At 69.9% G+C, this 113,894-nt stretch carries 97 protein-coding genes, 1 tRNA gene and 6 pseudogenes (1 of these 104 only partly in view); 51 read left to right on the top strand and 53 right to left on the bottom strand.

The window, feature by feature from the left end:
• Window positions 1-580, top strand: the 3' portion of a protein-coding gene (locus A6A29_RS39730) for a serine hydrolase domain-containing protein (protein ID WP_073728424.1). 563 nt of this gene lie to the left of the window's left edge; the window shows 580 of its 1,143 coding nt (coding positions 564-1,143); its start codon lies off the left edge, out of view; its stop codon occupies window positions 578-580.
• 100 nt (window positions 581-680) lie between these two features.
• Here the strand turns inward: A6A29_RS39730 and A6A29_RS39725 are convergent, their stop codons facing one another.
• The 3 genes from A6A29_RS39725 to A6A29_RS39715 all read right to left on the bottom strand — a co-directional run bounded on the left by A6A29_RS39725 (window position 681) and on the right by A6A29_RS39715 (window position 2,826).
• Window positions 681-1,409, bottom strand: coding sequence for a hypothetical protein (locus A6A29_RS39725; RefSeq protein WP_241838823.1), 729 nt, complete (start codon window positions 1,407-1,409; stop codon window positions 681-683).
• A 124-nt stretch (window positions 1,410-1,533) separates the two neighbouring features.
• On the bottom strand, window positions 1,534-2,106 hold the full coding sequence (locus A6A29_RS39720; protein WP_073728420.1) for an MOSC domain-containing protein: 573 nt from the start codon (window positions 2,104-2,106) through the stop codon (window positions 1,534-1,536).
• Window positions 2,107-2,235: 129 nt separating this feature from the next.
• Complete coding sequence (locus A6A29_RS39715) at window positions 2,236-2,826, bottom strand: VOC family protein (protein WP_073728418.1); 591 nt, start codon at window positions 2,824-2,826, stop codon at window positions 2,236-2,238.
• A 280-nt stretch (window positions 2,827-3,106) separates the two neighbouring features.
• Here A6A29_RS39715 and A6A29_RS39710 point away from each other — a divergent pair, with 280 nt between their 5' ends.
• The 4 genes from A6A29_RS39710 to A6A29_RS39695 all read left to right on the top strand — a co-directional run bounded on the left by A6A29_RS39710 (window position 3,107) and on the right by A6A29_RS39695 (window position 8,449).
• Entirely contained in the window at window positions 3,107-4,936 is a 1,830-nt protein-coding gene (locus tag A6A29_RS39710; RefSeq protein ID WP_073728416.1) for an alkyl/aryl-sulfatase, read from the top strand.
• A 378-nt stretch (window positions 4,937-5,314) separates the two neighbouring features.
• Complete coding sequence (locus tag A6A29_RS39705) at window positions 5,315-5,773, top strand: TRIC cation channel family protein (protein ID WP_073728414.1); 459 nt, start codon at window positions 5,315-5,317, stop codon at window positions 5,771-5,773.
• 63 nt (window positions 5,774-5,836) lie between these two features.
• A complete protein-coding gene (locus A6A29_RS39700) occupies window positions 5,837-7,114 on the top strand; it encodes an amidohydrolase (RefSeq protein WP_079183231.1) in 1,278 nt (425 codons plus the stop codon).
• 234 nt (window positions 7,115-7,348) lie between these two features.
• Entirely contained in the window at window positions 7,349-8,449 is a 1,101-nt protein-coding gene (locus tag A6A29_RS39695; protein WP_073728410.1) for a serine hydrolase domain-containing protein, read from the top strand.
• Between the two features lie 129 nt (window positions 8,450-8,578).
• Here the strand turns inward: A6A29_RS39695 and A6A29_RS39690 are convergent, their stop codons facing one another.
• The 8 genes from A6A29_RS39690 to A6A29_RS39655 form a co-directional block, all read right to left on the bottom strand.
• Window positions 8,579-9,394 (bottom strand): SAM-dependent methyltransferase, encoded by an 816-nt coding sequence (locus A6A29_RS39690; RefSeq protein ID WP_073728408.1) that lies wholly within the window; start codon window positions 9,392-9,394, stop codon window positions 8,579-8,581.
• A gap of 175 nt (window positions 9,395-9,569) precedes the next feature.
• Window positions 9,570-10,751, bottom strand: a complete 1,182-nt coding sequence (locus tag A6A29_RS39685; RefSeq protein WP_073728406.1) for a wax ester/triacylglycerol synthase domain-containing protein — start codon at window positions 10,749-10,751, stop codon at window positions 9,570-9,572.
• A gap of 35 nt (window positions 10,752-10,786) precedes the next feature.
• The gene (locus A6A29_RS39680; RefSeq protein ID WP_241838822.1) at window positions 10,787-11,614 is read right to left on the bottom strand and encodes a class I SAM-dependent methyltransferase; all 828 of its coding nucleotides are present in this window, start codon (window positions 11,612-11,614) and stop codon (window positions 10,787-10,789) included.
• On the bottom strand, window positions 11,611-13,836 hold the full coding sequence (locus A6A29_RS39675) for a cytochrome P450 (RefSeq protein WP_198953565.1): 2,226 nt from the start codon (window positions 13,834-13,836) through the stop codon (window positions 11,611-11,613). The genes A6A29_RS39680 and A6A29_RS39675 overlap by 4 nt, the downstream gene beginning before the upstream one ends.
• Before the next feature lie 713 nt (window positions 13,837-14,549).
• Window positions 14,550-16,052 (bottom strand): alpha/beta hydrolase, encoded by a 1,503-nt coding sequence (locus A6A29_RS39670; protein ID WP_073728404.1) that lies wholly within the window; start codon window positions 16,050-16,052, stop codon window positions 14,550-14,552.
• A gap of 216 nt (window positions 16,053-16,268) precedes the next feature.
• Entirely contained in the window at window positions 16,269-16,727 is a 459-nt protein-coding gene (locus A6A29_RS45635; protein ID WP_073728402.1) for an MmyB family transcriptional regulator, read from the bottom strand.
• Window positions 16,728-16,764: 37 nt separating this feature from the next.
• Entirely contained in the window at window positions 16,765-17,406 is a 642-nt protein-coding gene (locus tag A6A29_RS39660) for a histidine phosphatase family protein (RefSeq protein ID WP_073728400.1), read from the bottom strand.
• Between the two features lie 169 nt (window positions 17,407-17,575).
• Window positions 17,576-18,592, bottom strand: a complete 1,017-nt coding sequence (locus tag A6A29_RS39655) for a S41 family peptidase (protein WP_073728398.1) — start codon at window positions 18,590-18,592, stop codon at window positions 17,576-17,578.
• A gap of 308 nt (window positions 18,593-18,900) precedes the next feature.
• Between A6A29_RS39655 and A6A29_RS39650 the strand changes: the two genes are divergently transcribed.
• From A6A29_RS39650 to A6A29_RS39625, 6 genes and pseudogenes are all read left to right on the top strand, one after another.
• Window positions 18,901-19,428, top strand: a complete 528-nt coding sequence (locus tag A6A29_RS39650; RefSeq protein ID WP_073728886.1) for a DinB family protein — start codon at window positions 18,901-18,903, stop codon at window positions 19,426-19,428.
• Window positions 19,429-19,759: 331 nt separating this feature from the next.
• Window positions 19,760-19,897: a hypothetical protein gene (locus A6A29_RS45630; RefSeq protein ID WP_158074507.1), complete on the top strand. Its 138-nt coding sequence runs from the start codon at window positions 19,760-19,762 to the stop codon at window positions 19,895-19,897.
• A 119-nt stretch (window positions 19,898-20,016) separates the two neighbouring features.
• Entirely contained in the window at window positions 20,017-20,904 is an 888-nt protein-coding gene (locus A6A29_RS39640) for a DUF2268 domain-containing protein (protein WP_073728394.1), read from the top strand.
• A 204-nt stretch (window positions 20,905-21,108) separates the two neighbouring features.
• A pseudogene (locus A6A29_RS39635) lies at window positions 21,109-21,956 on the top strand (MerR family transcriptional regulator).
• Window positions 21,957-22,480: 524 nt separating this feature from the next.
• Complete coding sequence (locus A6A29_RS39630) at window positions 22,481-23,416, top strand: cytochrome P450 (RefSeq protein ID WP_241838821.1); 936 nt, start codon at window positions 22,481-22,483, stop codon at window positions 23,414-23,416.
• 412 nt (window positions 23,417-23,828) lie between these two features.
• A complete protein-coding gene (locus tag A6A29_RS39625) occupies window positions 23,829-24,173 on the top strand; it encodes a hypothetical protein (protein WP_073728392.1) in 345 nt (114 codons plus the stop codon).
• A 6-nt stretch (window positions 24,174-24,179) separates the two neighbouring features.
• Here A6A29_RS39625 and A6A29_RS48300 read toward each other — a convergent pair.
• Window positions 24,180-24,476: pseudogene (locus A6A29_RS48300) on the bottom strand (LmrA/YxaF family transcription factor); the annotation flags it as partial.
• Between the two features lie 148 nt (window positions 24,477-24,624).
• Between A6A29_RS48300 and A6A29_RS47920 the strand changes: the two are divergent.
• Both A6A29_RS47920 and A6A29_RS47915 read left to right on the top strand, forming a co-directional pair.
• Window positions 24,625-24,831: pseudogene (locus tag A6A29_RS47920) on the top strand (NAD(P)-dependent oxidoreductase); the annotation flags it as partial.
• Window positions 24,826-25,089 (top strand): nuclear transport factor 2 family protein, encoded by a 264-nt coding sequence (locus A6A29_RS47915; RefSeq protein WP_338012919.1) that lies wholly within the window; start codon window positions 24,826-24,828, stop codon window positions 25,087-25,089. The pseudogene A6A29_RS47920 and the gene A6A29_RS47915, both read left to right, overlap by 6 nt.
• 214 nt (window positions 25,090-25,303) lie before the next feature.
• On the opposite strand, the gene cynR is transcribed toward A6A29_RS47915, so the two are convergent.
• Window positions 25,304-26,209 (bottom strand): transcriptional regulator CynR, encoded by a 906-nt coding sequence (gene cynR / locus A6A29_RS39610; protein ID WP_073728388.1) that lies wholly within the window; start codon window positions 26,207-26,209, stop codon window positions 25,304-25,306.
• A gap of 123 nt (window positions 26,210-26,332) precedes the next feature.
• Here cynR and A6A29_RS39605 point away from each other — a divergent pair, with 123 nt between their 5' ends.
• The 3 genes from A6A29_RS39605 (at window position 26,333) to A6A29_RS39595 (ending at window position 28,141) form a co-directional block, all read left to right on the top strand.
• Window positions 26,333-26,932, top strand: a complete 600-nt coding sequence (locus tag A6A29_RS39605; protein WP_073728386.1) for a carbonic anhydrase — start codon at window positions 26,333-26,335, stop codon at window positions 26,930-26,932.
• 120 nt (window positions 26,933-27,052) lie between these two features.
• A complete protein-coding gene (gene cynS / locus A6A29_RS39600) occupies window positions 27,053-27,523 on the top strand; it encodes a cyanase (RefSeq protein WP_073728383.1) in 471 nt (156 codons plus the stop codon).
• A 120-nt stretch (window positions 27,524-27,643) separates the two neighbouring features.
• Window positions 27,644-28,141 (top strand): nucleoside deaminase, encoded by a 498-nt coding sequence (locus A6A29_RS39595; RefSeq protein WP_073728381.1) that lies wholly within the window; start codon window positions 27,644-27,646, stop codon window positions 28,139-28,141.
• Window positions 28,142-28,211: 70 nt separating this feature from the next.
• Here the strand turns inward: A6A29_RS39595 and A6A29_RS39590 are convergent, their stop codons facing one another.
• From A6A29_RS39590 to A6A29_RS39575, 4 genes are all read right to left on the bottom strand, one after another.
• The gene (locus A6A29_RS39590) at window positions 28,212-29,030 is read right to left on the bottom strand and encodes a hypothetical protein (protein ID WP_241838820.1); all 819 of its coding nucleotides are present in this window, start codon (window positions 29,028-29,030) and stop codon (window positions 28,212-28,214) included.
• A gap of 491 nt (window positions 29,031-29,521) precedes the next feature.
• Window positions 29,522-30,793, bottom strand: coding sequence for a glutamate-cysteine ligase family protein (locus A6A29_RS39585; protein ID WP_158074505.1), 1,272 nt, complete (start codon window positions 30,791-30,793; stop codon window positions 29,522-29,524).
• A 77-nt stretch (window positions 30,794-30,870) separates the two neighbouring features.
• On the bottom strand, window positions 30,871-32,406 hold the full coding sequence (locus A6A29_RS39580; protein WP_073728375.1) for a flavin monoamine oxidase family protein: 1,536 nt from the start codon (window positions 32,404-32,406) through the stop codon (window positions 30,871-30,873).
• Window positions 32,407-33,026: 620 nt separating this feature from the next.
• A complete protein-coding gene (locus tag A6A29_RS39575; protein ID WP_198953562.1) occupies window positions 33,027-33,893 on the bottom strand; it encodes an EamA family transporter in 867 nt (288 codons plus the stop codon).
• Window positions 33,894-33,956: 63 nt separating this feature from the next.
• Between A6A29_RS39575 and A6A29_RS39570 the strand changes: the two genes are divergently transcribed.
• Window positions 33,957-34,808, top strand: a complete 852-nt coding sequence (locus A6A29_RS39570) for a MurR/RpiR family transcriptional regulator (protein WP_073728373.1) — start codon at window positions 33,957-33,959, stop codon at window positions 34,806-34,808.
• 520 nt (window positions 34,809-35,328) lie between these two features.
• Here the strand turns inward: A6A29_RS39570 and A6A29_RS39560 are convergent.
• A complete protein-coding gene (locus A6A29_RS39560) occupies window positions 35,329-35,991 on the bottom strand; it encodes a GNAT family N-acetyltransferase (protein WP_073728369.1) in 663 nt (220 codons plus the stop codon).
• A gap of 144 nt (window positions 35,992-36,135) precedes the next feature.
• Here A6A29_RS39560 and A6A29_RS39555 point away from each other — a divergent pair, with 144 nt between their 5' ends.
• Window positions 36,136-36,582 (top strand): TIGR03618 family F420-dependent PPOX class oxidoreductase, encoded by a 447-nt coding sequence (locus A6A29_RS39555; protein ID WP_073728367.1) that lies wholly within the window; start codon window positions 36,136-36,138, stop codon window positions 36,580-36,582.
• 237 nt (window positions 36,583-36,819) lie between these two features.
• Here A6A29_RS39555 and A6A29_RS39550 read toward each other — a convergent pair whose 3' ends face one another.
• Window positions 36,820-38,220, bottom strand: a complete 1,401-nt coding sequence (locus A6A29_RS39550; RefSeq protein ID WP_241838819.1) for a lamin tail domain-containing protein — start codon at window positions 38,218-38,220, stop codon at window positions 36,820-36,822.
• Window positions 38,221-38,568: 348 nt separating this feature from the next.
• On the opposite strand from A6A29_RS39550, the gene A6A29_RS39545 reads away from it, so the two are divergent.
• Entirely contained in the window at window positions 38,569-39,690 is a 1,122-nt protein-coding gene (locus tag A6A29_RS39545) for a hypothetical protein (RefSeq protein WP_073728365.1), read from the top strand.
• Between the two features lie 199 nt (window positions 39,691-39,889).
• Here the strand turns inward: A6A29_RS39545 and A6A29_RS39540 are convergent, their stop codons facing one another.
• On the bottom strand, window positions 39,890-40,609 hold the full coding sequence (locus A6A29_RS39540) for an ABC transporter permease (RefSeq protein WP_073728363.1): 720 nt from the start codon (window positions 40,607-40,609) through the stop codon (window positions 39,890-39,892).
• A gap of 36 nt (window positions 40,610-40,645) precedes the next feature.
• Window positions 40,646-41,530 carry an ABC transporter ATP-binding protein gene (locus tag A6A29_RS39535; protein WP_073728361.1) on the bottom strand — a complete coding sequence of 295 codons (885 nt, stop codon included), beginning with the start codon at window positions 41,528-41,530 and terminating at the stop codon, window positions 40,646-40,648.
• Window positions 41,531-41,801: 271 nt separating this feature from the next.
• Between A6A29_RS39535 and A6A29_RS39530 the strand changes: the two genes are divergently transcribed.
• Together A6A29_RS39530 and A6A29_RS39525 are read left to right on the top strand one after the other, a co-directional pair.
• Window positions 41,802-42,935, top strand: coding sequence for a sensor histidine kinase (locus A6A29_RS39530; protein ID WP_073728359.1), 1,134 nt, complete (start codon window positions 41,802-41,804; stop codon window positions 42,933-42,935).
• The gene (locus A6A29_RS39525; RefSeq protein ID WP_073728357.1) at window positions 42,932-43,534 is read left to right on the top strand and encodes a response regulator transcription factor; all 603 of its coding nucleotides are present in this window, start codon (window positions 42,932-42,934) and stop codon (window positions 43,532-43,534) included. Before A6A29_RS39530 ends, A6A29_RS39525 begins: the two co-directional genes overlap by 4 nt.
• A gap of 216 nt (window positions 43,535-43,750) precedes the next feature.
• Here the strand turns inward: A6A29_RS39525 and A6A29_RS39520 are convergent, their stop codons facing one another.
• Window positions 43,751-44,200: a carboxymuconolactone decarboxylase family protein gene (locus A6A29_RS39520; protein WP_073728355.1), complete on the bottom strand. Its 450-nt coding sequence runs from the start codon at window positions 44,198-44,200 to the stop codon at window positions 43,751-43,753.
• 94 nt (window positions 44,201-44,294) lie between these two features.
• Here A6A29_RS39520 and A6A29_RS39515 point away from each other — a divergent pair, with 94 nt between their 5' ends.
• Window positions 44,295-45,173 carry a sigma-70 family RNA polymerase sigma factor gene (locus tag A6A29_RS39515; protein ID WP_073728353.1) on the top strand — a complete coding sequence of 293 codons (879 nt, stop codon included), beginning with the start codon at window positions 44,295-44,297 and terminating at the stop codon, window positions 45,171-45,173.
• A 137-nt stretch (window positions 45,174-45,310) separates the two neighbouring features.
• Here the strand turns inward: A6A29_RS39515 and A6A29_RS39510 are convergent, their stop codons facing one another.
• The gene (locus A6A29_RS39510) at window positions 45,311-46,162 is read right to left on the bottom strand and encodes a LysR substrate-binding domain-containing protein (protein ID WP_073728351.1); all 852 of its coding nucleotides are present in this window, start codon (window positions 46,160-46,162) and stop codon (window positions 45,311-45,313) included.
• An 80-nt stretch (window positions 46,163-46,242) separates the two neighbouring features.
• Between A6A29_RS39510 and A6A29_RS39505 the strand changes: the two genes are divergently transcribed.
• Together A6A29_RS39505 and A6A29_RS39500 are read left to right on the top strand one after the other, a co-directional pair.
• The gene (locus A6A29_RS39505) at window positions 46,243-46,767 is read left to right on the top strand and encodes a cupin domain-containing protein (protein WP_073728349.1); all 525 of its coding nucleotides are present in this window, start codon (window positions 46,243-46,245) and stop codon (window positions 46,765-46,767) included.
• A gap of 338 nt (window positions 46,768-47,105) precedes the next feature.
• Window positions 47,106-47,178: transfer RNA gene (locus A6A29_RS39500), tRNA-Ala, on the top strand.
• Window positions 47,179-47,401: 223 nt separating this feature from the next.
• On the opposite strand, the gene A6A29_RS45620 is transcribed toward A6A29_RS39500, so the two are convergent.
• Window positions 47,402-48,130 carry a TetR/AcrR family transcriptional regulator gene (locus A6A29_RS45620; RefSeq protein ID WP_073728347.1) on the bottom strand — a complete coding sequence of 243 codons (729 nt, stop codon included), beginning with the start codon at window positions 48,128-48,130 and terminating at the stop codon, window positions 47,402-47,404.
• A 104-nt stretch (window positions 48,131-48,234) separates the two neighbouring features.
• On the opposite strand from A6A29_RS45620, the gene A6A29_RS39490 reads away from it, so the two are divergent.
• The gene (locus tag A6A29_RS39490; RefSeq protein ID WP_073728345.1) at window positions 48,235-48,750 is read left to right on the top strand and encodes a hypothetical protein; all 516 of its coding nucleotides are present in this window, start codon (window positions 48,235-48,237) and stop codon (window positions 48,748-48,750) included.
• Between the two features lie 351 nt (window positions 48,751-49,101).
• Here the strand turns inward: A6A29_RS39490 and A6A29_RS39485 are convergent, their stop codons facing one another.
• From A6A29_RS39485 to A6A29_RS39450, 8 genes are all read right to left on the bottom strand, one after another.
• A complete protein-coding gene (locus A6A29_RS39485) occupies window positions 49,102-49,449 on the bottom strand; it encodes a VOC family protein (RefSeq protein WP_073728883.1) in 348 nt (115 codons plus the stop codon).
• A gap of 129 nt (window positions 49,450-49,578) precedes the next feature.
• Entirely contained in the window at window positions 49,579-50,649 is a 1,071-nt protein-coding gene (locus A6A29_RS39480) for a protein kinase family protein (protein WP_241838818.1), read from the bottom strand.
• 126 nt (window positions 50,650-50,775) lie between these two features.
• Window positions 50,776-51,303, bottom strand: coding sequence for a GNAT family N-acetyltransferase (locus tag A6A29_RS39475; protein ID WP_073728343.1), 528 nt, complete (start codon window positions 51,301-51,303; stop codon window positions 50,776-50,778).
• 183 nt (window positions 51,304-51,486) lie between these two features.
• The gene (locus tag A6A29_RS39470; RefSeq protein ID WP_073728341.1) at window positions 51,487-55,860 is read right to left on the bottom strand and encodes an nSTAND1 domain-containing NTPase; all 4,374 of its coding nucleotides are present in this window, start codon (window positions 55,858-55,860) and stop codon (window positions 51,487-51,489) included.
• Window positions 55,857-56,102, bottom strand: coding sequence for a CU044_2847 family protein (locus A6A29_RS45615; RefSeq protein WP_073728339.1), 246 nt, complete (start codon window positions 56,100-56,102; stop codon window positions 55,857-55,859). Before A6A29_RS45615 ends, A6A29_RS39470 begins: the two co-directional genes overlap by 4 nt.
• Window positions 56,103-56,158: 56 nt before the next feature.
• Window positions 56,159-60,415, bottom strand: a complete 4,257-nt coding sequence (locus A6A29_RS39460) for a S1 family peptidase (protein WP_073728337.1) — start codon at window positions 60,413-60,415, stop codon at window positions 56,159-56,161.
• A gap of 62 nt (window positions 60,416-60,477) precedes the next feature.
• Window positions 60,478-60,864, bottom strand: a complete 387-nt coding sequence (locus tag A6A29_RS39455) for a CU044_2847 family protein (protein ID WP_241838817.1) — start codon at window positions 60,862-60,864, stop codon at window positions 60,478-60,480.
• 586 nt (window positions 60,865-61,450) lie between these two features.
• The gene (locus tag A6A29_RS39450) at window positions 61,451-62,035 is read right to left on the bottom strand and encodes a hypothetical protein (RefSeq protein ID WP_073728335.1); all 585 of its coding nucleotides are present in this window, start codon (window positions 62,033-62,035) and stop codon (window positions 61,451-61,453) included.
• 521 nt (window positions 62,036-62,556) lie between these two features.
• Here A6A29_RS39450 and A6A29_RS39445 point away from each other — a divergent pair.
• Window positions 62,557-64,899, top strand: coding sequence for an ATP-binding protein (locus tag A6A29_RS39445; protein WP_143197153.1), 2,343 nt, complete (start codon window positions 62,557-62,559; stop codon window positions 64,897-64,899).
• Here A6A29_RS39445 and A6A29_RS39440 read toward each other — a convergent pair.
• Entirely contained in the window at window positions 64,883-65,548 is a 666-nt protein-coding gene (locus A6A29_RS39440) for a TetR/AcrR family transcriptional regulator (protein ID WP_079183225.1), read from the bottom strand. The two genes, A6A29_RS39445 and A6A29_RS39440, sit on opposite strands and share 17 nt — an antisense overlap.
• A 91-nt stretch (window positions 65,549-65,639) precedes the next feature.
• Between A6A29_RS39440 and A6A29_RS39435 the strand changes: the two genes are divergently transcribed.
• Together A6A29_RS39435 and A6A29_RS39430 are read left to right on the top strand one after the other, a co-directional pair.
• Window positions 65,640-67,193, top strand: a complete 1,554-nt coding sequence (locus A6A29_RS39435) for an MFS transporter (RefSeq protein ID WP_198953561.1) — start codon at window positions 65,640-65,642, stop codon at window positions 67,191-67,193.
• A 230-nt stretch (window positions 67,194-67,423) separates the two neighbouring features.
• Window positions 67,424-68,206: a sirohydrochlorin chelatase gene (locus tag A6A29_RS39430; protein ID WP_206745382.1), complete on the top strand. Its 783-nt coding sequence runs from the start codon at window positions 67,424-67,426 to the stop codon at window positions 68,204-68,206.
• Window positions 68,207-68,396: 190 nt separating this feature from the next.
• Here the strand turns inward: A6A29_RS39430 and A6A29_RS39425 are convergent, their stop codons facing one another.
• The gene (locus A6A29_RS39425; RefSeq protein WP_073728329.1) at window positions 68,397-69,890 is read right to left on the bottom strand and encodes an MFS transporter; all 1,494 of its coding nucleotides are present in this window, start codon (window positions 69,888-69,890) and stop codon (window positions 68,397-68,399) included.
• Between the two features lie 217 nt (window positions 69,891-70,107).
• On the opposite strand from A6A29_RS39425, the gene A6A29_RS39420 reads away from it, so the two are divergent.
• The 3 genes and pseudogenes from A6A29_RS39420 to A6A29_RS39410 all read left to right on the top strand — a co-directional run.
• On the top strand, window positions 70,108-70,539 hold the full coding sequence (locus A6A29_RS39420) for a YciI family protein (RefSeq protein WP_241838816.1): 432 nt from the start codon (window positions 70,108-70,110) through the stop codon (window positions 70,537-70,539).
• The gene (locus tag A6A29_RS39415) at window positions 70,536-71,747 is read left to right on the top strand and encodes an RNA polymerase sigma factor (protein WP_073728327.1); all 1,212 of its coding nucleotides are present in this window, start codon (window positions 70,536-70,538) and stop codon (window positions 71,745-71,747) included. Before A6A29_RS39420 ends, A6A29_RS39415 begins: the two co-directional genes overlap by 4 nt.
• 294 nt (window positions 71,748-72,041) lie before the next feature.
• A pseudogene (locus A6A29_RS39410) lies at window positions 72,042-73,049 on the top strand (serine hydrolase domain-containing protein); the annotation flags it as partial.
• Window positions 73,050-73,382: 333 nt separating this feature from the next.
• On the opposite strand, the gene A6A29_RS39405 reads toward A6A29_RS39410, so the two are convergent.
• Window positions 73,383-73,973 (bottom strand): lytic polysaccharide monooxygenase auxiliary activity family 9 protein, encoded by a 591-nt coding sequence (locus tag A6A29_RS39405; protein WP_073728325.1) that lies wholly within the window; start codon window positions 73,971-73,973, stop codon window positions 73,383-73,385.
• 186 nt (window positions 73,974-74,159) lie between these two features.
• Entirely contained in the window at window positions 74,160-75,077 is a 918-nt protein-coding gene (locus tag A6A29_RS39400; protein ID WP_073728323.1) for a LysR family transcriptional regulator, read from the bottom strand.
• Window positions 75,078-75,147: 70 nt separating this feature from the next.
• Between A6A29_RS39400 and A6A29_RS39395 the strand changes: the two genes are divergently transcribed.
• The 6 genes from A6A29_RS39395 (at window position 75,148) to A6A29_RS39370 (ending at window position 79,401) form a co-directional block, all read left to right on the top strand.
• Window positions 75,148-75,801: a maleylpyruvate isomerase family mycothiol-dependent enzyme gene (locus tag A6A29_RS39395; protein ID WP_073728321.1), complete on the top strand. Its 654-nt coding sequence runs from the start codon at window positions 75,148-75,150 to the stop codon at window positions 75,799-75,801.
• 499 nt (window positions 75,802-76,300) lie between these two features.
• Window positions 76,301-76,888: a hypothetical protein gene (locus A6A29_RS39390; RefSeq protein ID WP_143197152.1), complete on the top strand. Its 588-nt coding sequence runs from the start codon at window positions 76,301-76,303 to the stop codon at window positions 76,886-76,888.
• The gene (locus A6A29_RS39385) at window positions 76,885-77,334 is read left to right on the top strand and encodes a hypothetical protein (protein ID WP_158074504.1); all 450 of its coding nucleotides are present in this window, start codon (window positions 76,885-76,887) and stop codon (window positions 77,332-77,334) included. The genes A6A29_RS39390 and A6A29_RS39385 overlap by 4 nt, the downstream gene beginning before the upstream one ends.
• 336 nt (window positions 77,335-77,670) lie before the next feature.
• Window positions 77,671-77,892, top strand: coding sequence for a hypothetical protein (locus A6A29_RS39380; protein ID WP_073728877.1), 222 nt, complete (start codon window positions 77,671-77,673; stop codon window positions 77,890-77,892).
• Entirely contained in the window at window positions 77,885-78,976 is a 1,092-nt protein-coding gene (locus A6A29_RS39375) for a response regulator (RefSeq protein WP_073728315.1), read from the top strand. Before A6A29_RS39380 ends, A6A29_RS39375 begins: the two co-directional genes overlap by 8 nt.
• Window positions 78,977-79,113: 137 nt before the next feature.
• Window positions 79,114-79,401 (top strand): hypothetical protein, encoded by a 288-nt coding sequence (locus A6A29_RS39370; RefSeq protein WP_073728313.1) that lies wholly within the window; start codon window positions 79,114-79,116, stop codon window positions 79,399-79,401.
• Window positions 79,402-79,555: 154 nt separating this feature from the next.
• Here the strand turns inward: A6A29_RS39370 and A6A29_RS39365 are convergent, their stop codons facing one another.
• The 4 genes from A6A29_RS39365 to A6A29_RS39350 form a co-directional block, all read right to left on the bottom strand.
• On the bottom strand, window positions 79,556-79,873 hold the full coding sequence (locus tag A6A29_RS39365; RefSeq protein ID WP_073728876.1) for an SCO4225 family membrane protein: 318 nt from the start codon (window positions 79,871-79,873) through the stop codon (window positions 79,556-79,558).
• Between the two features lie 139 nt (window positions 79,874-80,012).
• Window positions 80,013-80,690, bottom strand: a complete 678-nt coding sequence (locus A6A29_RS39360) for a response regulator (protein WP_073728311.1) — start codon at window positions 80,688-80,690, stop codon at window positions 80,013-80,015.
• Entirely contained in the window at window positions 80,675-83,059 is a 2,385-nt protein-coding gene (locus A6A29_RS39355; protein WP_073728309.1) for an ATP-binding protein, read from the bottom strand. The genes A6A29_RS39360 and A6A29_RS39355 overlap by 16 nt, the downstream gene beginning before the upstream one ends.
• Window positions 83,060-83,311: 252 nt before the next feature.
• Entirely contained in the window at window positions 83,312-84,820 is a 1,509-nt protein-coding gene (locus A6A29_RS39350) for an MFS transporter (protein ID WP_073728307.1), read from the bottom strand.
• Window positions 84,821-84,957: 137 nt separating this feature from the next.
• Here A6A29_RS39350 and A6A29_RS39345 point away from each other — a divergent pair, with 137 nt between their 5' ends.
• Complete coding sequence (locus A6A29_RS39345) at window positions 84,958-85,701, top strand: class I SAM-dependent DNA methyltransferase (RefSeq protein WP_073728305.1); 744 nt, start codon at window positions 84,958-84,960, stop codon at window positions 85,699-85,701.
• A 360-nt stretch (window positions 85,702-86,061) separates the two neighbouring features.
• On the opposite strand, the gene A6A29_RS39340 is transcribed toward A6A29_RS39345, so the two are convergent.
• Both A6A29_RS39340 and A6A29_RS39335 read right to left on the bottom strand, forming a co-directional pair.
• Window positions 86,062-86,934 (bottom strand): alpha/beta fold hydrolase, encoded by an 873-nt coding sequence (locus A6A29_RS39340; RefSeq protein ID WP_073728303.1) that lies wholly within the window; start codon window positions 86,932-86,934, stop codon window positions 86,062-86,064.
• Window positions 86,931-87,581, bottom strand: coding sequence for a TetR/AcrR family transcriptional regulator (locus A6A29_RS39335; RefSeq protein WP_079183222.1), 651 nt, complete (start codon window positions 87,579-87,581; stop codon window positions 86,931-86,933). Before A6A29_RS39335 ends, A6A29_RS39340 begins: the two co-directional genes overlap by 4 nt.
• A gap of 47 nt (window positions 87,582-87,628) precedes the next feature.
• Between A6A29_RS39335 and A6A29_RS39330 the strand changes: the two genes are divergently transcribed.
• Window positions 87,629-89,059, top strand: coding sequence for an amidase (locus A6A29_RS39330; RefSeq protein ID WP_073728875.1), 1,431 nt, complete (start codon window positions 87,629-87,631; stop codon window positions 89,057-89,059).
• 240 nt (window positions 89,060-89,299) lie between these two features.
• A complete protein-coding gene (gene thpR, locus A6A29_RS39325; protein ID WP_073728299.1) occupies window positions 89,300-89,896 on the top strand; it encodes an RNA 2',3'-cyclic phosphodiesterase in 597 nt (198 codons plus the stop codon).
• Window positions 89,897-89,949: 53 nt separating this feature from the next.
• On the opposite strand, the gene A6A29_RS39320 is transcribed toward thpR, so the two are convergent.
• Entirely contained in the window at window positions 89,950-90,339 is a 390-nt protein-coding gene (locus A6A29_RS39320; protein WP_385727732.1) for a MerR family transcriptional regulator, read from the bottom strand.
• Between the two features lie 484 nt (window positions 90,340-90,823).
• Between A6A29_RS39320 and A6A29_RS39315 the strand changes: the two genes are divergently transcribed.
• Entirely contained in the window at window positions 90,824-92,314 is a 1,491-nt protein-coding gene (locus A6A29_RS39315) for a SulP family inorganic anion transporter (RefSeq protein WP_073728873.1), read from the top strand.
• A gap of 147 nt (window positions 92,315-92,461) precedes the next feature.
• On the opposite strand, the gene A6A29_RS39310 is transcribed toward A6A29_RS39315, so the two are convergent.
• Window positions 92,462-93,724, bottom strand: a complete 1,263-nt coding sequence (locus tag A6A29_RS39310) for an MFS transporter (protein WP_079183220.1) — start codon at window positions 93,722-93,724, stop codon at window positions 92,462-92,464.
• A gap of 121 nt (window positions 93,725-93,845) precedes the next feature.
• Here A6A29_RS39310 and A6A29_RS39305 point away from each other — a divergent pair, with 121 nt between their 5' ends.
• Window positions 93,846-94,442: a TetR/AcrR family transcriptional regulator gene (locus tag A6A29_RS39305; RefSeq protein WP_073728295.1), complete on the top strand. Its 597-nt coding sequence runs from the start codon at window positions 93,846-93,848 to the stop codon at window positions 94,440-94,442.
• Between the two features lie 258 nt (window positions 94,443-94,700).
• Here the strand turns inward: A6A29_RS39305 and A6A29_RS39300 are convergent, their stop codons facing one another.
• The 3 genes and pseudogenes from A6A29_RS39300 to A6A29_RS39290 form a co-directional block, all read right to left on the bottom strand.
• On the bottom strand, window positions 94,701-95,132 hold the full coding sequence (locus A6A29_RS39300) for a DUF6083 domain-containing protein (protein WP_073728293.1): 432 nt from the start codon (window positions 95,130-95,132) through the stop codon (window positions 94,701-94,703).
• Window positions 95,133-95,417: 285 nt separating this feature from the next.
• On the bottom strand, window positions 95,418-95,864 hold the full coding sequence (locus A6A29_RS39295) for a hypothetical protein (protein WP_073728291.1): 447 nt from the start codon (window positions 95,862-95,864) through the stop codon (window positions 95,418-95,420).
• Window positions 95,861-96,229 (bottom strand): annotated as a pseudogene (locus A6A29_RS39290) (DUF6973 domain-containing protein); the annotation flags it as partial. The gene A6A29_RS39295 and the pseudogene A6A29_RS39290, both read right to left, overlap by 4 nt.
• A gap of 322 nt (window positions 96,230-96,551) precedes the next feature.
• On the opposite strand from A6A29_RS39290, the gene A6A29_RS39285 reads away from it, so the two are divergent.
• The 3 genes from A6A29_RS39285 to A6A29_RS39275 all read left to right on the top strand — a co-directional run bounded on the left by A6A29_RS39285 (window position 96,552) and on the right by A6A29_RS39275 (window position 99,506).
• Entirely contained in the window at window positions 96,552-96,962 is a 411-nt protein-coding gene (locus tag A6A29_RS39285) for a hypothetical protein (protein ID WP_143197151.1), read from the top strand.
• A gap of 133 nt (window positions 96,963-97,095) precedes the next feature.
• Entirely contained in the window at window positions 97,096-98,247 is a 1,152-nt protein-coding gene (locus tag A6A29_RS39280; RefSeq protein WP_073728285.1) for a PLP-dependent cysteine synthase family protein, read from the top strand.
• Window positions 98,244-99,506: an MFS transporter gene (locus tag A6A29_RS39275; protein ID WP_073728283.1), complete on the top strand. Its 1,263-nt coding sequence runs from the start codon at window positions 98,244-98,246 to the stop codon at window positions 99,504-99,506. Before A6A29_RS39280 ends, A6A29_RS39275 begins: the two co-directional genes overlap by 4 nt.
• Before the next feature lie 120 nt (window positions 99,507-99,626).
• On the opposite strand, the gene A6A29_RS39270 is transcribed toward A6A29_RS39275, so the two are convergent.
• Window positions 99,627-100,010, bottom strand: a complete 384-nt coding sequence (locus tag A6A29_RS39270) for a winged helix-turn-helix transcriptional regulator (RefSeq protein ID WP_073728281.1) — start codon at window positions 100,008-100,010, stop codon at window positions 99,627-99,629.
• Window positions 100,011-100,575: 565 nt separating this feature from the next.
• On the opposite strand from A6A29_RS39270, the gene A6A29_RS39260 reads away from it, so the two are divergent.
• Entirely contained in the window at window positions 100,576-102,594 is a 2,019-nt protein-coding gene (locus A6A29_RS39260; protein WP_079183219.1) for a DUF4139 domain-containing protein, read from the top strand.
• Window positions 102,595-102,602: 8 nt separating this feature from the next.
• Window positions 102,603-104,165: a mucoidy inhibitor MuiA family protein gene (locus A6A29_RS39255; RefSeq protein WP_073728275.1), complete on the top strand. Its 1,563-nt coding sequence runs from the start codon at window positions 102,603-102,605 to the stop codon at window positions 104,163-104,165.
• A gap of 51 nt (window positions 104,166-104,216) precedes the next feature.
• Here the strand turns inward: A6A29_RS39255 and A6A29_RS39250 are convergent, their stop codons facing one another.
• The 3 genes from A6A29_RS39250 to A6A29_RS39240 all read right to left on the bottom strand — a co-directional run bounded on the left by A6A29_RS39250 (window position 104,217) and on the right by A6A29_RS39240 (window position 109,271).
• Window positions 104,217-105,224: an RNA polymerase sigma factor gene (locus A6A29_RS39250; protein WP_073728273.1), complete on the bottom strand. Its 1,008-nt coding sequence runs from the start codon at window positions 105,222-105,224 to the stop codon at window positions 104,217-104,219.
• A complete protein-coding gene (gene uvrA, locus A6A29_RS39245) occupies window positions 105,221-108,070 on the bottom strand; it encodes an excinuclease ABC subunit UvrA (RefSeq protein WP_073728271.1) in 2,850 nt (949 codons plus the stop codon). The genes A6A29_RS39250 and uvrA overlap by 4 nt, the downstream gene beginning before the upstream one ends.
• Before the next feature lie 697 nt (window positions 108,071-108,767).
• Entirely contained in the window at window positions 108,768-109,271 is a 504-nt protein-coding gene (locus A6A29_RS39240; protein ID WP_338012918.1) for an NADPH-dependent F420 reductase, read from the bottom strand.
• Between the two features lie 39 nt (window positions 109,272-109,310).
• Here A6A29_RS39240 and A6A29_RS39235 point away from each other — a divergent pair.
• Window positions 109,311-109,579 (top strand): annotated as a pseudogene (locus A6A29_RS39235) (winged helix-turn-helix transcriptional regulator); the annotation flags it as partial.
• Between the two features lie 96 nt (window positions 109,580-109,675).
• Here the strand turns inward: A6A29_RS39235 and A6A29_RS39230 are convergent.
• Window positions 109,676-110,344: a hypothetical protein gene (locus A6A29_RS39230; RefSeq protein WP_143197150.1), complete on the bottom strand. Its 669-nt coding sequence runs from the start codon at window positions 110,342-110,344 to the stop codon at window positions 109,676-109,678.
• A 378-nt stretch (window positions 110,345-110,722) separates the two neighbouring features.
• Window positions 110,723-111,223 carry an alpha/beta fold hydrolase gene (locus A6A29_RS39225; protein ID WP_198953559.1) on the bottom strand — a complete coding sequence of 167 codons (501 nt, stop codon included), beginning with the start codon at window positions 111,221-111,223 and terminating at the stop codon, window positions 110,723-110,725.
• A 483-nt stretch (window positions 111,224-111,706) separates the two neighbouring features.
• On the opposite strand from A6A29_RS39225, the gene A6A29_RS39220 reads away from it, so the two are divergent.
• From A6A29_RS39220 to A6A29_RS39210, 3 genes are all read left to right on the top strand, one after another.
• On the top strand, window positions 111,707-112,009 hold the full coding sequence (locus A6A29_RS39220; protein WP_073728267.1) for a hypothetical protein: 303 nt from the start codon (window positions 111,707-111,709) through the stop codon (window positions 112,007-112,009).
• 49 nt (window positions 112,010-112,058) lie between these two features.
• On the top strand, window positions 112,059-112,505 hold the full coding sequence (locus tag A6A29_RS39215) for a hypothetical protein (protein ID WP_241838815.1): 447 nt from the start codon (window positions 112,059-112,061) through the stop codon (window positions 112,503-112,505).
• 572 nt (window positions 112,506-113,077) lie between these two features.
• Complete coding sequence (locus tag A6A29_RS39210; protein WP_073728263.1) at window positions 113,078-113,638, top strand: SMI1/KNR4 family protein; 561 nt, start codon at window positions 113,078-113,080, stop codon at window positions 113,636-113,638.
• The last annotated feature ends 256 nt before the right edge of the window (window positions 113,639-113,894 follow it).

Genomic DNA, 113,894 nt, shown 5'->3' with positions numbered 1-113,894 from the left:
TCCGCTGGGGCTTCGGGCCTGGATCGGCCTGCCCGCCGAGGAGACGGACGGCCGTGCCCGGCTCGTCGAGGCCGAGGGGCGGCCGGGTATGCCGGGGCCCGAACACCTGCTCACCCGCATCGTGACGATGAACGGAGCGCTGGTCTTCCCCGGCCTCGACGAGCCGCACGGCTGGAACGATCCGGCATTGCTCGCGATGGAGCTGCCGGGAGCGGGTGCCACCGCGTCCGCGAGCGGCCTGGCCGGGCTCTACGCCGCTGCCGTGGCCGGCATCGAGGGCCGGGAGCGGCTGCTCGCACCGGACACCGTGACGGACGCGGTCCGGGAGGTGTCGTCCGGCAAGGGCTGGCTGGGCTTCGACGCCGGTGCCCGCTGGGGCTCGGGCTTCCTTCTCGACTCGTCGTTCCGGCCGATGCTGGGGGAGCGCAGTTTCGGCAACGACGGAGCCGGCGGCCAGTTCGCCTTCGGCGACGACGAGTTCGGTGTGGGCTTCGCGTACGTCGCCAACCGCATGATCGGCCACGGCGACGCACGGGCGGACCGCCTGATCGCGGCGGTACGCACCTGCCTGGCCGGCTGACGTCCACCTGCGGGCGGGGCACCGGTCGGCCGTCGCCTCCGCGGGCGGTACGGACGCGGAGGGTGCTGGGCCCGGTGGCCCCGGACGCCCGCGGGAGGGCTCAGCCGACCCCGTCGCCGGGCGCCACCGGGTGCGCCTCCAGCTCAGGATCTGCCAGGAGGTCGGCGATCAGTTCCCTGGAGCCGCCGATGTACGTGCTCACCAGGTCCACGTCACCGCCCAGGCACCAGGCACGATCCTGCGGCCACCACAGGTCGGGCAGCTCGGCGAACTCGTCCAGGGACACCGGGGTGATGGCTTCGGCGAGCGTCCCGGCGAGCAGCACCTCGTCGCGGCCGGGGGTGTCGAAGGTGGGTACCCGGTCGAAGTCCCACCGTCCGTAGCCGTTCCACAGGCCGAACCAGCAGCGCTCGGTGGTCCGGGTGTGCCGGGCCAGGACGGGGATGAGGATCCTGGCGACAGCGGGCGGGGTCGGTCCCTCCGCCGGGTGCTCGTCCCAGACGCCGGGCAAGCCGTACTCCGAGACGTTGTGGTAGTCGCGGTCCGTCCCGATCACGTCGTGCCAGTCGGTGCCCGGCACCACCTCGCGGCCGTGGGCGGCGGCCACCGTCGCCCACCGCACCGGCAGCTCGTCCAGGGAGGCCGGATGCAACACCCGCGCGTAGGCGGCGAATCCGGGTGCCGCCACGCCTGCCACCGTCCCGAAATCCCCGTACCCCGGAGCACGCTCGGTGAGCCAGCCGGCCGGGCCCGTGACGGCCGTCTGCACGCGGAGGCGTCCGTACCGTTCGGGCGCGGGATCCCGGTCCACCGGGCGATAGTTGTCCACCCGCACAGTCTGCCCGGCCGGACCACCCGGTGCCGATGCCGGCCGCTCCGGTGGAGAAGCCGGTCGAGCCGGACGGAATCGTCCGGACCGGCAGACGAGCACATGCCCCCGGCGGGCATGCGCGCTATACGCGCTCCAGCGAACGGTGCGGACCGGCGGGAAGTTCGACGTCGATCGTGTCGCCGGGGCGCACGCTTCCCCCTTGCCGGACCACGCCCATGATCCCGGACTTGAAAGCGAAGCCGTCCGTCGTCTCGTCGAGTTCGAAGACTTCCCTGAGAAGGCCCTTCTGGAACGCGTCGATCTTTGAACACGGGTTGCGCAGACCTGTCACTTCTACGATCGCTTCGCCGCCGAGGTGGAGCAGGGAGCCGGTGGGCAGGCCGAGCAGGTCGATACCGCGCGTGGAGATGTTCTCGCCGAGTTGTCCCGCGGAGACGGCGAAGCCCTTCGTGGCGAGTTCGTCGAAGAGTTCCTCGTGCATGAGGTGCACCTGGCGCAGGTTGGGCAGATCCGGCTCGTAGGTCATACGGAACTGGTGCTTGATGGTCTTCCCCGCGTGGACATCACCCTCGACGCCGAGACCGGCGAGCAACATGATGCTCGTACGGTTCGGCTTGCTGAAGGAGTATGTCCCGTGTCTGCTCACAGCCGTTACCCGCGCCACCCCGGTGTCCGCCTCTCCTCGCCCGCGCATCCTCGAACCAGGCAAGGGTAAGGGGCCCCGGCCGTCACGGAGCGGCGGGTGCCCGCACCGCACAGCTCCCCACCGCACCGCTCCCCGCGTCGCGGCGTCGTGAGGGAGCGGTGCGTGCCGTACGAATCGTCAGGCCGGGACCGAGGCCGGGACCGGGGTGCGCGGAGTGCGGTCGGCCGCTGTCCTGGGCTCGTCGGTGGTGTTGTGCGGCTCACCGGTCGGCTGCTTGATCCAGCAGGCGAATTCCAACAGGATCCCGTCGGGGTCCTGGAAGTAGAAGGACCGTACGTACACCCCTTCCTGCAGACGGGCGGCCACGGTCGTCGGACTGTCGTCGTGGTTCATGACCGGGCTGACCTCCACCCCCTTGGCAACCAGGCGGGCGCGGTACTCGTCGAACCGCTCCGGCGGCACATGGAAGGCGACATGGTTCATCGAACCGACGGCACTGAGGAACTCCCCCTGGCCGGGGAGGGATACGGGGGCGGAGATTCCTGGCACACCGTCGGGGGCGTCCGCGAACCAGAAGAAGGCCACGCAGTCACCACCCCCACAGTCGAAGAAGAAGTGCTGGCCGCTTCCCCCGGGAAGCTCGATCGTCTTGATGAGCGGCATACCGAGAAGGCCCGAGTAGAAGTCCACGGTTCTGCGCATATCCGCACAGACCAACGCCAGATGGTTGATTCCCCCGAGCTCGAACTCGGTGTTCCGAGGTGTCATTTCTGGTACCTCCAGTGGTACGGGACAGCGGTCCCGTTGTCCGGCCGCCGCCCTCCCGTGGGCGGCGCCAAACACCGAGTGTGCTGCACGGGGCACAACCGGATCAACGGTGACGTACGGACGGCGCGGCTCCGGCGGTCGGGTCGCCGCCTGTGCAGGTGGTACGAGGTCACCTCGGCCCGCAGGGGTAGGTGGCCGCCGGGGTCCGGGGGAGTGCCGCACGGCGAGACGCGCCAAGGGAAAGTGGGTAATTTGATGGCATATGGGTTACTTGTTACATATGACTGATCTCGACTACGCAGACAGGTCCGACTTCGAAGACGCCGAGCGGGGATTCGTCGCCGCCCTGGCACCGGCGGTCGTCCGGACGGACGACGGCCGGATGATCTGGGACGGCGACGCGTACGCGTTCCTGGACGAGGAGTGCCCGGACACGGCGCACCCGAGCCTGTGGCGCCAGAGCCGGCTGTGCAACAAACAGGGCTTGTTCGAGGTGACCGAGGGGATCTACCAGGTCCGGAACCTCGACCTGTCGAACATGACGCTCGTCGAGGGTGATACCGGCGTCATCGTCATCGACCCGCTGATCTCCGCCGAGACCGCGGTGGCGGCGCTCGCGCTGTACCGCGAGCACCGGGGCGACCGCCAGGTCACCGGGCTGATCTACACGCACTCGCACGGCGACCACTTCGGCGGCTCGCTCGGCGTCCTGCCGCACGGCCACGCCCCGGTGCCGGTGATCGCCCCGGCCGGGTTCCTGGAGCACGCCGTCGCGGAGAACGTGTACGCGGGCGGCGCGATGACCCGCCGCGCGGTGTACATGTACGGCGCCGAACTGGACAAGGGCCCCGCCGGTCAGATCAGCGCGGGCCTGGGCATGACGACCTCCACGGGCACCATCACCCTCATCCCGCCGACGCTCGACATCACCCGTACCGGCCAGGAGGAGACCGTCGACGGGGTACGGATCATCTTCCAGATGACGCCGGGCACCGAAGCACCGTCGGAGATGAACTTCTACTTCCCCGACCGGCGCGCGCTGTGCATGGCGGAGAACGCGACACACAACATGCACAACATCCTGACCCTGCGCGGCGCGGTGGTCCGCGACACCCGTATCTGGGCCCACTACCTGAACGAGACCATCGCACTGTACGGCGACCGGGCCGAGGTCGCGTTCGCCTCCCACCACTGGCCGACCTGGGGCAAGGACCGCATCGTCGACCACCTGGCCGGGCAGCGCGACATGTGGGCCTATATGCACGACCAGACCCTGCGCATGACCAATCAAGGACTGACCGGGAGCGAGATCGCCGAGCGGATCGAACTGCCGCCCGCCCTCGCGGGCCGGTGGGCGAACCGTGGCTACTACGGTTCGCTCAGCCACAACGTCAAGGCCATCTACCAGCGTTACATGGGCTGGTTCGACGGCAACCCCGCGCACCTGTGGGAGCACCCGCCGACCGAGCAGGCCACCCGGTTCGCCGCCGACTACGGCGGCGTCGCCGCCCTGGTCGCCAAGGGTGAGGAGTACGCGGCATCGGGAGACCTGCGCTTCGCCGCCACGCTGCTCGGCCACGCGGTCTTCGCCGCCCCCCGCGACACGGCGGCCAAGGAGGCACTGGCTTCGGTGTACGAGAAGCTCGGTCACGGCTCGGAGAACGGCACCTGGCGCAACTTCTACCTGATGGGTGCCCAGGAACTGCGTGGCTCGGTCGCGCACACCTCCTTGGAGACGACCAACCCCGAGATGGCGATGGCACTGACCGTCGACATGCTCATCGACTCGCTCGCCATCCGCATCGACGGGCCGCGCGCCTGGACCAAGAAGCTCGCGATGGCCTGGCACGTCACCGACGAGAGCCGCACCTGGCACCTGCTGCTGTCGAACGGGGCGCTGACGTACCGCAGCACCGACGGCGCCCCCGACGCGCACGGTTCGGCGCCGGCCGCCGATCTGACGCTGACCTTGACGAAGCGGCACCTGCTCGGCGTCCTCGCGGGTGCGGGCTTGGACGATGTGAAGGTCCAGGGCGACCCACAGGTCTTCGCCACTCTCGCGAGCCTGCTCGACACCCCCGACCCCGACTTCGCCATCGTCACGCCCTGACCACCACGCGCACGACGCGGCTGCCCCTCGCCACGGCCGGGGCAGGCGCACCCGAGGGGACGGAGCACACCCGCGCCGCGCCGCGGCGCGTCCGTACGGGCGGCGCGGCGTGGAACGCGCTGATCGGCGGTGGCCGCGGTCGGCCCTCCACGGAAGGAACCCCGTGAGCACGAGAGAGCCGGCCATGGCCGTTGGCTTCGGATCCTTCGAGTTCACCGGAGGCGGCACGTTCATCAACCTGGCCGCGGCGACCACCAACGCCCTCAACGGCGCGCTGCTCGCCCGCCGTCCCGACCACTACAAGAACTTCACCGTGGTCGGCATCCTGCTGATGGCCCTGCTCGGCGGCATCGGCGGGGTATCAGCCGCGACGTCCTGGTGGGTCATGTCCCGGCCGCGCTCACCAATTCCTCGTACCTCGTGCTGTGCCTCATCGCCGGGATCATCGGCCACCACCTGGCCTACGACAGGGGGCAGCTCCTCCGGGAAGGGCTCTTCCAGTTCGTCACCTCCTTTGCTCTGCCCTGGTACGCCATCGTCGGCGCGCAGACCGGGGTGGAGGTCGGCCTGCCGGTTCTGGGCAGTCTCGCGCTCGCCGTCGTGGGCCCCACCGCGGGACGCTTCCTCATCGACGTCTCGTGTGGCGTCCCGCCCAAACAGTTCCGCGGCGAGTGGTTCGTCGCCATCGCCGCGCTGACCGGTGCGGTGTGGATCGCCCCCGACCAGTGGGACTTCCCCGCGCGGCAAGCGCCCCGCCCGCCCACCGTCGGCGTCCAGCTCCTTGCCGTGAGTCCGGTACGCCTTCCTTCGCGGGATTCTGCGTCGCCGCTCTCCTGATGCCCGGCCCACGAATGGCCCGGCCCACAGGCCGGGCCCGCAGGGTCCCCCGACCATGAACACATGAGTGACACCGACAGCGCCGCTGACAGCGCCCCTGACACGACGGCAGGTTCTCCCCTGCTGACGCGATTGCCGGATGTGCGGGACGGACTCGCGGACCTCTACCGGGACCTGCACAAGCATCCGGAACTGTCCTTCGCCGAGACACGCACGGCCGGCATCGTCGCCGAGCGGCTGCGGAAGCTCGGTCTGCGGGTCACCACCGGCATCGGACGCACCGGCGTGGTCGGTGTGCTCGCGAACGGCGACGGCCCCCATGTCCTGCTGCGCGCCGACTTCGACGCACTGCCCGTCACCGAACAGACCGGCCTGCCCTACGCCAGCACGGCGGACGGCGTCATGCACGCCTGTGGTCACGACATGCACGTCACCTGCCTCCTGGGCACACTCGACCTGCTGGCCGACGGACGGGCCCACTGGTCCGGAACCATCACGGCCGTGTTCCAGCCCGCCGAGGAGATCGGCCAAGGAGCCAGCGCCATGGTCGACGACGGCCTCTTCGACCGGTTCGGTACACCGGATGTCGTCCTGGGCCAGCACGTCGGACCGTTTCCGGCCGGTACGGTCGGCTGCCACCCCGGCCCCGCGCTCGCCGCCGCCGACGCGCTCGCTGTCACGATGTACGGGAAGGGCGCGCACGGGTCACGCCCCGAGGCCGCCATCGACCCCGTCGTCATGGCCGCCTCCACCGTGATGCGCCTGCAGACCGTCGTCTCACGCGAGATCGCCGGCGGCGACACCGCCGTCGTCACCGTCGGCGCGCTCAACGCCGGTACGAAGGACAACATCATCCCGGACACCGCCGAGCTCAGACTCAACATCCGCACCTACACCGATGAGGTACGGGCCCGAGTGCTGGCAGCGGTGAAACGGATCGTGCGGGCCGAGGCCGAGGCATCCGGTGCCACCCGCTCGCCCGACATCGACCCGATCGCCGCCTTCCCCGTTCTCGTGAACGACGAGGCGGCCGTCCGGCGCACCGTCACGGCCTTCCGCGGCCACTTCGGCGCACAGCGGGTCTTCGACCCGGGACCCGTGACCGGCAGCGAGGACTGCGGGATCTTCGGCACCGCGTCGGGCGCCCCGGTCTGCTACTGGTTCTTCGGCGGCACCGCTCCCGACTCCTACCGGAAAGCGGCCGCCGCCGGAACGACGGACCGGGACATTCCGTCCAACCACTCCCCGCACTTCGCCCCGGTCGTCGAACCCACGCTGAGCACCGGCGTCGAAGCGATGACCACAGCAGCCCTCACCTGGCTGTCCTCCGGGAAGCGGTGACACCAGCCCCTGTCGGCGCCACCCGCGATCGAGCGGATACGCACGGCCCGTGCGCCCGGTGGTCCCGAGCCCGGCGGCGTCGGGCGAGGCGTTCCGCGTCATGTCAAGGGGGTGTGGCCACACCCCCGATTCGGGGGGCCAGGCGTAAGGATCCTGTGCGGGGAGCCTGTCAGAGTCGTCGGAGAGCGAACGATCGGCCCGCACAGGGCGGGCCACGACCAGGGGGAGAGTTTCATGCAGCGCAAGCGTCCGGCCGTCGCAGTCCTGCTCGCCGCAACGCTCACCGGGGCGTTCGCCCCGGCGGCAGTGGCACACCAACCGAACCCGGTGCAGAGGCAGTTGGATCTGCTGGTCGACCGGGGCGGGGTGCCGGGAGCTCTCGCGTACGACGGCAGGGCGACCCGTACCGCCGGGGTTTCGGACATGGTCTCGGGCCGTCCGATGGCCGACGCGCAGGGCCGATTCCGGCTGGCCAGCAACACCAAGGCGTTCACCGCGGCCGCCGTGATGAAGCTGGTGGCGGACGGGCGGATCCGACTCGACGACCGCGCGGGCACCTACGTCCCCCAGCTCTCCGAACGCGACATCACCGTACGTCAGTTGCTCAAGCAGACCAGCGGATTGCCGGAGTACTCCGCGCTGGTCGACTGGACCCGGCCCGGCACGGCGGAGGACTATCTGGCCCTCGCGCTCAAGGAGAAGCCCGTCTTCGAGCCCGGCGCCGACTGGGGCTATTCCAACACCAACTATCTGGTCCTCGGCATGGTGATCGACAGGACGTCGGGCGTCGGCTTCCGTACGTACATCGAGCGCACGATTCTGCGCCCGCTGCACCTGGACGACACATACTGGCCCGCTCCCGGCGAGCTGACCCTGCGCGGGCCGCACGCCCGTAACTACGGTGTCCACCCGGCGCGTCCGGAGGCCGGCCGGGTGGATGTGACCGAGCTTCCCGGGTACGAGTTCGGCGCATCCGGCGGGCTCGTCTCGACGCCCGAGGACCTCAACACCTTCTGGGACGGCCTGTTCGGCGGCCGGCTCCTGCCCGACTGGGCGCTGCGCCTGATGACGCACGACACCACCGCCGTCGGCAACCGTGACGTCTACCCGGCGGGCAGCCGCTACGGCTACGGCGTCGCCTCGATCCCGCTCAGCTGCGGCGGCGTCTACTGGGGCCATGGCGGCGATCTGCCCGGCGACTCGGTGGGCGGCGGCCGGGCCACGGGCCACCGCGGCACCGTGACGGTCTACACCACGACCTGGGCGGCCGAGGGCGAGAATCTGCGCCGCCTCCAGGGGGCCGTGGACGCGGCCCTGTGCGCCAGGGGTCGCTGAGGGCTGTCCCGTCGGACGTCCGCCGGGTCGGTGTCTCCGGTTCCGCGAGCGGTCGGGGAGCGGCCCTGAACCCTCGTCCGGCGGGGGCCCGTCCCGCAGCGGTCCCCTGGACCCTGGGCGTTCGGGGTGTCAGGGCTTGCGGGCGAGGCCGCCGTGCTCGCCGATGGGTCCCGGGGCGGTGGAGGCGGGTTCCGGGCGCCAGAGGGGAACCGAGACGACCCCGGGGTCCAGGAGTTCCAGTCCGTCGAAGTACGCCACGATCCGGTCGACGGGACGCAGGAAGTACGGGACGGCGCCGGTCTCGTTGTAGGCGTCCTGGGCCTGCTCGTAGTCGGCGTCGGTGCCCCGTGAACCGTCGTTGATGGAGAGGTAACTGCCGGACGGCAGTCCGTTCATCAGGCGGGTGACGGTGGTGCGTGCCTGGTCGTAGTCGGCGACGTGACCCAGGATGTTGCTGAGGATCAGGGCGGTGGGGCGGGTGAGGTCCAGCGTTTTCGCGGCGGCCGCCAGGATGCGGTCGGGGTCGGACAGTTCGGCGTCGACGTACGCGGTCGCTCCCTCGGGGGTGGAGGTGAGCAGGGCGCGGGCGTGCGCGAGGACCATCGGGTCGTGGTCGACGTAGACGATCCTGCTCTCGGGAGCGAGACGCTGGGCGACCTCATGGGTGTTGTTCTCGGTCGGCAGGCCGGTCCCGACGTCGAGGAACTGTCTGATGCCCGCCTCATTGACCAGATACGTGATGGTGCGGCGCAGAAAGGCGCGACTGCTGCGGGCGATGGTGACGATGCCGGGGAAGACGGCGCTGTACGCGTCGCCGGCCGCCTCGTCGACGGGGTAGTGGTCCTTCCCGCCCAGCCAGTAGTTCCAGATCCTGGCCGAGTGCGGCACCGACGTGTCGATCTTCTGATGCACCGCCGGTCCGGGCGTCATCGCGTGGTCACTCATGGGTACCGTCCGTCTTTCAACCGATGCGTGAGGCATGAACTGTTCAGCGCCCAACCTACGTTCCAGTAATCGGGGAACGCGGATCAGCGCACGCTTCGCACGGGTCGAGCGGCGGTTTTCAGGCTTCCGGGTGCCGTCGGCGTTCGTACGAGGCGGACCCGGCGGCCCCGCGTCATCACGCGAGGCAGTTCGCCCAGTGCTCCGGTACGGCGAGGACGGAGTTGCGGGCCGGGTCGGAGACCGCGGCACAGCGGACGTTCTCAGGGGTTCGCGTGAAGGAGATATAGGCCGGGAAGTTCGCGAACACGTTCAGCGTCATCGAGGCCGCACACAGATCGGCGCCGAACAAGGTGTGGTTCTCCGGAAGGGAGACGCTGCTGATCACGAGTGGGGTCGCCTGCGGGTTCAGCAGGGAACTGAAGGCCCGCACACCGAGCTTCGGCGGGACCGGGGCACCCAGCGCCGTCCGCAGGGCATCGCGTTGCCGGGTGTCCCGGACTTTCGCCGTCTGCCGGCACACGAGGGAGACGGCTTCCGCGAACGATTCGATCCGGTGGGGGAATTTCAGGCGGTACACCCCGAGCCGGTTTCCGGCGTGGTGCCGTTCCTGCGGTGTTCTGGTCGACATCGCCACGCTTGCCACGATGTCGCGCCGGGATTCCGCGGGAACGCGGTCGCGCTGCCAATCGCCGAACGCCAGGCCGAGCGCGGCCAGGCTCACATCGTTGACGCTCACGCCGTAGGTGTCGGCGTAGGTGCGCAGGACCGCGACGGGTACGTCCCGGTAGACGGAGCGCCCGTCCGTGTGGCCGGGAGCGGCGGAGTGCGGGGGTGACCATGCGGACCGGTGCACCAGGGAGCAGGCCATGTCCTTGAGGACCCGAGCCATGCCACGGACGCCGGGGCTTGTCGGCGGATGCAGACGGGCGCCCTCGCCGGGCTCGTCCGGCAGCAGGGCCGTCGCCGCGTGGGTCGCGCCCACTCCGTCCAGGAAGCCGTGGTGTGCCCTGAAACAGACCCGGAAGAACGCGCTCCCGGGTTTTCCCTCAAGGAGCCGGACGTCCCAGAGCGGCAGCCCGCCGACGAGCTCGAACGGGCTGCGGGAGATGCGGCCCGTCTCTTTGTCGATATCGCTCACGGCGGCGCCGAGGACGTTGCTTCCGAGGGCGGCGGTGCCGGCGCGGAGACGGGGGATGCACGCCGCACGCTCCTTCACGCGCCCAACGAGCAGATCCAGGGCGGGCGGAGTTCCGCGATAGTCCATGGCCAAGGTGATGACCGGCTGGTCGCGGCCGCTGTACGAGAGATAGGTCCTGTCGAGCAGATTCGAGCCGTGGCCGGATGGCGCCGGGCCCACGGCAGGCTCCTTCTCCCGGTGGACGGGGAGAGGGGTCATGTCTTCCTGCCCCAGGCGCTCACCATGGCCACGGCGGTGTCGGTGAAGCCGGGAGCGCGGTGCAGAGCGCGCATGGCCTCGATGTCCTCGTGCCGGAGAGTGCCGGCGGCGAGGTGCGCGGGAAGGGACTGTTCGAAGGTGGCCGTCCAGAAGGCATCGGTGGCACCGCCGTCACCGATCGTTCCGGGCGTGGTCCGGGCCCGGACGTCATGGAGGCCGATGCCCCGCAGTCGCTGTGGGAGGGTCTGGGCCCACCGCAGATCGGTGCCGACGGTGGTACGGAAGAGGACTTCGCCCGCCCGGGTGACCTTGCGGAGGATCGGGTGGGGTGAGGCATCGACGGGCTGCACGGTGAGGTCCTCGACGACGAGCCAGCCACCGGGGCGGACCCAGCGTGCCGCGCGTTCGAGAATCCGGTCGTGGTCCGGTAAGTGGCACAGCAGGGCGCGGGCGTGGACGAGGTCGAAGGAGGCGTCCGGGAAGTCCTCGGTGACGACGTCGTGCCGGAGGACCCGCACAGGTGCACCGGGCTGGAAGCGGAGGAACCGGATGTCGGTGTCGGTGGCGACGATGTGACCGCGGGGGCGATGAGCGGCCAGCCAGGCCGCGATGGATCCGGCACCCGCTCCCAGTTCCAGGCAGACCGCGGCCTCGGGCAGGGACAGGCCGACGAGGGCCTGGATGGTGGCGGGGTCGAACGCCGCTTCGAGCGTTCCCAGGCGCGACCGTTCGCCCGGGGTGTGATGGGCCACGTAACTGCTGCCGTACCCGCAGGGCGAGGGCAGGGCGGGCCGGTCGGAGGCCGGCTCGACGCGTGTGGTCACAGGGTCACATCCAGGCGTGGGGGGCAGCGCTTGACGAAGCCGGTCGGCCGGGGGGTGAATCCGGGCGCCCACCGCAGGTCGGGGAAGGCGTCGAGCAGGATGCGCAGGCCGGCGGTCAGTTCGGCACGGACCAGATGGGAGCCGAGGCAGAAGTGGCGGCCGGCGCCGAACGCGACGTGGGAGGAGGCCGCGCTGTACTCGCGGTCGATGCTGTCGGTGCGGTGGAGGTCGAACTCGTCGGGCAGCCGGAAGCGTTCCGGGTCGCGGTTGGCCGCCCCGATCAGACAGGCGACCGTCGCTCCGGCCGGAACGGTCCCGGAAGGCAGTTCCACCGCCTCGGACGTCTGGCGCAGCACCAGTTGCATGGGCGCGTCCCGGCGCAGGGTCTCGGTGAGCGCGTGGTCGACGAGTGCGGGGTCACGGCGGACGGCGTCCCGGACGCCGGGCTCGTCGAGGACGTTGACGATGAGGTTGGCCAGCCCCGCGTTGCTGGTTTCGCTGCCCGCGGTCAGCAGGATGGCGCAGCAGCCGCGGATGTACTCCTCGGACAACGGCTGCTCGTCGACGACGGAGTCGAACATCACCGAGATGAGGTCGTTGCCCGGCTGAGTGCGGCGGGCGTCCAGGTAGGGCTGGAGGTAGGCGTAGAAATCGTCACGGCTGGCCAGCCCGTAGGTGAGGAGGCCGGGGTCCTGGCGGTAGTTGCCGAGATAGGAGAAACCGACCTTGGTCCAGTTGCGCAGCCGGGCGACCTGCTCGGGGGTGTCGGTGGGCAGGCCGAGGAGGCGGGCGATCACCTGGACGGGCAGGGGAGTGGTGAATTCGGTGATGAGGTCGGCGGTGTCACGGCCGCGGAGCCGCTCGACCAGCGAGGTGGCGACCTCGGTGATGGAGTCGTGCATGACGGCCAGGGCCCGGCTGCGGAACTCCGGGGTGAGCAGGGCCCGGTGGGCGGTGTGCTCACGGCCGTCCATGGACACGATGCTGTGGCCCAGGAGCGGGGTGATCTGCCAGGTGTAGTTGGCGTTGGTGAACCGCTGGTCCGTCAAAGCGGTGCGGACATCCGCGTGGCGGCTCAGCAGCCAGGTGTCGGTCGGCTCGTCATAGGCGAGGGGGAACGCGGTGCGCAGCCGTTCGTACAGGGGATACGGGTCGGTCTCGAACTGCCGGGACTTCAGCGTCGGCGTCGCCTCCCCCGTGCGTACGGACCCGTGACGGTCCTGCGCGGGGATGCCGGACTGGAGGTGGTAGCGGGACGTGGTGCGGTGCCAGTCCACGCTGGCCGTCATCACCTGCTCCAACCGGCCGGCCGCCCGCGCCACGTCCGGACGGTCGGCTTCCGGGAGGTCCGCGTGCCCGAGGTGGCGCCGCTTGACGGCGGTGAAGTCGCTCACCGCCGTCGCCAGCATCTCGTGCGCGGCGTCCACGGCCGCCTGCGGAGTCAGGCTCCGTTCCTGCGCGAGGACCGTCACCAGGTTGAACCGTTCACCGAGGACGACGTCCTTCGCCACGGAGTGGATGTCGTTCGTCCACGACACGACATCGGCCGCCCGGTCCCGCAGTACTGGCCAGCAGCCCTGCCCGCACGGGTCGGCCGGCAGCACCAAGCCGTCGGCGGCTTCGATCAGGTCGAAGAACAGCGGCGCACCGAATGTGTGCCGGCGGATGCGTACGTACTCCTCGGACCCGATGTCGGCCGCCGTCTCCCGCATCCGCACCAGATCGCGCTGGGCGTCGAGATGGTGCAGGAGATGCCCGCGAAGCCGCTCCAGCCACGCCTCGTCGGCCAGGCGGCCCGTGCGCGGCCAGAGGTCGTCGATGAGCACGGTCAGCATCGGGTCGTGAACGCCGGCCCGGCCCTCCTGCCCGCGGGTGATCGCGTCCACCGCGGCGGAGAACCGGTCGAGGGCCCCGTCCTCGGCCCACGGGCCGTCATCGACGCGGTCGTCGAGGACCACCGCCCACAGGAACCAGTCCATCAGTACGGTGGCTCCGGCCCGGGGCGCCGTCCCGGTCAGCGCCACCCCCAGCCCCAGCAGCGACGTCTCGGCCAGCCGTGCCCCGCCCCGTGGGCCGATCAGCCCGAAGTCCTCACCCCACCGGATGGCGTGCGCCCGCAGCACCTCACTGTCGGGCCGCTCACCTGGCGTGCCGAAGGGCAGCCGCACTCGGGGGATGGCGAACGGCTCGGAGCCGATGAGGCTCGGAGAAGAGACGGGCACCACGTGGTCTCCTTGCGGGGCGGACGGGCACGGGCGGCCGCGCGGAGACACGGCCGCCCTGCACAACCGAGCACCGGGCGGCCGGGACACGGCTCCGCAAGCAGCCACTCGGCACGGCACCGCAAGATCACCTGATCGAGTCACGCCCGGCCGGAGTGCGCGGGTCTGCCGTCCGTACGACCGAGCCGCTTTCGGTCGGCCCGGCCTGCGGGTATCAGGACACCGTGCCGGAAGCATCGTTCTCCGGTTCATTCCTGCGACGGGCCCGCGCGCTGCTCCGTTTGGCCGTACCCCCCAGGACGGGCCCATCGGGAGCTCACATTGCAATGTTCAAGCGAACATTATTGTGTTAGAAATGAGCCGTGGGTGTCGCCGGTCGCTGGACCTGACCCAGCGGCCGACGCAGGGCTCCGCCCCGCTTTCCGGGGCGGAGCCCTCCCGTCGCACGATGCGCGGCGAAATAGCCCCCGTGTACGGAGACTTGGACGCGCCTGCCCGCAAAAGGCTGGTGCACGGGTGCGCGACGCCGGTGACCGGTGGGTGCGGAAACGGAACTCCCGCGACGGAGGCCGACTCATGCGTGCGGTCGTGATCTGCCCGGAGTTGTTTCCGGTCCGGGCTGCTGTTCCTGGGCACGGGGGAAGCGGTCCCGAAGGGCGGGAGCGCAGGCGTACGGCGTATCCGGTGCGCCTCCGCTCCCGGCCTTTCCCGGCTCAGCCCTTGAGGCCGGTCAGGTAGGTGTCGATCACCCGCATCGCCTCCTCCGGGGCGCCCCTGCGGTAGAGCCAGTGGCCCACCAGGTCCATGGTGAACAGGGACGCCTTCGGGAAGGCGTTCGTCATACGGCGCGCACCTGTCAGCGGAGTCGCCAGGTCATGGGTGGCGTTGACCACGAGTACGGGCGGGAGGTCACCCTCCGCCCGGGCGGGACGGGGCTTCGGCGGCATGGTCCAGCCCTGGCAGCCGAGGACCAGGTCCAGGGCCTGGGTGTTGTAACGGACGTGCGGGGCGGCCTTCGCGACCCGCTGGCGGATGGCCCGGTACTGGGCGTAGTCGCGGATCCGGAAGTCGTAGTCCCGGCACAGCACCAACTGTGCGGCGGGGTCGGTGCTGCTGCTGGTCCAGCGGACCTCGCCCTTTCCGGTGTGCAGGGCGGCCAGCTGCCGTGCCGTCCCCTCCGGGTTCCACACCCGGAGTTCGCCGGTGAGGAAGTCGGACAGCCGATCGGCGTCGACCTTCGTCCGCGTCGGTCCCTTGGGGCCCGGCTCAAGGAGCGTGCCCGCGTCGGCGCGGGCGAACAGCTGATCGGTGACGGCCGTCAGCTCCTGGTCCTTCAGCGCGCAGGCCGCGTCCTCGGCGCACCAGGCAGCGAGCTTCTCCAAGGTGCTGTTGAGAGTGACGCTGCCGTCGGTGAGGTAGCGCTCGGCGTCCGGCCGGTCGGGGTCCATCGCGCTGTCGAGGGCCAGTGCGCGCAGGTTCCCCGGGAACAGGCGGGCGTAACGCTCGCCGAGGAACGTGCCGTAGGAGTGGCCGAGGAAGCTGATCCGGCGTTCGCCGAGGGCGGCGCGGATCGCGTCCATGTCGCGGGCCACGCTCTCGCCGTCCATATGGGCGGCGAGCGGGCCCGTCCGCTTGAGGCAGCTGTCCGCCAGTCGGCCGTTCAGGGTGCGCAACCGCGCGAACCCGGCCGCGTCGCGGGGGCGGGCCGGGACCGGGTCGTTGATCGTCTCGTCGCAACGGGCGCCCTGGCTGCGGCCGACGCCGCGGGGGTCGAAGCCGATCATGTCGAAGCGCTGGAGCATGGCCGGGGAGTAGCCCCCGACGGGGTCGTCCGCGTACAGCGCGTCATCGGCCCCGGGCGCCCCGGGACCGCCCGGGTTCGACATCAGGACACCGATCCGCCGCGCGGGGCCGGTGGCCCGGTAGCGGGCGACGAAGATGCCGATCTTCGGGCCCGTCGGCTTCGACCAGTCGAGCGGAACCTTGACCGTCGCACACTGTGCCTTCGGGCTGGGATCGGGGTAGGGCGGATCGGCCTTGGGGCAGGGGCCCCAACTGATCGGCGGGGCAGGGGCGGTGGCGCCGGCAGGCTCCTGGGCGGTTGCCGTTCCGGGAACGGCCAGGGCGGCCGAGGCGGACAGGGCCAGGAGCGCGGAGAGTATCCCCCGTCTCGGGTGGGGGTTCGGGTTGGTGTTCACACGCATGCTCGTGTTCATGCGCGTCACTGTTCCGGCCCCGCATGATGGCGCCTCGATGGGCACATGGTGAGGACGTAACAGGGCGGCCCCTCACCGGACCGGCGAGACCTCCTGAACCGAACGCGGTTCAGGGCGTGTTGAGTGCGGCCGTCGGGTGCGGGCTGCCGGCGGGAGGGGGTGCCCCCGCGGTCCGCCGGATCGCGCTCGGACGACGACCGCCTCGCGCGCCGGTTGTCAGTCGGTTGTCCGGGAGACGGCCCCCTGGGTGTCCGCGGTCCAGGAGGCGAGGATGCGCAGGGCGTCATGGGAGGCGGTGCCGGGCTCGGCGGTCCAGACCACCAACTGCTGATCGGGGTCGTTCGCGCAGGCGAGGGCGTCCCGGTCGAGGGCCAACTCGCCCGCTACCGGGTCGCGCAGCACTTTGCTGCCCCTGTTCCTGGTGGCGATGTGACGGCCCCCCCGCCGGCGGCGGAAGCCGTCGTCACGCAGGGAGAGCTCACCGACGAGGGTGGCCATGCGTGGGTCCTGGGAGTTGCGACCGGCTTCCGTCCTGAGCATGGCAACGCAGGAGTGCGCGGTGTTTTTCCAGTCCGCGTGAATCACCTTCATGGCGGGGTCCGAGAAAACCATCCACGCGTAATTGCGATTCCTCTCGGGAATTCCGGAGAAGTCGATGAGCAGGGCGGCGGCCATGGGATTCCAGGAGAGAATGTCGCGGGCCGGGTTGAGGTCAGCCGGCTTCGGCGGGATCGAGATGACGGGTGTCACCGAGGCTGACGACGTGTCGATTGTGGAAGAAGTCGTCTTCGTGCAGGGTGGTGATGCTCCCGGAGGGCGCCCTGAAGCCGGCGTATCCGGCCGACTCAAGTGGCATCCTGATCCAGGACGCCACAACGCATGTCAGGGAACCGCCGTGCGTCACGATGATCTGGTGCTCGCACGGGCTCCGCAGGATCTCGTCCATGGCCGCGTAGATCCGCTGGGCCCATACCGCCTTGGTCTCGGAGCCCGCCACGCCCTCGTCGTGATCCATCCGCTCCCCGACGGCCGGCGGCGGGACGAACCGCCGGTCCAGCCACTCCTGCGGCTTGCCCTCCGCTTCTCCGTAGGACTTCTCCCGCAGCCTCGGGTCCAGGACCGGTTGCACGCCAAACAGTTCGGCCACCTCCTCGGCCGTCTGCCGGGTGCGCCGCAGATCCGAGGAGTACAGCTCGACCTCGGCGTCGTCCGGGACGACGGCCCGTAGCGCTTGGGCGATAGAGGCCGCCGCGCGGACACCGGTGGGCGTCAGCCGCGAGTCGTGCCATCCACCGACGACCTTTTCGACGTGGTGCGTCGCTTCCGGATGGGTGACGACGTAGAGAGTGCGCATGAGTGTGGGCCCTTCGTGTGGGTGGAGCCTCGCCCGGCCATGGTGCGCAGACGACGGGCAGTGGCCGCCGACCGCGTTCATCCCGGCCCGCCGTCGTCCACGCGGAGCGCGCCTTGACAGCAGGCGCCGGCCGGGGCTTCTCGGCCAACGGTCTTGTGGGTTGGGTGGTTCAGGGGGTCCGGCATGCCTTTCGGGTCTTCAGCCAGTCCGTGGCGGCTTCGAGGGCCTGGTCGTCTCCGCGTGTTTCCGGGACTTCCACATCGGGTGTGATGGGCCCGTCGTACACGTGGCCGGTCCGGTCGGCTTCGCGTGCCACGGTCAGGATGACCAACGCGCCGTCGGACAGGCGGTACGGCGCGTTCGCGGTGGGGACACCGGCCGTCGCCTCTCCGAACGTACGGGTGTCGGGGCGGCCCCGGAACGCGATGGTCACGGCCTCTGCGGCGCTCGCGGTCCTGCGGCTCGTCAGGACAGCCACCGGCGGCGCCGGTCGGGCGAGGGATTCGGCCGGCCCCCAGTCGTCCGAGTGCTGACGGGGGGTGCCGTTGTCGATCGTCCACGGGGACCTCTTGCCGTCCGCGTAGACGGCTGCGCCAACGGTGCCGTCCCCGAGTATCGGCCCCACGGAGGCGAGCGGCCCCCACATGTCCCCGCCGCTGTTGCTCCGCAGATCGACAACCCAGCCGCAGGCGCCTTGGGCGTCCATCCCACCCACGGTGGAGCGTGCCGAGCGGACGTACGGCGCGGCCACACGGGCGGAAGGGACCGGGGGCAGCATCAGATAGCCGATGCCGCCGGGCAGCCGGCGCCCTTCGGGGAGCATCAGATCGTCAGTCGGTGTGTTGAGGGCCTGGGAGGCTTCTTCCGGATCGAAGAAGGTGCTGTGCCGGTCGCCCAGGTCCCGCAGGGCCCGCCGGATCGACGCGTACGTCCCGGCAGGCGTCCGCGCGCTCTCCGCGCGCGTGAAGGCGTCCCGGCGTACCTTCGGCCAGTCCACGTCCGCGGTGACCAGGGAGCGTTTCTCCATCACGTCCAGGGCGGAGGTGAGGTAGGTCCTGGCCTTCGGTGCCATCCCGCCGCCCGGGTCGGTTCCGGTCCCTCCGGCGCACCCCGCCGTCGCCAGCAGAACCGACACCAGGGCCGCCTCCGCGAACCCGGGCCTCCGGGGCCTCGTCGACGTCCTCACTGCACACACTCCTGCTCCGGCCATGGCCACGGCGGCACCGAGAGATCACCCACTCGCAGGCCCCCTGCATCCTAAGGGCGACGAACTCCGGTTCGGTGGCCGCCTTCCGCCCGGTGGTGGTCCACGCCCTGGTCCTGGGACCGGCAGCCGACAACGGCCCCTACGGCTATACCTCCGTGCCGTCGCAGCGCTCGCAGCCGACGTCCGCGTCCGCGACCGTGCAGCGATCGGAGAACGCCGGATCCCGCCCGGCCACGCTGCCATCCTGTCTGCTTGAACCCTCCTGGACGGCGGTGCAGGGTGGATCCATGACATGGACAGCGCCACCGGTCGAGCGCAGCAATCAGCTGGGTGACCTGGGTACCGTGACCGAGCGTCGGATGCTGGAGGGCTGGCTGGGCCGGCACCGGGAAACGTTGCTGGCCAAGTGCGCCGGGCTGCAGCAGGCCCAGTTGGCGCGGACGACCGTGGAGCCGTCGAACCTCACCCTCCTGGGCCTGGTCCGGCACATGGCGGAGATGGAGCGATGGTGGTTCAGGCGAAGTTTCGCAGGTGAGGCCATCGGCGATGTCTTCGCCGGCCCGTCGGACGGCGACGAGGGACTCGACGGAGTTCACGCGGCTGATGCGCAGAGGGACTTCGGGCTGTTGCGGGCGGAGGTCGAAGCGTGCGACGTGGCAGCGGCCGGGCACGACCTCGACGAGACCTTCGTGTCCTCGCGCGGAGTCTCCCTCAGCCTGCGCTGGGTCTACGTATTGATGATCCAGGAGTACGCCCGCCACAACGGCCACGCCGACTTCCTACGGGAGCGGACCGACGGAGCAACGGGTGACTGAACTTGTCAGCTGAGGCGGTCGGCCCGGTCGAGAAGGTATCGCTGCTCCGCGCCACAGGTACAGTGCCGCGATCCGGGGCCAAGTCCGTCCGCTTCGGCGACGCGGCCGTCGCGTGCACGGCTGCGATCGCTGCCTGCACCTGGTACGGGCCCACCTCTCCCCGGGTCCAGACGCTGTTGATCAGGCCGGTCACGCCGGCGTCGTCCGGGAGGCAGTCGTGGACCATGAGGGTCAGCCGGATCGCTCGGTGGGTCAGGCCGACGCGGGCCGGCCGGTGGCCGGTGGAGGCCGTCCGTCCGGCGTCCTACGTACCGTGGGTGCTGACAGCCGGATGGCTGAGGCCCTCGCTGCTGACGAACTCGCCGGCATCGATCAGTTCCTTCTCGAACTCCTGGTACGCGGCGAAGGCGACCAGCGCCTCATCGGACGGGGCGTCGGCGGTAGCGGCGTCCCGGGCGGCGGCCGGTGAAAGCGGTGTCCCCCGTACGAGGGGAAGCCACCGCGCAGCCGATCTGCCGCATCGAGCAACGTTTCCTTCCGCGGCACGGCTTGACCCTCCTGCAACAGGAGGCCCTACGGTCCCAGGCCATGAAGATTGTTGTTCATGACACGGCGTCCGCCATGTTCGATCTGCTGCGACGACCGTTGGAGGAACGGCCCGACGCCCTGCGGGAACTGCTCAGTCCGCTCCAGAGCGCGATGTCCGCGGTGGGTGATCTGGACATGGTCAAGATGCATCAGATGGGCAGTGGCTTCCGGATCGATCGCGAGGACCCGCGCTACCTGGCAGCCCTGAGCCGGATGCGGGAAGCGGGGGTGTGGAACCAGATCGAGAACTGCCTCGCCGCAGCGTGGGAGCGACTGAGCGGTGAGGTGCCCGGAATCAGGAGCGCCGAGACCGTACATGTCGTCCTGGTGCTCGGAGACCCCGATGACGACCTCCTGACGGTCCGCAACGCCGGCTACTTCGGCATGGGCGGTATCCCGGGGGCGATCCAACTGACGATGTGGCCCACCGCGACCAGCCTGGCGAAGATCGGTTACGCCGCCGCACACGAGCTGCACCACAACGTGCGTTACGCCAATGTCGTCTGGAACCCGCTGACGGTCACGGTCGGCGAGCAGGTCGTGGCCGAAGGACTGGCCGAGGCGTTCGTCCGGGAACTGGCGGGCGAGCGGGCCATGGGGCCCTGGGCGACGGCGCTGTCCGGTGCGGAACTGGACGACGTCCACGAGAAGCTCTCGGCCGGGATCGATGTGGCCGGGATGCAGAACCTGCCCGCGTACGTGTACGGCGACGCCACCGCGCGGCACCTGGGGCAGCAGCCCGTCGGACTGCCCGACTTCGCCGGTTACGCGGGCGGCCTCCGCATCGTGGACGCCCATCTGGCGGCCTCCGGCCTGACCGCCGCCCGGAGCACCGCGCTGCCGGCACGCGACATCCTCACGAACGCGGGCGTGGCGACCGGCGCGTGAGCCACTCGGCCGGATCGCGCGGCGAGGCGGAGGAGAACGACCTGGGCGCGGCGGGCATCGCAGCGGACGGACCGGAACACGAAAGGGCACCGCACCGGGATGCGAGACGGGAGCATCACGCCGAACCGCTCGCCACGTCGCGGCAGCTTCGGGAGTGCGGGGCCCGGAAGTCCTGGCATCGGCGAGGTGAACGACACTGAGCCGATGACGAGCAATGCCCGCGAGCACGAGCCGGCCTTCACCGGGGAGGGCGCCGAACCGCCCGGTCCCGACGGGCTTACCGTCGGCCGGACGGCTGCGCTCGTCGGGGTCAGTGTGAAGACGCTGCACCACTGGGACGCGATCGGTCTCGTGAGTCCGAGCGAGCGTACCTGGGCCGGGTACCGGGTGTACTCGGGCGACGACATCGCCCGTATCCACCGCGTCCTTGTCTACCGGGAACTCGGGTCTCCGCTCGCCGAGATCGGCCGGGTCCTCGACGACCCGGACGCCGATGCGCGCGACCACCTGCGTCGGCAGCGGGCACAGCTCGTGGAACGTATCGCCCGCCTGCAGAAGATGGTCGGCGCGGTCGATCGCATGATGGAGGCGTCGAGACCCGGGATGAGACTGACCCCCCAGGAACAGGTCGACATCTTCGGCGCCGACTGGCAGCCCGCCTGGGCCGAACAGGCCGAGGCCCGCTGGGGCGACAGCGCGCAGTGGACGCAGTACGCCGAGCGGGCGGCCGGGATGACACCGCAGGACTGGAAGGCGGTAGCGGCAGCGAACGACGCCCTGAACGCCGACCTCGCCACGGCGAAGTACGCCGGTGTCGCACCCGGGTCCGACGAAGCGAACGCCCTCGCGGAGCGGCACCGTGCCTTGATCTCGGGGTACTTCGACTGCACGCACTCGATGCAGGCGTGCATGGGGCGGATGTACGTCGGTGATGCCGGGTATGCCGATGCCTACGACGCACTCGCGCCGGGCCTCACCCTCTGGCTGCGCGACGTGTCTTCGCGAACGCCGCAGTCCACGGCGTCGACCCGGAATCCGCGCGGTGGGAGTGATCGCGGAGCCTGACAGCCCTCGCAAGGGACCCTTCTCCCGGAGCCGGAGCCGGAGCTGGAGCCGGAGCAGGATCGGGACGGTCCGGAGCTGAAGCCGCGGCGCGTGGGGTGACACCGAGGTGAAGCCGGGCTGAAGCCGGGCGCGGCCAAGCTCTGCCGCATGACCTCACGACGGGGCTCCACCCCGGAACACCGGTACGCAGGCGAAAGGCAGACCGTCACGACCACCGTCCACCTCACACCTGAGCAGGTCCAGAACACGGCCGCCGGCTACGCGGAACTTCGCGAGCGCCCCGAACTGCCCCAAGTCGTCCTCCCCGGCCTCCGGACCCCCGTCCGGCTCGTCACCCGGTACGCCGACGTCAAGGCCGCTCTCACGGAGCCGCGGCTCGTCCCTGACCGCGGGGCGATACCGAGCGAACGCGAAGAGGCCGGCCCGCAGGACGAGTTGATGGATGCCGCCTCCGCCGGCCTGCCCGCCGAATACGTGAAGTACTTCGCCGGACATCTCGCCCTCTTCGACGGTGAGGAGCACGCGCGCCGCCGCGCCCCGCTCACCAGGGCGTTCACCGCCCGCAGGATCGCCGCCCTGCGCGAGTTCGTCGAGCGCACCGCCGACGGGCTGCTGGGCGGCGGAGCGGAACGGCGGCCGTACGGATCTGCTCGGGGAGTTCGCGTACCCCCTCAGCACCCATGTCATCTGCGAACTCGTCGGTGTCGACGAGCGGGACCGCGACCAGGTCTGCGCGTGGATCCGCGACTTCGCGTACGGCGACGGAAGCCGTACGGGCGAGGCGCTGGTCGGGATCGTGGAGTACTGCAAGGAGCTCATCGCCCGCCGCAGGGCCGCCTCCGCCGAGGACCTGATCTCCGCTCTCGTCGAAGGGGCCCGGGAGAGCGAGGGCCCGCTCAGCGACGACGAACTGGCCGGCATTGTCTTCCTGCTCATCGATACCGGTATCACCCCGCCCGCGCTCTTCCTCGCCCACGGCGCGCTCGCGCTGCTCGACCACCCCGTGCAGGCGGCCAGGCTCCATGCCGAGCCCGAACTGCTCCGGCGGGCCGTGCCCGAACTCCTGCGGCACATCACCCTCGTACGGATCGGTGCCACGCTGTACGCCGAGGAGGACTTCGACTTCGCGGGGACCCCCTTGAAGACGGGCGAGGCCGTGACGGTGGCCCTGCTCGCCGTCGACCAGGACTCCGAGGAGTACGGGGAGAGCGCCGAACAGCTCGACATCACGCGCGAGTTCGGCCGGGGCGACGGCCACCTGGCCTTCGGGCACGGCGCGCACTACTGCATCGGCGCCGCGCTCGGCAGGCTCGTCACCTCTGTCGTCCTGGACCGGCTGTTCGTCAGCCGCGACAGCCTCCGGCTCGCAGTCGCCCGCGAGGAACTGGAGTTCGGCCACTGGCCGGCCGACGGCTTCCACCTGCTGAGCCTGCCGGTCACCCTGTGAGAGATCTCCTTCGCCCTGTCCCTGTCCGCTCGGCCAGCAACGACAGTGCCACGGGCCCCAGTTCGTCCCGCCAGGGCGGCGTACCCCGAAACCGGGTAGGCGTATGCCGCGCTGTCGGCGTCCTCGGCGGCCTGCCGGGAGCGGGTGGAGGACATCGTCGGCCGGAAACTGCGCAGGCAGCGGAACCGGCCGACGAGGGCGATGAGCCGCACCCCGTCCCCGTACGGTCGCGGGCCGGTCTGGCGGTCTCTCCGGCGAACGAGTTCTCCACCGCCGACCGACCGGCGTCGGGTGCTGCATGGAGTGGTGCCCTGAAAGCTGACTGGCAGTGGATGTGCCGGGTTTTGTGCGTTATGAGATGTTTCGGCGCGCCTGCTCGCGTTGCGCATTCGAACAGGTGGAGCATTCGCGTGTGCCGAAGAACAGTGTCGTTTTCCCTTTCCCGCAGGATCTGCGGGAGGCCCAGCTCGCCCTCCATCAGACCCGTGCCGAGTACGAGGAGTACGCCCGGACCCTGCCGTGGTCGGTGGAGCCGATGCCGGGGTGGGAGACGGACAAGCAGCTCCACAGCACCTACGTCTCCGCCAAGCCCGAGAGCCCCGGCTACTCGGACGAGCAGGCACAGCGGATCGCCGACTACCGTGCCCGGCTGCTGGAGCTGTCCGTCAGGGTGTCGACGCACCCGTTCTGGGAGACCGTGGGCTCCGGGGATGTGGTGGCTGCCCGGATGGCACTGAAGCACGCCCACGAGGCGTAGCCGTGGTTATTGATGGAGCGTGATCAATCGGGCGAGGCGCTTGCCCGCGATTTCCAGTGGCTCCTTGCTTCGGAAAACCTGCGCTGCCAGTTCGGCGCCTTCGATTGCGCTGATCACCGTGTGGGCCAGGTCGTGTGCGTAGCTTTCGCTTATGCCGGAGGAGCGTAGCTTGTCGTGCACGAGGCTCCTCCAGCGGGCGAATGCCTCCGCGGCGGCCATCTGAATGTCCGGAACGCGGCCTGCCGTGCCGAGTGATGTCGTGGTGATCGGGCAGTCGTCGATCCGGTCGGAGGCGCACAGACCTTCGGCGAGGGTGCGTCACAGGGCGGCGATGGCCCGAGCCGCGTCTTCCTCGTGGCCGAGTGCGGCGCCCAGCAGTACCAGATCCGGATGGAGCTGTTCTGGACGAGCATGACGGCCTGGCTTCTTCGATGGCGGGGCCGAGGCGAACGGCATCGCGGTCGAGGAGATCCTGCCGTACTCGGTGGACGTGGCGGGCTCGTTGCCGGACTTCTTCCGGTTCTACGCGCCGCGGCTCGTCGTCGGGGACAACACGGGCGACGTGGATCGACTCGCCATAAGGGTGGCCGGCATGGCGCATGTGGTGGACACGGTGCGGGCCGCAGGGGTGGATGCCGCTCTGCCCGAAGCGGTGCTCGGCGGCTTCCGCCTGACCGGCAAGGAGGCGTACGACGCCGCCATCGAAGGCCCGGGTTTCGTCCCGCCGCCCCAATTGGAGGTCGTGCGCATGGTCGAGGAGGACGACGTGGTCATGGCGGAGCTCACCGGAACGGTGAAGCGCGAGACGGGAGAGGTGATCCGCATGTCGATGGCCGAGGTGTTCCGCATGCGTGACGCGAAGATCTGCGAGCGCCGCGCCTGGGTGGTCGAGCTCAAGAAGAACGACTACAGCTGAACCACCTCCTGCAGTGACCACTTCACTCCACTTCACTCCACGTCCCGACCCGGGCCCGCCGTCACCACATCTGCGCCCTCAAGGCGCACCCGCAGTCGCGCTGCTGTTCGCGAGATTCGGCCGCGCCGTCGTCGGGCACCGGCGGCGGTGACACGGACGGTACGTGCGCCTCGACGCCAGGTTGTACGGCCGGCTCGTCCCGCGGTTGTGCGGGTCAGGCGGGGGAGTAGCGGCGGGCATGGACGATGTGCTGGGTGAGGCGGGTGAAGGCGCGGGCGGCGGCGCTCCGGTACGCGCTTTCCCGTCGCAGGAGCGCGGCGGTGCGGGTGGGCAGGGCCGGTTCCAGGGGGACGGGTGTGAGGTGGGGGTGGTCGTGGGTGATGGCGTCGGGCAGGACGGTGGCCAGTTCGGTGCGCCGGACGATTTCGGTGAGGGCCTGGATGGAGTTGGCCTCCACGGTGATGCTCGGCTTCACCCGGTGGGTGCTGAAGTAGTCATCGATATGGCTGCGCGTGGCGAAGTCGCCGCTGAGCAGCGCGAGTTGGCTGTTGCTGAGGTCGTGGACAGGCATCGGCTCCTTGGGCTCGGTCCCGGCCTGCCGGGTGCCGGTGACGAGGCTGAGGGTTTCGGTGAACAAGGGAGTCGCGGCGATGCCGGGCAGGTGGGGGCCGTGGAAGGCGATGCCGAGGTCGAGTTCGTCGGACAGCAGGCCGGTCTCGATGCGGTCCTGGGGCATCTCCTTGACGTTCAGGGTGATGCCGGGGTGGCGGGAGTGGAGCTCGGCGGTGAGAGGGCCGATGAGGTAGGCGGTGAAGGTGGGCGTGAGCGCCAGTCGGAGGTGGCCGCGGGAGAGGTCCGCGACGTCCAGAACGGCACGCTCTGCGGCGGCCAGGTCATGGAGGGCGTGGCGGGCGTAGTGGGTGTAGGTCTCGCCGGCGTCGGTGAGGCGTACGGTGCGCCCGCTGCGGTCGAGGAGCTGTGCGCCGACGGCGCGTTCCAGCTGTTTGATCTGCTGGGAGAGCGTGGGCTGGGAGATACGCAGTTCTTCGGCGGCGCGGGTGAAGCTGGCGTGCTCGGCCACGGCGAGCAGGTACCGCAGATGGCGGAGGTCCGGGGTCATGACTCAACTATAGATGTCATCGATAGCAAGCATTGATATTGCGTCTTGGACGCTATAGGTACAGGTCATGCATGGTGGATCTCGTCAGCCCCACGGGGCGGACACCCACCGAAGGAAGTGACCATGCAAGACCTCACCGACGGCGTCGCGCGATTCCAGCGGGACGTCTACCCGGCCAAGGAGGAGCTCTTCGCCCACCTGGCCGATACCCACCGCCCGACCACACTGTTCATCAGCTGCTCCGACGCCCGTGTGGTGCCGGAGCTGATCACCCAGAGCGAGCCGGGCGAGCTGTTCGTCATCCGCACCGCCGGAAACCTCGTCCCCGCCTACACGCCGGGCCCGGACGGCGTGGCGGCCAGCGTCGAGTACGCCGTCGCCGTCCTGGGAGTGAGCGACATCGTGGTCTGCGGGCACTCCGCCTGCGGCGCGATGACCGCCCTCGCCGAGCACCACGACCTCAGCGCCGCCCCGGCGATCGCGGACTGGCTGCGTCACGCGGATGCCTCCCGAGCCCGCGCCGCTGCCGAGACCGGTGCCGAGCAGGTGAATGCCCTGGTGCGGGGGAACGTGCGCGCCCAGCTGGTGAACCTGGCCACCCACCCCTCGGTGGCACGCGCCCTGGCCGCGGGCACGGTCACCCTGCACGGTTGGGTCTACGACATACCCACAGGCGCCGTCGAGGACCTGGAGGCTTCCCGGCCGGCCGCCCGCGCCGCCTGACACCGGGCCTCGAAAACCTGCTCCTGTGCCCCGGACCGTCCCGGGAGCACTGCCTGAACCCCAATACCCGCCGTTCCCCCTTCTCTCGGCGAGCGGCACCAACCGAAAGGAACACTTCTCATGGTGCACGCCCAGTTCGACAACTCCGCCCGTCAGGCCCTGTCCATCAAGGCCGTTGATGCCAAGGTGCGCAAGGACCTGTCGTGGCAGCAGATCGCCGACGTCGCGGGCTTCTCCGTCGCGTTCGTCACCGCCGCCGTGCTCGGCCAGCACCCGCTGCCCGAGGCTTCGGCCAAGGCCGTCGCCGAGCTCCTGGATCTGGATGCCGACGACGTGATGATCCTGCAGACGATCCCGACCCGCGGATCCATTCCCGGCGGCATCCCCACCGACCCGACCATCTACCGCTTCTACGAGATGCTCCAGGTCTACGGCACCACCCTCAAGGCGCTGGTCCACGAGCAGCTCGGCGACGGAATCATCAGCGCCATCAACTTCAAGCTCGACGTGAAGAAGGTCGCCGACCCCGAGGGCGGCGAGCGCGCCGTCATCACCCTGGACGGCAAGTACCTGCCGACCAAGCCCTTCTGACCAGGCTTCCGCCAGGCCGAACCCGGGGCGGGCCACCGTAAGTGATGCCACCCGCCCGCCCCGGCCTCCATCCTCATCACCCGCCGGGCGGCCCCGCCGCCCCATCCCCGGAGGAACTCCATGGACTTCGCACAGCGCACGATCGATATCGCCCGCCGCAACGTCGAAGAGGGCGGCCGCCCGTTCGCGACCGTCATCGTCAAGGACGGCCAGATCCTGGCGGAGAGCCCGAACCTGGTCGCGCAGACCAGCGACCCCACCGCGCACGCCGAGATCCTCGCCATCCGCGACGCCTGCACCAAGCTCGGCACCGAGCATCTGACCGGCGCCACCATCTACGTCCTCGCGCACCCGTGCCCGATGTGCCTGGGCTCGCTCTATTACTGTTCCCCGGACGAAGTCGTCTTCCTGACCACCCGGGACGCCTACGAGCCGCACTACGTCGACGACCGCAAGTACTTCGAACTCGACTCCTTCTATGGCGAGTTCGCCAAGGACTACACCGAGCGACGCCTGCCCATGTGCCACGAGGCACGCGATGCCGCCACCGATGTCTACAAGGCGTGGCAGCGGCGCAACGGCGGCGAGCGCCGCGTGGCCGACGCGCCGACGGCCTGACCTCCGTCCGGCTTCCGCCTGATCACCGCCCGCGCCCGGCGCGATCGATTCGAGTCGCCCGCGGGACGAATCACCATCCGCCTTCGAAGAAGGCCAGGAGTGCCGGTGCCGGATCTGCCGCGGTGGCCGTGTTCGCCACAGCGACAACGATGACGAACAGCGACAACAACGCGGAGAGAGCTCCGAACGACCCCCACACGCGCCTGGTCCGCCTGTCGGACGACTCCGTCCTCGCAAACCTCATCCACAGCGCGACGCTCATGCCGATGAGGACGAGCGCCACGATCGAACCGACAACGGCCATCGCTACGTGATACCGAGCGAAGTCGCTGGTCATCAGGTCAAGGGCGGGTGAGGTGTGGGCACCCGTGCTCAGGGAGTCGGCCAGTTGCTGCCTGACCTGATCGAGCGTATCGGCGAGCTCGCCGTCGGATGCGCCGACCGTCAGCAGCGGCAACAGCGAGGAGAGGGGCGCCACCGCCCCCTGGATGTTGGCCATGAGCGTCACCAACGAGAGCAGCGCGAGCATCGTGACAAGAACGCCGGCCGACGCGAGGGCGGCTCTTCTCCCCGCTCCTGGACCGCCGGCCTTCAGGAACGCCTTCCAGAGGCGAACACCGAACGCAACGAGTACGAGCAGCAGGATCGCAGCGATCACGGCCTTGACCACGTGGTAGCGGAACCAGTAGTCGACCACCCTCTCCAAGTCCGGGGACAATTCCCGGTCGCCGGAACTCCAGTACCCGACGAGCGCCTCGCGGACGGCTTCGGTGAGGTGGTGACTATCAGCGAGGCCGTCGTCCGCCCCGCTCGCCGCCAGCATGCCCGGGGCGACGACGAATGCGGCGACGAGAGCGGCGACGAGGGCCACAGCGAGGGTGACGAGCACTGCCGGTGTGCGGGCGGAGATACCGGCGTATCGCGTCGGGGCTACGGGGCTGTGCAAGGAGGTTCCTTCGGCTCGCTGGAGTGTGTGACGGCGCGCCGGTCCCTGCGGGTTCGCCGGTTGAGGAGTTCGGCGCGACAGAGCCCCGGAACCAGGACGTTCGATGCGCGGTTCCGCCACAGTTGCTGGACCGGCCAGGACGACATCTCAGATGCTGTTGTCCTGCCCCTCACCCTTTCTTACCGGCGGTCGCCCGGTCACTGGGGGACACCGCAGGCTTGGGGGTAGGGCCTGCCCCACCTCGCAGAACAGGACGAGGTGGGACGGGTCGTGGCGCAGCGGGCGGTACTCGGGGCGGGGGGCTCCGCCCTCGGCGCACCCGGACCGTCGCAGGCCCGCCGGGGCCTGTCGTACCGCTTCTCCATGGGCCAACGCCCGTAGCCATCCGTGGCGTCGCCGCGTTGCCGAGCGCTCTCGCCAGGACGGAACGCTCTTCAGACGCGGAATGCCGTCACATACCGTTGGGGGTCTCGGCGCAGATCCGTCTCCCAGAGGTGCAGGGTCTGTTCCGCGAAGGTCCGTCCCGTGGCGAGGATTTCGTCGAGCGGGTCGAGGTAGTCCACTACCCGGGCGGGTTCCAGGCCGGCTCTGACCCGGGCCGTCAGACCCTGGCGGGCCAGGCGGAGCAGTTCTGTGGCGAGATCGTGGATACGGTCGTTGCCCAGCCTCGTCCGCAGTCCTTCGCGTGGGAGGTTGCGCAGGGCATCTTCGTGGTCCCGCAGGGTGTGGTGGCCGAGCAGGTTCCAGGCGGCGTCGCGTGACGGTGCGTGGTAGCTGAGACCTACCCACAAGGCCGGCACGGCTGGGATGTGGTGGAAATGAGGTCCGTCGGCACCGCGCAGTTCGAGGGTGCTGCGTACATGAACATTCGTCCAGATCTGCGACAGGTGAGCATTCCAGTCATGCATCGTGGGCATGGTTCCGTCGTCGAAGCCCTTGTCCAGGATGGTGGCGAAGGAGCGGTCGGGGGCCGCGTGGTACGCGCCGTCGGCGGCCCGGTGGTAGAGCATGGGAACCTGCAGGGCCCAGTCGACGACATCTTCGATCCCGACGTCCGGGCGCAGGGCAGGGGGCAGCGTGCCGCAGCGGCGCGGGTCCATGCGCAGCCACGCGTCCGAGCGGTGCGACAGGAGTCCGTTCGAAAGCCCGCCCTGGAGCGGTGAGTTGACCAATAGCGCGGCTACTACGGGGGCGGCGGCCGTGTGCATGCGCAGTTTGTGGCTGAAGTCCTGCCTGTCCAAGTAGTCCACGTGGACCTGGGTGGAGAGCGATGTCGTCATGATCTGTTCGGCGCCGCTCCCGGCGGGTCCCAGGCGCTGGAAGAAGTCACGCATGAGCCCGCCGCGGGTGGAGGGCACCCAGCCGATGGTGGCGGTGTCGTCGAAGGGGAGGTTGGCGCCGGGCAGGAGCGCCAGACCGAACCGGCCGACAAGATCCGCGAGCCGCTGCAACGTGTCGCGTGCGTCATCCACCGCGCTCTGCAGATTGGGCGCGGGGGTCGATGAGTATTCCACCTGCCCGCCGTGTTCGAGGGTGATCTGAGTGCCGCTCTCCAGCCGGATACCGGTCAGCAGTCCCGCATCCTCCAGACGCTCACCGCCCCACTCCTCAAGAACTGTCTCCAGGACCGCCAGCGTCCCGTTCTTGCCCTCGTAGGGAGTGGCACGCCCGGTGTCGGGTGAGACGAGGCCGGACTCGATTTCCATGCCTACCTGCTCCGTCGCCGCCGGCGACGGAGCCATGACGGTGGAGAGGTCTTCGTGGTTCAAGGCGGCCCTTCCGGTCATGCCGCCCCCACGGGGGCGGCGGCTTCTGCGTGCTGCCGCATGCCGAGTAGTTGGCTGACGACATGGAGAGCTGACTGCGCCGCGCCCTGGCACCATGCGTGCGCACCGGACAGGTGCTCACCGGCGAAGAAGACGCGTGGGTCCTCGACGGGGTGCGGAGAGCCGAGCGCTTCGAGATGGCGGCCGTGCTCGCCCGGCCGCAGGTGTGCGAAGGCACCACCGCCCATTCCTGCCTGCTCACCCCAGTTCCAGTGGACGATGTCATCGACGTCCTCGGCGATGCCGGGGTGGAGCTGTTCCAGACCGTCCAGGACCAGGCGGTCACGATCGTCGGACGACATCGCGGCGAAGCGGCTGGCATTGGCCCCCCAGAGGTACGCCCCGAGAAGGGCCGTGGGCGCTTCGGAGCGCTGCGGGTCCTGGGCGGTCCAGCGTGGCGTGAGGCCGTCGGGACTCTCACCAGCGGGGCGGGCGTTGTCCGAGGGATACCAGCACTGCTGGATCGGGAGATCGGTGAAGCTGCCCCCTCCGAACAGGCCGTCGCGCGACTCCCACCTGCGGCGCGTCAGGTGCAGCAGGCTCTTGGAGCTGCTGGCGTAACTGATACCCCGGATCGCCTGACGCTGATGGTGGGGCAGGCCGGGCAGGAACGCGATCCGGTCGAGTGCGGGAGCGGGGACGCAACAGATGACGAAGTCGAAGTCGTTCTCGAACGACGTTCCCATCCGCTGGCCACGCACCGACGCCCCTCGGCCGGTCAGAGCGATTTCTCTGATGTCGGTGGACAACCGGACCGTGTTCGGGACCAGTCGCTCCACGAAAGCGCGCACCAGGGAATCCATTCCGTCAACCAGTTCCAACTGGGTGGTGTGGAACAGACCGAAATGATCGACGAGGACCTCCAGCAGCGAAGAGTGCTCGTAGTGAACCAGCCCTGTGGCATGTCCTACGAAGTCCCAGGCATCCTTTGACATGTGTTCGTGCACGAACTGCCACAACGATACAGACACCAGTCGGCCGAGAGCCGGATCATCCCACTGACCCTGCAGCACGCGGCGCTGCTGCTCGAAGCTCAGCGTTTCCCATACTGTTCGCAGCAGGCGGTCGAGAAGCAGAAGAGGAGGCTCCTCCTCGTTGCTCCGCAAGTCGAAACCCGCATAGAGATGATGCGCGTTACGCATCCGGACTCTCCGCCCTCGCAGGTGGTAGTAAGCGTCCGGGTTCGAGTTGATGAATGGGCGAACTCTCAAACCGAACTCGTGGACATACTGCAACACGCAGTGATGATTATCGGGAATGCGCATCGCACCCAACTCCGCGTGCGTGTCGTCCCAGAAACGATGGGTGCGGACCCGGCCGCCAGGCCGGCTCGCCCTCTCGTACACCACCACGTCGTAGCCGCGATGCTGCAACTCGTAGGCCGCCACAAGTCCGGCGACACCGGCGCCGATCACCGCCACCCGGCCCAAGCCGCCGCCCATTCGCACCCGCTCCCGCAGGTCGGACGGGAATGCGTAGCTTTCGTCGAACATGACGTTCCCCCATCTGGCCAGCCTGAATCCGGCCGATCCGTCTTCCGTGCACCGCAGGCGAAACAATGGTCCCAACGGGAACGCGGGCCTGACGTGCTTTCACGCGGCGGTGCGGCGAGCAGTACACCACCACCCAACGAATCCGATCAAGACCACCTTCACCGAAAAGGAGCAGTGGGCACTTGCCCCTCTGTACCAGTCATCCGGGCCATTTCAGGGACCGAAAGGGCAAGATCGGCAGATCGATACGGCCGACGCGCATTTGTGTATGTGATCAATGGCTGTTCCGGGCGACGCGCAACCGCTTGAGGCCCGGTCCGAGCTGATGAAGGGTATCTTCCCGGCCCTCCGATCACGGAGGCCGCACCTCTGGTGCTCCAGCCGTGGATCGGGTGACCTTGCGGCTCGGCCGTCCGTCAGGAGGCTGATGGGTTTCTGCTCGTCGCGCCGGCTTTATCGGGGTTGGCCTCGCCGTTACGGTCGAGATGAGGCCGGAGGCGGGGAGGAACGACGAAAGTGCCATCTGAGCTGGGACGATGAGCCTTGTCGAGGGGTTCTGTCGGTCCAAGCGGAAAGCACTTTCTGCGTGCAGGGCATCGGTTCTCGCCCCAAGCTCCACATCAAGGATGGGCGAGTTCCAGGACGGCTATGCCTGTCAGTACAGCCGCGCTCGCAGCCAGGCGCAGGCGGCCGAAGCGTTCACGGAACATGAGGGTGGCGATGAGCGCGGCAATGAGGATGCTGGTCTCGCGCAGGGCGGCGATCGTGGCGAGGTCGCCGTGGGCTTGTGCCCAGATGACCAGTCCGTAGGCGAGCAGGGAGAGGGTGCCGCCCAGCAGGCCCACAGCGAGGTCTGGCCGGAGCTGGGCGGGCAGGGAGCGGCCACGGCGCGCCAGGGCGAGAAGTGGCAGGACCGGTCCTTGGAGGAGGAAGAGCCAGGCGATGTATCCGGCCACCGTCTCCGAGTGGCGTACCCCGGTGCCGTCGATGACGGTGTACGCGGCGATGACCGCGCCGGTGGCCACCGCTGCGGCCAGCGCGGGCAGCTGGGCGCGTCCGGGCCACCCGTTGGCGAAGGCCAGCCCCGTCAGACCTGCGGAGATGGCCACGATGCCCGCGGTCTCGACCGCGGTCAGGGACTGGCCCAGGATGCTCACTGCGGCGAAAGCGACCAGCAGCGGAGCAGTGCCGCGGGCCAGCGGGTACATCTGACCGAAGTCGCCGAGCTGGTAGGCGCGCAGCAGGAAGAGCTGTGAGAGCACCTCAAGGACGGCCGAGGTCAGGATGAACGGCCACGCCGAGGCATGAGGAAACGGGACGAAGCAGACCATGACGGCCGCGCATCCGGTATAGGCGAGGTTGATCAGCGTGAAGCCGACAAGCTTGTCGGGGATGCGGTGAGCCATGGCATTCCACACGGCATGCAGGACGGCGGCGCTGAGCACCGCCGCAGGAACGAAGGCGCCCGCGGGCAGGAAAGAGGGCATGGAGAGGGAACTCCTGACGGCCAGGAACAGGTGAGGAATATAATTCCGCGCTACTCTAAGCACATGGAACAAAATTCCGCACCGGGATACAGTCTCACGTCCCACCTGCGTGCGAGGCTCCCGGAGCTCCGCGAGACCGAGGTCCGAGTCGCCCAAGTGATCCTCGACCAAGGCCCCGATCTCGTCGCGCTCAGCGTCAGCGATGTCGCCAAGCTCGCAGGCACCGCGTCCTCCTCCGTCGTCCGCGCGTGCCAGCGCCTGGGGTTCCGCGGCTACCAGGAGCTGAAGATCGCCGCCGCGCGACAGGTCCCCGCCCGCATCCCCGCACCCGACCTCGACGACCCCGCAACACGCGCCCTCAACGACACCCTGCGCGCCTCCCACGAAGCCCTCGACGGACTCACCACGACCCTTACCCCGGCGCAACTCCAGGCCGCAGCAGCCGCACTGAACGCCGCCCCCCATGTCGTCGTGACCGCCGCCGGGCTCTCCGCGGCCGTGGCCATCGACGCCGCCTACCGCCTGCGCGCCCTGGGCTGCGTCGTCGACGCCCCCACCGACCCCCTCACCGCCCAACTGGCTGCTGCCCAACTCCCCGCCGACGCCGTGTGCCTGGCGATCAGCCACACCGGCGCCACCCGCAGCACGGTCGACACCGCACGCCGCGCCCGTGAAGCCGGCGCCACCGTCGTCGCCATCACCAGCTACGCCCAATCCCCGCTGAGTGAAACCAGTACCCACACTCTCGTGGCAGGCGGGCAGGACCTCGTGTTCGGCCTGGAGACCACCGCCAGCCGCATCGCCCACCTCGCCGCTGTCGATGCCCTCACCCAGACCCTCATGGCCCAACGCGCCACGGCCGCCCAACGAGCTCTCGACCTCTCGGCGGACGTCACGGCCGACCACGCCTACTGACCTCACCGTTTCGATCGAGATGAGGTCGGAAGAGGGGAGGAACCACGAAAGCGCCTTCCTGAGCTGGGGCGATGGGCCTTGCCCAGGGGCTCTGTCGTCGCTGGAGCAAGGCACTTTCTCCGGAGCACGTTTGCTGGCGGACCTCGCCGGAGCGACCGGGCTGAGAGTGGCGTACTCCGCTGTGCTCCCAAGTGAAACAGCGAGGTTGGTCTCTTGCCTCCGAGGCGAAGCCGTGAAGGCAGAGGCCGGGAAGGACACCGAGCTCGGCACCGTGGTGAGCGGCTTCGTCCAGGGCGTGGGGTGCCGGCCGCAGATGGCTCTCGTGGTCGGGGCACCGCCCGGCTGCTCCACCCGGCGATGTAGCCACCAGGCCCGATCCCATGACAGATCGGTGGTCACCTCGGCGGCATGACGGCGCATGACCGTGCAGACGGTGCGAGCGCCATCGACGAGGTGCGGGCTGCGGAGCCACAGGATGCCCCCGCGTAGGTGGAGTCCGGCGAGATGGGGCCAGTAGTGACTATTCAGCTCGCTGGGCGGCATCCGAAGGCTCGTACCAGAGGCTCGCCATGGGGGAGTGCGTGGCCCAGCCCAGTGAGGTGTAGAGAGCCCGGCCCTCAGGTGTGCCGACCAGGAGGCCAGTCCTTGCGCCGGCCTCGTATGCGGTGCTCTGCAGTGTGCGCATCACCAGGCCGCCGAGGCCCCTGCGCCGGTGCTCGGCGGCGGTCTCCACTTGGTCGACCGCGACATGGGCGCCTCCCTGGGTGATCTGTCCACGGGCGGCGAAGTGCCCGGCGCGCGTGCGGACCAGTACTCGGCTGACGCCGCCACGGGTCCAACCGGTGAGCGTGTAACCGGCCGGCACCTCAGTGCGCTCCGGTATCAGGTGGCAGGTCATCAGGAATCCGGGGCTGTCGCACCGCCGGCCCGGACCGACCCAGGGCAGGACTGTCTGATCCTCGGCGAACAGCTTCAGCCACGTGCCGGGCGCGCTCGTCGCGGCGACGATCTTGCGCACATCGACCTCGGAGGGCTCCGGCAGCACGTGTCGCGCGACGTGCTTGGGCTGCCCGACGCCGATCGTCCACCCCCGCGGCTCGTCGATCGGGTCCGCGCTGCCGCGGGAGACGACCCAGCCGTTGATCCACATCCGCACGAGCTCGCTGATCCTGGTGTCCGGCATCGCCGCCCGCCCTCTGGATGGTAATAGGTGATACTGCGTAGTGAGCCTTACGTGACAGGGGTGGGCTTTGACCATAGGGGCAGAGCGGACGGAGGCCATGGCTTCCCTGGCCGTCCCGCCGATCATGGTTGGTAGCCTGCGAAGATGACTGCGACTTTCGACGAAGCTGTCCGTGCCCGGCTGCAAGCCCCTCACATCTGGTACGTCGGCACCGTGTTCGCCGACGGAGCGCCGCAGGTCAGCCCGATGTGGGTGGATCTTGAGGGGGAGGGGGAGCTGACGTTCAACACCTCCGTGGGCCGGGTGAAGGAGGAGAACCTGCGCCGCGACCCCCGCGTCTATCTCTCGCACGCGGACGCCACCGATCCCTTCGACCGAGTACAGATCAGTGGCGAGGTGGCCCGCTTCATCGAGGGCGAGGAGGCACAGGACCGCATGGACCGGCTGGCCCGGAAGTACCTGGGCAGCGAGCGGTTCGAATGGATCATGCCGGGGGAGCAGCGGGTCGCGGTGATCGTGCGCCCGGTCAAGGTGCGGCACATCGTCGGGGTGGAGCGGTTCCGGCCCGGCGGCCCCGTCCCGGCTTCCTGACCGGCTCCGCCGAGCGCCGCCCCCGCGCCCGGCTCGCCTTCCGTCGTGTGCGGCCAACCGAGCGGTCGGGGGCGTTGGGGGTACAGCCGCGGGTGCTGTTTGGGTCAGGTCTGCCGAGGGGCCGGACCCCGGAGGCGGGTGGCGACCGGGGTCCCTCTTCTCTGCTTGCCGGACTCCGGCGGATCATCCGCCGGAGTCCGGCCGGGGTCCATCGGCGCCAAGGCCGAGTGGCTGGTGTCAGGGGGTGCAGTTCAGGGTTCCGGCGCGCAGTGCGTGGCCCCCGTCGTTGCTGTCGTCGGACCAGATGACCGGTTTGCGGCCGCCCGTGCAGGTGGTGTGGGGGGCGATGGCGAAGCCCTCGTTGTTGTAGTCGGACATGCCGGCGGGGCGGTTGTAGGTGTGGGTGATGGCGAATTTGCCCTGGGCGTTGATGTCGAGGGTCGAGGTGCGGCCCTGGCAGGTGTCGTCGCAGACGGCCCACAGGTGTCCGGTGGCGGGCTCGAACTCCAGGTCCATCACGCCGGTGAAGCCGCTGGTGGCCGTGGCGATGCGGGTGTACCCGCCGCCGGACTGATTGAGGGCGTAGGCGTAGATGGTGCCGGTGGCCTCAACTCCGACGAAGAACAGGCCGTTGCCGTGGCCGGGGTATCCGGCCGGATCGTAGGTGGCGCCGGTGCGCTCGTCACGGAAGCCGTGCGCGGTCAGGAAGGTGTCCGGGACCCACGAGAGGGCTTCGGGGCCGGCGTTGGCCGGCAGGGAGGGCAGGTCGGAAGTGAGGTTCCACTCCTGGGTCGCGTTCAGCGAGGACGTCGTGGAAGAGGCGTCGAAGCGCAGGATCTTCGGCGCGCTGGTGGAGCCCTTGCTGTTGTCGCGCTCGGTGGCGACGAACATGCCGTCGGGGGTGACGACCACACCCTCGGCGTCAGGCTCGCCGCTGCCACCCGCATAGCGCAGGCTCTTGCCGGATGCCCAGCCGCCTGCCGGGTCGGGGCGCCACGTCGTACCGTTGGGGACCAGCCGGTACAGCTTGCTGGGGCCGTTCTGTACCGCCCAGAGCACGCCCGTGCTCTCGAAGGACAGTCCGCTGAGGTTCTCCCCGAACACGTTCGAGCCATCGGCGACGGTCACCGCCCCGTCACCCGGCCACGCGGCGTCGGAGCCGCCCCCGCCGCAGGCGTTCGCCGTGCCCTTGGTCGGGGCTGAAGTGGTGGTGAAGGCACCGGTGCCGTCCCCGCAACGCCCGAAGGTGGTGGTGGCGTGGTCGGTCCAGGTGTAGGAGTCCACCAGCGTGGAACCGTCCGCCTGGAACAACCTCGCGGAGTCCGAGCTGCCCAGGCCGAACGAGGAGTCGACGTCCAGGGCGAGGAAAGCACCCGGAGCGATCGACGTGTTCTTGCCGATCTTGTAGGAGTGGGAGTTGTCGTTGTCCTTGACGACCCATCCGGAGACATCGACTGCGACGGTTCCGGTGTTGACGAGCTCGACCCAGTCCCCCGGGCTGCCGCCGCTCGACTCGGTTTCGTTGATCCGCACCGTGGACCGGTCCTGCGCCGAGGCCGGAACGCCGGACAGGCCAAGGGTGAGGAAGGTCAGGGCGACGGCGGTGATGTGGGCTTGTCTACGCCAGTGGGTATGCAAGGTGGCCGGTCCTTTTCTTGAGGGGTCGGGCGGGCGGGGGAGCGTGTTCATGCTCCCGGCGAAGTGTGGGGCCTCCCGGCGACTATGTGCTGAACACGTCACGAACTGTTCGGGGTAACTCACAGAGCCGGCTTGGCCAGTTGGAGATCGGAGTCGTCCCCCTCTGACCGTGCTGCGGGACGCCGGGGACATACCCAGGTCTTGCGGTGTGCGCACCAGGTCCGGACATGCGGACGCGCCAATGTCGTACCGCCGGTGGCCGACGGTAGCCGTATTTTTGGGCGCACGTCCGGGTGTCTGATGTGTGCCGTAGGGTTCGCGGAGTTTCACCGCTCTCGGAGGTTTGGCGTGTCTGTTCGTGCCCGGCTCTGTGCCACCGTCCCCGCGCTCATGCCCGCGTCACAGGCCGGTCCGCCGGACATCGCAGGGCTGTCGGGGCACAGGATGCTTGTCCAGCGGAGCGACGACGAGATCGTGGCCCAGGCTCTGGACGATGCCTTCGCCGCACGCCCTGGGGCGAGGGTCTCCTTTCCCGCGCCCTGGCCGCGTCTCTACGGGACGTGGGAGGTGGCGCCGGACGCAAGTGTCGCTGTTTTCGCCGGGGTTCATGCCGTGCGGGCGGTGGAGCCGACGGGTGCGATGCGCTGGGAGGTTCGGCATGGATGCTGGAACGGCGCGTGCCGGGAGACGCACGAGTCGTACGGTGAGTACGCGGATCGCCAGGATCATCGGTACCCGGACGGTGGCTCGGTCGGTTTCTCGGCGGACGGCAGACTCGTCTGGGCGCACGTACGCGGCCCGTTGCCCGAGGGCGGGCCGAGCCCTGAAGCAGCCGACGAGTGGCTGGTGCTCGACGCCGAAGACGACCGAGTGCTCGCGCGGGTCAACGCCGAGGCCGCGGCGGTCGGCAGTCTTCACCTTGCCCACCCGACCGACCCGCATCAGATGGGGCTGAGCATCGGCGAAGGGCAGGACGGGGCACCCCTGCGCTGGGGCCGGTGGGACGGGGCAGAGGTGGACGTCGACTACGTGGAGGGCGATCTGTGCCTGCTGAGTGTGAGCCCCTCGGGTGAGCGGCTCATGACGGTCGCCCACGATCAGGACTCGCTCGCCGTTCGCGACTCCCACGGCGCCGTGGTGGAAGGGTTGGAGTGGGACGCGGGGGCAGTGGTTCCCAGGCACCCTGACGCTCCCTCGGGCGATGACGACGAGATGCTTGTCTGCTGGGATTGGGCAGGTGGGTTCGTCGACGAGAGGACCCTGATCGTCTCGACCGCCGAGAGCGACGAGGAGTGGGGCCGCGGCCGGCACTGGCTGGTCGACACCATGGGGACGCGCGGTCTCGTGCAGGTCACCTATCCTTCGCCGGTCCCCTGGCAGCCGACCGCGCTGGGCAACGGCGCCTGGTGGACTCCGTCCGAGTCCCGTGACGCCCTGCAGGTCTGGGAGCTCCACACTCCGGACGACTGACCTCGGGGGCCCATCGGCACCGTAAACCCTCTTCCCAGGCCCAGCTCTGTCCGGCCCGTCCCGGCCCGTTCCGTCCCGGAACAGATGTACCGGGACGGTGCGCCTCAGTGCGACTTCCCCCCAGGGCTCAGGGCTCAGGGCTCAGGCCCCCTCAGGACTCAGGACTCAGGGCACAGAAACTTCCCTGCGCTCAGTACGGTCATCGGCGCGGTTCCCAGCGGAAGAGGCGGGAGGCCAGCGCGACGGCGACGATGACCCAGCTCAGGGTGGGCAGCAGCAGAAACAGGGAGTCGGCGACAGGAACGCCGCCGTTCCAGGCGTTGAGGACCAGTTCGGTGGCCGAGCCGCCGGGGAGCAGCCGCTTGAGCAGGGTGAGTTCCCCGGTGCCGGTGATGGCCACCCAGTTGGAGACGGCGATGGCGCCGAGGCTGATGGGCAGCGTGGTCACCTGGGCGTGCTCGGGGGAGTTCGTCACTCCCGCCGTGGCCAGCGCCAGGCCGAGCATCATGATCACCGTTGAGAGGACCGCCGCCGCCAGGAGGAGAACGTTGGCCGGTCCGCCCGCGACCGCGGCCAGTACGGCGAGGATCGCGGTCGTCTGGATCAGCGCGAGGACCGTGACCGGGAGTATCAGCCCGGAGAGAATTCCGGCGTCGCCCGCCGGAGTGGAGCGCAGCCGCTTGAGGAAGAGGGTCTGACGGTGCGAGGCGAGCGTGGTCACCGCGGTGGTGTAGAGCCCGAACGCGCCCACGGTGAACATCACCACCGCCACGATGTATCCGAGGCTGCGCAGGTCCGCGATGGCTTCGTGCTTGTAGACGAAGTACGCGCAGGCCGCTACGGGAATGAGGAAACTGGTGACCAGAACCGGCCGGTTCCGGAAGATCTGGATCAGCTCGCTGAGAGCGATCGACAGCATGGTGCAGGTCCCTTTCTTGGGAAGTTCCGGGAGGGCCTATTCGCTGCCGATGGAGCGGAAGACGTCGTCGAGCCTCGTCGGTCCGGCTTGGAGTTCCCGTAGCTCTACCGCGTTGGTGTGCGCCCAACCGAGCAGGGTGTGGAGGTCCTTCTGCAGGCCGAAGGTCTCGATCAGGAACTTTCCGTCCAGCTCGCGCGTGGCCCGCAGCGGCAGTGCCGGCGCGGGGACCGGCAGGGAGAAGCGGATCGCGGCCGGCAAGGTCTGCGTCAGCTCGGTGACGGTCCCTTCCTGGTGGAAGGCGCCCTTGTGCATAAGCCCGATGCGATCGGCGCGCTGCTGCGCCTCTTCCAGATAGTGCGTGGTGAGCACGATGGTGGATCCGTCCTCGCGCAGTTTGTCCACGGCGTCCCAAAGGGCGTCCCGCGACGGGATGTCCAAGCCGGTGGTGGGCTCGTCCAGGAAGATCAGCTCCGGGTTCCCGTACACAGCGGTGGCGAAGTCCAGACGTCGCTTCTCACCGCCGGAGAGCTGGGACACCTGGACATCGGACTTCTGGGTGAGGTCGACGATGTCGAGTACGCGTTCGGCCCTGTCCGTACGCCGGGAGAGCTTTCCGATCAGCCGGACAGATTCCTTCACCGTCAGGTCCGGGGAGAACCCGCTCTCCTGCAGCATGATGCCCATCCGGGGCCGCACCGCGCGCCGGTCGAGGGGGCTCTGCCCGAAGACCCGTACGGTGCCCGAGGTGGCCGTACGGTGGCCTTCGACCGTCTCCAGGGTCGAGGTCTTTCCGGCCCCGTTCGTGCCGAGCAGCGCGTACAGCTCACCCTTCTCCACCTGGAAGGACAGGTCTTTCACGGCGTGGAAGTCGCCGTAGCTGAGGTTCAGACGTTTAACGTCGATGACTGGTGTCGAGGTCATGCGTCGATCTCAGCCGCCCTCGCGAGCGGCCGGCAGTGGCACGGTGTCAGCACTGCACCATGACATTCTTGAGGTGAAGGCATGACGCAGTGTCACTGGTGTCATCCGCCGAGCCGGAAGAATACTGCGTGGCAGACTCTGCTTTTCGATCCCGGAGAGAGCCGCACATGGACACCAGGCCCCCGCACAGTCCGGCGATCCCCTCACCCGGCCCGCGCACTCGGCAACTGGGCGGCGACCGGTGAGACCGGCCCAGCGAGCGGCGCACGAGATGTTCGAGCACAGCGGGACGACGCAGGGACGGCTGCGCAGATGGAACCTCATCGCGTTCGTCCCGCCGCTCGCCGCCGTAGGGGCGATGCTGGTGGCGATCGACGCCCGGAACTGGTGGGACGCCGCGGTCCTCACCCTGAGCGTGATAGCGGCCATGGTGGTCGTCGAGCGGTGGACAGCGAGCGACACCTCCCGCGTCGCGCTCCACTGCCTGATCATCACCGCGGCCGTGTGGCCGTTCGGAGTGCTGGTGGCCGACAGTCACACCGCGTTCTACGGAATTCTGATCGTGGGCCCCTACCTCCTCTCTCAGCTGCCCCGTCACCGAGGCGTGGCAGCCCTGGCACTCATCACGTTCGTCGCCGCGGTGGGCACCGCGAAGCTGCTCGAATCGCAGGACGATGTTCCCGGCGTTCTGATCCGGTACGTCGTCGTCCCCACGGGCGCCACAGCGTTGGCGACCGGCCTCATGCTCGCCAACCAGCTGTTCTACAAGATCATGGAGCAGTCACGGGAACGCGAAGCGGAACTGGCCGTCATCCGGGAGCGCATTCGGTTCGCCAGTGATCTGCACGATATCCAGGGCCACACACTGCATGTGGTGAAGCTGAAGATCATGCTGGCCGAGAAGCTGCTGCGCAGCGACATCGGGCGCGTGGAGGACGAACTGCGGGAGGTGCGTGCCCTGGTCAGCGACACCATCACCCGGACCAAGGAGCTCGCCTACGCGCAGCGGCGGCTCAACCTGTCCGTGGAGCTGGAGAACGCGAAGAACCTCTTCGAAGCCGCGGACATCCGCGTACGCGTCCACCGCGGAGCCGACGTCGATGAGAGCGTCAACGGACTGCTCGGCCAGGTCCTCCGCGAGACGACGACCAATATCCTGCGCCACGCGCAAGCCACGCGGGTGGGGATCACCCTCTCGGAGTCGGGCATCACCATCGTCAACGACGGCGCGGGGGCGGCTCCCCTTCCAGCGCTCAGCGGACTGGCCACCCTCAAGGAACGAGTGAGCGACAACGGAGGGGAGCTGACGGTGGAGCAGGAGAACGGGAACTTCCGCACGGCTGCGGCGTTTCCGCACCTCCGCTCGGCGACGATGCCCTCCGCGGCACGGGAGGACGGTCGATGACCACCGTGGTGCTCGCCGACGACGAGGCCCTTCTCCGCAGAGCGCTGGCGTCGTTGCTGACCCTCGAAGGCGAGATCACTGTGCTCGCCGAAGCGCAGGACGGCGAATCGGCCGTCCGGGCCACACTGCGACACCGGCCCGACGTGCTGGTCATCGACTTGGAGATGCCCGGTCTGGATGGACTCGGCGCGGTCGCAGAGATCCGCCGTGCGCGGCCGGACCAGGTGATCCTCATGGTGACCCGCCATGCCAGACCGGGGGTGCTGCGCAAAGCCCTGAAACTCGGAGTCCAGGGATTCGTCAGCAAGTCGGCAGAACCCGCGCACATCACGGAGGTCATCAACACTCTGCACGAGGGCAAGCGTTGGATCGACCCGGACGTCTCCGCGCTCGCCGTCGTCGACGACTGCCCACTCACCGACCGGGAGATCGACGTCCTGAGGGAGACCGGTGGCGGGTACTCCGTCGCCGACATCGCCACCCGCCTCCATTTGGCGCCAGGCACCGTACGGAACTACCTCTCGAACGCCATGCAGAAGACCCAGACACGGACCCGGCACGAAGCGGCGCGCTACGCGCGTGAACACGACTGGCTGTAGGGGCGGCCGGGGCCGGAGCCGACACGGTTACGTCGAGTGTGTGCGCTGCGAGCTGCGAACCGGTCGCCGCGTGGGCGCCCGGACAACCCGCGGCAAGCGCTCATACTGCGACACAGGGGTGTCGGACGAGGAATGGACAAGGCCGGTGGATCGGGCGGGGCGTCATCCCTTGGCGTTGGGAAGGCACGGTCTCCGAGGGATGACGCCCCGCCCGGCTCACCAGGTCTTGCCGGCCTGCTCCCGGACCGTGCGGTTGATCCGGTTGAAGAAGTTGGTCATCGCTACCTCCAGGAGGATCGCGCCCAGTTGTTCCTCGCTGAAGTGGTCGGCGGCGGCGTCCCAGATCTCGTCGGTCACACCCGGTGCGCCGTCCTGGAGCCGGGTGGCGGCCTCGGTCAGGGCGAGGGCAGCCCGCTCCGCATCGGTGTAGAAGGGCGTCTCGCGCCACGCGACCACGTTGTGCAGCCGCTCCTCCGTCTCACCGGCCTTCTTCGCCGACCCGATCGAGGCGAAAACGCACGGGCTGCAGCCGTTGATCTGGCTGGCGCGCAGGTGGATCAGGGACAGCAGGTGATGGTTTACGCCCCCCGCGTGAACCGCCTTGTAGAGGTGCTGGATCGCTGTGATCACATCGGGACTGGCCGGGCTCTTCACACGTGCTTCCATCGGTCCTGTTCCTCCATCGGTGGTTCATCGGTTACCTGCGCCCCTTCGGGCCCGTCATCACCCATGACGGAGCAGAGCCGAGGAAGGTAACAACATGTCCGACACCAGCCAGACGGACCCGGTGGCCGAGGCGTTCGAGGCCCAGCGCGACCGGCTGCGCGCGGTCGCCCACCGCATGCTCGGATCGCACGCCGATGCCGAGGACGTGGTCCAGGAGGCCTGGCTGCGCCTCTCCCGCCAGGACACGGCGACCATCCACAACCTCGCCGGATGGCTGACCACGGTGGTCGGCCGGATCAGTCTCGATGTTCTGCGATCGCGGCAGGCCCGCCCGGAGGCGTCCTACGACGACGGTCTGTCCGAGCTCGTGGTGACGCTCGACGACAGTCCCGCTCCCGAGGACGACGCGGTGCTCGCCGACTCGGTCGGGCTCGCGCTCCTCGTCGTTCTGAAGTCGCTCGGGCCGAGCGAGCGGCTGGCGTTCGTGCTGCACGACCTGTTCGCGGTGCCGTTCGACGAGATCGGCCGGATCCTCGGCAAGTCCACCGGCGCCACCAAGATGCTCGCCAGCCGCGCCCGCAGGAAGGTACGGGCGAGCGAGCGACCGGCCGCCGTCGGACGGGAGCGGCGAGAGGTGGTCCAGGCATTCCTGACAGCGGCTCGCCACGGCGACTTCGAGGAGCTGCTGCGGCTACTCGACCCCGAGGTGAAACTGACCGTCGACACCCCGTCCGGCGTGGTCGTCACCCTCGGCGCCACCAAGGTCGCAGCCGGCGCGCAACTCTCCGCCCGCGCAGCCACGCAGGGGCGGCCGGTGCTCGTCAACGGCCTCCCGGGAGTCGTTTCCTGGCGCGAGGACGGCACCCCGCTCTCGGTCCTCGCGTTCACCGTCGTCGACGGCCGGATCACCGGCATGAAGGTCGTGATCGACCCGGCCAAGCTCGCGCTGATGGACCTGCCGGATCCGGCGTGAGCGGGACCAGTAGCCGCCCCCGGCCCTCCAGCGCCAGTGAACCAGGGGTGCCTCCCCGGACGTGCGGCTGGACCGAGTGGAGGATTCAGGTGCTCGGGCGGGAGAGCGGTTCGAACCGGTGCGTCGCGGTGAGGCGTTCAGGCGTGATAAGCGGTGATCGCGATCTGGGCGAACGAGCGGATCAGGGGATTCGTTTCGCCCTTGTTCCATGCCGCTACCACCCGGCTCGGCTCCATGTCGATCAGCGGGACCACGGTGAGCCCCCGCGCCGGCTGGTGGGCCAGGAGCGTCATGCCGACCGTGCCGTTCCAGAGAACGGCTTGCCGGCATTCCTGGACGGCGCGCACCACCGGGCCCTCGCGGGCTTCTCCGCCGTTCCAGTACGCCTGCCAGAGGGGATCAGTGCCCTGCGGGAAAACGAACCAGCGGCGATCGGCCAGGTCGGCCAGCTTCAGTCGGTCGCGGCGGGCCAGCGGATCGTCGGCGCGCAGCAGCGCTCCCACCGGGTCGGCGCGCAACTCATGAACGGTCAGGCCGGTCTCGTCGAACGGCCCGCGGGTCAGGGCAACGTCGACCACGCCGGCGTGCAGCCCGCAGGTGGGGTCGGTCAGGTCGGTCTCGCGGATGCGGACCTCGACGCGTGGATGCCGACGGTGGAAGGCGGCGGCCAGCCGGGTTGCGCCCGGATCGGTACTGTCACCAAGAATGCCCACGGAAATGATCGCGGCTCCGGCCGCCGCGGCCACGCGTACACGTACCTGGTCGGCCCGGTCGAGCAGGGCGCGCGCTTCATCCAGCAGTACCGCTCCCACCGGAGTCAGCGTGACACCGACGGACGATCGGTCGAGCAGCGTGGCGCCGACCTCGGTCTCCAGCTGTTTGATCGCCCGGCTCAGGGGCGGCTGACTCATGTGCAGCCGGGTGGCGGCCCGGCCGAAGTGGAGTTCCTCGGCGACCGCCACGAAGTAGCGCAGCGTACGTAGCTCCATGGTGCAACGATACCCGGACGGTATCGACGTCCGGGAACAGGTCTTGGACAGTCGCAGCGCCCTGGCGGTGGAATCGACGCATGACTGACGAACCGCTGACCAGTGAGCCACTGACCGACCCCGACGTATCGGTGGTCGGTCCGGGCGACGGCGAGACGATCCTCCTGGGCACCACGCGACTGCGCGTCCTCGAAGACGGCAGCAACACCGGGCACCGCCTCGGGCTCGTGGAGTCCGTCCTCGCGCCGCACACGCCCGGACCGCCGCAACACCGTCATGCCCAGCACGACGAGGGTTTCTTCATCATCTCCGGCACGGTGCGGTTCACGGTCGGTGACAAGGACCACGACGCCTCGGAGGGCACGTTCGTGCTGGTCCCGCCCGGAGCCCCGCACACGTTCGCCAACACCACCGACCGACCGGCCGTCATGCTCAGCATTTTCACGCCCGACCTGTATGTGCAGTACTTCCGCGACCTGCGGGACACGATCGCCGACGGCCGGACCATGACCCCACAGGCGACCGTCCGGACGATGAGCCGTTACGCCACCGAGCCCGCCACCGATTTCACCGAGGGGCCGGAAGGACAACGCGACCATGGCTGACGCCGCCGAATGCGTACAGCCGAGGCGGCTCCTGTCTTTGAACGTCCGTGCCGCAGAGGCACATGCGCGGCCCGACGCCGGATCGCCCTCAACCTCACGCTCATCGGCGCCGGGGCCGTGGCCATCTGGCTGGCGACGACGTGGCTGTGAGGTCGGGCCCGAGCAGTGATCGGTGAGTTCGCACTGCGAGCGCGGGCCAGGCGCGCGCCGTTGGCGAGCAGGAGCAGTGGTGCCCGCTGATCAATCCGACCGTTCACGGTGCGCACTCTCGTGTGCGGCCTTCAGTGGTCCGGTCGCCGGGATGCGCAGTGGGTGGTCTGTAAGATCATGGGCGGGGTGGGGCTGTAGCGCAGTGGCCGTCGCGCCTCTACCGCATGGAGGAGGACACCGGTTCGAATCCGGTCGGTCCCATCCCGCCCTGACGAGAACGGCCTTGATCCCGGTCCACTGGGCCGGGATCAAGCAATCGGTTTCCCGGACACGTTCGTGTCAGGGCCCTTCGCCGCCAAGTCAGCGCGGGCGGAAGCGCGTTGTCCGGGGCGGAACTGACGGTCCGAGCTGCGGCGCCCTTGCGAGGCACCCCGAGCTGGTGGACGTCGTCGTGAGCATTCGAGCGCACCGTCGGCCGCGACGCTCACATCATGGTTTCCACTCCCGCGATGAGCATGGTCAGGACCGATTCGAACAGGACGTCCGGGGGCTCACTCTCGGATTCGGCTGCGACCCGTCGCAGGTGCGGGAGTTCTCCGGGTGCCGGGTTCGGTGGCACGCCGGTCCATCCGGCCGGGTCCGAACCGGGCGGCGGCCGGTCGTGCCAGGCGTCCCAGATCTCTGCGAACCCGGAGACCTGAAGGATGGTGATCGACCAGGCCCGGGAAGCGTTCTGCGGAGACAGGCCGAGGTCGAGGAAGAACCCCACGAGGATGTCGTCGGGCCGCAGCAGATCGGCGGACGCGAACGGGGTCAGGTCCTCGGCGCGGGCGAGCGCCAGCATTCCCGGGTGCCCGCGGTACCAGGCACGCAGTTCCCGGCAGTAGGTCCGCAAGCTCTCCTGCCAGCGGTCGGCGTCCAGCCGGGGGTGTGGCCGGTCCCTCTGGCAGAGGGCCACGACCTCCCCGAGCAGATCGCGCCGATCGGCCACGTAGTTGTAGAGCGCCCGCGGCGATACGTCGAGGCGCGCACCGACGGCGCGCATCGTCAGCTCCGCCGGGCCCGCCTCACCCAGGATCTCCAGGGCCGCACGGGCGATCCTCTCCCTGGTCAGAGTGGGCCGGCCCTTGCGGAACTCCGGGCGTCTCCGGCCGCCGGCCGCACGCTCGCCCCGGGGTGCCGCGACCGGCCCGACGCCATCTGTTGTTGCCACGCCGGCATCGTAACGACCTTTGAACTTCACAGTGCGTTGACTTTAAGGGCGATAGGGAGTTAGGTCAGCCTTACTGAAATGTGGGGATGCTTCGGGAGGTTGACATGCCGTGGTCGCCGGTCCTTGGGTACGGCCTCGGCTACGGGCTGGCGCTCAGTGTGCTGTTCACCGCCGCGGTGTTCGCCGGAGCGGCCATGAGCAGGGACTTTCTGCTGAACGACTATCCGCCCGCGATCCAGCGCCGGTACGGCCGGCCCAAGAGCGCTCGCGGCCACCGGGTAGCGACGCTCTTCGGCGTGTTCATCTGGGCCGTCTGCGGCCTTCCGCTGATGATCGCGGCGATGATGGGCCTCGACGGTGCGCTGGACGACGGCCTGGAGTTCCTGCCCGCGGCTGTCTGCGCGGCCCTCGTCTTCACCACGTTGACTGTCTGGGACCTGGTCGTCCTCGACTGGATCATCCTCGCGGGGCTGCGCCCCCGCCTGCTGCTCCTTCCCGGCACCGAGGACATGGCGGAGTACGGCGACCTGCGATTCCACCTCGGCGCCGCCCTCAAAGGCAGTCCACTCATCGTCGTCGTGGGCCTGCTCGCCGGAGGCATCGCCGCCATGGTCGCCTGAAGCAGCAGCGGCGCCAGGCCCACCTGCGGGGTCGTGGATACGTTGTGGTGTCGGACGCCTCATCAGGCGATCGGATCCATACGCCTATCGCCGTCCCAGCGGGCTCGGCGCAGGTCCAGTACCACCAGGTTGACGCCGCCAGAGAGGGAACCGGAACCGGGGAAGTACTGGGCTCCAACCCGAAGAGGCCGTTGTGGGGGACCGGCTGATGAGAATCGGTGAGGGAAGCATGGATCGGCACCGCTCCCCGTCGGCGTATCCCGAACGGCCACCGACTGACCATCCCGCACCCGGCCGAACCGGGTGCGGGCCGACAAGGCGTACACCTTCCGCAAGAATCGGGAGAGGCCGTCAGCGGTGGCCCAGCACGTTGACCACCCGTCCGCCGGGGTCGCGGACGAAGAACCGCCGTACGCCCCACTCCTCATCCTGCAAGGGGTGCACGATCTCTGCGCCGCTCTCCCGCATGACCGCATAAGCCGCATCCACGTCGTCCACCTCGATGCTCATGTCGGGGGTGACAGGCGCGGTCTTGTCACTGGTCATGACGCTGATCTGCGCTGCCGGGGTGGACGGGGACGCGAGCGTCATGATCCAGCCGTGGTTCATGACCTCCTCGAAGCCCAGCAGGCCATAGAACTCCCGGCTCTCCTGCGCGGCCTCCGACTGGATGTTGGGCACCACACGGCGAACGGCCATCGACGACTCCAAGTGAGAACGAACGTGCTTCCATATCTCCAGGAGTACTGCGCCACGTCCGCCGCCGCACTTTCGCAACACGCTTGGCTGACGACACTCCTGGCCCCCGCTCGCGGCATTCGGGGACGCTCAGCTGTAACGCGACGCGAAGACCCGGCGGATTGCCGCCAGCGGGTACGCGGTCTCCCGACTCTCGTGCTGCAGCCTCAAGTAGAAGTCCGTCACGACTGCCGCAATCGGTGCGTGCCGCGCAAGGGCTCCCGTGACCTCCGGTGGACCCGCAGGCGGCCGGGCCCCTTCGGCACACGCGTGAATCAGTGCCACCCGTTCATCCCGCCCGTACCCGTACACCCCCGTGATCAGCCAGTTCACCAAGTAGCTGAGCGTGTAGGCGCGGTCGTGCGTTCGGTGTCTCTCGAAGAAATCGGCCTCTGCGGGGGTCATGTCGAAGCGGGACGACAGAGCGAGTCCGTAGTCGGCGAAGTAGAGGCGTCGGCCGTCGGTCAGGATGTTCTCGAAGTGGGCATCGAAGTGCAGGAGACCGCGGTCGTTCATGAAAGAGGTACCGGCCTCCAGTCCCCTCTCCACCAGGACACAAGCCCGGTCGGCCGCCTCGTCACCGGCCCGCATCTGCTCGGTGAGCCATGCGTGCAGCGTCTGCGGAATGTACTCCAGGAACAGCACGAGGCTCGCCGGGGATTCCGCGAGGGCCTCGATACGGCGACGTACCTCCGCCCCGCCTCCCCAATAGGACACGGCCCGATCCACATCGGCGAGCTCCTCCGGAAGAGCCGGGGCCGTGTCCGGCAGAACCCGCCAGTGATACATCAGTGGAAACCCCTGATGCTGCCCCGAGAGCACCCAGTTGGTGGTCATCGTGTGGACGGCAGCCTCCCGCCACGCCCCGAAGCCGGGTCCGCCGACGCCGTACTGACAGAAGAGTGGCAGCCCGAACACGTTCGCCGTGGACCGAACATGCTCGGGCCGAAGCTCCACCTCGGTCAGGGGGACCCGCTTCACGAAGACCGGCGTACCTGCGACGTCCAGCAGCGCCGACCTCCCGCCGATACCGGAACCGAGTGGTGCGGCAGCGTCCACAAGCTCGCCCAGTCCTCGATCACTGTGCAGGGCCAGGGACGTGGAAACGGCGCTGTAGGCAGCCAGCCGCTCATCGGGCAGCATCCCAGCGCCGTCGACCATCGCCCGCATCCGCCTTCGCAAAATCCCTGCCTTGCTTGTCGTCGACACCCTTGCGGACCGTTGCCTCACTCATCCCGGCCCGACGAACGCCCGGCCGGAAGCTACACGTTGGTCCTCTGCGCGACCTCAGTCGCCGAGGATCCGCTCCCACAGCAGCCCGTCCCGCCAGCTCCCGTCGAGAAGGATCGAGGAGTGCGCGACGCCGTACGGGCTGAACCCGTTGCGGCGCAGCACCCGCTGCGACGGCAGATTCTCCAGATTGGTGGACGCCTCGGCGCGGTGCAACCCGAGTTCGTCCGTCATCACCCGGAGTACAAGCCCGACAGCGTGCCCGGCATGCCCCTGATTCTGGGCGACGCCGGCGATCCAGTATCCGACGGAGCCGCGACGCAGGTGCGGCTGCGGCAGGATGCCTCCGACGGTGACCTGCCCGATCACCCGGTCGTCGGCGAGCACCACACCCGGCCAGACCGTGCCGGCCCGGTATCCGGCCAGCAGGCTGTCGATTCGCTCCGCCTGGCCCTCCGGGGTGAAGAAGTCGGCCGGCTGGGCCGGTTCCCACGGCCGGAAAGCCTCGACGTCCCGCACCCGATGCGCGGCGATCGTTGCGGCGTCCGTGGGCTCTATCAGGCGGATTCTGGTGCTGCTGCGCATGGTTGATCCTCGTCGCGGTGCCTCGGATGAGACGGTCAGCCTATGCGGGGGTGCCCGCGCCGCCGCACTCCACGCCCGCCGGAGATCGTTCTCCCCGCCGCCGACAGGTCGCTGTGTCCCGCAGGTTCTTCCCGATCCCGATCCCGATCCCGATCCCGCTCCCGCCCCGGCGGGCGGCGGGCCTCACTCGTCCTCGGCACACGGTTTCCGCGTGCTCGGCTCCTCGGGGAGGACGTCCAGTTCCTCGGGCGTGAGCTCCCGGTGGCCGATGATGTCGCACAGCTCGCCGTACCACCGCCCCGGGCTCAGATACAGCGGGCCGCCACTGCCGTCCGGGCCGATGTGGATCACTGTTCTGCCGTCTGTGGAGGCGCCCATGAACGCGTGCTCCCCGTCCAGCGTGCTGCCGCGCGGGCCGTTGAACGAGTAGAAGGCCTCGTAGCCGCGCTCGCCGATCCGGTAGATCCGTACGGCATTGTTCGCGGCGATGAGATAGCGTCCGTCACCCTCCAGGAAGCCTGCGGCGTACGGCCTGGACGACGACTCCGCGATGCTGCGCAGCGGACCGATCTCCTTGCGCGGGGGGTTGCCGCGCCGCCACAGCTCGAACACCGAGCCCCGGCGCAGAATCGCGAAGTACTTGCCGCTGCTGTCGAAATGGGCGGCGAGAATGTCGTCGCCGGTCTTCACCGTGTCGGTCGTGCGTCCGGTGGTGATGTCGACGATGTGGATCCCGGGCCGGTTCATGACCATCACGGTGATCCGGTTCGGCGCGGGATAGGCGCCGATCATCATCACCGCGCCCTTGTCACCTCCGAATCGGGAGCGGACCGCTGAAGCGTCGAACCGGGCGAGCCGCTCGCCGGTACGCGCGTCCCACTGCTCCACGACGTTCCCCGCGACAGTGATCAGTTTTCCGCTGTGGTCGAAGAAGTAGGTGAATTCCCACTGCGGCTTCTCGTCGTCGCCGTTCCCGCCGAGTCCGATGTCCCCGAGCGACGGCGGTGTGACTGGCTTCGGCGGTGGTTCGGCGGTGGTCACGGTCACTGTCCGGCGCAGCGTCGTGGCATCGCGGACCGTGACGATGTTCCTGCCCTCGTGGTCAGCGACGAGTCGTCCGCCGCGGTCGAGGGCGATCGACTCACTGCGGTCCGGCACCCAGTAGGGCTTGCGGCGCGGTGCCTCGGCGAGCACGCGGTCGCTGGTCTTCCGCGCGTGGTGCACCTGCATGCGGGAGCCGTCCGCCAGGACGCTGATCGTGTACTTGCCGTCGTGAGTGAGCAACTGCTGGCTGACATCGGCGAACCAGTAGCCGGGGCGCAGCTGGACGAAGCCGATCAGCGACGTGTCGTGGCGGACGTAGTAGAGCTTGCCGCCCGACTCCACGAGCATCGGGCTGCTCTTGGCCGTCGTGGAGGCCCCGGCAGGCAGGGCATTGCGGGAGATGACCTCGCCGCTGTGCATGTCCACGACGGTGAGGCCCTTGGACGAGTTGATGGCGACCCGGCGCCCGGTGCCGTCGACGGCCTGCACCATGCACGCGTCCGATGCGAAGTCCTTGTTCTTCTCCCGGTAGGTGCGTCCCCGCAGGGCGCCGTCCCGGGTCCGGTGGACGGTCACCTCGGCGGTCCCTCCCCGCACCTGACACAGGATCGCCGTGGTCCGGTCGCCGGAGAGCCGGATCTGGTCCGCGTCGGCCCGGACCAGCATCCGGCCTTTGCCGGTGATGAGGTCGAGGGCGAGCAGACTGGCTTTCTCCCCCTGCCCGAACGCACGGAACCGCTTGTACACGGGTACCAGCAGCGTCCGGTTGTCGGCGGCCGGCCACAGCCTGAATTCGAGGCCCTTGGGCGCCGGGAGGTTTCCGGCGAGGGCGCCGTGGGGGCCGCTGTCCAGGTTCCACCACGCGATCCGCTTGTGGACGTGGGCGACGATCATCCTGCCGTCTAGCGACATGGAGGGGGTGACCGTGCCGCTCCAGTCCGTGCCGCTGCCAGGGGCGTCGGGCAGTCTGTGCAGCGGGCCCGCGGGCTGCTCCGCGTCGGCCCGCACTTCGAACCAGGCGGCCTTCCCGTCCTGCTGGAAGTACGCGGCGCGCTTCCCGTCGGCCGACACCATGACGTACTGGACCTCGTCGCTGGAAGGCACCCGCACGCTGCGCACCCGCCCGGTCAGCGCCTGCACGAACAGGGTGGCCCCGGAGCGCCTGGACCCCGCGAGGACCACATTGCCGTCCCGGCTCTTGTCGAAGACGTTCTCCCCGAGGCTGCCGGAGAGCACCCGGTCGTAGTTCGTGTTGTGGAGGTACTGCCGCAGCAACTCGTTCTCGGCCTCCTGGGTCGGGGCCGTTTCGTACGCGGCGAGGGAGAGCAGAGCGGCGCGAGCGGGATCGGTGACCGTCGACTCCTGCGCGGTCCGGGCGAGGGCACGTGAGGCGCCGAGGGCTGCGCGCTCCTGGCTGTTCCGGCGTTCCGCGACGAAGAGCATGCCGATCACCAGGGCGAACGCCACGGCCGTGGCCAGCCCCGAGAACAGGGCCCTGCGACGGCGGGCTCGGGTGCGGCGGTGGGCCCGTCCGGCCGCCAGGTAGTTCCGCTCGGCCTCGCTCAGCGCCGCGTCCCGGTCCGGCAGCCAGCGCTCGGTGCCGGCCATCGCGGCGGTGGTCGGCAGGTGTGCGGGGGAGTGCTCGGTCTGCTGCCAGCGGTCCATCTCGTGCCGTACGGACTCCCGCCACCCGAGGAACGAGCGGTCCTCGGCCACCCACGCGGCCAGCTTTCCCCATGCGCCGATCAGCGCCTCGTGCGTGAGCTCCACCGTCTCCGTGCCCTCGGCGCTGCGGTCGGTCACAAGGAGCCGGGTGTGTGTGGCGAGCCGCTGGGCGATGCGCCACTGATCCTCGCTGAGGTCGCCACGCCGCGCGAGGCGCCGCGTCGCCACCGCGGCGCCGAGCGGCAGCCGGACGAGCTGGGTGAACAGCCGACGGGCCGTTTCCTCGTCCTCCGGTGGTACGTGCTCGGCCCAGACCCGGTCGGCGTGGTTGCCGAGCGCGCCGCTGACGCCGCCGAGTTCCTCGTACGCCCGGTGGGTGAGAACGCCGTCCTCCTGCCGCCGCCACAGCAGGTCGAGGGTGAGGGCGAGGAGTGGCAGTGCGCCTGGTTCGGTTCCGGTTTCGGTGAGGATGCGTTCGGCGAGGTGGCGCTCGTAGGACACCCCGGGGAGGTTGTCGACAGGTCCGGTCACGATGTCGCGCAGCCCGTCCTCGCCCAGCGGTGCGAGCGCGAGGAGGTGCCGGCCGACGACGGGTCCGAGGCGAGGGTGGGCGAGGACGGGTTCCAGGAAGTCCGCGCGCAAGGTGGCCAGCACCCGGACGGCGGGCGGCAGGGTGGGAGGGTCGAACAGCACGTCGGCCAGTTCGTTCACGGCGTCCGGCGGCTGCTGGAGCAGTTCCTCCAACTGGTCGACCACGATGAGGAGTCGGCTGCCGCTCCGGACTTCGAGCAACCGTGCTGCCGTCTCGGACAGGCCCTGTTGCCTCAGTACGTCGCACAGTTGGGGTATCCGAGCCAGCCGACGGGTCTCGGGCAGGTCGGGTTCCAGGAGCGGCAGCAGCGCGGCGGCCAGGGCTGCCATGGGGCTGCTTCCGGACGCGGGCCGCACGACGACCACGGCTGCGCCTTCTGTGCGTAGTCGTGGTGTGACGCCGGCCAGGGCGAGGGATGACTTGCCGGAGCCGGAGGGCCCGACGATGGTGACCCATCGCTGTTCGTGGAGGGCTTGGGCCACTGTGTTGCTTTCGGCCTGTCTGCCGTGGAAGACCGCCGCGTCTGCTTCCAGGAAGGCTGTGAGTCCGCGGAACGGTGAAGGGGGGTGTACGAGAGGGCCCACTTCGGGATGGGCCGTGAGCAGACTGCTTGTCGGGATGAGGTAACTGGTCGGTGGCTGACCGGATTCGGCGACGGTGATCATGCCGACCACTCCGGCGAGCCGGTCGTCCCACACCGGTCCGCCGCTGAACCCCCTGGACACCGGATATCCGCTGCCTGCGAGGTCTGCCTGTACCCAGCCGTCCGCTTGTCGGGCCCGGAGTATCCCGGCGTGCCAGACTCCGCCCGGACGTCCTGCGGGCAGTCCGAAGGCCCGGACGCGGTGGTCCCAGAGTTCTTCCGCGTCCACCAGCCGGACCGGTCCCGCCCCGGGCAGTGGAGTCTCCAGCCGCAGTACCGCGACGTCGGCGGGGCCGGAGGGTTCGGCACCCGGTGTCCGTGGTGGCACCCAGTGTTCGATGGCCGCGGTCGAGTGTGCTGTGGTGCTGCCCGCTGCGGTGGGGGCGAGGGGCAGGTCGATCCGGACGCGGGCGCCCGGTTCCGGCGCGGTGCCGGGATGGGTTCCGAGGGCGGCGGAGACCACGTGCGCACAGGTCAGGGCAAGGGTGTCGGATACCAGGAAACCGACACCGACCGCCTCACCACGGCCATCGAGGACACGCAGCAGCGCCCTGTCCAGCGCCCTCGGTCCGATGCCCGCCGACTGCCGGTCCGGCCCCTCCGACGGCGTCACTCGGCTGCCCCTTCCGACGGCCGACGCCACGCCGGAGGCACCGTGTGGTCGGCCTGACCCGTGGACCGGGAGATCACCCCGTCGGCCTCGGCCGACAGGGCAAGGCCGAAGTCGACGCCGACCTCGTCGGGGCCGTCGGGCGCCTCCTCGATCTTCACCTGGACCGTTTCCGTCCGGTCCTGGGGTGTGGGGCCCGCCGCCCCACCGGCTCCGGACACGGGAAGTTCGACCGGATACGCCATGCGTCCCCCTTCGCTCGGGCACCAATACCGTCAGCGTCCGTCGGACAGCCTCCGGGTTACGGGCACAACTGCTGTGCTTTCGTCTCCGCCGGGAGGGCGTCGAGTTCGCCGGCCGTGAACGTGCGCCGGCCGACGATGCGGCACAGCTCCTCTCTCCACACGTCCGGGTCGAGAACCAGGGCCCTTCCCGCGTCGCCGCGAGCACTCTGGATCACGGTGCGCCCGTCCTCCGACACGTCCGGGAACGAGTACTCCTGCGACTCGTAGGGCGAGTCGCCGAACGTGTACGACTCGTCGTAGCCCCGTTCCCCGATCCGGTAGATCCGTACGGCGTTGTCGGCGGCGATCAGGTAGCGGCCGTCATCGAGGAAGACGGCGCGGTACGGGGTCCTGTCGTCACCGACGGTGCTCAGCGGGCCGAGCGCCCTGTGCGGCGGATCGTCCCGCTGCCACACCTCCAGACCCGTGTCTCGGTGCATGATCGCGAAGTTCCTGCCGCTGCGGTCGAACTGGACGGAGAGGACGTCGCCATCGGTACTGATCCGGTCCGTGGTCCGTCCGTCCGTGATGTCGACGACGCGGATGCCGGGCTGCCCCTGAACGATCACGGAGATCTTGTTCCGGGCCGGGTACGGGCCGACCGTCACGGGCGCGTCGGGGGCGCCGTCCGGCCGCAGGGCGCCGACATCGAAGCGGGCGAGCTGCCGGCCCGTACGCGCGTCCCACTGCTGGACGACGGTGCCGGAGACGGTCATCAGGCGGCCGGTGTCGTCGAAGAAGTAGCGGAACTCGTACTTCGACCCACGCCAACTGAGCGCCCCGCCGACATCGAGGTCGCGGGGCTTCTGGGGGCCCGGCCGTCGTTCCGGCGGCGCGGGGGTGGCCACGGTGGCAGCCTTCCGCAGCGTCGACGCGTCCCGGACGACCACCACGTTCTTGCCCTCGCGATCGGCGACGAGCTTGCCGGCCGGGTCGAGGGTGAGTACATCGGTTTCCTCGGGCGCCCAGTACGGCTTCGCGCGAGGCGCCTGCGCGACCACGCGCCCGCTGTGTTCCTGATCCGCCGGGCGCAGTTCCAGCCGGGAGCCGTCCTCCAGGACGCTGAGTGTCCGCTTCCCGTCGGCGGTGAGCCGGTGCTGCGCGGTCTCGGGCAGGACCTTGCCGGGGGCCAGTCGCACAAAGGCGATCATCGAATCCTGATAGCCCGCGTAGAGGAGCTTGCCGTGCGACTCCAGGAGGACGGGGGAGGCCATGAAGTCCATCGACGATCCCGGCTGGGGCATGTCGGTGATCGTCTCACTCGTGTTCATGTCCACGACGCGCAGTCCCTCGCCCCAGCCGAGTGCGATGCGCCGGCCCGTCACGTCGACGGCGTCCACCGTGCACAGGTCGGTGGTGTACTTCTTGTCCCGCTCACGGTAGGGGTGACCGATGCCGGTTCCGTCGGAGGTCCGGTGGCGGCTGATGACGGTCAGTTCGTCCTCCCGGCGGCAGACAACGGCGGTCCGGTGATCCCCGGAGATGTAGATGTCCTCCGCGCCGGTCAGGAGTTCCGTGGGGCGGCCGGTGGCCATGTCGAAGGACTGCAGGCTCTGTTTCCCCGATGCCTCGTAGACCGTGGTGAGCAGTGTCCGCCCCTCCGGGCCGAACCAGAGGGCGGTGGACATGTCCATGTGAACGGGCGCATCACCGGCGAGGGTGGAGCTGCCCAGGTTCCACCACACCAGACGGTCCCGGACCCGTGCGGCGAGCATCCGGCCGTCCGCCGACATGGCGGAACGCGCCCCGGCTTCGTCCCAGCCGATGCCGATGCCCGGCGCGTCGGGCAGTCTCTGCACCGGGCCGAGGGGGCTGTCGGCGTCGGCTGCGTCCACCTCGAACCATGCGGCCTTTCCGTCCGCCTGGATGGAGGCGACGCGCTTTCCGTCCGCCGACACCGTGACGTGCAGGACCTGCCCGGTCGAGGGCACCTGTGCGCTGTGCACGGCTCCGGAGGTGGCCCCGACGTACAGCGTGGCCCGGCCCAGTTGCGAGACGGCGAGCACCACATTGCCGTCCCGGCTGGTGGTGAAGGCCCTGACCGTGCCCAGCATGCCGGACAGCACCTGGTCGTAGCCCTCGTACCGCAGGTACTGGCGCAGAAGTTGGTTGCGGGCCTCCTGCGTCGGAGCGGTCCGGTGGGCGGCCAGGGCCATCAGGACGCCGAGCGCCGGATCGGTGCTCGTCTCGTCCTCCGCGGCCAGCGCGAGAGCGCGGGAGGCGGCGGACGCGGCGCGGTCCCGGCTCTCCTGCCGCTCGGCGAAGAACAGCGACAGGGCCACCAGGACCAGCAGCACGACAAGGCTGATGCCCGACCGCACGGCCCGTCGCCTGCGGACTCCCGCGCGGCGATGGGCGCGCCCGGCATCCAGGTAGTGCCGTTCGAGGTCGGTGAGTTCGTCGCCGCGCTCGCTCAGCCACTGCTCGGATTGGGCGAGTTGCAAGGTCGTGGGCAGCAACTGCGTTGCGTGCGAGGCGCGTTCCCAGCCGTCCATGTCCTGTTGGAGCGAGGCCCGCCACTCCAGGAACGCCCGGTCTCCCGTCGTCCAGTCGGCCAGTCTGTCCCATTCGCTGATCAGTGCCTCGTGCGCGAGCTCGACCGTTTCGGTGCCCTCGGCACTGCGACCGGTCACCAGCAGCCGCGTCCCCGCGAGCCGCTGGGCGATGCCCCACTCCTCGACGTTCAGTTCGGTGCGGAGCGCCATCCGGCGCGTCGGTGCGGGTGCGCCTGTCGGCACCCGGACGAGCCGGGTGAACAGCCGTCTGGCAGCCTCCTCGTCCTCCGGTGGTACGTGCTCGGCCCAGACCTGGTCGGCGTGGTTGCCGAGCGCGCCGGTGACGCCGCCGAGTTCCTCGTACGCCCGGTGGGTGAGCAGGCCGCTCTCCTGCCGCTGCCACAGCAGGTCGAGGGTGAGGCCGAGGAGCGGCAGTTCGCCCGGTCCCGGGCCGATGTCGGTGACGATGCGCTCGGCGAGATGGGGCTCGTAGGACACCCCGGGGACGGACTCGACGGGTACGGTCACCACCTCGCGCAGGCGCCCGGCGTCCAGCGGGGCGAGCGCGTGCAGGTGCCCCCCGACTCTCGGGCCGAACCGCGGATGGGCCAGCACCGGTCCGAGGAAGTCGGCTCGCAGCGTGATCAGTACGCGGACGGTGCCCGGCAGCGGATCGGCGCCCAGGAGCAGGTCGGCGAACTCGTCCACGAAGGCGGGTGCAAGGCCGAGGACCTCCTCGAACTGGTCGACCACGATGAGAAGTCGGCTGCCGCGCCGGAGTTCGAGCAGTCGGGCCACGACGTCCGCCGGACCCTGTCGGCGCAACAGATCGGCGAGTTCCAGGGTCCGGTCCGGCCGCTCGGTCTCGGGCAGGTCGGGTTCCAGGAGGGGCAGCAGCGCCGCGGCGAGCGCTGACAGGGGGCTGTTTCCGGCTGCGGGACGCAGGATCCCAACCAGGGCGCCTTCTGCGCGTAGTCGTGGTGTGACGCCGGCCAGGGCGAGGGATGACTTGCCGGAGCCGGAGGGCCCGACGATGGTGACCCATCGCTGTTGGTCGAGGGCTTGGGCCACTGTGTTGCTTTCGGCCTGTCTGCCGTGGAAGACCGCCGCGTCTGCTTCCTGGAAGGCGGTGAGTCCGCGGAACGGTGAGGGAGGGATGACGAGGGGGCTGAGCCCGGGATGTGCTGCGAGCAGACCGTTCGTGGGGATGAGGTAACTGGTCGGTGGCTGACCGGATTCGGCGACGGTGATCATGCCGACCACTCCGGCCAGCCGGTCGTCCCACACCGGTCCGCCGCTGAACCCCCTGGACACCGGATATCCGCTGCCTGCGAGGTCTGCCTGTACCCAGCCGTCCGCTTGTCGGGCCCGGAGTATCCCGGCGTGCCAGACTCCGCCCGGACGTCCTGCGGGCAGTCCGAAGGCCCGGACGCGGTGGTCCCAGAGTTCTTCCGCGTCCACCAGCCGGACCGGTCCCGCCCCGGGCAGCGGAGTCTCCAGCCGCAGCACGGCCACATCGGCGGGGCCGGAGGGTTCGGCACCCGGTGTCCGTGGTGGCACCCAGTGTTCGATGGCCGCGGTCGAGTGTGCTGTGGCGTCGCCCGCTGCGGTGGGGGCGAGGGGCAGGTCGATCCGGACGCGGGCGCCCGGTTCCGGCGCGGTGCCGGGATGGGTTCCGAGGGCGGCGGAGACCACGTGCGCACAGGTCAGGGCAAGGGTGTCGGATACCAGGAAACCGACACCGACCGCCTCACCACGGGCATCGAAGACACGCAGCACAGCCGCGTCCAGGGATTGAGGGCCCGAACCCCGCGCGCTTCGCGACGGTAACGCGGACACCGTCAGCCCGTCGCGTCCGCAGAGGGGTCGCCGGACGGCTGGTTGCGCCAGGTGAGCGTGACCTTGAAGTTGGCCTGGCCGGTCGTCCGGGAGATCACCATGTCGGCCTCGGCCGACAGGGACAGCCCGAATTCGACGCCGATCTCGTCCGGTTGGCGTTCCATGTCGCGGAAACCGTCCACGAAGCTCTCCGCGACCGGCCGGATCCCGGCCAGCATGTCGTCGAGCGACCGGGTCGCACGCGCCACGACCTGTCCGGGACGTGCGACCTGGACCAGACCGTCCGCCGTCTCGTCGATCTGGACCTTGACGGTGCTGTTCGCGTCAGGAGGAGCGGATCCCGCATTCTCGCTCGTACCGGACACGGGCAACTCGACCAGGAATGCCATGCTTCCCCCTCCGCGACACGCGCCACCCGAGCTACGTACCCTAACGCTTCCATGGTGCGTCCGGCCCGAACTCTGTTGCATCGGCACATGCGAGCGACACGGCATGCCCCACGCCCGTACCGCATCCCCGCCCGCACGCCGGTGAGATGAAAGAGACGGCATCCACGTGCAAGGCCTCAACCCGCAACACCCCATGCAGGCACAGGAGATGCCGGAGATACATGTAGCTGTCGCTGCCGTCCCCTTCCATCAGGCTCACGCCGGATCGGGGTGGCTGTCGCAGCGGCCTTCGGTACGTCTGCCGCCGGCTGCCTCAAGAAGGCGTACCGCATCGGCCGACGGCGGGCCGACCGGTTCGAACGAGCGGCCGGACAGTTTGACTGTTCGTGGGCGGTGGTCGGCTCATCCCCTGTCCCGATCGCTCGACGGGGCCGAAAGTGGTGCCGGCCCGGTCGGCCGCGCATGGCCGGGCAGCGGGCACCACTTCCTCGTCGACGGGCGGGCCATCCTGCTCGCGGTGTCCATGACCGGCGGAAAACGCACCGACGTCACCCAGCTGATGCCCCTGCCGACGGCGATCCGCGAGTTACTCGGCCGCAGCTTCGGTCTCGTCGCGGGTCGCGGCGGCGGCCGGGCTGTAGAAGACGGAGCGTCCCTGCTTGGAGCGCTCCAGCAGTGCCTGCGCGACACCCTGTTCCAGAGTGCTGCGCACCACAGTCACCTTCACATCGCGCTTCGGATTGGCCTCGGTCAGGGCCGCGGCGATTTCGGCCGCGGACTTGGGCTCGTGATGCCCGGCGAGGTATTCGGTGATCAGCTCACGCCACGTCGGCTCACCGGAAGTCCTTGCAGGGGTGCTTTCCCCCGTCGCGGGCTTTGCCTTGCGCGGCGCCTTCTGGGCACTCGCTTTGCGCTTGGGGCGGACAGGCGCGGCAACAGTGGCGGCTTTCCGTCCCTTGCCGGTCTTCGTGGCCGGTGCGGCGACGCCGCCGAGGACGTGCTGCATCTTCACCAGGACCTGCCCGCTTTCCTCCAGCTGGACAAGTTCGTCCTGCAGCCGAGTCAGTTCGGCACGTACGCGTGCCTGCTCACTCTGGTTGGCCGAAAGGTCGTCGGCGATCCGCTGTGCGTAGTCTGCGGTGAGACCGGACTTGGGTGTGTTTTGAGACATGGGATCCTCGTCTATTCATGTGCGCCAATCGGGTTGTAGCGGCTGATGTTACCCAGTAAAGCCGAGACACCGGACCGATGAGTGGTAGAGCAACTCGAATAGAGAGCTGCTGGCGGTTTCGATCACATGTCACCACGTCTCGGCCTGGGGCGGGCCACTCACCCCCGCGACGGGTTCGGGTGCGACCGGAAATCGTCCAAGCCGGAAGCGCCGGCCGGCAAGGGCGAAGAGCCCCTACCAGCCAATTCAGCCCGTCATTCCGAGGGCTCCGATCCCTGCCGGACTGCTGGAACGGGGGGTCGGTGGTGGTGTGCGTTTCATGTACGCAGGTGCGGAGGCGACAACCCTTTTCGAGTCGACGGCCACCTCTTTCCTGCTACAGAACCCAGTCGTCGGCAGACCTCGGAGAGAGCGCGCGGACTTGCTGGGTACATCGCCTCCAAGGTTGACGATCGCATGTCCCCATGGAACCGCTCACAGAACAGAGGCCGGTGCCGGTGCGCGGCCACTACTCTGGGAAGGTGCCGGAAGACCGATCGCGTGGGGCAAGCACGGACGCCGAACCGCAGAGTGTTCGCGAGGCCCCTGACGTCCTGAGCGCCGAACAACTGAGACGCATCACTTCGTTGCATCGCGGATTCACCTACCAGCATCTGTACGCGGTCGGCTGCCTGCTGCGGCTGCGGGCGGCAGAAGGCCGGTGCCTGCGCGTCGAACGCGATGAAGACGTGGAAATCGAGTGCGACGACCGTTGGCTCTACTTGCAGGTCAAGACTCGTCAGGACAACCTGACCTGGGGCGACGTGGAGGGCGCGGTAGATCAGTTCCGCAGCGTCCGGGACGAGCACACGGCGGGCCGCCGTGCCGGCACCCCCTACCTGATCGTGGTCACCAATACGGACATGGGACGGGACCTCCTGACCCGGACGCGAGAGGCGCACTGGCCCGCGGACGTGGCGATCGTCGGGCCGGGACGGCCGCACCCCGCAGAGACGTGGCTGCCGGACCCGGGGCGCGACCTCGCCGCCATGCTGAGGAGCTGCGCCGACCAGGCGGAGCAGATCCCCTTCGGGTCGCTGAGCGCCGAGACCCTGGTCTGGAAGCTCGCCGCCCGGGTTCAGTACGCGTGCACCGGTGTTCACGGCCAGGGGTTCACCGCCGCGGATCTGCCGCAGTTGTACGAGCAGTTCGTGGAGGAACTGCAGGCTTTCCCCCGACTGCCCGCTGTCTACCGACCCCGGGACGGGGAGCCGGAGCTCGCGAACGACGAGTCCGTGAGGCTGGTGGTCGGCTTCTCGGGGGCAGGCAAGACGACGTGGGCGGCGAACGCCGCCGGGCACTGTCCTCAGCCGGTGACCTACTTCGACGTCGCGTTCCTGCCGGCCGCCTCCGTGCCGGGCGCCTTGGCGCGGGAGCTGGCCGCCCGGCATCTCAGGACGCGGACCGGATCCCTGCCGGCCGCCGCGGGCATCGAGGTACTGCGCGCCGTGCACACCTTGCTCGTCCAGGCGGAAACCGCTGTCGCAGTCGTCATCGACAACGTCCACCTGCTCGGCATCGAGGACGTGCGGTTGCTGGTCGGCGCCCTGCCGACGGCCCGGCTGATCCTGTTGGGTCACCCCCGGCCGGAACAGATCCTGCTCGCCGCGCACCTCGGTATATCCGCGGAGTCGCTGGACGGCTGGGGCACCGACACCATCGCAGCGGTCTTCGGCGGCGAAGGCAGCACCCTGGACTATCGCACCGCCCAACGTGTCCTCTCCCTCACCGCGGGTCTGCCGCTGTACGTACTCAGCTCAGCACAGTTGACCCGCACCGCGTACGCCGGAGACGGGGCCGCCTTCTGCGACTCCGTGCAGGCTCGGACGCACACCATGGTCACTGCGCAGGACCTGATCCTTGGGCAGGTGTTCAGCCAGCTCTCGCCGCGTTCACGCACCGTTGCCGGGATCCTCGCGGTCGCGGAGGTGCCTCTCACCGGCTTCGAGTACCACCGGCTCGCGGAAGCAGTGGGCATACGCCCTGCTCATGCCGCGCGGGCTGTGCGTGATCTGTCCGGTCGGGGCCTGACGCAGGACTTCGCCCATGGCCGGGTGACGTTGCACGACGCGGTGCGCCCCGTGGCCCTGTCCGCCTCGGAGGACCTTCCCGACGAGGCCCTCCATCGGGTGCGCGAAGCACTCCTGGACGTACTGGAAGGACAGCGCGGGCTTCTGCGGCTCGGGCGCTGGATGCGTCTGCTGGCCGAGACGGACCGGATCGAGCAACTGCTCGACCTCACCTCGCTGGAGGCGTTCTACGAGGGCGGGTACCCCCGCGAGATCCGCGCCGCGGTCGCGGACACCGCCCAGGACCCGGACCGGGGCAAGGGCATCCGCTTCGAAGCCCACAACGCTCTGGCCACCTGGGCCTACGCCGAGGGCGACCGGGACGCGTACGCCGGACACGTGAGCGACATGGAGCGGCTGGCCCGGAGCGGTGACAGCAGCATCGGCCGGCGGGAGAGAGTCATCCTGGCCATTCGCCAATGCGTCGTCTACGGCCGTGCCAAGGACACACGTCGTCTGACGAAGGCGTTCACGAGGCCACTCCGGATCAAGCTGCCGACATGCGCAGCCAGAAGTCCCGTATCGAAGCGCTCGCCGCCCAGCAGTCACCGGCTGTCGGCGGTGGGGTGGGCGCCGACCCGGATGTCCCGTAGCCGGTCTCGGCTGCGAGGCGGGGTGACGGGCGATGAGGCGGACGTGGTGCACAGGGGCCGCCGCGACGCTTCCCGCCTGCACGATCTCGTGGCCCCCGCCACCGGGTTCAGGGGTTCCATGTCACCGGCCTGCCGGCGGTGGGGAGTCAGGGCTCGGGCGTGATACGTCCGAGGCTGAGGACCATGCGTTCGACGGTGTCGGTGGGCGGCCAGGGGAAATCGGGCAGGCTCGCGCGGAGGGAGACCTGTCCGTGCAGCGCGGTCCACAGCGCGACGGCGTCGCTGAACGGGTCGCTGCTGGTCGAGCGTCCGGCGCGTACGCATGCTTCGAGGTTGTCGACGAGGGTCCGGAACGCGTCCAGCCCGCGGGTTCCTGAGACATCGTCGGCGGCTTCGGGCTTGGGGCGGGGCCAGTCGAAGAGTACGTGGTAGCGGGCCGGTTCACGGGTGCCGAAATCGATGTACGCGGCGCACCCGGCGAGGAGCCCTTCGACGGGATCGTCGTGTGCGGCGACGGCCTCGGCCACCGTCTCGTGCAACTGGGCGATCGCTTCGAGCACTACGGCTTCCACGATCGCGTCCCGGTCGGCGAAGTGAGCGTAGATCGACGGTGCGGAGATGCCGACCTCGCGGGCCACCGAGCGCAAGGTCACGGTCTGGTCGGAGCCGGTGCGCACGATCAGGGCGGTCGCCGCCCGGACGATGTCCTCGCGCAGCCGGGGGCCTTCGCCCCTGCGGTTGCGGGGGCGTGCGGGCACCGTTGCGCACGGGTCGGGCGAGTGGGTGCCGGGTGCCGCGGAAGCCTTCGTCATAGCTCTGACTTTACAGCCGTTAGCCGACTGCCGTAGCGTCCCGACCTGAAGACTTACAGCCGTAAGTTTACTTTCGTAAGGATGTATGGACGTGCGTACGGACAATGCGACAGAACCCGACACGGGACACCCGCGGCGCTGGCCGGCACTGGCTGCCCTCTGCGCGGCGCTGGTGGTCACCACCCTCGACAACACGGTGCTCAACACCGCCCTGCCCGCGCTCGCCGGTGCTCTGCGGGCATCCACCGCGGACCTTCAGTGGATCAACAACGCCTACACGCTCGTCTTCGCGTCGCTGCTGATCCCCGCGGGCAGCCTCGGAGCCCGCTTCGGCCAGCGCCGGGCACTGGCCGGCGGCCTGGTGGTGCTGGCAGCCGCGTCCGGCGCCGCCGCGACGGCCGGATCGGCCGGAGAGCTCATCGCCTGGCGCGCGGTGATGGGCATGGCCTCGGCCTTCGTCATGCCGGCCACGCTGTCGATCATCATCGTGCTCTTCGGCGCCAGGGAACGGGCACGGGCCATCGCCATCTGGTCCGCCTCCGCAGGCATCGGCATCGTCCTCGGCCCGGTCACCGGCGGGCTGCTGCTCAACCACTTCGCCTGGGGCAGCATCTTCTACGTCAACGTCCCGCTGATCGCTGTCGTGCTCGCCGCCGTCCTGGCGCTCATCCCCGCCCTCCCCGGCCGTCCCGCCGGCCGTTTCGACTTTCCCGGCCTCCTGCTCTCCACCGCCGGTCTCGCCTTGCTCGTCGATGTGATCGTGCAAGGCCCCGAGCGCGGCTGGCTGTCCACGCGGTCACTGGTCGGTGCGGGCGCCGCGGGAGTGTTGCTGGCCGCGTTCACCCTGTGGGAGCTGCGCACGGCGCAGCCGATGGTGGACCTCCGGATGTTCGCCCGGCGTACGTTCACCGTCGCCAGTGTCCTGCTCGCCGTCACCTTCTTCGCCCTGTTCGGCCTGCTCTTCGTCTACACGCAGTACCTGCAGTTGGTGCACGCCTTCAGTCCCCTCAAGGCCGGATCCGGGGCCTTGCCGTTCGCCGTGGCCATGGCCCTCGCCGCCGGTACGAGCGACCGAGTCGTCGCCCGCCTGGGCAGCCGCTGCACGATTGCCGCAGGTCTCACCGTCATGGCTGTCGGCCTTGCCTGCATGTCACTCGTGACGGTGAATACGGCTTTCGTCCCGCTCGCACTGCTCATGGCCGTGATCGGCGGCGGCATGGGTCTGATCATGGCCCCGTCCAGTACCGCGAGCATGGCCGCACTGCCCCGCGAGAAGTCGCCGATGGCCTCCGCGATCAACAGTGTGGCCCGCGAGCTGGGCGGCGTCCTCGGTATCGCGGTGATCGGGACGGCCGTCTCCGCCGCCTACCGCTCGCACCTGCTCGACGCGCTGCCGGGCGCACCCGCAACGGCGGTCGACGACCTGACCTCCGCCCATGCCGCAGCCGCCGGCCTGGGACCGGAACGGGGCGCGGAACTCATCCGCGCATCCCATCAGGCCTTCACCACCGCGATGAACACGGGCACACTGATCTGCGCCCTCATCGCCCTCCTCGGCGCCGCAGCCGCCCTGATCTGGCTGGACCGGTCCCGGCCTCCCGTCCTGAAGGGAGCTCCGAAGAACCCGGAACGGGCGCTCGGCTGACTCGTCCATCCCTGTTTCTCCATCCCCGCTGAGTGCGGCGGCGCCGGGCCGGGCCGCCTGTACGGGGAGCAGGACAAGGGCGGTGCACCTGAGGGCTGACTATCCGTCACTACCCCTCGTGCGAGCGGGGAGCTGACGGATCTCGCCGAAAGGGTTGTCACGGACGGTAAGGTAATCGTTACTCCATTGCACCCGCATCGCGTGACGAGAGTGGTACGACAGTGACCAACGTGATCGAGACGCCGCATCAACAGGTCCCCGAGTCCGGGACGAGCGCGCTGCTCCTTCTGGCGCACGGCAGTATCGACCCCCAGGCGCAGGAGTCCACTCGCGCGCTCGCCCATGCGGTCGGACTGTCCCGGGCATGCCGGGTCGAAGTCGCGTATCTCCGGCATGCCCGTCCCAGGGCACGCCACGTGCTGGGCACCCTCGCCGAGACCGGACACGACCGTGTGGTCGTGGTGCCCTTGCTGCTGACCTCCGCGTTTCACGCCCGGGTCGATCTGCCCAGGGCGCTGTCCGACCCTCCTGCCCCGGTGCCGGTGGTGACGCCGGTGCTGGGCAGTCCACCGGGCGAGCCCGACGCGCGACTGGTCGCCGCGCTGCGGCGCCGTCTCACCGACATGGATGTCGAGTTCGACGCGGTGGTGGTGGCGGCCGCGGGCAGTAGCGACAGCGATGCCTGTGCGTCGGTGACCGCCATGGCGTCCGCGTTGGGAGCGAACCTCGGTCTGCCGTGCCTGGCCGGTTTCGCGTCGACCGCGTCGCCGACAGCCGCGGAGGCGGTAGCGCAACTCCGCCTGGCGGGAGCGCGTCGGGTCGTGGTCGCGTCCTATTGCTTCGCTCCTGGACTGCTGTTTCGCCGGGCGGCCGACGCGTCGACCGAAGCCGGCGCGGTCGGCATCTCCGAACCGCTCGGCGACGCGCCTGAACTGGTCGAGCTCATCCTGGAACGCTTCCACGAAGCCGGCGACGTGCAGGCGGGAACAGCAGGGTCGGCCGACCGGCTCTGACGGGGCCGACGATCGGCCACCACCGTGTCGATGCCTGCGACCACGGGCCGTGCTGTGGCCGGCGCCGGAGGACGGCCGCGACGTCGGCGGTCGCCACGGCATCCTGGCGTGCGTGGGTGGTGGCCGCGCGCTCGTCGTCCCTTCCGCCGAGTTCGGACAGGGGCAACGGCGGCGTGGGCCGCGACGGGTTCTACGAGCGGGTCGTCCCGCGGTCGGCGTATACGGCAGGGGCTGTCCGGGTTGCCGGGCGCACCGTCAGGATCAGCACGGCCAGCCCGGCGAAGATGACCGCGGCGATGATGGCGGTGACCTGCAGACCGACGGTGAACGCCTCCCGAGCGGTGTGCAGCAGATCCGCGCCCCGGCCGGCGGGAAGGTGCCTGCTGGTGGCGATCGCGCCGGCCAGTGAGTCGGACGTCCCGTCCATCCGGCTGCGGTAGACCACCGCGGCCACCACACCCAGCAGTGTGAAGCCGAGCGAACCACCGAGGTAGTTGCCGGTCTCCGACATCGACGCGGCCGAGCCGGCGCGCTCCGGTGGTACGGACCCGACGACCAGCCCGGTGCCCAGGGCGAACAGCGGGCCGGTGCCCAGCGCCAGCACGGTGATGCCGATCATCACCGGTACCAGGGCGTTCGGCCCGTCGGCGCCGACCAGCAGCAGGCTGCCGAGCGCCGACACCACCAGCCCGCCCCCGATGGCGGTCGTCTGCTTCATCCGACGGGCCAGCGCCGGTGCGGCCATGGTGCCGATCGCCACGCCGATGCCCATGGGAGCGAACAGCATCGCCGACGCGGCGGGGGAGAAGCCCAGTACGCTCTGGAGGAACTGGGTCACCAGCAGGCCCGTACCAGCCATGGCGATGCCGGCGCAGGCCAGCGCGACGAGCACGGCCGTGAACGGGCGGTCGCGGAGCAGTCGCAGGTCCAGCAGTGGCTCCTCCAGCCGCAGTTGCCTGCGTACGAACAACATGCCGATGGCCGCGCCGGCGACGAGTGCCACTGCAGGCACGACGGGCACGCTCTCGACGGCCAGCTGCTTGACGCCGTAGACCATCAGAAGGACCGCCGCGAGCGACAGCCCGACGCCGGCCAGGTCCAGCCGCCCGGCCCGGTCGCCGCGGAACTCCGGCAGAAGCACCGGTCCGGCGAGCAGCAGCACTGTCATCGCCGGCACGGCGACCAGGAACACCGATCCCCACCAGAAGTGCTGGAGCAGGAAACCGGCGAGTACGGGTCCGAGCGCGCCGCCGGTGAACTGGCAGGTCGCCCAGATCGCGATGGCCTTCCCGCGCTGTCGCTCGTCGCGGAACATGTTGGTGATCAAGGCCAGCGTGGAGGGCACCAGGGTCGCGCCGGCGACGCCCAGCAGCGCACGCGCGACGATCAGCATCAGCGGGCTGACCGCGAAGGCGGCCACGACCGACAGCACCGCGAACGCCGCTCCGCCGATCAGCAGCAGCCTTCGCCGGCCGATCCGGTCGCCGAGCGTACCCATCGTGATGACCAGGCCGGCCACCATGAGTCCGTAGCTGTCACTGATCCACAGCTGCTGGACATTGGTGGCACCCAGGTCGGCGCTGAGCCGTGGGAGGGCGAGAAGCAACGCTGTCGTGTCCATTGCGACGAGCAAGGTCGGCAGCATGAGGACGATCAGTCCCAGCCGTGCCCGGTTGACTCGCATATCCGTAACTCCCTGGTCTCGTGACGTTTCGCCGGTTGGTCGGAGCGGTCGGGAGCTTCTTGACATCGGTTGCGGACGGCGACCTCTTCGGCTGCCGCGGTGGGGCGTCACGCGCACATGACGTCGTCGCGGGCCGGGCGCTGCGACGGCGAAAAATGTCATGCGAAGGCGAAAAATGTCATGCGAAAGTTCGGGCAGGGATGTCAAGGCGACGGCGATGGCTCCGACCAACCGGTCGAAGGGCCCGGCAGGGCTCGCGAACCACGAGGAGTACGAGATGAAGTTCCTGATCGGCCTGCACCTCAACCCGGCTGTGCTGGACGCGCTCAGCGATGAGGAGAAGGCGGCGATCGGCGACGGCCACGGCGCGTTCATCGAGGCGCTGAAGAAGTCCGGCGAGCTGATCACCACGCAGGCGCTGGTCGACCCGTCACAGGCCGCCGTGGTGTCCGTACGCAACGGCCGGCCGGTGGTGACCGACGGACCTTTCCTGGAGGCCAAGGAGTATCTGGGCGGCTTCTACCTGATCGACTGCGAGAACAAGGAGCGGGCGATCGAGCTGGCCTCGCAGATCCCGGACACCGCGATCGAGGGTCTCGGGGTCGAGGTGCGACAGGTGATGTTCGCTGACGGACAATTGGAGGCATGACAGCACCACCCATCGAGGACCTGCTGCGTGAGCTCACGCCGCGGGTCCTCGGCACGCTGGTACGCCGGTACGGTCAGTTCGAAGGGTGCGAGGACGCCGTACAGGAGGCCGTCCTCGCCGCCACCGTGCAATGGCCGGCCGAAGGTGTGCCCGACAACCCGCACGGCTGGCTGGTGACCGTCGCGTCCCGGCGGCTCATCGACCAGATGCGCAGTGACCGCGCGCGCCGGGAGCGGGAGGCGGCAACGGCCGCCGAGGTGCTCCCCGAGGACGTGCCGGACACCGACGACACGCTCGTTCTGCTGTTCCTGTGCTGCCATCCGACGCTGACCGCGGCCTCCCAGACCGCCCTGACACTGCGCGCCGTGGGCGGCCTGACCACTGCCGAGATCGCCCACGCGTTCCTGGTGCCGGAGGCCACCATGGCGGCCAGGATCAGCCGGGCCAAGCAGCGCATCAAGGCCGCCGGCAGGTCGTTCGGCATGCCGGACGGCGCGGAGCGGGAAGAGCGGCTACGGGTCGTCCTGCATGTGCTCTACCTGATCTTCAACGAGGGCTATACCGCCTCCTCCGGCAGTGAGTTGCACCGAACCGACCTCGCGCAGGAGGCGATCCGGCTGGCCAGGATGGTGCACACACAGTTGCCCGAGGACAGCGAGGTGACCGGGCTGCTCGCGCTGATGCTGCTGACCCACGCCCGCCGGGAGGCACGTACGACGGCGGACGGCGACCTGGTGCCGCTGGACGAACAGGACCGTGCGAGGTGGGACCGCGGGCTGATCGACGAGGGCCTCGGGCTGGTCAAGGCGTCCCTGGCCGGCCCGGAGCTGCGGCCGTACCAGCTGCAGGCCGCCATCGCCGCCACGCACGCCGACGCGGCCACGACCGGAGAGACCAACTGGCCGCAGGTGCACGCTCTTTACCTGATCCTGGAACGGATCGCCCCCAACCCGATGGTCACCCTCAACCGCGCCATCGCGCTCGCCGAGACCGAGGGCCCGGCTGCCGGGCTGGCCCTGCTGGCCACATTGGACAGTGACGAGCGGATCGTCGGGCACCACCGGCTCCTGTCGGTGCAGGCGCACCTGCTGGAGAAGTCCGGCGACACGACGGGGGCGTACGAGCACTACCGGCGCGCCGCGAAGTCCACCGCCAGCATCGCCGAGCGTCGCTACCTGGAGTCCCGGGCCGGCCGGGCGCGACCGTAGATTCCGCTCCTGGCGACGGGGCGGGCGCCGGGCACAGAGGGGGAGAGGCGCGGTGCTTCGGCGGCGTCGGACCACGGCCACCGTGCTGAGTGCGTGGAGAGTCCGGTGGTTCAGAACTCCGAATCGGTCCTGCGGAAGGGGCGTATCCCGCCGTCGGAGCCTGCGGTCAACCGTTGCTGTGCCCCTTGCGGTCTGTATCCCCGAGTGCGGATCGCGAGCGTACGAAGACGGACTGAGCACCGCGGTCGCCGTTGGTTCGTACGGGGCGGGTGCCGGGGATGACGAGGAGCACACATGACTGTACGTCGGTCCAGATCGCGCAGGTACGTGGTGGGCTTGGCGGTGGTGCTGGCGACGGCCACGACCGCGCTCACGGCCCCTGCTCGGGCATCATCGGGTGGCCCGGACCAGCCCGTCGGCCGCACCGGCCATCAGGAGACCCGGCAGGCCATGGACGCCGTTGTGCGGGCGGGCATCCCTGGGGTCACCGCCCAGTCGCGGTCCAAGGGCGGCATCTGGAAGGGGGCGGCGGGCGTGGGCAACCTCAGGACCGGCGCACCGCGCGGCGCCGACGACCGGTTCCGGATCGCCAGCATCACCAAGACCTTCGTCGCGACCGTCATGCTCCAACTGGAAGCCGAGAAGCGGCTCGGTCTCGACGGGACGGTGGAGTCCTGGCTTCCCGGAGTGGTGCGCGGCCACGGTCACGACGGCCGGAGGATCACGGTCCGTCAGCTGCTCAACCACACGAGCGGCATCTTCGACTTCACCGACGACCCGGGATACGCGAGGAGGTATCTCGGCACCGGCTTTCTTGAGCACCGCTACGACACCAGGTCTCCGAAGGTGGCGGTGGACGCTGCCATGGCGCACGCTCCGGCCTTCGAACCCGGCACCCGGTACGCGTACTCCAACACCAACTATGTGCTCGCCGGGCTGATCATGGAAAGGGTCACCGGCCGTACCTATGAGCACGAGATCCGTACGCGGATCATCAAGCCGCTCAAGCTGCGCGCCACCCTCATGCCCGGTGACAGCTCGCGCATGCCGAAGCCGAGCAGCAGGGCCTACTCGACACTCGGTGACGACACCGATGCGGCCAGGGTCCACGACGTCACCGTCCAGAACGCGTCCCAGACGTGGGCCGAGGGCGACATGATCTCCGACGCGGGCGATCTCCATCGCTTCTTCAGCGCCCTGATGCGGGGCAGACTGCTCGCCCCGGAGCAGTTGAAGGCGATGAAGACCACCGTTTTCGATTCCGGTTACGGTCTGGGGATCGAGCAGGTGACGACGGGCTGCGGCATCACGTTGTGGGGCCACGGCGGCGGCTGGATCGGCTCACTCTCCTACGCGGCGACGACGGATGACGGCAGCCACGCTCTGGCCTTCAACCTCAATGGGGACTGGAGTTCCGCCGGTATGGGCCGCGTGCTGGAGGCCGAGTTCTGCGGCGCGGCGGCGGCCACCACGGGGATATCGTCGGAACCGGTCGAACCCCGGACGGGGGGAGCAGGGCCGGGCTCCGCTGTCGCTCGGGCACGCCTCCTGAGGGCGCTCCCGCCGGGGCGGGCGGCCCCAGTTTCCTGGACCGCCCGCCCCGGGCCCGTTGCGCAGGCCGGGCGCAGGCCGGGCTCAGAAGGTGACGTCCGAGCAGGCGTAGAAGGCGTTGCCGGTGTCGGCGATGGTCCAGACGCCGAGGATCAGGTGCTTGCCCGACTTCTGCGGCAGGACACCGGCGTGGGACACCGTGGAGCCCGGCAGACGGCCGCCGAACGGCACGGTCAGGAACGGCTGGGACTCCAGGTCGGCCCGGGTGAGGGGCTTGGTGGGGTTGTATCCGTCCTTGGTGATGTAGTAGCGGAAGTCGGTCGTGGCGTGGCGTGCCTCGATCCGCCAGCGGAAGGTGTAGCTCTGCCCGCCGGTGATCTTCGTTGCGGGCCAGGCGCCGCCGCGCGGGTCGTCGAGCTCGGAGAACCGGCCGTTGCCACCGGCGCAGAGGGTGCCGTCGACCGGGCCGCGGGCGGGGAAGCCCTTCGGACCCTCGACGCTCGGCGGCTCCCACTGGATCTGGCCGCAGTTGTGCACGGTGCCGATGCCGCAGAGCTGCTGACGGCTGACGGGGGCATCGGTGTAGCCATGGCTCTGGGCACTGCCGGTGGTGGCGAGGAAGGAGACTGCGGCGATGCCGAGCCCGAGCAGTGATGAGGTGATCCTTCGGCGCATGCTTCGCTCCTGAGGGAGGTGTGGGGGCGCTGCGAGACGAGTGGAGAGGGCGCGCCCCACTCCACTAGGTCTAGACCAACTCCGAGACTAGTGACGGTATTTGGTCGTGTCCATACCAAGAATGGGCGTCGGTGTCCGGGGTGACGGTCATGGCGCGCAGTCGTTCCCCGCTGTTCGGCTCGCGCGTCAGTCGGTACCCGGCGCCGAAAGGCTCGTACGCAGCAGGCGCAGGAAGGCCGCGGCCGCGGGGCTGGAGGGACCGTCCGTGCGCCAGGCCAGAGCGACCCGGCCGCGTAGCCGCGGCCCGGTGATCTCCAGCGTGCGCAGCCCCAGGGCTGACGCCGCACCGAGGGGGAGAGCCGGAACCACCGCCACCCCGAGACCGCGGGCGGCGAGCTGTGCCAGGAACAGCGGAGCGGCTGCCTCGAAGGAGATGCGGGGCTGGAACCCCGCCTGCGCGCACGCGCGGTCGAGGACCCCGCGCAGCCCTGTGCCGCGCGGCAGGCTGATCAGCGGGCGCTCGCGGAGCTCGGTCAGCGGAATGCTCGTGCGGCCCGTGTGCGTGAGGGCGGGGTCGTCCGGGGCGACGGCGGCGACCAGGGGCTCGTCGACCACGACGTGCACGGAGACGCCCGGTGGCGGCTCCTCCGCCGCGAGTCCGATCACGGCGATGTCGAGCTCCCCGCGACGCAGCGCGGCGAGCATCCGCTCCGAGGTGTCCTCGGTCAGGGCGATCTCGACCTGGGGGTGGTCGTCGTGGAAGTCGGCCAGTACCGAGGCCAGATCGAATTCGTGGGCGGCGGCGCCCGAGACGAAACCGATCGTGACATGACCGCGCAGCAGTCCGGTGAACTCCTCCACGGTCTGGCGTACCGCTTCGACGGCGGTGAGCGCGGCCCGCGCGTACGGCAGTACGGCCTCGCCCACTTCGGTCAGGGTCACCGACCGGCCGGAGCGGTCCAGCAGCGGTTGCCCGAGTTCCTTCTCAAGCTGCCGTATCTGGGCGCTCACCCCCGGCTGGGTCAGGTGCAGACGGGCCGCGGCACGGGTGAAGTTGGCTTCCTCCGCCACGGTGACGAAGTACCGCAGCCGTCGAATGTCCATAACTGATTATTCTAGCTGCGAGAAATACAAACTCTTGGACTTATGATCGGGCTGCCGAGACCCTTGGGGCATGGGGAACTCGACGTACCGGAGACCAGTGCCGGACATCAGAGCCGCGATCGCGGCTGAACGACGGGAGTTGGCGGCCGTGCTGGACGGCCTGTCGGCCGCGGAATGGGACGCTCCGACCCTGTGCGCGGGGTGGCGGGTACAGGAGGTCGCGGCCCACATGACCATGGGGTTTCGGTACTCGCTCTCCAAGATGGCGGTGGAACTCGTCAGATCGCGAGGCAACCTCCACCGGATGACCGATCGATGCGCTCACCAGGACGCGGCCGCCTATTCGGCGCGCGAACTCGCGGCGCTGCTCGGAGACAACGCGGATCACCCCTGGAAACCGCCGGTCGGCGGGATCGCGGGGGCCTTGGGCCACGATGTGATCCACGGCCTGGACATCTCGGTCGCGCTGGGCCTCGGCCGCCGGGTTCCCGAGGATCGCCTGCGCATCCTCCTGGAGCGTGTCGACGCCAGGACTCTCACGTTCTTCGGGGCCGACCTCGACGGCATCGAACTCCGCGCCGACGACCTCGACTGGTCCTTCGGTACCGGAACGCCTCTGTCCGGCGCCGCGCAGGACCTCCTCCTGCTCGCCCACGGCCGACGGCTCCCCCCGGGACACCTCCGCGGCGAACCGCGCGATCGCTTCGTCCTCGCGCAGATGTGACCGCGGTAGCCCGTGGACGGCCACCTGCGTGCCCGTGTGCCCGTGTGCCTGCCGGCCGACGGCCGCTCTCGCGGGGCAGCAACCCGCCCGAGCTGCGCCGCCCCGTAAAGCTCAAGCTCAGTGCCTGAAACGGGTGTAGGGGTCCGGGGTGACAGATAGTTTCCTTGGACGTGTTGTATTCGGGGGAGTGGGGACGGGCATGAGGCGCATAGTGAACGGTGTGTTGGCGGGGGTCGTCGTGACGGCGTTGGGAGCCTGTGGCTCGTCGGGCGACGGTGCCGACAAGCCCGGGGCAGGTGGGGCACCGTCTGCTTCGGGGCAGGCTTCGGGCTCGCCGGGTACGGTGCCCCGAGCCGCACGGGAGAAGGTTCCTCCGGCGTTCGACGGTGGCCGGGGGTGGGCCGTCATGCAGTCGGAGGGGCTGACTCGGCCGACTGTCGCTCCGCACTCCAAGCTGGTTCTCTTCCTGAAGACATACGAAGGAGGCGCGGCGTTCGGGGTGGAAGCACGGGACGGAGCCACCGGCGCCGTCCGCTGGTCGAGCGCCCCGTGGAAGCCGGCCGAACGGGCTGCCGAGATCAGCGCTGACGACGTGCGGCTGGCTGTGGCCGCCAAAGCCGGGAAGGACTACGTGGTTCTTGCCGCGGCAGTCGCGGAGGGCAGGGACGCGGTGAACCGCGGCAAGGAGATCGCCGACGTCGCGGTCTTCCCCGCCGACTCCTCCGGTGCGGACGTCGAGCCGACGCACCGGCTCAAGGTTCCTGACGGCGGCAGCGTGAGCCCGCACGACACGAACGGCACGGTGGCTTTCGGAACCGACACGGGAATCACGACGGTCGATGTCACGACCGGGAAAGTCGGCGCACGGCTCGACAGCGGGAACCCGGAGTACCAGCTGCGGGTGACCGGATACAGGTACGGCACCTTCCGGATCGACGAGGCATGGCCGGCGAAGACCGTGGTGCCCGACGGCGCGAAGGCGGAGAGCGGTTCGGGGGAGGCGAGGCGCACGGTGTGCGGGGCGGCTACGTCGCGGCGCTGTGGCCGGCCAAGAACGAAGCCTTCGACTCGCTGGGACTGTCCATGAACCATGTGTGGGCCTTGCACGACGAGCGGACGGGGAAGCCGGTGTACTCCTTCACGTGCGACGGCCTGACCGATGGCGGCAAGGTCGGCACGGAGAACAGGGCGGTGCTGAGCGACAACGGGCGCTATCTCGTCACCGGCTACGCCGCCTTCGACCTCAAGGCCAAGAAGGGCTACTGCTTCGGCGGGACTCAGGACACGGCCAAGGTGAACTTCATGGGCGTGGACAACACCGGCACGGCGTACGGGACGGCGCAGAATCCGGGCGCCGGCACTCCGGTGTCCGTCGATCTCGCGACCGGTGACCACGCCGAGCTCAGCGGCGTCGTCCTCCCCGCCGCGGTGACCGGCGATGTCGCCCTGTACGAAGCGACACCGAAGCACGGGAGCAGCCCCGCCGCTGAGCTGGCCCAGCACGCCGTCTTCAGCATCTACCCCAAGCGCTGACATACCGTCCGGACCGAAGGACCGTCCCCGGGCCCCGGAGCCCCAACGGCTCCGGGGCCTCGTGCTGCCCGGCACCAGAAGGTGTTGCTCGCACCGCGCCGGCAACGTTGCACGGCTACACACTGGCAACGTACTGCCCGGTCGGCATGCTGAGCTGCGTGAACGACGGCCTCGCCCGGGAAGGGGCCCGTGGCAACGACGGTTTTCGTTGCCTCATTCCTTGATCACGTACCGCAACGGTCCGGAGACGCACCATGCTGTGTGTCACCCACTTGGCCCTCGGCCGGGAGGGATACCTCTCCCGCCTCCGAGCGGGGCAGCTGAATGGAGACTCACGTGGATCGGCCTTTGCTGCAGCTGAAGACGGCTCTGGTTTTCCTGCTGGCAGCGCTCAGCGGCACAGCGGCGGCGGCACTGTCCTGGCTGGCGGGGGACGGCTCCCCACGCAGTGCGCTCGCAGGCTTGGCCGTCGCCGGGCTGGCGATCCCGTTCTTCGACCGTCTGATCGCATCCGGGGAAGACGCGGGCGTCTGCGGGAAGGCGGAGCATCATGGGTGAACTGCGGCCCCTGGGACAGGACCTGACACATGAGTCACGCGCACTGGCCGAGGCCCTGCGGGAGTTGTTCGAGGGGCTGGAGGTGTCCGTGCGCCGGTACGCGGCAAGACACCGGCGTGATCCCGGTACGTTCTCCCGCTACCTCAACGGGACCCGCTTACCTCCCTGGCCGGTGGTCATGGACCTGTTCGCCGATCTGGCCGAGCACCGCGGCACCACCGTCACCGCCGAGACCATCGAGTTCGTACGCGAGCTCTACGGGTCGGCCGTCGACGCCAACTCCTCCCCGAAACACGCGGCACAGATCATCGAGCAGCAACTGGCAGACGCGGACCGGGTCTCGCGCCGCTCCAGTGTCCGCGGCGACGTCCTGGGCGACGCCCTGCTGGACCGCGCGCACCGCATCGCCGACCTGGGAGTGCGGCTCAACCAGATGGAAGCGATGCTCAAGGCCGAGCGCGAGCGTGCCGGCCAGCTGGCCGCGGCACACCCCGACGTTTCGGAACTGCTGGGGGAGCGCGACGTCCTGCGGCGGGAGGTGGCGCGGCTGGGAGAGGAACTCCAGGCAGCGCATGAGCAACGGGCGGACGCGGAGGCCCGCTGCGATCTGCTGGAGCGCCAACTGGAGGCCGTCGAGCACCCGGCGGCACTGCCCCAGCCCGCACCCCAGCCCCAGCCCCTGCCGAAGGTCCTTGTCGTGGACGACCAGCCCGACAACCTGCTCGCCATGACGGCGGTGCTGGAGACGCTGGACCAGGAACTCGTTACCGTCTCCTCCGGCAGGGAGGCATTGAGGGCGCTGCTTCACCACGACGACTTCGCCGTCATCATCATGGACGTGCAGATGCCCGAGATGGACGGCTACGAGACCGCCGCCCACATCAAGCGCCGGCCCCGCAACCGGGACGTACCGATCATCTTCCTCACCGCGATGGGCGTCGATCCCGAGCACACCGCGCGCGGGTACGCGGCCGGGGCGGTCGACTACATCAGCAAGCCCTTCGACCCCTGGGCCCTGCGCGCCAAGGTCGCCGTCTTCACCGAGATTCACCTCGAACGACGGGTCGGCCACCCGGCCCCTTAGGGCGATGCGGTGGTCCGGCTTCCGGAGACGCGGAACGGCTCGGTTCCGCCCGCCCGGCGAAGCCGCCGTGAAGCGGCTGCGGTCGCCTCGCCATCCAGGTGTTGCCCGCCGGGCCTGTTGCCTGGGACCGTGGCCGCATGGTTGACACCCACTCGCGCGGCTACCTGCTCGCCGCTCGCAGGATGTTCTGGTCCGGGATCCTGTTGCTCCTCATCGGTCTGGCCTCCACCTGGGCCGTGACGCGCCACTCCGCCAACTCCTGGGAGTGCGAACCGACATGCAGGCTCTCGACCAGCACCACCTGGGAGGTGGCCGAATGGGTGGGCGCCGCGTTCGCCTTGCTCGGGTGCATGCTGGCGGTCGCCTCATTCCTGATGATCATGTGGCGCAGGCCGCGGACCCCGCCGGGCAAGGACGGCCCGTAGCGCCCCGGTCCGCTGATCCCACGGCCCGGCCTCCGGTGTGACCGCCGCACAAGCCGTACAGCCGAGCGAGCCGAACGCCACAGCGGCGTAAGCGCTTTGGCTACGTTGGGGGGCGAACCACGTGCCCGCCCCCCCCAAGGCCGACTGCCGCCCTTCAGGCCGTCGGCGTGGAATTGCCTCGGCCCCGGCGCAGGGTGCGGACGCACCAGCCGATCAGCACGGCATTCACCAGCGCGCCCAGAGCGATGGCGAGGACCGCCATGGAAATGTGGTCCGGCAGCACCAGCAGAATCAGGCTGACCGGTGCCGTGGCGAGCGTCGGGATCACCCCGGCGAAGGACGCGTCGTCCCCGGCGTCCACCGTGAGCGCCCAGACGAGCAGGATCGCGCAGACGCCGAGGTAGCCGAGCGCGACGAAGCTGCTGAGTGCCTCACGCACGGTACGCAGGAAGGGGTTTCCGGACGTGGTCATGGGGCTGTGCTCCTTGTGTGTGGTGGACGCGTTCATGGGTGGGTGTCCTTTCCGGTGGCGACGTTGCGGCACGGCGTGCCGGTGTACCCGCCGGGAGGGGCGGGGGATGGGCTCGGTTCGGTGCGTCCCGGAATCGGGGCTACGCGGAGGGCGGGTTCGGGCGGGTGATGCCCAGGTCGTAGGCGAGGATCGTCGCCTGTACCCGGTCGCGCAGCCCCAGCTTGCGCAGGAGGGCGTTGACATGGGATTTGACGGTGCCGACGGTGATGCCCAGCTCCTCGGCGATCTCCGTGTTGTTCAGCCCCGAAGCGATCAGCGCGAGGACGAAGTTCTCGCGTGCGGTCAGCCGGTCCAGGATTCCCGGCTCGGCACCCGCCCGGGGCCCGGTGCGCGGCCCGGCGGCGTAGTGACTGATGAGGCGACGTGTCGCGGAGGGCGCGAGCACGCTCTCGCCGGCGGCCACCACACGGATGCTGTGCAGGAGTTCGGCCGCCTGGACGTCCTTGAGCAGGAAGCCGGAAGCACCGGCGCGCAGCGCGTCGAAGACATAGGCGTCGAGGTCGAAGGTCGTCAGCACCAGCACGCGCGGCCCTCCCTCACGACCGGTGAGAATGCGCGTGGCGGCGATTCCGTCGAGCTCGGGCATCCGTACGTCCATGACGATCACATCGGGGGCGAGTTGTCCGGCCAGCCGGACCGCGGTCGCGCCGTCGCCCGCCTCACCCACCACCGTCATGTCCGGCTCCGCGTCGATGACGGCCGCGAAGCCCGCTCGGACGACACTCTGGTCGTCGACGACCATCACCGTGACGGGCATCGGGGTCCCTCCTCGTCTCCCCGTTCCGGGGCGGGTGCCCCGGTATCCGAGGTCTCATTGATGCGGTCGGGAGTCCTGGTCATGGGCCCCAGCGGCAGGCGCAGGAGTGCGGTGTCCGGCTGCGAGGTGGACAGGCTGCCGCCGAGGGCGGCCGCGTGCGCCGCCAGCCGCTCCCGTACGGCCGGGCGGGTCGCGTGCGGGGCACCGGTGGCGGTGATGCTCAGGACGCCGTCCGCCGCGTCGAGCACGAGCGAGGTGGGGCCGTCGCCACCGGCCGCCAGGAGGGTCTCCGCGGCGCGGTAGGCGGCGAGGTCCACCGCGGCCGGCAGCCGCTGCGGAACCCTGGCGGTACGCCGTACCTCGACCTCGCGGCCACTGGCCCGACACTGCTGGGCGAGCAGATCGAGCGCCTCAAGTGTGGGCTGCGGCCGGAGTTCGGCCGATGGCGCGCCCTCACGAACCGAGTCGAGCAGGGCGCGCATGGCGGCCAGCGCGTCACGGGCCCGGTTCGCCGTCTCCGCGAGCCGGCCCGCCTCGGCCGCGTCGACCACGTCGGCGGTGCGCGCGAGCACGGTCGTCTCCAGCCCGGCGGTGATGCGGCGGCGTTCGGCCCACGCGTCCCGCACCGCCTCCCCGGTCCAGGTGGCGAGGCGGTCGTCGTCCGCGTTCCTGACGGCCCGCTCGCGGCGCCCGTACCGAACGCCCGCCCACCAGGCGGCACCGGCCGCCAGGCCCGCTCCGGCGCTCGCGAGCCCGGCCACCGCCACCGCACCCGCGCCACGGCCGGTGAGGAGTACGGCGACGGTCGCGGCCGCCGCGTGCACGACGGCGAGCGCCACGGGCGCGGCCGGCCGGGCCGGTGCCGCGGTGTCGGCATCGGACGGAGCGCGGGACGCGAGCACGACGAGCGCCGTACAGGTGGCGATCATGCTCATCAGGGGCGGCAGGACGACGGGCCCCGCATATCCACTCGCGGCCATCGCGGCCGGCCAGAGAGCGGCCAGCACGGCCAGGGCGACCAGCACGGTTCGTGGCGTCCGCCGCAGCCACAGCAGCGACACCGCCTGCGCCGTGGCCAGCAACGCGAACAGCACTCCGGGTGAGATGCCCGACCCGCTGGACGCCTCGTCCGCCCGTACGACCAGTACCGGCAGCAGCGGTTGCAGGCACAGCCCCACGGCCGCGGCGAACTGCGCGACCCGGTACGTCCTCGGCACGGCCGACCGCGGCGGCCCCGCGACCCGTCCCGGCAGCAGCGCGCGCACTTCCCACCCGCCGTCCGCCGTCGGACCGCTGCTGAGCGTGCCGCCCGCCTCGCGCGCCCGCCCCCGCAGGAAGGTCTGGCCGCGCCCGCCGCCCAGGCCGGCGCCGGGCGCCGCAGCACCGGCGGGCGGGTCCACGGGCCCGTTCCGCACGATGACCTCCGTGCGGTAGTCGTCGTGGGTGCAGCGCACAGTGGTCGGGGCGCCGAAGGCATGACGTACCGCGTTGGTGAGGGCTTCGCGGACGATCGCGTACACCACCTCGTCGGCGGAACCGCCGGGCAGGCCACGGATGTCGCCCGTCACGGGCTGCCCGAGGCTTCGAAAGCCGTTCACCAGCGCGTTCAGGCGCTCCCGGGGGGCCGGGCCGTCTTCCGCCGTGGGCTGTGGGGAACGGACGGCGCTCAGCGCCTGTCCCACCTCGCGGCCGGTGTCGGCGGCGAACACCAGCGCCTCCTGGGCCAGCTCGGGGCGGCGCTCGCGCAGCCCGAGGGCCGCTTCGCAGGTGACCACGACGGCCGTCAGGTGATGGGCGCTGACATCGTGCAGCTCCCGTTCCATGCGCTGCCGTTCGGTCGCCGGGAGCCGGTCGCGCTCCGACTCCGCCCGGCGCATGCGCCGCTCGGCGGTGTCACGCGCGGCGCGCACTCGGCGCAGGTGCAGTCCGGTGCCGCAAGCGGCCGCGTAGAGCAGGGTGGTGAGCAGGAGATCGAGGCCGTCGCGCTGACCGAGCCCGTGCAGGGTGATGCCGTGCAGCGCCTGCCAGACCTCAAGCGTCACCACACACAGCAGCGCGGTCGTGGTGTCCCGCTCGACGGCCACGGAGAGGAGGGCGAGGGCCACGCCGCCGGTGCCCAGAACCGCCACGGCGCCGACGGGCAGCGGACCCGCGCCGAGTGCGCAGGCCGTGACGACCACCAGGAGGGCGAGCACAGGGCGAGCCCGCCGGGCGGCCAGCGCGATGGTCACCAGACCACCCGTCAGAGCGGCCGCGAGGAGCTGGGCGGCGGATGGCTCGACGCCGCGCAGCAGTGCCGCACCGGGCCATACAGCGGCCTGGGCGGCGAGCAGAAGAACCGGTAGGAGCCGGTCGTCGGTTCGTTGCATGATGTGACGAGGCTACGGTGGCCGACACCCGGCGTGCCTCCGGCCGAAGGGGGATTGCCGCCTCTAACCGGAGGTAGAGACGGACCGACGGCGGCCACCTCCGGGAGGACCGCAGGCGGAGCGCACCCACGGTGCCTGTGCGGTCGGAACGGGCTCTGACCGGGGGCGTGGGCCGCACGCCACGGCTTCCACATCACCGCCGCGCGAAGCGGCCGGTGCTCAGCCAGGAGCCGTCCGCCTCCACCGGGACGACTACCTGCTGTCAGCCCCGGTGCTGGTGCCGGTGCCGCCGCCGGTGCTGGTGTCGGCCGAGGCCCGAGCGGCCGTCTTCGCGGGCTCCAGGAGTTCCGCCGTACGGCGTGCCGTGCGCCCCGCCCAGGAGCCGCTGGTCAGCGCGCCCACCAACAGGACGCACGCACCGCAGGCAGTGATGATCCACCAGGCCGGACGGCTCGCGTCGATGAACCCCGTACGGTACGAGGCCGTGCCCACCGCGCCCACGACTCCACCCGCCAGCACCGCGCCGATCACCGCGACGCCCAGCGTCTGGCCGATCTGGCGACTGGTGGACGCGACGGCCGCTGCCACGCCCGCCTGGGAGCGGGGCATACCGGAGACAGCGGTGTTGGTGATGGGGGCGTTGACCATGCCGAAGCCCAGGCCGAACAGCACGTACCCGGTGAACATCAGCGCCGTCGTCCGCTCCGCGTCGAACGCGGCGAAGAGGACGCCACTCGCCGTCATCGCGGTCCCGGCGATCAACAGCGGGAGGCGCGGGCCGCGGTTGCCGACCAGCCGGCCCGAGAGCGGGGCACAGACGAAGGTCATGGCAGCCATCGGGAGCATGTACAGCCCGGCGTGCAGCGCGGACAGACCGCGTACGTTCTGGAGGTAGAGCGTGTTCAGGAAGAGGAATCCGCCCAGCGCCGCGAAGGCGCACACCGCGATGACGGTCGCCCCGCTGAACGGCGCACTGCGAAAGAACCGCAGGTCGATCAGTGGCTCGGCACGCCTCGGCTCGTACAGGACGAGTCCCGTCAGAGACAGGACCGACACGGCGGCGAAGGACAGGATCATCGGTGAGGTCAAGCCGGCCGAGGGCGCCTCGATGATCGCGTAGGTCAGCGCGCCCAGCGCCCCGATGACCAGCAGTTGACCGACGGGGTCGGGCCGGCGGGGCTTGGGGGCGCGGGATTCGGGAACGTACCGCCAGGTCAGCAGCAGGGCTGCGGCTCCGATCGGCAGATTGATCCAGAAGATCGACCGCCAGCCGACGGAGTCCACCAGCAGTCCGCCGATCAGGGGGCCCGCCGCCATCGAGATTCCCACGACGCCGCCCCAGACGCCGATGGCGCGGGCGCGCTCACGGGGCCCGGTGAAGGTGTTGGTGATGATCGACATCGCGACGGGATTGAGCATCGAACCGCCGACGGCCTGCACCATCCTGAAGGCGACGAGCGATTCGAGGTTCGGCGCGACGGAGCAGAGCGCCGAGCCGAGCGTGAACAGGACGAGACCGGTCTTGAAAACCCGGCGGCGGCCGATCCGGTCGGCCGTCGATCCCGAGAGCATCAACAGGGCGGCGAGGACGAGCGTGTAGGCGTCGATCGTCCACTGCAGCCCGGATACGGACGCGTGCAGTTCGCGCTGCACGGAAGGCAGGGCGACATTGAGGATGGTGTTGTCGAGGCTGACGATGAGGAGGCTCATGCAGCAGATCGCCAGCACGAGCATTTTCCGACGGTGGCTCAGCTCGGGCATGTGTCGACTGTACGACCGGCCGACACGTTTCCCGGTGGGGAACACCTGCCCGGCGCCCTGCCCGACAGGCGGGAGCCCGGCAGAGCGGGCCGAATAATCGCTGGACAGCGCTCGGGCCGGCGTCCAGCGTTGCCGGCATGCAGCAGGAGAAGATCTGGGACGCCGATACCGCCCTTCGCTACGACACGCCAGGATCCGGCATGTTCGCGCCCGAGGTCCTGGGCCCGGCCGTGGACCGCCTCGCCCATTTCGCGGGGGAGGGAGCGGCGCTTGAGTTCGCCATCGGGACCGGTCGGGTCGCGGTCCCGCTCGCCGGGCGAGGAGTGCCGGTCACCGGCGTCGAGTTGTCACGGCCGATGGTGGAGCGACTGCGTACCAAGGCGGACGAAGCGACGATCCCCGTCGTCATCGGTGACATGGCGACCACGGTCGTGCCCGGGAAGTACGCACTGGTCTACCTCGTCTACAACACGATCTCCAACCTGCTCACCCAGGCCGAGCAGGTCGAGTGTTTCCGCAACGCCGCCCGCCACCTCGCGCCCGGTGGGCGATTCGTGGTCGAGCTCTGGGTGCCCGAGCTGCGCAAGCTCCCACCGGGCGAGACGGCCACTGTCTGGCAGTCCGCACCGGACTACATCGGTTTGGACACCTATGACGTCCTGCGCCAGCACGTCGTATCGCACCACTTCCGCTTCGACGAGACCACGCGGGCCACACTGTTCCGCAGCCCCCACCGCTACATCTGGCCGGCCGAACTCGACCTCATGGCCCAGCTGGCCGGGTTCGAGCTGGAGACCAGGCACGCGGACTGGGAGGGCACCGAGTTCACCGCCGAGTCGCGTTCCCATGTCTCCGTCTACCGAATCCCACCCGCGCGATAGCCCCGTTCCGGGCTCCCCGTTCCGGGCTCCCCGTTCCGGGCTCCCCGTTCCGGGCTCCCCGTTCCGGGAGCCGCGGCTCGACACGGCGGCGCCGCCCGGCAGGAACACGACGGCCGGTCCGCCGCTGCCCGACCGATGGACGAAAACGCGGCGGCCGTCGATCTCCTGGAACCCTCCGATCGGCGGAGTGGGCCGATCCGAGGAAGTGCTGTTGTCCGTCATGCGGCAAGGCTCCAACCTTGACGCGGGGTCAGGGCCAATCCCTTCCGCCGCCGCCCCGAAGTGTGCGGGGCTGTTCATCGCGCTGCCGTGCGGCTGAACGGTCGGGCAGCGGCGGAAGCACACGGTCGTGCGTACCGCTCAGGCGAGTTCCCGCAGGAGCGGATCCGCGTCCATGAGGAGGAAGAGGTGCCCGCCGTCGGGGATCGGGCGAAGCTCGGCGCCGTCGATCTGCGCGTGCGCCCAACGCGCCACGTCGATGGGGACGTTGCCGTCCTTCTCGCCGTGGATGAACACGGTCGGCACCCGGATCGCTCCCAGCGGCTCCGGCAGGGGTCGGGCGTATCCGGCGAGATCGGCCATGGCCGCGTCCATGCCCTGGCGTCGTCCCTCGGTGGTGTCCAGTTCCGAGAACTTCCGGAACTCCGCTTCCTTCATGATCAGTTGGTCGGCGAGTGGCCAGGCGGAGAGGTGCGTCCCGCTGCTTCTCGTGCGCTTGAAGATTCCCGTCCCCGCGAGCATCGGCCGGGCGATCAAGGGGGCCCAGCGCACCAGCCGGTTCAGCCACTTCACGATCGGGATCCGGCGTGCGTACGCCTGACGGGGTGCTCCGGGGACGGCGGCGCACGCGAGGATCAGCTTCGACACCCGCTCGGGGTGCGCCTGGGCGGCGGCCAGGGCGTATCCGCCGCCGCCCGAGATCGCCACGAGCGGTGCCCGTTTGTGGCCGAGGTGGTCGAGCAGGGCCACGAAGTCGTCGTTCCAGCGGTGGAAGCCCCGGCCGGGGACGGGGTCGGTCTCGCCGTATCCGGGGCGGTCCGGGCAGACCAGGTGAAGGCCCGCGTCCGTGGCCGCCCGCCGCAGTGCGATCCCCTCGAAACGGCTGCCCGGGGTGCCGTGGAGCACGATCACGGGCGGGGCGGCGGGGTCCCCGTACGAGCAGTAGGCGATACGGCGCCCGCCGGGGGCCGTCAGGTGGACCGTCTCGGGCAGGTCCTGCAAGGAGGGGGTCATCTCTGTTCCTCGGGCGATACGGGGGCGGCGGCAGCGGCGGCGATTCCGCCGATGACGAAGTCGAGCCCGCAGGTGAACCGGCGGTCGTAGTCGTGGTGGTCCGCGAACACGGACCGGGCCCCGTTCGTGGGCGAGGACCGGTGCGGTTCCGGGGTGCCGCGGCCGAGGCGGATCGCCACATGGCCGGTGACGAAGTCGTGCAGGGCGCCGTACGCGTACGCGGCGGACTCGTCGTCGAGTCCCGCGGAGCGCAGTGCCGCGACGACCCGGTGCGCGGCATCGTCCGCGCCGGGCCCGACGAGGGGGGCACGGCGGTGCGCCTCCAGTACGACGGGATGGCGCATGAGCAGGTCGTGGAGCGAGTGCGCGAACAGCCGGACGACACCGCGCCAGTCGTCCGGCCAGACCACGGACCGGGTCACCTCGCCGACGATTCTGGACACCAGCGCGTGCTGGAGCGCCTCGATGCCACCGGTCGTGCGGTGGATGGCCATCGGCGACACACCGAGCCGTTCGGCCAATGCCCGGAAGGTCACCGCGTCGAGCCCCCGGTCGTCGGCCATCGCGGTCGCCGCATCCAGGACCGCGTCGAGCGTCACCGCCCGGGGGCGGCCGTTCCTCGGAGTACTTGCCTTCTCGCCCACCATGCCCGCATCATATCGATACGCGTAACGAAACATCAATGGGAGCGCCCATGACGGAGTTGCACGACCTCTCGGCTCTTCAACTGGCCACCGCGTACGAGTGCGGAGAAACGAGCCCCACCGAAGTCGTGGACCATCTGCTGGCCCGCATCGAAAGCGGCGACCGGGTGGGCGCCTTCACCACCGTGTCGGCCGACCGGGCCCGCGCGGAGGCGGCCGCGGCCGAACGCACACTGCGCTCGGCCGACCGCGCCGGGCTGCCGCGCCTGTTCGGCGTGCCCACCGCCGTCAAGGATCTGGAGGCGACGGCGGGCGTACGCACCACACTGGGTTCCACGCTCTTCCGCGACTGGGTCCCCGGACACAACGACGAGATCGTCGAGGTCATGACCGACGCCGGGCTGATCAGCCTCGGCAAGACCACCGTTCCGGAGTTCGGGGCGGCCTGCTACAGCGAGCCCGAGGTGTCGGAACCGGCGCGCAGTCCGTTCGACCTCGGCCGCAGCGCGGCCGGCAGCAGCGGCGGGGCGGCGGCCGCGGTCGGCGCGCTGCTGGTTCCGCTCGCGCAGGGGAGCGACACCGCGGGATCCGTGCGTTCCCCCGCGAGCGCCTGCGGTGTGGTCGGGCTCAAGCCCAGCCGAGGGCTCGTCACCGCGGGCCCGGCCGGCTCCGACGCGATGGGGCTCTCCGTGAAGGGTCCGCTCGCCCGCACCGTACGCGACGCGGCCGCGTTCCTCGACGCGCTGACCACCCGTACGGGAGTCGGCACCGTGCATCCGCCCCGCGTCGACAGTTACGAACACGCCTGCGACGCCCCCGTGCCGCGGCTCCGCGTGGCGCTCGCGCAGGGGTCGGTCTCGGGGGCCCGGGTGGACACCGAGGTCGCCGCCGCGGCGGAACTCACCGCCCGGACGCTGGCCGGACTCGGCCATCAGGTGTTCGCCCGGGACCAGGCGCCGGATCCCGAGTTCACCGAGGGGTTCCGGATGATGTTCACCGCGCTGGTCGGGTCCCGGGTCATGGCGTTCGACGAGACGGCCCTGCGCCCGATCGTCCGCCACCTGCGGACCCGCTCGCAGCAGTGCGCCTCGGGCGAACTGGCCGCCGCGATCGGTGTCGTCCAGGCCCGTGCGCGGGTCTGGACGCTCGACTACGCGGACGCCGACATCGTGATCACCCCGACCGTGACCACGCCGCCGCCGCTCATCGGCCAGCTCCGCGACGATGACGATCCGGCAGGGGAACTGGCCGCGATGACCGCCTTCACGGGCAATACCGTCATCGCGAACGCCACCGGGTATCCGACCGTCAGTCTGCCGTTGGGCTGGAGCTCCGAGGGGCTCCCGCTGGGGGTTTCGCTCACGGCCGGGTGGGGCCGCGAGGATCTCCTGTTCGGCGTCTCGGCCGCACTGGAGGCGGCCCTGCCATGGGCCCATCGCTATGGCGACCGGACCGCGGCGCGAACACCGGTGGCGGGCTGAGCGGGAACGCCGAAGGCGGGCGGCTGGCGAACGCCGCCCTCAGGCAGGGACAGGGGCCTCGGTCGTGGCGGGCGCAGGTCCGCACGGGTGGGGGACGCTGTGACGCAAGCCTGGGGCCCGCGCCCGCACCGCCGCCGCCGTACCCGGCCGTCGGTAACCGCATCACGCGCGGGCGCTCCACCGCGTCACTGGGGTGGCCGGTGTGCACACCGGCCACCCGGGTGCGGTACGAAGTGCGGTGTGAACGAACAGACTCAGCCCGCGACCGTTCGCGTGTTCATCGCCCTCGCCCCGCCCGACCACGCGAAAGAAGAATTGGCCCGGGAGCTGCGCCCCGCCTACGACTCGCACCCTGACATGCGGTGGAACCGTATCGAGGACTGGCACATCACCCTGGCCTTCCTCGGGGAGCTACCGGCCGAGACGGTCCCGATCCTGCGCCCGCCTCTCGCCGGCCTCGCAGCGAAGCGCCCCTCACCGTGTCTGGCACTGCGCGGCAGCGGAACCTTCGACGACCGGGTGCTGTGGAGCGGAATCGAGGGAGACCTCGATGAGCTGCACACGCTCGCCGCCGATGTGCGTACCGCGGTCAGGAGCTGCGGTGTCGCCTTCGAGGACCGGCCCCTGCGCCCGCATCTGACGCTGGCCCGTGCCCGCCGAGGAGACCGGTCCTCGGCGGGAGAGATCGCCGAAGGGATCACCGGATTCACCGGCAGCCGATGGCCCGCCGAACGTCTGCACCTGGTCGGCAGCAACGTCGGCCGGAGCCGTGGGCCGATCCACTACCGCGACATCGAGGCTTGGGCCCTCGGCAACGGCAACCTCACAGGACCCTGAGCGAGCCGACCGGGGCCGGCCGACGGGCGACCGCGATGCTCACGCGGATGCCGTCAGAGGGTGGGAGCGCGCCCGAGGCGTTCGCGCAGTGCGGCGGCGAACTCCTCCGCCCGCGCCAGCTGACTGCGGAGCTTCTCCACCTGCTCCGACGCACCCTGCTCGTAGCCGCGGACGCGCTCCAGCAGGGCCTGACGCTCGTCGGCCGTCAGTTCCTCGCCGGAGTCGAGGCGGTCGGTGGCGGCGAGCAGTTCACGCATCTCGTCCAGGGTGAAGCCGAGCGGCTTCATACGGCGGATGACCATCAGACGGGACACGTCGGCCTCGGTGTAGAGCCGGAAGCCGCCCTGCGAGCGGGCGGACGGGGTGACGAGCCCGGTCTCCTCGTAGTGACGGATGGTGCGCAGCGACAGTTCGGTCCGCGTGGCGACCTCCCCGATCTGCATCTGCTCGCTGCTCACGCGGGGACCCGTCTCTCTGTCGGAAGGCCGCAGTAGACCGACGCCGATCTCTACCCTAACGTTAGGGTAGAGTACGTGATCGCAGGGGATCGGCTCCACGCCGTCGCCGCTTCCATGGTGCGGGACGGACCGTTTCCGCGACCCTCAGCCGTGTCGGGGCCGACGATGCCCCCGGCGAAGACCGATACGAGCTGGAGAGCGCGTGCACATTCCCATGACGCCCGGCGCCGCCTGCCCGCCGTGACTCTTCGCCCTGAGCCGTGCCCGGAGTTCTCGCCCGCGCTCGTCGTTGCCCTCTGACTTCAGCCCGCGCCGTACGTGGGCTCCGCGGGATGCCGTGCCGGCCTTCCCGTGTCCTTCCCGCACGCCCAGGATTGCCGGGCGTGCCCGAGCACGGCAGGTACGTCCCTTGTTCACGTCCGCACCGTTCACGTCCGCACCGTCCACGTCCGCACCGTCCACGTCCGCACTGTCCCCGGCCGCGCGGCTGCGCGGCCTGCGCCCCGACTGGCTGTCCGACCCGAAGGTCTGGCGCACCGAGGTCCTGGCGGGCCTGGTGGTCGCGCTCGCGCTGATTCCCGAGGCGATCTCCTTCTCGGTCATCGCCGGTGTCGACCCCGCGATCGGCCTGTTCGCCTCCTTCACGATGGCCGTGACCATTTCCGTCGTCGGCGGCCGGCGGGCGATGATCTCCGCAGCGACCGGTGCCGTCGCCCTGGTCATCGCACCACTCAACCGCGAGCACGGCCTCGGCCACCTGATCGCCGCGGTCATTCTGGCCGGGGTCTTCCAGATCGTCCTCGGCGCGCTCGGCGTCGCGAAGCTGATGCGGTTCGTGCCCCGCAGCGTGATGGTCGGGTTCGTCAACTCCCTCGCCATCCTGATCTTCATGGCCCAGGTCCCCGAGATGCACGGCGTGCCCTGGCCCGTCTACCCGCTGATCGCGGCCGGGCTGGCCCTCATGGTGCTCACCCCGAAGGTCACCAAGGTGATCCCGGCCCCGCTCGCGTCCATCGTCATCCTCACCGCCCTCACGGTCGCCGCCGGGATCGCGGTACCCACCGTCGGCGACAAGGGCGACCTGCCTTCCTCCCTGCCCGTACCGGGACTTCCGGACGTGCCGTTCACCCTGGACACCCTGACGACCATCGCCCCCTACGCCCTGGCCATGGCGCTGGTCGGCCTGATGGAGTCCCTGATGACCGCCAAGCTCGTCGACGACATCACCGACACCCCCTCCTCCAAGACCCGCGAGTCCATCGGCCAGGGCATCGCCAACATCGTCACCGGCTTCTTCGGCGGCATGGGCGGATGCGCCATGATCGGCCAGACGATGATCAACGTGAAGGTGTCCGGCGCCCGTACCCGCTTGTCCACCTTCCTGGCGGGCGCTTTCCTGATGGTGCTGTGCATCGTCTTCGGGCCGGTCGTCTCCGACATGCCCATGGCCGCGCTCGTCGCCGTGATGGTGATGGTGTCCTTCGCGACCTTCGACTGGCACTCCATCGCCCCCAAGACGCTCAAGCGGATGCCGGCGGGCGAGATCGCCGTCATGGCTGTCACCGTCGTCTGCGTGGTCGCCACCGGCAACCTCGCCATCGGCGTCGTCGTCGGCTCCGTCACCGCCATGGTCATCTTCGCCAAGCGGGTCGCCCGCCTCGCCGACGTCACCTCGGCCACCGACCCCGACGGCACCACCGTGGTCTACACCGTGACCGGCGAGCTGTTCTTCGCCTCCTCCAACGACCTCGTCACCCAGTTCCATTACGCCACCGACCCCGACAGGGTCGTCATCGACCTGACCGCCGCCCACATCTGGGACGCCTCCTCCGTCGCCGCCCTCGACGCCATCGAGACCAAGTACGCCCGACGCGGCAGGACAGTGGAGATCATCGGCCTGAACGACCCCAGCGCCGACCTTCACAGCAGGCTCACCGGCGAGCTCACCGGCGGCCACTGAACGACTGCCGGGGGCGGGTCGAGGGTCCTCCGCAGCCGAAGGCGGGCGTGGGACCACGACCGGGACGGTGGCAGGCCGCCTCCGACCTGCCCTCCGAGAGGGGCGGCGGAAGACCGTGCCCAGGCTCCCGCCCCGCCCTGTCGGGTATCAGGCCAGGTCCGGGCCGGACCCGCCCCGGACCTGCCCGGCGCGTCCCGCGCCGAGACCCGCGGCTGCCTGGATCGCGCACACGGCCAGCAGTGTCGCCAGGGGGACGCCCCATCCGCCGCTCGCCTCGTGCAGAAGCCCCGCGCCCAACGGGCCGATCGTGGCGATGAGGAAACCGGTGCCCTGGGCCATCGAGGACAGTGCCGACGTCTCGTCGCCGTTGCCGGTACGCAGCCCGATCAGGCTCAGCGCGACCGCGAATCCGGCTCCCTGCCCGAGCCCCAGGACCACGGAGGCGGCCCACACGCCCGCCGGTGCGGGGGCCAGGACGATGCCGGCGAGACCCACCCCGCTGAGCACCGCCACGAGCACGGCGGGCCCACGCTGGTCGGGCAGTCGGCGGTACACCGCGGGCAGCAGCGCCGCCCCCGCCACACCCACCAGGCTGGTCAGGGACAGCAGGAGGCCGCTCTGCGCCTCGCTGATGCCCCGGTCCTGGGCCATCGTGGGCAGCCAGCCGAACACGACGTACGCCAACAGCGCCTGCGCCGCGAAGAAGACCGTGACCCGCCACGCCGTCGCGTCCCGCCACAGCCGCACGCGCTGCGGCGTCGGTGCGTCGACGGCCCGCGCGTCCGCGCGCACCCCCGGCCACCAGGCCAGGACCGCCGCGATCGACAGGGGGACGGCCACCAGCGCCAGTGCACCGCGCCAGGCCCATCCGGTCGCGTCGGCCAACGGCGGTGCGACCGCCGAACCGCTCGCACCGCCCAGGGTCAGGAACGCCGAGTAGAACGCGGTCACCCCCGCCACCGCGCCCGCGAAGCGCCGCCGGATCAGTCCGGGCAGCAGCACGTTGGCGAGCCCGATCGCCGCGCCGACCAGCACCGTGCCCACGAACAACGCCAACGCTCCCGGGAGCAGCCGCAGCGTCGCGCCTGCGGCGAGCAGGATCAGGCTCGCGAGCACCACGCGCGCCTCGCCGTACCGCCGTCCGAGCACGGGGCCCGCGAACGCGAACACGCCCAGGCACAGGACCGGCAGCGCGGTCAGCGCGCTCACCGCCGCGGCCGACAGGCCCAGGTCGTCGCGGAGGCGGCCGAGCAGCGGGGCGATCGCGGTGACCGGTGCCCGTAGGTCGAGGGCGACCAGGGCGAGCGCGATCAGGGCGCCGATCGCCGGACCGGTTCTCGCCGGTATCGGTACGGGTGAGGTGGGGGCGGTATCGCGGAGCGTCGGGGGACGCGGAGGTGGAGTGGGCATAGCAGGTCCTTCGATGGAGGGAGGCCCGTTCGGGCCGGAGTCACCTCTAAATTGATACAGTACGGACTGTATCAATTCAAAATCCGGTTACAGTCCGTAAGCCGACCGAAAGGACTCACCCGTGCCCCCGCCCCCGCGCACCGCCGGCCGCCAGAAGGATCCGCAGATCGACGCCGCCGTGCGCGCCGCGACGCTCGACCTGCTCGCGGAAGTCGGCTACGCCGACCTCACGATCGGGCAGGTGGCGAAGAACGCCGACGTCTACCGCCCGGCCATCTACCGCCGTTGGCCCTCAAAACAGCACCTGGTCACCGACGCGCTGGCCACGGTCCTGGGCACCACTCCGACGGTGGACAGCGGCGACCTGCGCGCGGACCTGCTCATCGGCATCGGCAGCCTGGTCACCGCGTTCGAGACCACCGTCCTGGGCCCCGTCCTGCCCGCGCTCGTCGCCGACCTCGCCCGCGAACCCGAGCTGCGCGAGAGCTTCCTCGACGACGTCTTCCACGCCCGCCGACGCAGCACCGAGACCGTCCTGCGCACCGCCGCCGCACGCGGCGACATCCGCGAACTCGACCGGGCCGAGATGGAATTCACCCTCGACGCGCTCGCGGCACCGGTCTACTACCGGGCCCTCTTCCGGCACGCCCCACTGGACGCCGCCCTGGTCGAACGTACCGTCGACCTCGTCCTGGCCGGCCTGCGGAACGGCGACTGAGCGTCACGCCGTACCGAAGAACGCGACTGCGCCCGGACGCCATGACGGCCGACGGAGGGCGAGGCGGATCCGCGGGCGTCAGGCTGCGCCGATGGACGGTCACGGCGTGATCGTGATGGCTGTCGGGACAGCCGTCGCGGTGGCGGAACTCCCTTACGACAGGTGGTCGAACTGCCATTCCGGGGGCGGGCCTTGAGAGCCGGTCACCGGCTGGTGAACCCCGCCGCAGGTCGCCCGGGCGGGCAGCCGGTGCGCCCGTCAGCCGGTGTCCGGGATATCCCGGTCGTCCGGGAGGTCGAACAGGCGCTGTGCCCGTCGCTCGTTCTCCTGCCGGAGCGCGGCTCTCCAGGGCCAAGGGTCCTCGGGCTTGAGGTAGGGGCAGACCACACGGTGCGCGATGCGGCATTGGGTTCCGGGGAGGGGCTCGGCGTCCCACAGGTTCATCGCGGCCCCGTCCGAAGTGATGATCCAGCGCCGGTGCGGGGGCACGGTGTGGGCGGGGACGATGACGCGCGGTTCGAGGAGGACCCAGTGGCCCTCGTAGTGGGTGGCGTAGCGGTCCTGGCGAAGGTCGCAGAACGGGCAGTCGGGCGGGGCGGGCGGCCGTGGGGCGGTGGCGCCTTCGAGGAGGGCCTGGAACGCGTTGTCGGTACTGTCCGGGCCTGGTGTGATGTTTCCGGAATCCCCCATGTTTTCAGGGTCCGGACGGGTTGCCGGGGCGGGTAGGGCGCGATCCGGCCGTGCCGGGCGGGGGAGGGGCTGCCCGGTGGGCCGCGGGGCGCCCTGTGAGGTGCGGGGTGACTCACCCGTACCGAACTGTCGGGCCGAACCCGTATACGCGATGGCCGGCACGGCGCATGCGCGAAGGCACGTGGCAGAGGTCCCGTCTGCCCCTTCGGGGGTGCAGGCGGGACCTCTTGGGCTGCCACGGGGAGGACTCTCCCCGTAGCACTGTTGGTGGCTGCCTCGGTGTGCTCAGCCCTGTGTCGCGGGCCTGAGGCTGCGGAGATGCCTTTGGACTTCGCCGACGCAGGTCAGCGTGATGGCCATGCTGACGACGATGGCCAGTGCGGCGATCAGAGTGTCCGGGCCGAAGGATTCCTGAAGGGCCGTGTTCAGGAAGGCCACTGCGAGGGCGATCTCGCCGAGCCCGAGCGCCCCGAGCCATGCCGCTCGGGCGGTGGGCGGAGCCCAGGCCTGAACCCTCCTCCAGCCCAGCAGCGCCGCCCCTCCTCCCATGGCCAGCACCGTCAGGATCAGGAGCCCGGTGAACAGGGCGTCACCTGTGGGGGACGGCGCGGTGTGATCGAGTTCGGCGGTGTCCGGTCCGGACAGGGCGAACAGCAGCCCCACGAGGACGATGTAGGCGATCTGCGCGATCAGCAGTGCCGGCGCGACCCGCTGGTGCAGAAGGCGGTTCATGCGTTGCTCCTTACAAGCTTCTTGTTCTTGATGATCCAGAGCTTGCCCTTCGACATATAGCTCCCGCAGGCGCTGCGGGACTTGCTGGATGCCTTCGCCTTGGGGTTGTTGCTCTTGTAGCTCCGTCCGATGGCGCGGCCGATCTTGTTGTTCCGGAGGTCCATCTCCTTGTCGTTGTCCTTGGACTGCGACTCGTGGCGGGTGGCGACCTCGTAGGCGGTTTCGTGGTTGACGAAGATCTCCATCATCGCGTTCCAGTAGCAGTGCCGGAAGGCGTCGCCGGTGCCCTGGTACAGGGTCTTGTCCGCGTAGTACTTCTTGGCGTAGTGGACCGCCACCGAGGCCTGGTCACGGGCCTTGGAGCAGTCATAGGGGTTGAGTCAGCAGTAGCGCTTCTCCGACGGGGTCATCCCGTAGCCGGAGGCGCTGGGATCCAGGAGGACCGGGTAGTGCACGGTCTGACCATGTGCTCGACAATGAGGTTAAATTGAACAAGGGTTGACAAATTATGCCGAACCGTGGATGGCTGATTTCGCTCCGGCCGTTTCTGCGCGGGCGGAGTCCGGCACTCAGTGGTGCGGGGGTCCCGTCCGTGGAGGCGGGGACCGGCCGCCCCGCGGCCTAACGAGCACTTTATGTAATGACTCCAATACCCTGTGTGCTGTGTTGGTGGGAGCGGGTCCTCGTGTGCCCCGGACTGTGCCGCGGCTGCTGGTGCTGATCACGGTGCTGGCCGGGCTGCTGCATGTGCTCGGCTGTGCCCACGGTCCGCAGGCCGCCGGGATGCCCCGTACCGACACGGTGGCCGCCGTCGCGGCCACCACCTCGCCGAGCGTTCATCCCGCCGGGGTGTCCGTCGCCGCCGCCGCGGCACTGTGTGACCACGGGGCCGCGGTGGAGTGCACCGGGGTGGATGAGCCCGCCGAGGCCGGCCCTCGGGCGGATCTGCCCCCGCCCCCGGCGGCCGACGACCGGCTCCTCCCGGGCGAGGGTGCCTGGTGGCAGGCCGCGAAGAGCCGGGCGCGGTGGTGCGAAGGCGGTGCCCACCCTGCAGAGCACAGCCGTGCGCGCGCCGAACTCGGGGTGTGGCGGACCTGAGCGGACCGCGCCGCCGGCCGCGCCCGTGACATCGCGCGCCCGGTGACGTCATCGTCCCCAGCGGTTCCGTCCACGAACACCCCGGCCCGCCCCGCCCTGACGGGGCGCTGCGGTCCGGCAGGAGACCAGCGCGATGAACTCATCCCTCGTTCCCCCTTCCGTCCTGTCCCCGGCCCAGATGCTGTCCGGAGCCACACGCCGCGCCCACACCCCGGCCGCTCTGGTCGGTGACACCCCCGTGCTGTGGGTCGGTGAGCCCTTCTCCAGCGCAGGGCGCGGATTCTGGGCCAAACTCGAAGGCCACAACCCCGGCGGCATCAAGGACCGCACCGCCCTCTTCATGGTGGAGCGGGCCCGTGAGCGTGGCGATCTGCTGCCCGGCGCACGGATCGTGGAGTCCACCTCCGGCACATTGGGCCTCGGGCTCGCGCTGGCCGGGATCGTCTTCGGCCACCCCGTCACCGTGGTCACCGACCCCGGCATGGAGCCCTTGGTGTCGGGCCTGCTCGCCGCCTACGGCGCCGATGTGCAGACCGTCACGGAGCCGCATCCCGTCGGGGGCTGGCAGCAGGCCCGACGTGAGCGTGTCGGTGAACTCCTCGCGGTCCACCGGGATGCGTGGTGTCCGGATCAGTACCACAACCCCGACAACGTGACCGCGTACGTGGGCCTTGCCCAGGAGCTCGTCGCCCAGCTCGGGCGGATCGACGCCCTGGTGGTCAGCGTGGGTACCGGTGGACACTCCGCCGGCATCGCCTCGGTCCTGCGAGGATTCTTCCCCGCCCTGAAGGTGGTGGCCGTCGATACCTGCGGTTCCACGATCTTCGGCCAGGAAGCCGCACCACGGCTGATGCGGGGCTTGGGGAGCAGCATCTATCCGCGCAACGTCGACTACACCCTGTTCGACGAGGTCCACTGGGTTGCGGCCGGTGAAGCGGTGTGGGCGGCACGGGCGTTGGCCCGCTCCCGGTACGCCACCGGCGGGTGGAGCGTGGGCGCGGTCGCCCTGGTCGCCCGGCATCTCGCCACCACACTCCCGGCCGAGGCCCGGATCGCGGCCGTGTTCCCCGACGGCCCGCACCGCTACGCCGGTACGGTCTTCGACGACGCCTGGTGCCGGGAACGCCGACTGCTGGGATGCGAACCTGCCGCTGCCCCGGACCGGATCGCCCACCCCGGCGAGCGGGTCGTCACACGGTGGACGACGTGCGAAACCGTCCTGGACCCCGCTCCGGCCCCGGCCTGCAATACGGGAGCGGCGAGCCTGGCGGGAGCGGGGCGATGAAGACGCTGTGGACGTCCACCCTGGGCTTCCCGCCCGCGGTACGGCTGTTGATGGTCAATCAGTTCGCCATCAATCTCGCCTTCTACATGCTCATGCCCTACCTCGCCGCGCACCTCGCCGGTGAACTCGGCCTGGCCGCGTGGGCGGTCGGCCTGGTGCTGGGGGTACGCAACTTCTCCCAGCAGGGCATGTTCCTCATCGGCGGCACGATCGCCGACCGCTACGGCTACAAAGTCCCGATCATGGCCGGGTGCGTGCTGCGGACGGGTGGGTTCGCCCTGCTCGGTGTCGTGGACAGCCTGCCCGTTCTCGTGATCGCCTCGGCGGCCACCGGTTTCGCCGGCGCCCTGTTCAACCCGGCCGTGCGCGCCTACCTCGCGGCCGGGGCGGGGGAGCGGCGGGTGGAGGCGTTCGCGACGTTCAACGTCTACTACCAGGCCGGGATGCTGCTGGGCCCGCTGGTCGGCCTCGCCCTGCTGGCGGCCGACTTCCGCCTGGTGTGCATGGTGGCCGCGGGCATCTTCGCCGCCCTGACCGTTCTGCAGGGCCGGGCCCTGCCCGCACGCCGCGCCGCCGACAGCGGCCGGCCGGGGAGCGGGGTGCTGGCACAGTGGCGCACGGTGGTGGCCAACCGGCCGTTCCTGCTGTTCTCGTGCGCGATGATCGGCTCCTACGTGCTGACCTTCCAGGTCTACCTCGCGCTGCCGCTTGCCGCCGGCGACGCGTTCGGGGCAGCGGGAACGAAGGCCACCAGCCTGCTGTTCGTCCTGTCCGCAGCGGTGGCCGTCGCCGGGCAACTGCGGCTGACCGGCTGGGTGACATCACGCTTCAGAGGCGAACAGGCCCTCGTACGCGGGCTCGCCCTGATGGGCGTGGCCTTCGTGCCGCTCGCCCTGACGGCGGCGAACGGCACAGCCGTACCGGACGCCATGACGCTGGCCGCGCTGGCGGTCGCCGTGATCGCCCTGTCGGCCGGCAGCGCGGTCGTCTACCCCTTCGAGATGGACACCGTCGTCTCCCTGTCCGGCAACCGCCTCGTCGCCACCCACTACGGCCTCTACAACACCGTGTCGGGCATCGGGATCACCCTGGGCAACCTGGCCACCGGCGCCCTGTGGGACTACGCCCAGCAGCACCGGGCACTGTGGCTGGTGTGGACCGTTCTGACGCTGACCGGCGCCGGCTGCGCGGGCGCGGTCCTCGCACTGGCCCGCGCCGGGCGGCTCACAGCACCAGCACCCCGGCCCGCTCCCGCCTGACCGCGACAGCCGACCGGCGGGGCGGGGTCCAGCGCCGTTCGTGCGGGGCTCCGCCCGGCCGCCGGAGCGAACCTGCGATTGATCAAGGAAGCACGGAACGGGCGCGTGGCGTTGCGTCCTTCAGGCGTCGAAGCGACCGCGCGAGTCCTCGATGTGACCGAGGTACTGGCGGGTCCAGCCGCACATGGCGTCCACCGTGGCGCGCAGGGCCCGGCCCGGCTCGGTGAGTGTGTACTCGACCCGCGGCGGCACGGTGGGATACACCTTCCGGTCGGCCAGGCCGTTGCGCTCCAGCATGCGCAGGTTCTGGGTGAGCATCTTGTGGCTGATGCCCTCGACCTCGTTCCGCAGTTCGCTGAAGCGCAGGGTGCGCTCCCCGAGCGCCTCGATGATCAGGAGCGCCCACTTGTTGGCGACGTCCGAGAAGATCTCCCGTGCCAGGGAGTCCGCGCGCCTCAGGTCTGCGTCCTCGGGCAAATCTTCGAGTATCTGCTTGGTCACCATCAGGTTCCTCAATCACCGAAAAGTGCGTCTTCCAGGTCGGCCCAGACTCTCCTGGAGTTTCCGAGTAACCACAAGAGAGCGACGCGGAGGCGATCACGATGGCCACGATCGATGTCTTCCACACAACGTGCCGGCCGAGAGCGAATGCGGCTACTCGCAGGCGATCAGGTCCGGTGAGCCGGTCCACATCTCGTGATGATCATGGGCGGTGAAGGGGCCGCAAAGACGTCCCCGTTCACAGGACCAGGCCCGCTCCGGCGACAGATTCACCCCGTTCCTCGACGTCCGGTGGCCGGTGGCCGTCGCCACGTCCCTGACCTCACTCCGTAGAGCCCCACCCGGCACCCGGCAAACGCCCGCCCTCCTCGGGGCGTTGGGCATTCGCAGGAGGCCGTGAAAGGGCTGCTGAGCCAACAGGCCCTCCTGGACGCCATCCCCCTGACTCCACGCGGACGCGCAGACCGTCCGGGCGTAGGCTTCGCTCAGCATGCACGCGACAGGGGGCGGGGCGGAGCACATGACGGCTGATTCGGCACAGAGGTGGGGATCGACCCTCGATTCGGTCATGGTGTACGCGCAGGGCGCGGTCTGCCGACGCCTGGCCCGGGGGAGCGTGTCGCCCGACGGCCGGGTGCGGGTGACGGGACTGCCCCGCTCGCTGGACCCGGGTTCGCTGCGGGCCCGGGTCCTGGGCCCGCCCGGTGTGCGCGTCACCGAGGCGCGGGTGGAAGTCGAGGCCGAGCCGCGCTGCACGGGCACGCCCGACGAGCTGCGGCGCGCGTTCGAGCGGCTGAGCGACGCGTACGCGGCGGCCCAAGGACACCGGGACCGACAGCTGAACCTGATCGAGGAGGTCAGGGCCCTCCACCCGGTCGCACCTGCCCGCAGGCGCGAGGATCTGTACCGCAGCACCCCGGTAGACGCGTGGCTGGAGCTCGCCGCATTCGTCGATGAGCGGCTGACGGGACTCCACAACCGCCTCGTCGAAGCGGAGGAGGCCCTGCGCAATGTCGAGCACGACCTCAGCGTCGCCGCCGACAGGCTCGACCGCGCCACCACCGACGCGCCGTCAGCGCATGTGGAGACCGCGGTCTGCGCGGTCCTGACCCTCGACGGCACCGGCGATGCGGAGGTGGAACTGGAGCTGGAGTACGGGGTGCCGGGCGCCGTCTGGGTGCCGGCCTACCGTCTTGCCTACCGTCAGGGCGACGGCAGCGGCCGTCTGGTGCTGCGAGCCTCCGTCGCCCAGCGGACCGGCGAGGACTGGACCGGCGTGCGCATCGCCCTGGCCACCGCCGATCTTCGGCGCCGCACCGATCTGCCGAGGCTTCGGTCGATCCGGATCGGACGAAGCCAGCCGGTCCCCACGCCTCCTGGCTGGCGCGAGCCACCGGCCGGGCTGGCCGACCTGTTCTCCGGGTACGACGCGGCAGGCGCTGCCCCGGCCACGACCGCCGGACCCGTCGCTGTCGGGGCCGGCTTCGCGTCCGCGAGCGCCGCGGGAGGCTCCGCGTCCGATCCCGTTGCACCAGCGTCGGGGTACGGCGGTCCATCGGTACCCCAGGGCTTCGGCGCTGCCCCGGAAGCCTTCGGTGGCGCCGTGCCCGCCCTCGTGCCTCCGGCCGGGGCGCCGCCGGGCAACAGGCCGCGTACCGGCGGCAGGCCCTTCGCGGGTGCCCCCGCCCCCATGGCTCCCGCGGCTTCCGGCCGGTCCGCGCCGCCGCCCCCTCCGGCACCCGCAGCCGGTCCGCCGCAGCCGAGCGGCGCCGAGCTCGACTACGCCGCCCTTGCGCTGTGCGGCCCCGACGACCAGGGCGGTCGCAGAGGACGGCTGTTTCCGGACTCCCCCTTCGACCCGGTGGCGGCCGAGTACCGCCGCCGCGCCGAAGCGGTGTCCGCGCTGCCGCTGCCCGGACAGGCGGTGCGCCCCCGCGAATCGGCAGGGTCCTTCGACCACCGCTTCGATGCCACCGCCCGCGCCGACATTCCGTCGGACGGCACCTGGCACACCGTCACCGTCGGCGAGATCCCGGTCGGTCTGCGTACCGAGTACCTCTGCGTGCCATCCGTGGAGCAGACCGTGTTCGCGACATTGGTGCTCTCCAACGCCACCGACCAGGCACTGCTGGCCGGGCCGGTGGAGGTCACCGTCGACGACGACTTCCTGCTGACCGCCGCACTGCCCACGCTTGCCCCCGGCGGTGTCCGCCGGGTGGGGCTCGGGCCGGCCGAGGGCATCCGGGTCACCCGCCGTACGAACCTGCACGAGTCGACCTCGGGCCTGCGCAACAACACCACCGTGCTCGACCACCGTGTCCATGTGGAACTGGCCAATCGGCTCGCGAGGCCCGTCACCGTGGAAGTCCGCGAGCGGGTCCCGGTCACCTCGGAACCGGACGTACGGATAGAGGAACGGGCCGACTGGACGGCACCCGACGAAGGCACGGGGCCCGATCGGCATGCGCCGGGCACCCGCGTCTGGCGACGGGACCTGCCCGCTGGCGCCACCGCCGCCTTCGACGGCGGCTACGAGATCCGCATCCCGACCGGCAAGGCCCTGGCCGGCGGCAACCGCAGGAGCTGACACACACCATGTCCACGGCCCCCAAGCCGATCGCCCTCCCCGTCACCGCCGTCACGTGCCTCGAAGACCGGGCCCACATCGAGCGCACCGCCGTGCTCGACCTGGAGGCCGGGGTCCAGCGGCTGCGTCTCGGGCCGGTCAGTGCGCTGGCCGTCGACCGGACCCTCCATGCCGAACTGACCGCCGATCACCCCGCGACCGTGCTCGACGTGCGGATCGTCCGCAGCTGGACACCGCGCGGGCCGCTGCCCTCCGCCGACGACGACTCCGCCCTGCGCCGGCGCGTACACACCCTCGAAGAGGAGCGGCTGACCCTGGGACAGCGGCACGACCGGCTGAAGGCCCGCCTCGACCTGCTCGGCCGCCTCGCCGCCGATCTGCTGCGGGAGATCGGCGAAGGAGCCGGCTCCGGGGAGAGCGACCGGACACGCTGGTCCCGCGAACTGGACCGGGTGGACGAGGAGCGCGAGACGTACGGCGAGCAACTCCGCGGCGCAGAAGCCCGGCTGGCCGCCGTGAGCGCCGAACTCGGTGAAGCCGAGCGGGTCATGCACCTCTCGGAGGAGGAGCCCGCCGAGTTGGTCGGCCATGTCGAGCTGACCGTGGAGGCGGCGGTCGCCGGGCCGGCCGGGCTGCGCCTGAGCCACCTCACTCCGTGCGGGTTGTGGCGGCCCGCCTACCGGGCCGTGCTCGACGGGGGCTCCCTGACGCTGGAGACCGATGCGATGATCTGGCAGCGCACCGGTGAGGACTGGTCGGACGTACGGCTGACGCTGTCGACGGCCCGCTCGGCGCTGGCCACCGATCCGCCACAGCTGGACGAGGACCGGCTGACGCTCACGGACCGCTCCGCGGCGGAGCGCCGCACCGTCGACGTCGAACTGCGCGAGGAGGAGATCGGGGCCCTCGGCCCGGCCCCGGTGCTCGGCCTGCCGGGGGTGGACGACGGCGGCGAGGCACGGGTGCTGAGACCCCCCGCGCCGGTCTCGGTGCCCGGTGACGGCCGCGCCCACCGCGTGGCGCTCTCCGCGTACACCACGGCCGCGCCCAGTGAGTACGCATGCTCACCGGAGTTGTCCCCCCTGGTCACCCAGGTGGTGCGGTTCGACAACCTGTCCGGCCACGCGCTGCTCGCCGGGCCCGTGGACCTGGTCCGAGGCACCGGCTTCGGCGGCCGCGGCACGCTGGACTTCACCGCCCCCGGCGCCCCCGTCGAGCTGGCCTTCGGCAGCTGCGACGACTACAGGGTGGTCCGGCAGGCCGAGGAGTCCCGCGACTCCGTCGGCATCAGCCAGCGGACCGTGGTCACCCGCACGGTGCGGCTGCACCTGTCCCGGTTCTCCGCCCCCGGGGAGCACGACGAGCGAGTGGTCGCCCTGCGGGAGCGGATCCCGGTCTCCGAGGTCTCGGCGGTGGACGTACGTCTGCACAAGGACGCGTGCGCCCCGGCACCCGACGTGGTCGACGCCGAAGGCATCGCCCGCTGGGACGTCACCCTCCCGCCGGGCAGCCGCCGCACGGTCACCCTGGTCTACGAGCTGTCGGCGAGCGCGAAGGTCACCGGACTCTGAGTTCGGTGACCTTCGCACGTCTGCTGGGCGGACATGGGTCCGGCTGCGTGGTCACTCGTTGTCGAGGTACTCCCGCAGTGCGTGCGAGCGGGAGGGGTGGCGCAGCTTGCTCATGGTTCTGGACTCGATCTGGCGGATGCGTTCACGGGTCACGCCGTAGACCCGCCCGATCTCCTCCAGGGTCCGGGGAGGGCCGCCGAGGAGGCCGTAGCGCAGGGCGATGATGCCCGCTTCGCGCGGGGTCATGTCCGCCAGCACGGTCTGGAGCGTCCGCCGGAGGAAGCCGAAGGCGACCACGTCCCAGGGGGAGGGCGAGTCACTGTCCACGATGAGGTCGCCGAACGCGGTGTCCCCGCCCTCGGACACGCTGAATTCCAGTGAGATGGGTTCCCTGGCGTAGGCGTCGAGTTCGGTCAGCCGTTCCACCGAGATCTCCGCTTTCTCGGCCAGCTCCTGAGCGGTGGGCTCGGCCCCGAGATCGCGGATCAGCTCGCGGCGGACCCGCGCCACGCGGTTGATGACCTCGACGGCGTGTACGGGGATGCGGATGGTGCGGCTCTGATCGGCCATGGCGCGGCTGACCGCCTGTTTGATCCACCAGGTCGCGTACGTGGAGAACTTGAAGCCCTTGGCGTAGTCGAACTTCTCCACGGCCCTGATCAGCCCGGCGTTGCCTTCCTGGATCAGGTCCAGGAAGTGCAGTCCGCGGCCGGTGTAGCGCTTGGCAACGGCGACCACCAGGCGCAGGTTGGCCTCGGTGAAGTGCCTTTTCGCGTGGCGGCCGTCCTCGGCGAGGAAGGTCAGCTCCCGGCGGTAGCGCGGGTCCGGTTCCGGCTCTTCGGCGAGGAGCTGTTCGGCGTACAGGCCGGCTTCTATGCGCTTGGCCAGTTCCACCTCCTGCTCGGCGGTCAGCAGCCGGAACTTGGAGATGAGCCGCAGATAGTCCTTCACCGGGTCGACCGAGGCGCCTCCGGTGGAGAGCCGGGGGGCGGGCGCATCGCTCTCGTCCTGCTCGGCGAGCAGGAGAACGTCGGGGTCCTGTACGTCTGCGGCGCTCATCGGGACTCCAGGAGGGAGTTCAGGTACCGGCCGGTGTGTGACCGGGGCTCGGCCGCGGCCTGCTCGGGGGTGCCTTCGGCGATGACCTCGCCGCCCCGCTGTCCGCCTTCCGGTCCCATGTCGATGACCCAGTCGGCCGTCTTGATCACATCGAGGTTGTGCTCGATGACGACGACCGTGTTGCCGCCGTCGACCAGGCGTTGCAGTGCCGTCAGCAGCCGGGCGACATCGGCGGTGTGCAGGCCGGTGGTGGGTTCGTCCAGGATGTAGAGGGTGCGGCCGCGGGTGCGGCGCTGGAGTTCGGCGGCGAGCTTGACACGCTGGGCTTCGCCGCCGGACAGGGTGGTGGCGGCCTGGCCGAGCTTCACGTAGCCGAGTCCGACATCGTCCATGGTCCGCAGGTGCCGGGAGATGATCCGGTGGCCGTCGAAGAAGTCCAGGCTCTCGGCGACGGTCATGGCGAGGACGTCCGCGATGGACTTTCCCTTGTAGCGCACTTCGAGGGTCTCCCGGTTGTACTGGGCGCCCTGGCACACCTCGCAGGGGACGTGGACATCCGGGAGGAAGTTCATCTCCACCTTGATGGTGCCGTCGCCGTAGCAGTGTTCGCAGCGGCCCCCCTTGATGTTGAAGGAGAACCGGCCGGGCCGGTAGCCGCGTGCCTTGGCCTCCCGGGTCCGGGCGAACAGCGTGCGCAGGTGGTCGAGGACGCCCGTGTACGTGGCCGGGTTGGAGCGGGGGCTGCGGCCGATGGGTGCCTGGTCGACCTGGACGACCTTGTCGATGTGCTCGGTGCCGGTGATGGAGCGGTGCCGGCCGGGCACCTTGTGGGCTCGGTGGAGGCGCTGGGCCAGGGCGGTGTGCAGGATGTCGTTGACCAGGGTCGACTTGCCGGAGCCGGACACACCGGTGACCGCGGTGAACAAGCCGAGCGGGAACGACACCGTCACGTCACGCAGGTTGTGCTCGCACGCCTGGTGCACGGTGAGCGAGTGGCCGCTCCTCGGCTTCCTGCGCTGCGCGGGCAGGGGGATCGTCCGGCGTCCGGAGAGGTAGGCGCCGGTCAGGGACTCGGGGTGCTCGGCCAGTTCCCGCACGGTCCCCGAGCAGACGATCCGGCCGCCGTGCGTACCGGCGCCGGGACCGAAGTCGACGACCCAGTCGGCGACCCGCAGCGTCTCCTCGTCGTGCTCGACGACGATCACCGTGTTGCCCCGGTCGCGCAGCCGCCGCAATGTCTCGATGAGCCGCTGGTTGTCGCGCTGGTGCAGCCCGATCGACGGCTCGTCCAGGACGCACAGCACACCGGTCAGTCCCGTACCGATCTGCGTCGCCAGCCGGATGCGCTGAGCCTCCCCGCCGGAGAGGGAGGCGGCGGGCCTGTCGAGGGAGAGGTAGTCGAGTCCCACGTCGAGCAGGAACCGCAGTCGCTCGCCGGTCTCGGTGAGCACCGCGTCGGCGATGCGCCACTCACTGTCCGTCAGAGTCAACATCCGCACAAATTCCACGAGTTCACCGAGAGGCAGCGCGGCGGCCTGTGCGATGCTGAGCCCGCCGACCGTGACCGCCAGGACGGCGGGGGCGAGCCGGGCGCCCCCGCAGTCCGCGCACGGCACCTCGCGCATGTACCCGGCGAAACGGGTCCGGCCGGCCGTGGACTCGGTGCCCTCCGCGTGGCGGCGCTCGATGTGCGGGATCACTCCTTCGAAGCGGGACAGGTACGAGCGCTCGCGGCCGAACCGGTTCCGGAATGTGAGGTGCAATCGCCGGTCCGCCCCGTGCAGCACCATCATCCGTACGTCGTTGGGTAGTTCATTCCAAGGGGTGCGGGTACTGAAGCCGGCATCGGCGGCCAGGGCTTCCAGCAGACGGGTGAAGTATTCGGCACCGCTGGTGTGGGCCCATGGGGCGATCGCGCCCTCGGCCGGCGACTTGGTGCCGTCCGGAACGACAAGCGCCGGGTCGACCTCCAGACGGGACCCCAGGCCGGTGCAGGTGGGGCAGGCTCCCCAGGGCGCGTTGAAGGAGAACAGCCGGGGCTCCAGCGACTCCAGACCGATGTCGTGCGAGCGCGGGCAGGACATCTCCTCGGAAAAGATCAACTCCCGTTCGGCACTGCCGGGTTCCCGGTCCACGAACTCGACCCGGACGACACCCCCTCCGAGCCCCAGCGCGGTCTCCACCGACTCCGTCAGCCGCTGCCGGATACCCGGCTTCACGGCCTGCCGGTCCACGACCACGTCGATGGAGTGCTTCTTGCGCTTGTCCAGCGCGGGCGGTGCGGACAGCGACAGAACCCTGCCGTCGACCCGGACCCGGCTGAATCCATCGGCGGTCAGCTGCCGGAAGACCTCGGTGTGTTCGCCCTTGCGGTCGCGGACGACCGGGGCGAGGACCTGGAAGCGGGTCCCCCGACTCTCGCCCAGCAACAGGTCGACGATGCGTTGCGGCGTCTGCCGGCCGGCTGGTTCGCCGCACTCGGGGCAGTGCGGGTGGCCGATCCTGGCGTACAGCAGGCGCAGATGGTCGTAGACCTCGGTGACGGTGCCGACCGTGGAGCGCGGATTGCGGCTGGACGTCTTCTGGCCGATGGCGATCGCGGGCGACAGCCCCTCGATGGCGTCGACCTCGGGCTTGTCGAGCTGTCCGAGGAACTGGCGCGCATAGGAAGAAAGAGATTCGATGTAACGCCGCTGTCCCTCGGCGAATATCGTGTCGAATGCCAGACTTGACTTTCCGGATCCGGACACGCCGGTGAATACGATCAACGCGTCCCGAGGCAATTCGACGGACACGTCACGAAGGTTGTTCTGACGGGCACCCTTGACAACGAGCCGATTTCTCACTTCATGAACCTCGGGTGGTGTGGAGAGCGGGCCGAAATTAACGGTAACACCACGCCATCGCTGGTCAACGCCGCTCCTGAGCACCTTTTCGCTACGGGAAATATCACTCTTGACGCGAAAGTGTTCCGTGTGCGCACAGAATTCAATGGCCGACCCCGAAGCGGCCGTCGCGGCGCGCAAGAATCGCTTGACTTCTCGCGTGAGGCGTGCGCAATGGGTGGCGCGAAGAAAGTCGTGGGGGCTTGAGAGGGGCTCCCTGCTCACCTTCGTATTGACGAAAGAGGAGTTCCGTACGTGAGGGTCCGCGGCATGTCGAAGATGTGTGCCGCGGGTCCGGTCGCCCCAGGAATGCCCTGGGGAGTCGGGGTGGCCGACAAACCGGTCCCGGCCCCAAGGACGTGTTGGCCAACGTCGGGGCAGCGGGTCTACATCGACCCGTTCTTCGCGTTCGGGCACCTGCCACCAGCGCCGATGAGCACGGCAGGGCCCTGCCCGAACGGCTGCCTGCGCGGATACATGGCGGCGACGCCGAGTCCCCCACGGCCGAGGCCGATCAGGCGATCATGCGGCGCGAAGAGAGTCAGCGCCTCTCCCGCATCACGCCGGTCGACCGCGGCATGCCGGGCATCTCAAAACCTGGACGACAGCTTCGTTGAGAAGCGGAGGGCTGCGCAGGCGGAGTCGGCTCTTCCTGGCCTCATCGAGCGATCGTCATGCCGAAGGGCACTGGTCCCAGCGCACGGACGAGACCGCTGACCATCAGCACGAACGCCTCGGGTACCCGGGCGGTCCTCACGTCTCCGAGGTCGGTGATCCACTCCGGCGGCCAGCCCAGCTCGGCAAGCAGGCTGCCGACGACCTTCTTGGCGTCGGCACCGTTGCCGGACACGAAGGCGGAGGGAGCGATGGCCAGTTCGGCCGGGTCGGCCATGACCGAGTCGTGCATCGTGTTGAGGGACTTCACCACGCGTACGTCGGGCAGCGCCCGCTGAATCTCCTCGGCGAGGCTGCTGCCCGGATACAGGGGCGCCGATGCGAAACCGGCGGAGTCGAACTCGGTGGCGTTGGCGACGTCGACCAGGACCTTGCCCGTCAGCTGTGGGGCGAGGCCGGCGAGCGCATCCAGCGACGCCGAGCCGGGCATGGCGTTGATGACCACCTCGGCCGACCCGGCCGCGTCCTGCGAACCAGTGACGCGTATCCCGGAACCGGCCCGGTCGGCGGCTGCCTTCTCAAGGAACTGGCCGAGGGCCCACGCCGCTATGGAGAGCTGGCTCGTGCGATCGCAGGGGCAAGCCAGAAGATGCTCACACAGACTTTGCGTCGCCTCGAACGCGATGGACTGCTCTCCCGCACGTCACCCCGGCCGTGCCGGTACGCGTGGACTACGCGCTGACCCCACTGGGGCAGAGCCTGGTGCCCGTCATCCAGGCCGTGACCCGCTGGGCCGAGCAACACATCGAACAGATCGATGTCGCCCGCGAGGCACATGCTGCCCAGCAGCGCTGAATGACCGGCCCCGGCACTCGCCCGACCCGGTCCTGATCACCTCGGCACCGACCTGACTGGTGCGGAGAGGCTTACGGAGCCGAGGGTTCGAAGCCGTCAATCCTCCTGATCGTCCAACCTTGCCCAGGTGTAGCTGTCCATACGGTCGTGAGGCCCGATCCTGGAGAGTTCCGAACCGTCGCGCCCTACAGCCACGATGAGCGGCCGTACCCCCACGTGGCCCCTGGACGGGGACTTCCAGACGACGATGAGTCTGCCGTGCCGGGGCACATCGGCCCTTCGGCCGCCGACGAGAAGGTGATCCACTTCGGCCGCCACCTGGAGTTCGTTCGATCCGACCCACGGAGCCGTCCCGATGAAGTCCGGATGACGATGCTGCAGACGGTAGGCATAACTCAGAACACCCGCGCCTCCGCCGAGCTCGATCATGCCGACTTGCCCCGGCCCGCCCGCCGCCAGCCTCTCCCCGGACAGGTCACCACCCGACGCGCTGCCACTGCCTGTGTCCTGCCACTTCTCGCCGCAGCGCTCGATCAGTGCGGTGTGCGTCTCCGCCCTCGCGGAGCCGGGACGCCGGACGAGCCAGACTGCTCCGATACCCGCGTCCAGGTCGACGTCACCCGACACCAGGGTCAGCCAGCGGCGCGGCATCCAACCAGGCTGCGTGACTTCGCCGTTGACCACGCGTCGGATCACTCGCGGCAGAATGATCTCCATCCAGCGGTCGTTACGGCGCATCCGACGCAGTTCCGCGCGAGTGGACATGTACACACGGTACCCAGGGGCGAATCCCGCCGCACCAACGGCGCCGACGCGCTCTGACCCCCGCCCCCAGGTGCCCGCGGCAGGCGCCCCCACGCCGCCGGCCCGCCAGATGCCGGACGAGCGGCGGAACGAGTTGTTCGCCGCCACGCCTGGAGCCGACATGGCCGGCTCCAGGGGCCTCTCACGAACTGATGCGGGGGAGCCCGGCTCACAGGCGCGTGCCTTCGGGACTCTTCGGCCGGTGTGCTGTCCCCCATTGCGATCAGTTCTTCGCGGCGTGGGTACAGCGGCTCCCGGCGCTCGGGAGTTTCCGCTCAGTGAGGTAGTCGTCCTTCTCACCCAACGCGCTGCGGATCGCGTCCATGTAACGGACGACGCTCAGGGTGTCGGCATGGTCGAAGACCGGACCGCGTGGCGTCGGCAGTCCTGACGTAATGCCCGGTTGTACGTGGCGAGTCGCTCGAACTCCGTCTGGTTACGGGGGTAAGTCGACGGCGCTTGGTTCAGCAACTCCGTTGAGCACGTGACCGGTTGGCTGCCTCCGACACCTCGTGGATCGAACCCGACGATGTCGAACCTCTGCTGAACATCCGCGCCGAAGTGGGACGTGGCACGCCGTACGGCGAAGTCGACCCCCGAATCGCCCGGTCCACCCGGGTTGACCAGCAGCGCACCGACCCGGCGATCCGGATCGGTCGCCTTGCGGCGGGCCACGGCGAGATCGAACTTCTCAGCAGACGGGCGTGCCCAGTCGATGGGCAGGCGCAGGGTCCCGCATTCCGCTGCGGCGTCCTGGGGGCACGGTTTCCAGTCGATGGCCTCCTGTGCCGTCGGGCTTCTGCCGGGACGACCTGCACTCGCCGCCTCCACGCCCGGCATCGAGGCTCCGGCGAGTACTCCAGCGGTGAGCACTCCGGTGAGCACCCTGAAGAGCGGTTGCATGAAGTCCTTTCCGAGATCTCAGAAAATGGATCACGGGGTTGTCCCCTGGACGAACGTGCCAGCGCGCAGCCCGGGTCACAACCGCGCGAGACGGGAATCAGGGAAGGCACCGGGACGTGGTCAGGGCTGTCCTCCGGGTGGCGTCCCAGGGGTTGCCCCTCTTGAGCCCGACTCCCTCCCGTGTTTGCGCCCGCCCATGCACTGGCCCTCCCGCAAGGGGTCTCCCGCGACAGCCCGGCCCGCTCGTGCCTGGCCTGGAGTGCAGCTTGGCGTATGCGGTACCGGTGACGCCCTGCGGAACGTGCGCGGAGACCGTTGCCTTGTCACTCCACTGAACGTGGGCCCAGGACTTGTTCTCTTGTGAAGAAGTCCACCATCTCTGACGGGCGGTGGCACTCGTGTGCACCGTAGGGCCGGAACATGCCGAGCGAGGACAACCCGGACCTCTCTGTCAAGCACCGGCAGGGCTGCGCGGACGTGTATGACTTCCTGGATCGGATCCGTCTCCGGCCCGGTGCGTGGCTGTCCGGGCCTTGGCGACACCAGCCCGCCGGGTTGGGCACAGACGTCGAACGCAACCTTCCCGACGGCTCGACTCCCGTCGAGGAGTTCTTCCGGTTCTTGGACACCTACCGGAGCGATGTGGCGCAGAAGCCGGCACCGGTCGCCGCGACGACTAGGCTTCATGGCCATGTGCAGGGGAGGGGGCAAGGTGACGGCTGATCTTCGGTTCGGCTGGGAACTCATGGGGTCAGGCTGGGCAAGGTGCCGTATGACTGACGGGACTTCGGAGCGAACGGACCTCGTCAGCTACTGCACGGATGCTCTTGCCGACTTGCTCTACAGCTTTGCGGCTCTTTACGGACCTGGCACTGTCCACCGGTTCTCCTTCGACCTCGAACCGGCCGAAGTGAGGTGGGTTCTTCGAGGTGAGGGATCGGACGTAGACATCGCGATCTACTTGTTCCCCGATATGTCAGCGAGCTTCGATGCCTCCGACGACGATGGCACTCTCGTATGGAACTCCAGGCTGGAAAGAGGCGCCCTGAGCCATTCCATCGTGGAAACTGCACAGTCGGTGCTGCGGTTCCATGGGGAGGAGGGCTATCGAGCCAAGTGGATGCAACATCCTTTCCCCATCGCCGCACTGCAAGACCTGCGCCGCATGCACGTGCGAGACGACGTGTGCGATACCCAGCACGACATGTCGCTCCCGTAGCCGGCCGCGAGGGTGCGCCTCCGGGTGAACTTCAGCTCAGTTCATGATGTTGAACGAAGGAAGCCAGGTCTCTGTTCCAGTACGCCCCTGCGCCCCGAATCGTGGCGACGTCACTTTCGGAAAGCGACTATCGGCTGTACGGGAAACGATCTTCATCCGGTCTCTTCCCGTCGCGGTCGACGCCACTCGTGAACCACCCGCCCCTGCGGTGGGATTTGGGGCGGGTGCCTCGTTCGTCAGCGCGCTTTCGTCGCTGTAAATGGGGAACTGGGAATGCCGCGCATCGGTGCCGTCCGGGGCAAGGCCGCCAAGGTGCTCAGCCTGCTGATGGACGCAGGCTGACCATGGGTAAAGTCCGGTCCGCCGACGCACTGCGGGCCGCGGTCGTCGGGTTCACCGGCCTCCGCCCCGGCACCCGTGCCTGGTCCTCGTCGCGGTCGGCACCGTGGGCGCACTGTGCGAAGACTGCCGACGGGGGAACGCCATGCGAAACGTGTGGGATTCCTCAAGGTCCGTCGCCGAGCACCCACGTATCCGCGGGCGTTGTCACTACGAGGTGGTATCTATGCCGCATGAACATTGATCAAGCTGATCCTGCCGAGCTGGCGGCGCTTCGTGCGGCGTTCGATGTCGATGAGGGCGGCGGGTCGGCTCTTGGCTGGGAGGCAGTCCATGCATTCGAGGCAGAACACGGAATCGTGCTGCCCGAGCCGTATCGGACCTTCGTCGCTGAGATAACGGACGGTTCGCACTCGGGGCCGCCCGAGTACGGGCTGTTGCCGGTGGCGGAGCTGCCCGACGACTGGGGCGATGACGAGCAGGAACGCGACGTGAGTAAGCCGTTCCCGCTGGCGGCGGCATGGATGTGGGAGGAGGACCCGGACCGGACCGAGGATGCCGACGAGATCTTTGCGCAGGTCTACAACCACGGCACGGTTGTGCTCGGCACCGACGGATGCGCGATGAACTGGCATCTCGTTGTCGCCGGACCTCACCGAGGGCACGTCTGGCTGATCACTGACGTCGGAGCAGTCCCTTTCGGCGAGCAGTTCGGGTTCACCACCGCTGAACCCGGCTTTGCCGGCTGGGTCCAGCACTGGGCAGCGAACAAGCCCTGGTATGACGCTGAGTGACTCTCCAGGTGCGGGGGCGTCGCATCAGGTTCTTGATCGCGCCCCGTCTCGTATCCGCGCTCTGCACGCTGACGGAAGACTCCGGGCGGGGGCTTCACCCGCAGCCCCCTCGATTCACCGAAGAAACGGTTACTGCTCCGACGGCAGCGGGTTGGCCGCGAGGGCCGACTGGCGGGCCTGGGGCTGGCTGATTCCGTCGGTGCCGCTGTGGCTGCGGGGAGCCGTCCAGACGAAGAAGTCCCGCAATTGTTCGTAC

This window comes from Streptomyces sp. TSRI0281 (genome assembly GCF_001905125.1).
Taxonomy (GTDB): domain Bacteria; phylum Actinomycetota; class Actinomycetes; order Streptomycetales; family Streptomycetaceae; genus Streptomyces.
Note: the sequence above shows the minus strand (reverse complement) of the source record. Positions and strands in the feature narration are given on the sequence as shown.

Coding starts and splice junctions, on each gene's coding strand:
- A6A29_RS39720 (WP_073728420.1), bottom strand. CDS start 2,106: ATGCGCGGGCGAGGAGAGGCGGACACCGGGGTGGCGCGGGTAACGGCT.
- A6A29_RS39715 (WP_073728418.1), bottom strand. CDS start 2,826: ATGACACCTCGGAACACCGAGTTCGAGCTCGGGGGAATCAACCATCTG.
- A6A29_RS39710 (WP_073728416.1), top strand. CDS start 3,107: ATGACTGATCTCGACTACGCAGACAGGTCCGACTTCGAAGACGCCGAG.
- A6A29_RS39700 (WP_079183231.1), top strand. CDS start 5,837: ATGAGTGACACCGACAGCGCCGCTGACAGCGCCCCTGACACGACGGCA.
- A6A29_RS39695 (WP_073728410.1), top strand. CDS start 7,349: ATGCAGCGCAAGCGTCCGGCCGTCGCAGTCCTGCTCGCCGCAACGCTC.
- A6A29_RS39690 (WP_073728408.1), bottom strand. CDS start 9,394: ATGAGTGACCACGCGATGACGCCCGGACCGGCGGTGCATCAGAAGATC.
- A6A29_RS39670 (WP_073728404.1), bottom strand. CDS start 16,052: ATGAACACGAGCATGCGTGTGAACACCAACCCGAACCCCCACCCGAGA.
- A6A29_RS45635 (WP_073728402.1), bottom strand. CDS start 16,727: ATGGCCGCCGCCCTGCTCATCGACTTCTCCGGAATTCCCGAGAGGAAT.
- A6A29_RS39660 (WP_073728400.1), bottom strand. CDS start 17,406: ATGCGCACTCTCTACGTCGTCACCCATCCGGAAGCGACGCACCACGTC.
- A6A29_RS39650 (WP_073728886.1), top strand. CDS start 18,901: ATGACATGGACAGCGCCACCGGTCGAGCGCAGCAATCAGCTGGGTGAC.
- A6A29_RS45630 (WP_158074507.1), top strand. CDS start 19,760: ATGGCTGAGGCCCTCGCTGCTGACGAACTCGCCGGCATCGATCAGTTC.
- A6A29_RS39640 (WP_073728394.1), top strand. CDS start 20,017: ATGAAGATTGTTGTTCATGACACGGCGTCCGCCATGTTCGATCTGCTG.
- cynR (WP_073728388.1), bottom strand. CDS start 26,209: ATGACCCCGGACCTCCGCCATCTGCGGTACCTGCTCGCCGTGGCCGAG.
- A6A29_RS39605 (WP_073728386.1), top strand. CDS start 26,333: ATGCAAGACCTCACCGACGGCGTCGCGCGATTCCAGCGGGACGTCTAC.
- cynS (WP_073728383.1), top strand. CDS start 27,053: ATGGTGCACGCCCAGTTCGACAACTCCGCCCGTCAGGCCCTGTCCATC.
- A6A29_RS39595 (WP_073728381.1), top strand. CDS start 27,644: ATGGACTTCGCACAGCGCACGATCGATATCGCCCGCCGCAACGTCGAA.
- A6A29_RS39585 (WP_158074505.1), bottom strand. CDS start 30,793: ATGGAAATCGAGTCCGGCCTCGTCTCACCCGACACCGGGCGTGCCACT.
- A6A29_RS39580 (WP_073728375.1), bottom strand. CDS start 32,406: ATGTTCGACGAAAGCTACGCATTCCCGTCCGACCTGCGGGAGCGGGTG.
- A6A29_RS39575 (WP_198953562.1), bottom strand. CDS start 33,893: ATGCCCTCTTTCCTGCCCGCGGGCGCCTTCGTTCCTGCGGCGGTGCTC.
- A6A29_RS39570 (WP_073728373.1), top strand. CDS start 33,957: ATGGAACAAAATTCCGCACCGGGATACAGTCTCACGTCCCACCTGCGT.
- A6A29_RS39560 (WP_073728369.1), bottom strand. CDS start 35,991: ATGCCGGACACCAGGATCAGCGAGCTCGTGCGGATGTGGATCAACGGC.
- A6A29_RS39555 (WP_073728367.1), top strand. CDS start 36,136: ATGACTGCGACTTTCGACGAAGCTGTCCGTGCCCGGCTGCAAGCCCCT.
- A6A29_RS39540 (WP_073728363.1), bottom strand. CDS start 40,609: ATGCTGTCGATCGCTCTCAGCGAGCTGATCCAGATCTTCCGGAACCGG.
- A6A29_RS39535 (WP_073728361.1), bottom strand. CDS start 41,530: ATGACCTCGACACCAGTCATCGACGTTAAACGTCTGAACCTCAGCTAC.
- A6A29_RS39530 (WP_073728359.1), top strand. CDS start 41,802: ATGTTCGAGCACAGCGGGACGACGCAGGGACGGCTGCGCAGATGGAAC.
- A6A29_RS39525 (WP_073728357.1), top strand. CDS start 42,932: ATGACCACCGTGGTGCTCGCCGACGACGAGGCCCTTCTCCGCAGAGCG.
- A6A29_RS39520 (WP_073728355.1), bottom strand. CDS start 44,200: ATGGAAGCACGTGTGAAGAGCCCGGCCAGTCCCGATGTGATCACAGCG.
- A6A29_RS39515 (WP_073728353.1), top strand. CDS start 44,295: ATGTCCGACACCAGCCAGACGGACCCGGTGGCCGAGGCGTTCGAGGCC.
- A6A29_RS39510 (WP_073728351.1), bottom strand. CDS start 46,162: ATGGAGCTACGTACGCTGCGCTACTTCGTGGCGGTCGCCGAGGAACTC.
- A6A29_RS39505 (WP_073728349.1), top strand. CDS start 46,243: ATGACTGACGAACCGCTGACCAGTGAGCCACTGACCGACCCCGACGTA.
- A6A29_RS39490 (WP_073728345.1), top strand. CDS start 48,235: ATGCCGTGGTCGCCGGTCCTTGGGTACGGCCTCGGCTACGGGCTGGCG.
- A6A29_RS39485 (WP_073728883.1), bottom strand. CDS start 49,449: ATGGCCGTTCGCCGTGTGGTGCCCAACATCCAGTCGGAGGCCGCGCAG.
- A6A29_RS39480 (WP_241838818.1), bottom strand. CDS start 50,649: ATGGTCGACGGCGCTGGGATGCTGCCCGATGAGCGGCTGGCTGCCTAC.
- A6A29_RS39475 (WP_073728343.1), bottom strand. CDS start 51,303: ATGCGCAGCAGCACCAGAATCCGCCTGATAGAGCCCACGGACGCCGCA.
- A6A29_RS45615 (WP_073728339.1), bottom strand. CDS start 56,102: ATGGCGTATCCGGTCGAACTTCCCGTGTCCGGAGCCGGTGGGGCGGCG.
- A6A29_RS39455 (WP_241838817.1), bottom strand. CDS start 60,864: ATGGCATTCCTGGTCGAGTTGCCCGTGTCCGGTACGAGCGAGAATGCG.
- A6A29_RS39450 (WP_073728335.1), bottom strand. CDS start 62,035: ATGTCTCAAAACACACCCAAGTCCGGTCTCACCGCAGACTACGCACAG.
- A6A29_RS39440 (WP_079183225.1), bottom strand. CDS start 65,548: ATGACGAAGGCTTCCGCGGCACCCGGCACCCACTCGCCCGACCCGTGC.
- A6A29_RS39425 (WP_073728329.1), bottom strand. CDS start 69,890: ATGCGAGTCAACCGGGCACGGCTGGGACTGATCGTCCTCATGCTGCCG.
- A6A29_RS39420 (WP_241838816.1), top strand. CDS start 70,108: ATGGCTCCGACCAACCGGTCGAAGGGCCCGGCAGGGCTCGCGAACCAC.
- A6A29_RS39415 (WP_073728327.1), top strand. CDS start 70,536: ATGACAGCACCACCCATCGAGGACCTGCTGCGTGAGCTCACGCCGCGG.
- A6A29_RS39405 (WP_073728325.1), bottom strand. CDS start 73,973: ATGCGCCGAAGGATCACCTCATCACTGCTCGGGCTCGGCATCGCCGCA.
- A6A29_RS39400 (WP_073728323.1), bottom strand. CDS start 75,077: ATGGACATTCGACGGCTGCGGTACTTCGTCACCGTGGCGGAGGAAGCC.
- A6A29_RS39395 (WP_073728321.1), top strand. CDS start 75,148: ATGGGGAACTCGACGTACCGGAGACCAGTGCCGGACATCAGAGCCGCG.
- A6A29_RS39385 (WP_158074504.1), top strand. CDS start 76,885: ATGAACCATGTGTGGGCCTTGCACGACGAGCGGACGGGGAAGCCGGTG.
- A6A29_RS39375 (WP_073728315.1), top strand. CDS start 77,885: ATGGGTGAACTGCGGCCCCTGGGACAGGACCTGACACATGAGTCACGC.
- A6A29_RS39370 (WP_073728313.1), top strand. CDS start 79,114: ATGGTTGACACCCACTCGCGCGGCTACCTGCTCGCCGCTCGCAGGATG.
- A6A29_RS39365 (WP_073728876.1), bottom strand. CDS start 79,873: ATGACCACGTCCGGAAACCCCTTCCTGCGTACCGTGCGTGAGGCACTC.
- A6A29_RS39360 (WP_073728311.1), bottom strand. CDS start 80,690: ATGCCCGTCACGGTGATGGTCGTCGACGACCAGAGTGTCGTCCGAGCG.
- A6A29_RS39355 (WP_073728309.1), bottom strand. CDS start 83,059: ATGCAACGAACCGACGACCGGCTCCTACCGGTTCTTCTGCTCGCCGCC.
- A6A29_RS39350 (WP_073728307.1), bottom strand. CDS start 84,820: ATGCCCGAGCTGAGCCACCGTCGGAAAATGCTCGTGCTGGCGATCTGC.
- A6A29_RS39345 (WP_073728305.1), top strand. CDS start 84,958: ATGCAGCAGGAGAAGATCTGGGACGCCGATACCGCCCTTCGCTACGAC.
- A6A29_RS39340 (WP_073728303.1), bottom strand. CDS start 86,934: ATGACCCCCTCCTTGCAGGACCTGCCCGAGACGGTCCACCTGACGGCC.
- A6A29_RS39335 (WP_079183222.1), bottom strand. CDS start 87,581: ATGGTGGGCGAGAAGGCAAGTACTCCGAGGAACGGCCGCCCCCGGGCG.
- A6A29_RS39330 (WP_073728875.1), top strand. CDS start 87,629: ATGACGGAGTTGCACGACCTCTCGGCTCTTCAACTGGCCACCGCGTAC.
- A6A29_RS39320 (WP_385727732.1), bottom strand. CDS start 90,339: ATGCAGATCGGGGAGGTCGCCACGCGGACCGAACTGTCGCTGCGCACC.
- A6A29_RS39310 (WP_079183220.1), bottom strand. CDS start 93,724: ATGCCCACTCCACCTCCGCGTCCCCCGACGCTCCGCGATACCGCCCCC.
- A6A29_RS39300 (WP_073728293.1), bottom strand. CDS start 95,132: ATGGGGGATTCCGGAAACATCACACCAGGCCCGGACAGTACCGACAAC.
- A6A29_RS39295 (WP_073728291.1), bottom strand. CDS start 95,864: ATGAACCGCCTTCTGCACCAGCGGGTCGCGCCGGCACTGCTGATCGCG.
- A6A29_RS39280 (WP_073728285.1), top strand. CDS start 97,096: ATGAACTCATCCCTCGTTCCCCCTTCCGTCCTGTCCCCGGCCCAGATG.
- A6A29_RS39275 (WP_073728283.1), top strand. CDS start 98,244: ATGAAGACGCTGTGGACGTCCACCCTGGGCTTCCCGCCCGCGGTACGG.
- A6A29_RS39270 (WP_073728281.1), bottom strand. CDS start 100,010: ATGGTGACCAAGCAGATACTCGAAGATTTGCCCGAGGACGCAGACCTG.
- A6A29_RS39260 (WP_079183219.1), top strand. CDS start 100,576: ATGGTGTACGCGCAGGGCGCGGTCTGCCGACGCCTGGCCCGGGGGAGC.
- A6A29_RS39255 (WP_073728275.1), top strand. CDS start 102,603: ATGTCCACGGCCCCCAAGCCGATCGCCCTCCCCGTCACCGCCGTCACG.
- A6A29_RS39250 (WP_073728273.1), bottom strand. CDS start 105,224: ATGAGCGCCGCAGACGTACAGGACCCCGACGTTCTCCTGCTCGCCGAG.
- A6A29_RS39230 (WP_143197150.1), bottom strand. CDS start 110,344: ATGTCCACTCGCGCGGAACTGCGTCGGATGCGCCGTAACGACCGCTGG.
- A6A29_RS39225 (WP_198953559.1), bottom strand. CDS start 111,223: ATGCCGGGCGTGGAGGCGGCGAGTGCAGGTCGTCCCGGCAGAAGCCCG.
- A6A29_RS39220 (WP_073728267.1), top strand. CDS start 111,707: ATGCCGAGCGAGGACAACCCGGACCTCTCTGTCAAGCACCGGCAGGGC.
- A6A29_RS39215 (WP_241838815.1), top strand. CDS start 112,059: ATGACTGACGGGACTTCGGAGCGAACGGACCTCGTCAGCTACTGCACG.
- A6A29_RS39210 (WP_073728263.1), top strand. CDS start 113,078: ATGAACATTGATCAAGCTGATCCTGCCGAGCTGGCGGCGCTTCGTGCG.